This is a genomic window from Halobacillus sp. A1, assembly GCF_024189295.1.
Taxonomy (GTDB): Bacteria; Bacillota; Bacilli; order Bacillales; family Halobacillaceae; genus Halobacillus_A.
In genome coordinates this window covers 345282-460624 of record NZ_JAIZEN010000001.1, presented here as the reverse complement: position 1 = coordinate 460624, position 115343 = coordinate 345282, and the positions used below count along the sequence as shown (strand labels likewise).

The window sequence follows — 115343 nt, the reverse complement described above, 5'->3', positions numbered from 1 at the left end:
TGCTTTCATTAATTCTTTAGCTACCATAACGTTGTCCATACCCGTGTAGTGCCCTGGGCAGACTGCTGTAGCTGATTCTCTAAGCATGCTTGATGTGTTTGGCATTACGCGGATGACCTGCTGACCATCATTCAGACGGTCTTCCATATAAGAAGTGGAGATTCCAGCAAGCACGGAAACGAGTACTTGATCAGAATCAATTCTATATCTCAAGTCTTCAAGAACAGCATCTATATCTTTAGGTTTCATAGCCAAAATGAATTGATCTACTTCACTATAATTTAAGTCATCTTTCAAAACAGTACGCACACCGTACTTACTTTGAATTTCATTTAATCGATCTTGATTACTTCTATTTGTAACAATGATTTGATGGGCAGGAATACTTCCCGATTCAACCATTCCGGAAATCATAGCTTCTGCCATTGATCCTGCACCTAGAAAAGCAATTGTTTGTTTAATCATTTGGGTGACATCTCTCCCGTTCGCATTTTTTGTTCGCTCAATTCATGACGTTTTTCATAATAACACTAGTAAAAACTGAATCAAGGGTTATTTTGCATGTCATGTCTATATCGTCCAATTAGTGAGTGTAAACGGTTTCTTAGCGAGATATTTCCGCTTCATCGCTTCTCATAGCAAATAATCACTACTCACGCGCCTATACAGAGATTGAATTTCCTGAAAATGATTATTTTTTATCGGTCGGAATTTTCTAAAAATTGCATCATGAAGCGATTTTTGCACAAAAAAAGACCCTCATTCAAAAGAAGGCCTTATTGTATGAAACGACTATATTTATTTAATTGTTGTCTTAGGTCTCCGATTGGTACAAAACGAGCCATTCTTGCAAGTTCTTTACCTCCAGATAGCAAGATGACGACTGGTACCGTAAAGACTGTATATTCTCCCGCTATGTCCTTTACCTCTCTACTATCGACGTGGATCGGATCTACATGAGGGAAGTCCTGCAGCAATTCTTCCACCTGGGGAAGCAGAGAATGGCAAACGGAACATCCTGGCTGGGATATATAAACGAGCGACAGAGCTTTTTGACTCACATGTTTACGCACTTCTTCTATAGAATAAGCTTTTTCCATTGATTTCACCTCTTTCCTATTGTAACAACTATCTCTTCCAGATGATCATTTCATGACTTATACTAAATAAAAGAGGTGATTTACGTGACTATCCTAACTATTGCTGTAATTGGGGCAATGATCTTGATTGTTTTGCTTGTTCTTATAGACTCGGCGAGGAATGGGATTACTCCTACCCCCACTACAAATAAAGAGAAAACCGCTGCCCTTCAAATCGCTCAGCCAATGAACCCTTCCACAATCGCTGATTTGGGTGCTGGATTTGGAACGATGGCATTTTCATTAGCTGAACAATTTCCCGATGCTAAAGTGACTGCTTACGAAACGGCGACCATCCCCTGGCTCTTTTTAAAAATCAGAAAGATAGTTCAGCCGAGAAAGAACGTCATCATTAAGAAGACCGATTTTATGAACGAACAATTATATACGTACGACTTGCTCTATACTTATTTATATCCTAAAGCGATGGATCGTCTGCAGGTGAAATTGCAGCATGAACCTACAACCTTAATATCAAACTGTTTTGCCATGCCCGACTGGAATCCATCTTTAATATGGCCGGTTGAATCAAAAGTAACTTACGGGTCGATCTACCTTTATAGGAGAAACGCAACATCTTACCCTCCTATTAGTTAAAGTGGGCAATGACAAGAAAGATATTCCTACTCTTGCATTCCTTTGACCACTCAGCTATAATTTTCTCAATACTTAAATTCTGTGAAAAAGAGAGTAACTGATTAACGGCTTTAAGCGAGTCAGGGACGGTGGGAGCCTGACAGCTGATAATGAGTGAACCGGACTTTGAAGAAGCTAGTCTGAAATATAAGTAGGACAAAGCCGGGGAAGACCCCCGTTATCAACTTCGAGTGGCTACCCCAGTAGCTATAAGAGTGGCACCGCGAGCAAATACCTCGTCTCTTTTTTGAGACGGGGTTTTTTTTATTTTAAGGAGGTCTTTTCATGGAAAAACACGTACTCGCCCTGCAATTATCGCAAATCCTCGGGGAAGAATTCAGTCGTGACTGGGTATATGAACACATAGAAACACCGAAGCAGGAAAAAATGGGGGACTTGGCGTTCCCATGCTTCAAGCTCTCACCAGCCTTACGCAAGTCGCCTCAAGACCTGGCGAGCGAACTTGCACCACAATTGAAGCATGATTTATTTGAGAACGTTCAACCCGTCGGAGGATACATCAACATCTTTCTGAATCAGCAGTTCATGGCTGAGCATACACTCAAGCAAATTCTTACCGAGCAAGAGAACTATGGCAAACATACTTTTGGCGAAGGAAAAACAGTCGTTTTCGATCTATCCGCACCAAACATTGCTAAGCCATTCTCTATGGGGCATTTAAGATCTACTGTTATCGGAAATTCGCTCGCCAATTTAGCAGCGAACAGCGGATACGAAACCGTAAAAATCAATTATATCGGAGACTACGGAACTCAATTTGGCAAATTACTGTCTGCTTATAAGAATTGGGGTGACGAAGAAAAGATACGCGCAAACCCATTAGCTGAATTGACAAAGATATATGTAAAATTCCATGAAGAAGCCAAACACAACGCCGAGTTGATTGACGAAGGGCGTCAATGGTTCAAAAAACTAGAACAGCAAGATGAAGAAGCACTAAGATTATGGAGATGGTTTAAGGAAGTCTCATTAGAAGAATTCGAGAAGATCTATCAGCTGCTCGGAATTGAATTCGACCTCACGCGTGGAGAAGCCTATTACAACGATAAGATGGACTCCACCGTCGAATTGCTGAAGGAACATCAATTATTAGAGGATTCTGATGGGGCCAAGGTGGTAAGACTGGACGAGGAAGGAATACCTCCATGCCTTATCAAAAAAAGTGATGGAACAACCATTTATGCAACACGTGATTTAACAGCAGCGATCGATCGCTTCAACAGTTATTCATTTGATGAAGCTCTTTATGTAGTAGGTCATGAGCAATCACTGCACTTCTCCCAAATCAAGCATGTGTTAAACAAGCTCGGTTTCAACTGGGCGCAAAATGTAAAGCATATCCCTTTTGGAATGATGCTGCAGGATGGCAAGAAGATGTCTACGCGCCAAGGGAAAACGATTTTATTAGAAAATGTTTTGAAGGAAGCCATCCAACAGGCAAGTGACAGTATTGAAGAGAAAAATCCTCACCTTAGAAATAAAGAAACTGTGGCCAGACAAGTAGGCGTCGGAGCCGTTATTTTCCACGACTTAAAGCAGGACCGCCGAAACGATGTCGAGTTTTCTATTGAGGATATGCTTAGATTTGAAGGAAACACCGCTCCTTATTTGCAATATTCTTATGTTCGCGCCCAATCTATTTTACAGAAGGGAGATTTCAAAGCTGACGCAAGCACCCCTTTTCTATCAGATGAAAAGGCTTGGAGCCTTATTAAACAAATTCGTAAATTTCCTGAAGCTACAGCTAAAGCATACAAAGAGTATGATCCCAGCCAAATAGCCAAATACCTGCTCGATTTAGCTAAAACCTTCAATCAATATTATACGCACACAAAAATTTTACAGGGAGCGCAGCAAGATGCAAAATTAACATTAGTTTATGGATTTTCCCTTGTTTTAAAACAAGGTCTATCCTTGTTAGGGATTGAAGCTCCAGAAGAAATGTAAGACTGTGGCAATCGCTTAATATATTTCGATAAAAAGCTGAGGTTACTTAACTATGTATGATAAAGAAATACACTCCTATTTAAGCGATTTCACACAAAGCGGGTCGTTAGGGTTGTTCCCGTGCAACGAGCTTTTCCTTCCAATAAATCTGCAAGATGCTTGAAAAGAGTTAAATCAAGTGTGAGCAAATCCTTCATATTATACGTTTGTTTACTATATAATGGTCTATTGTGAACACACAGGAAAAGGAGATTATATATATGGAAGGAAATACAACAGAAGAGCAATATGAATTTTTAGCAGACGACCCTAATTTCAGCGTAAAGCCGGTCATGTTTTCCCTGATTATCGGTGCGTTTTTTGCTATTTTGAATGAGACTTTATTAAATATAGCTTTGACATCCTTAATGGAGGTTTTTGAAATAAATGCTCCAACTGTCCAATGGATGGTTACGGGGTTCATGCTAATTATGGGAATATTGATTCCCGTCTCCGCATTTTTACTGCAGACTTTTACAACGCGTCAAATGTTTATCGGAACAATGTCCATTTTCACAATAGGTACAGTACTTTGTGCTGTTGCACCCACTTTTTCTTTTTTACTGGCGGGACGTCTGATTCAAGCGGTCGGTACTGGACTGCTGATTCCGATTATTTTCAATACCTTTCTTCTCATCTTTCCGCCTGAACGTCGCGGGTCTGTCATGGGATTAGTCGGACTGGTCATCATGTTCGCTCCCGCCATTGGCCCGACCTTATCCGGAATAATTGTGGAATACTTAGGATGGAGATTTTTATTCATTACGGTCATTCCTTTTGCTGTCTTTTCTATCCTATTCGGATATAAGTACTTAAGGAATGTAGGAGAAGTGACGAAGCCGAAAATCGATCTACTATCTCTCCTGCTTTCTACAGTAGGGTTTGGAGGAGTTGTGCTAGGGTTCAGCTTCGCAGGTGAAGGTGAAGCGGGTTTCCTTGAACCGCAAGTGTTCAGCTTTATTATAGCCGGGGCGTTATCTCTCGTTTTCTTCACCTTAAGACAATTGAAACTTGATGATCCACTCCTCGATGTGCGTGTTTTCAAGTACCCGATGTATTCTATTGCACTTGTCATGTTCATCATTGTAATGATGTCGATGTTTTCTTCTGAAATCATATTACCAATGTTTATGCAGGGTCCGCTTGCATTAACTGCTGCAACAGCAGGACTGATCCTATTGCCCGGAGCGCTTCTAAACGGACTGATGTCACCTGTGATGGGAAAGCTATTTGATAAATTCGGTCCTAGAAGGTTGATTATCCCTGCTGCTTTCGTGTTGACGTTGACCATGTTCTCGCTCAGCCAGGTAGGAACAAATACTCCTATTTACATCATCGTGATCACCTATATGTTCTTGATGCTTTCCGTTTCAGCTATCATGATGCCTGCACAGACAAATGGTTTAAATCAGTTACCGAAGCGGCTTTATCCACATGGAACAGCAATCATGAATACGTTGCAGCCTGTTTCAGGCGCTATCGGTGTTTCCGTCTTCATAAGTATACTAACTTCAAGGGAGGAGAGCTTCCTTCAAAACGCTGAAAACCCAGCTTCTGAAAGTGCAATGACCCAAGCCACAGTGGCTGGGGTAGAGCTTGTCTATTTCGTTGCATTTGCTGTAGCACTATTAGGATTTGTCCTTTCCTTGTTCGTGAAGCGGGCACGTCCCAGCGATGTAAGTGAAGCTTCTTCTTGATCCATATTTTCGCCTTGAACTGAAATCATGATAAAATTGATGTAATGAAACCCATTCAAAAGGGGCGCCCAGGTATGTATCCTATTTATTATGCCATCATCATCATCGTTTGTTTGATTGCGCTGTTTGGAACGATTAACGTAGCACGTGACTTGGTGAGGCAAGAAAAAGAAGATGATTCAACGACAGATGAGCTTACGAGCTTAAAAGAAGATCGTCCTGTAAGAGATTCCAGTGTACGATTATTAACTATGATCTACACCATTACATTCATCATTTCAATCATACTGATGTGGATATTTGTATTTTAATTATGGCAAGCGTTGTGTTTTTTAAAGTTGGTGAAAGTTTGATTCCGGAATCGTAGTTGGAGCTAGCGGCTCTCCGGGAAATGTTTCCTTAATCATTTCTATTCAATCCTATATAACAAGGTAAAACTACCAATCAAACTACTATGGTAGAGCCTATTCCACAATGCTCCCTTTATGTGATGTTTTCGTTTCAGACATCCTGGTAATGGGGTCTTGGGAATGGTTAGACGCCTGCGGGAATGGTTAGACTGGCAAGACCCCGGAGAGCTTTATTGCTCAGGGAGGCTTGCCGTTATCCCCGCGGAAAGCGATCCATTTTCAGGACCCCATTTCTCTAAACAAAATTAACGAAACCGATCTTCCGTATGAGGGAGGTTTATTTAAACAAAAGGCTTTGTTAAAGTTCCGTGTTGATATTCATATAAGCTCCCTATAGTGGAAGAATAAGTTTCTAGATGTAAGCGCTGTTTCCGTTATGATGGACAGCGTTTATAGCTCCGGGAAATCACTCGCTTTCCGTGGGAGCGCGGTGAGTCTCCTCGAGCTAACGCTCTGCGGGGCATCACCAAGCACTTTGTTCCCACAGGAGTCTCGCAATTTCCCGGAGCTCTTTGCGATAATTAGTAAAACGGACACTACTCTTATGACAGTACTTCAGGATCTAAGAACACAGAAAAAAATTGGTTACGGCATTATCCCTTCAAGATAAGCGAACTTTGATGATAGCCTACTGATTGTCTTAATATAGGTCTCTTATTAATAAATTTGAGGCAAAATACATTATTATCATTGGGTAGGAATCGGTAAGTCGCTCAATTTTTAACGCGAGGGTTCGTTTCTCTCTTCTATCGAATGGGGTGGTTGGGAAGCCAGTAGCTTCCCAACCACCCCTGACTCTTAATAGGGCAACGAACCGAGATTATCTTGAAATCAAGTCTTCCACTATCCTGCCATATTGTTGAATAACACTTATCAATATCAACAACAACCTATAACATAGCCAAACAAAAAAGACATTTATAGCTAACAGAGCCTCTTCTTTGCTCACTTCCCTGATTGCATGCCAAGCCTGCTAATCATGTATAAGCGTGGCAGCCTCCCGCAGAAAAGCAATCAGATTTCCCGCAAACCGCTAAAGTCTCCTTTTCTTACTCAAAACACGTTGGACGTCGCTTTTTAATATTGAACATACAGGGAATATTAAGAATACACTATATTAGATGAGTACACTTACTCCACTTGAAAAGAGGACAAATGATGGAACCTATATCCTTTCAGAATGTCTCCTGTTCCCAAATGACGTTTGATGAGGTGTTTTCCCATATTGAATCTTTCATGAAGGAAGATCCATATGGTCATTATAAGTTGATGCTCGGAACCGATTCACAAATTCACCCCGGTCACACCCTTTTTATTACCGGCATTGTGATTCACAGGGTAGGAAAAGGGGCATGGGCATGCTTCAGAAAGAAAATCGTGCCGCGAACTATGAAAGTTTTACATGAAAGAATTTCTTATGAAACGTCTTTGACGGAGGAAATCGCCTCACTATTCACAGAAGAAAAAATTGATCAGTTAGTTGAAGTTATTCTCCCCTATATATATAAAGATGCCAGCTTTACGATGGAAGGCCATATAGATATCGGGGCGGGCGACCGTAACCGCACGCGTCTGTATGTAAATGAAATGATGGCACGTATCGAATCGTTGGGATTCGAACCTAAAATCAAACCCGATTCTATCACGGCGAGCAGTTATGCCAATAAATACACAAAGTAGAATTATAAAACTTTTACTTGTTTCGGCTTTCTTGTGGCAAGATAGACTCCTATGAAAATAATCACCAGTCCGGCCACTAAGTTACTTGTGATTGGTTCTTCCAGCAGCACATATCCCCATATCATAGCAGTGATTGGAATGAGGTAGGTAACTGACGTCGCAAATTCAGCACTTCCATTTTTCACCATATAGTAAAATAATAAATGAGCGACTCCCGAGCCAAAGCAGCCTAATCCGATAATCGAAATCCATACTACCGGCTCACCCAACGTCTCTCCACTTAATTGTGATACCGTCCCTGTAAAAAGCATTCCAATGAAACCTACCACTGCTGCCACTAGCAATGAACAGGTAGTTACCAATAATATTGCCGTTCTTTGCAGATATTTTTTAGTGAATTGGGAAGCAAAACCATAAGATATGGCAGCTATGATCATCGTTCCTATCCCGATGAAACTTTCTCTGAACAATTCCAATATGTTAAACTCCATTAAGACCAGAATACCTGCGAAACCTAAAGCGATTCCGACCCATTGACGCTTTTTCAACACAATTGAAAAAAATAAGAACCCGACAAGACCTGTACAAATAGGAGTCAGGGCATTCATCACCGCTGCTGTACTGCTATGTATTTCTGTTTCACTCCAAACTATAAATCCCCATGGGATTCCTGCATTGAAGATCCCGACAAATATTAATGACTTCCAGGGAATCGGTCGAACGATCTGCTTCCTTTTCGCCCATAGTATTGGAAGAAGGATCAGCGCACCAGCTGAACATCTTAGAAATACCGTTCCCCAAACCCCAACAGGATCCAACAGCCATTTTATAAAAACAAAGGACAAGCCCCATATTAAACTTAACCCGATTAAAGCACTATACAGTCTCATTCAGCTACCCTACTTTCATTAAAAACACACCTTTCTAGTTTAGAAAGGTGTGTCGACCTGCTTACTTCGTTTCTTTTAAAACCTCTAAGACTTCCGAAGGTTCAGCGCGATCTTTATAATCTGCTTTTGTATATTCATAAACGATTGTTCCTTCCCGGTCGATTACATACGTTGCGGAGACAGGAAGTTCCCAAGTTTCATCTCCATTATGCTCATCCACGTTCAACCCTTTGTCTTTATAAATATCGACGAGGTAATCGGGCAAAGGATAAACCAGGTTAAATTGACGGGCTGTCTTGTTACCTACATCGCTGAGCACATGAAATTGAAGGTCATTCTTTTGTGCGGTTGAAAGAGAATAATCCGGGGTCTCCGGGCTGATTGCAATCAGTTCTCCTCCCGCTGCATGGATGTCGCTTAATATTTGTTGATACTCTCTAAGCTCCATATTGCAATAAGGACACCATCCGCCTCGATAGAACGTCACTATGACCGGGCCGACGCTCAGTTGGTTGGAGAGACTGATAGGGTTGCCGTTAGGATCGGGAAGCGTAAAATCCGGAGCTTTCTCTCCTTTTTCCAGTCCCTTCCCTTCTTTAGAATGTTGTAATTCATTAATAGCCTTTTTCATTTTCTCCTGGACATCTTCAGGGGCTGTCTGCTTGAACTTTTCGATATATTCTTCGTAACGCTGTTTCATTTCTGTTTTCAATTTGAACAACTCCTTATTTGTTATAAAACAAGTATAATAGACTTCTCTCATGTATTGAAGTAAAGCGATTATTCCTCTTCATTTATGTTGGGACTCGTTGCCAGCCAGGCAATACCAACTGCTAGAACCCCGGCTGTCAGTTTACCAGCCATAACAGCTCCTACGATTTCCTTTTCAATACCCGCAACAAAACCGATATGACTCCCAAAAGCAAAGGCTCCGCTCACAGCAAAGGCTGCGTTCATCACTTTTCCCCTTGGGTCCATATTTTTCATAACGGCAAACATAGGCAGGTGGTGCGCTAAAGAAACGATGATACCTGCTATAGACTCGGATTCAATTCGCAAACGAGAACTGGCCGTTCGCCATAGTTTTTGTCCTTTTTGATTGATAAAAGCTACTAGTGGATAAGCCCCTGCAAGGGTTATTGTGATGCTGCCTACAATGCTGATGCCCTCGTTTAAAGGTGCCATTCCAGGTATTACGATCAAACCTGTCAAAGTCTCTATTATAATAGCTGCTAACCCCGCCATAATAATGAGCTCTATTCCTTTACCGAACTTTGAGAAAATAAAAATAGTTCCTTTAGTAAATTTCCATAAGCCAATTCCAATCCCAATGGACAGGATAACGGAAGGGATCAAATTCCGAACCATCCAAACAAGCTCATATCCAGCTAATGCACCACCCAAAAGACAACCTGCAGGCACTGTAGTTAAACCGATGAGAATGCCACGGGCGAAATAAGTCTGGTCCTGCTTTTGAATGATGGTGAGGGCGACAGGTATAGTGAATACCAGCGTAGGTCCCATCATCGTTCCTAAAAAAGCCCAGGAAAATGTGGCTGCCTCTTCGCTTTCAGCCAGTGCTTCGGATAATGGATAGGCTCCCATGTCGATAGCCAGTACCATGGAAGCAAACATAGAGGGGTCGGCACCAAACCACTCGAAGAATGGGGTGACGATTGGAGAAAGCCCCTTTGAAATTACAGGGGCGAGTGAAATGATTCCAACCATAGCTAAAGCTAGCGGCCCCATCATCAAGAAAGCTTCATGGAACTTTTCTCCAAGGCCTAACCGATTCTGTAAAAGGGTATAATCTACTGCTCCAATGACCATAAATGCCGCCATTAATAATAGAATTGCATCGTTAACCCACATGCCTTCCCTCCTCGTTTACTAAGCTATAATCCATGAAAATATTCTCTTAAAAGCCTATATCCACTAAGTGATTGATTTCATTAAGAAGTTCTGGATGCTTTTCTTTAGATTGATAGCTCAGGGTCCCCGCTTGTTCAGGACTTTCGGGCACGAGGAACCTTCCATCCTCTAAAACGGCAAAACTATAATCCCCCTCAGATTCATTTGAAAGTTCTCCTTCATTTGAGAAATTATACGTATACACATCCTGGCTCTCCATCTCTTCACTCAATTCTCCGGGTGATTTTTTCTCAATATCCATTCCTTCCACTTTATCCAACAGGGCTCTTTTCGTCTCAGAATCCTGCCTCACACTAGTCAGCCCGTCTGTAGATACCCCCTCTTCTACCTTTTGGATATAAAGCGTGTCTGAAATTTCCTGCTCCTGCAGTGTTACTGAATCTACTCCCTGTCCACAACCACTAATGATCGCAATCAGAGCAGCGCTAAGTATATAATATTTAATAAGTTACCCTTCTTTCTTCTTAACAGATTAGTTATAGGTTCATTTAAAAGGGTAGCCTTACCATACGTCAAGTGTAAGAAAGGTGGGAGCTTAAGATGATCAAACTGGAGTATTTTACACAATCAGATTTCGATCATTTAATTCGATGGATAGACTCGCCAGAATTTCTACTTCAATGGGCCGGGCCAAACTTCACCTATCCTCTGACGACCGATCAGCTGATGCATTACATTGGAAATGCCAATACAAAGAATGCCCCTGTATTTGTATATAAAGTCGTGGACGAAGCGGTGGAGCAAACTATCGGACATATCAGTTTGAAAATAGACCGCCAAAATAAGGCGGGACGTATAGGGAAAGTATTAGTAAGTGAAGAAGCACGCGGAAAAGGAATAGCTGGTGTCATGATTGAGAAAATATTATATAAAGGTTTTAATGAGTTAAATTTGCATAAGATCGGACTTGGAGTATTTGATTTTAATGAAGGAGCTATTCGTGCATATAAAAAAGCCGGGTTTAAAGTAGACGGTCTTTTAAGAGATCACCGAAAATATAATAATGAATACTGGAGTTTATATGAGATGAGTATGTTGCACTCGGAATGGAGAGCAAAGAATATATCTTGATGAGATAACCCATATATTGGTAAATCTCACGTTTCCGCAAAGAAATTTCGACATTTTTCAAAACGTTTGTACCATCTATATATTATTTGCCAGATTTTTGCTACGATTGTTTTTCAGAGTATTTTAATGAGAAAGGATAGATGTTCATGAAGAAGCGGCTCATAGCGATCGGTATCGCCGTAGCGTTATTGCTGATCGGTATTTTAAGTCAAAGTATAGGTTTTTTAATGTCAGATACATTCAGTGACTCTTCTCAAGGAATGTTCTCTAATGAAGATGAAGGGCCTGAGGAAAAAGTGATGGAGGAGGGTTCTTCTTCTGAACGAATCGCTCGTATTTCAGTAGATGGTACCATTATGAGCGGTCAAGGCGGGAACCTGTTTGAAGGGGAAGGCTACAATCACGAACTTTTCCTCGAACAGCTGGATACGATTAAAGAAGATAGTACAATCAAAGGCGTTCTATTGTACGTAAACTCTCCAGGCGGCGGTGTTTTTGAAAGTGCGGAAATCCATGATAAGCTTCTGGAAATTAAAGAAGAAGGCAAACAGTTATATGTTTCCATGGGCGGGATGGCAGCATCCGGAGGCTACTACATATCAGCGCCGGCTGATCAGATTTTTGCTTCGAATGAAACGTTCACAGGCTCTCTCGGTGTCATCATGCAAAGCATCAATTATGAAGAGCTTGCTAATGAATATGGAGTGGATTTCAATACCATCAAAAGTGGTGAATTTAAAGATATTATGAGTCCTACGAAAGAAATGACAGAAGAAGATCGGGAAATTCTGCAAACACTGGTGGATGAATCTTATCAAGAATTTGTTGATGTAATCAGTGAAGGAAGGGATATGCCGGAGGATGAAGTGACTAATATTGCAGACGGACGTATTTACTCAGGTCAGCAAGCTGCGGAAAATGGGTTGGTTGATAATATTGGGTTTGAAGAGGATGCTTTACAAGCTTTGAAGGACGATATGGGTACTAATCCTGAAGTCATTGAATATACGAGTGGAGAAACCATATTCGGTTTTCCTGTAAATGTAGAATCATTCCTCCCCAACAGTGAAGTGAAATGGATCAATGAAATGATCGACAACCGACAGGGACCTAGAATGATGTATATGTATACTGAGTAAAGGAGGTAATGAATATGGATACAGTAGAACCTACTCAAACGGACAGTCATATCAACCAAGCGGTCTCATCGAACTTGAATGAAATCCAACGCTTACTCTATGCCGGATTTTTACCTCGTTTCTTTGCATACATCATTGATTTAATCGTCATATGGAGCTTGAATTCGATCATTACCAGGCCGCTGATTCGTCTAACGAACTTGTCTGAGGTGAAACTTTGGATCGACTTGTTTAGTGTCACTAATATTTTGCAGTCCATTGTTTTTTTCCTCTACTTCATCTTAATGACCTGGTTTTTTAGAGCCACATTAGGGAAAATGGCCCTCGGTCTCTCTGTTGAATCGTTGGTAGGAGATCGCCTTTCTAAAGGGCAGGTCGTCATAAGGGAGTTAGTTGGACGGTATATCAGCATGGCCGTACTTGGGTTACCTTATCTAGTAGTTATTTTTACGAAAAAACATCAGGGTATTCATGACTTATTCGCTGACACATCTGTCATTAAAGACCGAATGAAAAAACTTAATCAGGAAATACAATCACAACAGCACTAAAAAAACCGAGTTCCTATATTAGGAACTCGGTTTTCATTTTATAAACTAGCTGATTCCACAGGCGAATGATCCGTTCTTTTGGGAGTATTTCTGATGGTATTCTTCAGCTTCGTAGAAAGTACCGGCTTCTGTTACTTCTGTAACGATCGGACGTTTAAATACCCCTTTATTTGTCCACTGTTGAATTTTTTCTTCTGCAATTGCTTTTTCTCCTTCAGTGCCATAGAAGATAGCGGAACGATACTGATGTCCCACATCGATTCCTTGTTTATTTCTTGATGTCGGATCATGACATTCAAAAAAGATATTCACTAATCCTCCATACGTTATCACTTCCGGGTCATACTCAATACTAATAGCTTCTGCATGACCTGTGGTACCCGTTTTCACTTGTTCATATGACGGATGTGCTGTATGACCGCCTGTATATCCTACTCTTGTATGTGTAATTCCTTCAAATCGTTCAAAAAATGCTTCTACTCCCCAAAAACATCCTGCACCGAATATCGCTGTCGCTTTACCCATTGTCATCTTCCCTTTCCATTAACGCAACTTCCACCTAAGAGAGTTTGACGGTTTTATCAACCAAAAAACCCCTTTTCTTATCCAGTATAAGAAAAGGGGTCGTAATATTCCGTACGATCCTCTCATCTCTTAGAATGTTTGACCATCCTACAGGAATTGGCACCGTTCTCGTCAATCATTAGATTGATTCGATGGTTGCCGGGCATCAAAGGGCCAGTCCCTCCGCCTCTCTGGATAAGAAGTTTCCGTTATTAAATTTAAGTTATTTCATATAATACAATGTTTCGATCTCGAAGTAAAGGCGAATGCATTATTTTTTTGGAAATTTCTTATGAAGACCCATTTCCTGTAGTATAAATCTCTTCAAAAGGCTGGACAATCACGAAACCTTCACCCTTGAACTCCATTTGGATCGACTCGCCGCTCCCTCTTCCGATGAACGTCTTGAAGCTGATATCAGTCCGGAATTCAGGCTGGAGGTGACCCGACCAGGCAACTGTAGCGTTCGGGTCCGTAATAACAGGAGAGCCCGGACGGACAAGTAAAGTCAGCGGTTCATAATGAGAAGTGATCGCCACCTTTCCCTTACCTTCTAACGTGACGTTGAACAATCCACCTGACATCATACCTGCTACTTTTTTCATCAATTTGATATCCCAATCAATCCCTGGTTCAAAAGCTAATAAATCATTGCCGTTTACAGTGATCGCTTCGTTATCGAGGTCAAAGATTGTGATTTTCTTCCCCTGATCGGCCAAGTACAATCTCCCGTTTCCTGATGCTTTCATCAGTGAACTGCCTTCACCTGAAAAGGCTTTTTTGAACATACGGCCTACCCCATGTTCCAAGATCCCTTCCCGCTCGAACTTGATTCCTCCGTTAAAAGAAATCATTGAACCTGCTTTTGCCCACACTTGATCAGTAAGGTTCACTTCTAATATACGAGGCGTTTCCAGTTCAAAGAACTCATTTTCAGTTTCATCCTGTTTTGTTTTTCTAATAAATTCATCGATCGAATAGTTGCTCATCATTTGTCCCCTTTCTACTTAATCCTTATTTACGAAAGAATGAAGAAAAAAGTTTCGAATTGTTAACGGCCAAGAAAAAGGGCGCCATAAGCTAACGAACCAGCAATGACGAATGCCGGATGGACCTTGACCTTTTCCAATAAAACAAAGCTCAATCCAATCAGGAGGATGGTGTGAATAATACCCGCGGAACTATAAGACGTCTGGAAAAATTGATAAGCTATTACACCCAGCAGAATTCCGATAGTCGGTCTTATAAGTGAAGTCATTGTTTTTACTCTTGGAGAGCCCTTAAATTTATTCAACAGGTTAAGCAAAACGATCATCAGAAAAAGGGAAGGGGCCACTGTAGCAGACACGCCAATCGCGGCCCCGAGAATACCAGCTTGTTCATATCCTATAAAGCCTGCCATTTTAGTGGCGATCGGTCCAGGCAAAGCGTTAGCCATAGCTAACATTTCACTGAATTCATTGACCGACATCCAGCCGAACCGCCCGACTACCTCATTTTCAACAAGCGGAATGGATGCCGGCCCTCCTCCATAACCTACAATTCCTGGTATGAAAAAAGCTACAAAAATCTGCCAATAAATCATCAGGAGGACTCCTTACTTTTGGATGGACCAGCTGAGTCATTTTGATTCATCGGACGAACCAATGCAACAATCAATAAAGCGGCAATCACGAGGCCCGGGTGGATCCCAGCAGCTTCAATTAATAAAAGAGAAGCTGCTCCTAGTAAGATTGTAAGGATCAGACCCAAGTTCGTATTTGCCTTTTTAAAGAAGTCGTAGGTCATCACAGCCAGCATTACACCTACTACGGGCACGACCGCTTGAGTCATTCCGTTCACCCACGGCTGATCGCGAAAGCTGTTTAAAAACGTAAGTAATAAGATCATTAAAATGATGGTCGGAATGATCGTCGCTAACACCGCATTAATCATCCCTAACAAACCTGAAACCCTGTAACCAATATAACCAGCCATTTTTGTTGCGATCGGTCCTGGTAATGAATTACCTAAGGCAAGCACATCCGCAAAATCATCATCTGACATCCATTTGTATTTTTTGACTACTTCATTGTGCACTAGGGGTATAGAAGACGGACCTCCTCCATATCCGAATATACCTACTCTGAAAAAGGCAAGGAAGAGATTCCATTGCTGCATGCTTTACCCTCCTTTGCTATTAGTAAGCGGATATTGTCCCATCAGTTCGGGATTCTGTACCACCGAACAATACCCCTTGTTCATTTCTCCAAATGATCTGGCCTCGGCCAAATGCCCCGGAATCTAATTGAACTTCAATATGGTGCCCTTTTCTTCGTAAAGCTTCTGCAACATGGGTGGGGAACGTCGGCTCTACCCAAACAGTTTTATCTTTCATCCACTGCCAGCGTGGTGAATCAAGCGCAGCCTGCGGGTTCAAGTGGAAATCGATTGTATTCATCGCTACTTGAAGATGCCCCTGCGGCTGCATAAACCCACCCATGACACCAAAAGGCCCTACAGCTTTCCCGTCTTTAGTCAAAAACCCTGGAATGATCGTATGATAGGACCTCTTATTTCCAGCTAGTGCGTTTGCATGGTTTTCATCCATAGAAAAGTTATGACCCCGGTTTTGCAATGCGATTCCTGTACCTGGAACTACGAGTCCGGAACCGAAGCCCATGTAATTACTCTGAATGAACGACACCATGTTCCCTTCATTATCCGCAGCTGCTAAGTAGACCGTTCCGCCTTTAGCAGGTTCTCCCGGTTGAGGCGTGAGAGCTTCATCAGTAATCGCATCTCTTCTTTGTTTTCCATACTCTTCACTTAACAAACTTGCTACAGATACATCCATATGCTCAGGATCTGCAATGAATTCCGCTCCATCAGTGTAAGCTAATTTCATCGCTTCTATCTGCTTATGATAAGTAGAAACCTCTTCTTTAGCACCTATATTAAAACCTTTTAGAATATTCAAGGCTGATAATGCAACTAAACCGTGGCCGTTAGGTGGAATTTCCCAAACATCATACCCCCGGTAATTTACTGAAATGGGCTCTACCCATTCAGGCTGAAAATTTTCCAAATCTTCTTTCCTGATAAAACCTTTATGTTTTCGTGAAAAAGCGTCGATTTTTTCAGCAATTTCTCCTCGATAGAAATCCTCCCCTTTTGTTTCAGCAATTCTCCTCAACGTCTGCCCGTGATCGGGGGATTTCCAAACTTCACCTATTTCAGGAGGTCTGCCGTTTGGAGCAAATGTTTCAAACCAGTGAAGGAATTCATCGCCCTTTAAGACTTCTTTAAATTTATGATATCCATCTTTCCAAAACTTACCGAGAATTGGTGTCAGAGGATAACCATCTTCAGCATAACGAATGGCTGGAGCCAATAGTTCAGTCATTGGCAGCCTTCCGAATCTTCTAGATAACTCAGCCCACGATCTCGGGACCCCGGGAACCATAACAGGGACGAATCCATATTTAGGGATCTCATCGTATCCTTTAGCTTTCAACTGATCAATAGAGATTGAAGATGGGGAGCGCCCGCTTCCATTCAGTCCATAGAGCTTATCCTTCACCCATACGAGAGCAAAGCAATCTCCTCCGATTCCATTGGAAGTCGGTTCAACTACGGTAAGGGCAGCAGCCGTGGCAATCGCAGCATCAATGGCATTCCCCCCTTGTTTTAAAATGTCTAACCCTACTTGAGAAGCCAGTGGCTGAGATGTTGCTACCATTCCATTTTTTGAAATGGTCGTCATTCTTTTAGCTGAAAACGGTTGATATAAGTAGTCGGATTTTTCCATATGTACAGCTCCTTCACGTATAAAAAGGCTAATAAAATTAACTTTCATTCTTTTAAAATTACCTATAAAATCATTTGTTAACTATATATAGCATTTACATTAACAATCGTTTATTGTATTGTTGATGATTATAAGGCAATATTAAGAATTTTAAAAGGCTTATCTACAAATTATTCAAAATATTTATATATTTTCTTATCTATTTGGCTTTATTAAAATTTCCGGCGTGCTCATATAGACTTTAATTGTGGAGGATTGTTTTCGTTATTTTTGCTTAGAGAATGAAGTCATTGAAATATCTGTTTTTCGCGAGGAAATCCTGTTCATTCAAACAGGTTAAATAACTACTCTACAAGGTGTGGTGTATCCATGGAAGAACATAAAAATTTAAAAACCGATGAAACAGATAAACGTATCTTAGAATTACTAGTTGATGATGGGAGAATGTCTTACGCTGATATTGGCAAAAAACTTAACCTATCCAGAGTAGCTGTTCGCTCAAGAGTCAATCAACTGATAGATAATGGTATCATCGAGAAATTTACCGCAGTCGTAAACAGTGAGAAAGTAGGAAAAGAAGTATCAGCATTCTTCGAAGTGGACTGCGAACCAAGAGCGCTGGTGGAAGTAGCGGAAAATCTGGCCAGCAACCCTTATGTAGCAAGCTGTTATCAAATGACCGGACCGAGCACACTACATATGCATGTGCTCGTCAGTGATTTTCCGGAATTAGAATCATTTATAAACAAAGAGCTTTATGCACTAGAAGGCATTACGAGAGTAGAAAGCCACATTTTACTTAGACGATTCAAGAGTAGAAGCGGTTTAAAGTTATGAGTACCTCCTCCAATAGAAAAGGCAAGGTCTGCTTACAGCAGACCTTGCCTTTTTTAGTGATGTTTCATTTTACGACGTGATTATTCAAGAAATCTTCAATAATTTTTTTATGGCTACGTATCATTTTATCGGGAAGGTTATCGGCAGAAATAAATCTGCAATCATAAGCTTCTTCTTGATTTGCTATAAGTTCACCCTCATACCTGCCGGTGTAATAAGCTGTCGTCACTGAATAAAATTCGTCTCCGTTTTCAGCTACCGTATAGTATTCTTTTCCCGAATATATATTAATTAATTTCAATTGATTGATTCGCAGTCCCGTTTCTTCGAAGACTTCTCGTTCAGCCGCTTCTTCTGTCGTTTCACCAAGCTCCATTAGACCGCCGGGCAACCCCCATACTTCTTTAGGAAATGTACGCTGCTGCAATAGAATATCACCCTGTTCGTTTACAATTACAACGACAGACCCAACAAGAATTAATGGACGCTTTCCCACTAATTTTCTGAGATCTTCTACATATCCCAAATTGATCTTCCTTCCTATTTTCCTATAATGACTTTTTCAAAGTATAAAAGTTGACACCTGGTAAGTATTCTTTGAATTCGCCAACCACCTTGTATCCTTTCTCCACGTAAAAATCTCTTGTCCCGGGTTCGAATGTCGTATGCATCGAATAGTCTGCTCCACGTTTTCTAGCCATTTTTTCGACAGTTTGCAACAGTTGACTCCTTATCCCATACCCGCGATATTTTTCGTATACCCAGCAATCATTTATTTCAATCCAATTCCAGTACAGTTCAGAAGTGATTCCCCCCATACCTAACTGTTCTTCGTCAGTTACCGTTAAACATATAGGCTGAATAGCAGCATTATTCCTAGGCGAAAGGTAAGGACCTTTGCTCTTCTCAGGTGGACCTGTCTCGTAAATTGGACTAGAGAACTCTTCTTTACATTCCATATCAATTTTTACTTTAAAGTTCACTATGCTTTAGTCACCTCTAATTAAATATGAATTTGCTTAGGTCATGTTTACTAATTGTTCCCCAAAGATATATTAGCATAATTAGGAAATAAATTGAACTTATATCCAATTACCTAAAAGAAAATAAACCTTATCTATTTAGACGAGATGAAGTGATGATAGGTTTGAAAAATGAACAATTATTCATTTTCTGAAGAAGTTCTTTTGTTCTCTGGCTGTTTAATCCAATAACGTATACCACGCCCTGCGTAAGGTTCGTCTTTAAAGCGGGGAATGACATGCAAATGAGCATGAGGAATAGTCTGGCCTCCAGTTTCACCTGTGTTCCATCCAACGCTGTAACCGTCAGGTGCATATTTTTCATCCAGCCATGCTTTCGCTTCGATCAATAACTCTCTTGATTCCTTCCACTCTTGTTCAGACAATAAAAAGACTTGATTTACGTGAGCCTTCGGAATAATTAATCCGCTTCCTTCCAGGATTTTTTGTTCAGATGCTTTTTGTATGTATAAACACGTATCATTTTCAAATATAATTTCTTGATCATCATTTTGTTCTAGTGAGCAAAACATACACTCTTCTTTTCCCATAATCGCACCTCCTGCCTAAATTTCCTTTTTAAACACAAAGCTTACACGTTCATAGTCCATTTTATCTTCGTAAAACCGATGGGCGTCGCTACGATGAAGTCCTGAAGATAGAGCGACAGCTTCGTATTCATTTTCCGAGGCCCATCTATGAACAAATGATAAAAGCCGCTCGCCATATCCCCTCGATCTTTTGTATTCAGCCGTTACTAAATCGCATACCCAAACAAAACGTCCATAATATAAGGTGATCATCGGTTTAAAACCAGTAACGGCTGCAATTTCCCCCTGATCGTATAAAGCGAACAGTCTGTAGTTATCATTTTCTTTCGCATCTTTGACGATATCCAAATAGTTGAGTAAATCATGCTGAGGACGTAACTGACGCATGATGGGAAATGCTTCTTCAAGTTCATCATCATTATGTAATTCTTTAATATTCAACACATAACCTCCTCTTATCCACTGCAACTAAAGCAGATTAACTACGATAACAATACATACATAATCAGTAATAGAAATAACACTGCCGCTAGTAGAATCCCGAATAGTACTCCGTAAACATTAGACTTTTTCGTGTACCCCTGCAGCTCCCCAGATTCAGCCCCATCTATTTTTTTCACATGGAAGTATAGAGATAAATTGACTACAAGTAAGAAAACTATGTAAAGAACTGCCATGATCTGATAGTCTATGTTCACTCTAGTAGTTTCTCTCATTATGAAAAAAGCTTGGAAGAACATAAAACCACTTAAAAATAGGTTTATTCCTGAATCAACTTTTTTCTGAACATCCCATTCTTTTCCCAATTTCTCTTTTTCGTAGGCTTCGACTTTTTTAAAAATAGGGATAGGAGATCCGCTGGACTTTTTAATATATCCATAGATAGTCTGTAATAAAAATAAACAGCCGAGGGACAAAAAGAGAACCCGAAAAGTTAAAGGAACTACAGATATAAATATAAAATAAGCTGCCATCATGCTGGAGAATAAGATGTTCGTCGTTAGAAATTGCTTTTTTCTCATTAATTTAATTTCAGCATATGACATGGTGATTCCTCCCTTCACCCATTTTGATTGATTCCATAAGTTCATATTTCATATAAATAAAACTCCCTTATTTTACGTAAGGAAGTTTTACTCAGGATATCTTATATAATACCAATGATAAAGATGAAGAACACAATAAAAGGAAATACAAATGTGAATGTATTAATGGCTTGCAGAATACTTAAACCCCGACTGACAGAAGCTCGTCTGCGCTGCTGTATTCTTATGAATTGAAATGATAAAAAAGATAGAAACGGCACGAAAAAACCTGCTCCGCCGTAGGAGTGAGCAAGGAAGCCACTGATTTCCAGCAGTAATATCCCTAATAAGATCATATTAGTAAAAAACAAAAATAACGGAATTATGTATGAACGTTTGATCACTCATATCCCCTTCTTTCTCTGTGGTGTGGATTGATTTATGTATACATCGTTTGGTTATGATAATCTGGTTAGCAGAATAGCTCTCCAATTAATAAATTCGTGATTTTGAGATTTTTTATGGGGCTTCTTTGATGATGAACATATAAAACCAACTCACGAACTTGTGAGTTGGTTTTATATTAATGACCCTGATTATATTTTTGGTATCTTTTTTCATTGATCCACCAAGTGATCAATCCAAAGAATATTCCACCTATAACGGCAATCATTGCTTTTTCAAAGATGATGGCACTAGTTATACCTTCTCCAAAAAACACATCCATCATTAAAGAAAACAGGAAAAATATTAGACCGTAAGCTAATACTCCGAAGTAAGCCACGTATTTCATTTTTCCCATCTCTCGTGTCTGTCTCCAGCGCTCATTCAAAAGTTTTTGTCTCTCGTTCATTTCATCCCCTCCACTCTGAATTTTCTCATGATTACAGCTAAAAATAAATATAAACATCTTAAATCTTAATAACTTCTTTTCCTTTTTTTCTATATAAAAAATGATTTATTTTGTCTGAAAATAGCGTATAATCTGACATTATCTTTTATTTGGAGGTCAGTAGTATGAAAACGTTAGACAAAATCAGTAGTTTCGTAGGCAGCACCTTTGCTGTATGGGTATTATCCGCCGCTATATTGGCATTTATATTTCCTGAAGGTTTTACCTGGATTGCCCCTTACATAGTTCCATTACTAGGAATTATCATGTTTGGGATGGGACTTACCCTGACAAAAAGTGACTTTAAAGCGGTTTTTCAAAGGCCTTTAGATGTCGCAGTAGGAGTAGGCGCACAATTTTTGCTAATGCCCTTACTTGCTTTTTTACTTGTCACTATTCTTCCTGTTTCACCTGAGGTAGCTGTTGGTGTAATATTAGTAGGATGTTGTCCAGGCGGCACAGCATCCAATGTAATGACTTATTTATCGAAAGGGGACACAGCCCTCTCGGTTGCTATAACATCGGTATCAACATTGCTTGCACCTATTTTAACTCCGGCTTTAATGCTCTTATTCGCAAGCCAATGGCTGCCTGTCTCAGCATCAGATATGTTTCTTTCCATTGTAAACGTAGTGTTGCTTCCCATCATCTTAGGGCTGATTGTTAGAGGGATTCTCGGTACAAAAGTAGAAGCGGGAATCAAATCGGTCCCCCTCATATCTGTAATTGCCATTGTCGCTATTGTAGCTGCTGTTATAGGTGCAAATCAGCAGCAAATCGTAGAAACTGGGTTAATTATTTTCGCAATTGTCATCCTTCATAACATGCTGGGATATGTTATGGGATATGGACTTGGAAAAATGTTCGGAATGGATGCCTCAAAGAAAAGAGCTGTGTCTATCGAAGTCGGCATGCAGAACTCCGGACTAGGGGCTTCGTTAGCTGCTGTGCATTTCAGTCCTTTAGCCGCAGTACCAAGTGCTATTTTCAGTGTCTGGCACAATATTTCCGGTCCGCTCATTGCAACGATTTACCGGAAGCAGAAAAATAAAGAAAACTCATCATCCAGTATTCATAAAGCTTCATAAAAAAGAGCTAGGAGATCCTCCTAGCTCTTCCTGTGTTCAAATGGGCACTTTCCATGAATAGGTTCCACATCATCACCTATAAAATATTGCTTCCACTCTCTATGCTCAGGGTCCCCATAATGGCTGATGTTAGGATGTTTCGGAAGCTGATCCCACTTTTCTACCCGCTCACGAACCTTTTCTCTAGACATGACCCCGCCTTTTGATGTCCCCTCCAGGCCTTCAAATATCCGTCTAGGCTGAAACCCTAACACTAGGCTTCTTCCTAAATCCCTCGTTTTTCTTTGTTTATACGCAGGGGCATTGCCAAAAGTGAAAAATGGCTCTTCGGCGAATGAAAAAGCCCACAAGTGGTGGTCCGGATCTGTCGGATAATCTTTTGGCCAAGGTTTAGAATCTTGATTGTGTAAATACTGAAGAATCTCCCAAAAGTACTCTCTATAATAGGGAATAGACTTTTCTTCTTTCTCTGGCTCTACAAACAAAAAGAAACCATGGCGGATCATTCGTTTCTGGTTATCGAATAACCTTATGAATGATTCAATCGTTTGCGGAAGGTGATTCCAGTCCTCATGGGTTATGTAAGAGTAGCGCAACTCCCCTCTTTTTTCCCCTGACATACCGAAATAACAAGGGAAGGTTTTGTCGGTTACTACATCTCGGAATGTTTCATATTCTCTTTTTACCCAGGACGGTACAATATTGGTGTTGACCATATCTTCTTTTGTGTACAAATGATTTGAACGCGGCAAATAATCCTCTCCCAATCATGTAATATATTTCCTTTTCCCTCGAAACAAAATTTCAAACAATAAAAAGAGCATACTCCAGGAGTATGCTCTTTTCCATTATACGGATTGTTCTACAGGTTTATGCTTTTCACTATCCTTATCCTTATTTTCAGACTTATCTATAGCAAGTGCACAAGCTGCATCCCCTGTAATATTCAGAGCTGTACGTGCCATATCCAGAACCCTGTCGATACCAAGGATTAACGCTATCCCTTCGACCGGCAGGCTCACTTGACTGAGCACCATAGCCAGCATAATAAGTCCGACTCCTGGTACACCGGCTGTACCGATACTAGCGAGTACTGCCGTCAGCACCACCATGACTAATTGCCCAAATGACAAGTCTGTACTGTACACTTGTGCTATGAACAGGGTAGCTACCCCCTGCATAATCGCAGTTCCGTCCATATTGATCGTAGCACCTAACGGCTGCACGAAGCTGCTGACAGGCTTAGAAATGTTCAGTCTTTCCTGTGCCGTCTTCATCGATATAGGTAGAGTAGCGGTACTACTGGAAGTACTGAATGCAACTGTCATAGCCGGGAAGAAATTCTTAACAAAATGGATAGGATTCATTTTTCCTATAAAGTAAATAATCGAACTGTAAAAAATTAACCCATGTAAGAGCAGCCCTACAATAACGATAGCCATATAAGAAAACATGGCTCGAACACCGTCAATTCCCATCTCACCAACTGCAGAAGCCAGTAAACCAAAAGCCCCGTACGGAGCGAAACGCATAATGAGGTTTACCAGCCACATCATAATTTCATTACCTTGTTCCAGAAGACTATATATTCCAGATGTTTTATCGCCCAGCATAGCTAAAGCCAAACCTACGAATATAGCGAACGTGATGATCTGAAGCATATTCTCTTCCACCATGGATTGCATAGGGTTTTCAGGAATGATATTCGTAAATGTTTCTACTACCCCTGGGGACTCTTCCTGCTGCTCATAATCCGCACCAGAAGGATCAATATTTGCATTACCCGGTTCAAATATGAAAGCCAGGACCAGCGCAATGGTAATGGCGAAAGTTGTAGACACCAGGAAAAAAGCGATTGTTTTTCCGCCGATTCGTCCAAGCTTTTTCGGATCTCCTAATGAAGCTGTACCAAGAGCAATGGATAAAAATACAATCGGTACGACTAGCATTTTAATTAAATTAAGAAATATGGTACCTAATGGATCAAATAAGTAAGTATTCAAAGTATCGAATAAATCCGGTGCTGTTAAATTCAGGGTTAAACCAACAGCTAAACCTAAAATCAAACCTATGAATATTTTTACTGTTAAATTCATACATTTGCCTCCTTAACTTGTTATTGTAAAGCTCTAATACATCTTATATGTCTGACTAAAAGATGATATGTTTCTGAAAATTCTGCCAAATCTGTGTGGTCTGTGTTAAAAGTGAAGGGTGCTTTTCTAAATTATCAAACCAAAGCGTAAAAGCAAATACGACAAAAATCCTGTATTATTACCAATAATATCTATTACCCTAAAATGGAAGGGGACAAACTGAAGATGACAGGATAAAAATAGCGGACTTAGAAAAAATTTCTAAAGTCCGCTCTTAGTAGGAATAGTCAAATGAAAAATGTGATTGTATCCGTCTGTTTCCAACCAGATTTCACCGCCATGATGCTCGATAATCTCTTTACTTATAGATAACCCTAGACCTGTTCCACCAATTACTCTGCTTCGTGAAGGGTCAACTCTATAAAGCCTCTCAAATACTTTTTCTTTATTTTCTACCGGAATGTACTGACCCTTTCCCGCAATTGATATGTAATAATAACCTTCCTGAAGCTGACCGTTTATTTGAATCAGTGAAGTGTCCTCACTACGATACTCAATCATGTTATTTAAAAGGTTCGTCAGCACTTGTTGAATCCCTTCTCTATGAATCATCATTTCTTTTTCTTCCAAGTTTGTATCTATGTGAACTTGCACTCGTTCGATTTCCAATTCAAATAGTCGGATAACCTGATTCACAAGTTCATCTACTTGAACACTTTCCTTTGAAAGTACTCTATCAGTACTGGATCTGTCCCATTCTTTTACGATATCTAATTGTTGAACTAAACCAGTCACTCTTTCTGTCTCTTCTGCTAATGACTTATAAATATCTCTATCACCAGCCAGAACACCTTTTTCCAGAGCTTCTAAATATCCACGCAAATTAGACAGTGGAGTTCTTAATTCATGGGACAAATCGCTTAACATTTGGTTCCGATTCTTCTCTTGTTCTTGAAGTAATACAATTAAGTGATTAAAATGCTGAACTAACTCGCTTATTTCATCATGAGACTTAGGGGGAATAGGCTTAGGATAATGGCCGGATTTAAATAATTCCATTGCATGAGATAATTCTTTAACAGGCCTTAACATCCTTTTCGTAATGACGGCATATAGCACACCACCGAATAAAATTACAATAACACTTACTAATAGAGAGAAAGATAAAAGAGAGGAATTAAAGGAAAACTGAGTTTGACTTCCCATTCCCACTAAATTAGAAGCCAAATAGCAGGCCGTGTCGTAAATGATCAAACCTGTAAATAATACAAGCAGGATGAGAAGTGAAACATTAATAATCGTCAGTTTCATCCATAACCTTGAAGGTAAAAATTTATTAAGCTCCATGAAATTTATACCCCATTCCTCTAACTGTGACAATTCGCACAGGACGGGATGAATCTTCCTCTATCTTTCTACGAAGCTTTTTTATATGAGCATCAATTGTACGGGACATGATATCCGCATCTCCATAAGGGTGGATCTGGTTCACCAACTGTTCTCTCGTAAAAACTTGATCAGGATTTTCCATTAAAAAATAAAGTAAGTTAAACTCATAGTTAGTTAATTCAATTAGCTCTCCATTAAGCAGGACTTCACCTTTACGAGGTTTAATCACCAGGCCGTCTACCGCAATTTTTTGGCAGAAGTGACCTGTTCGTCTTAAAACCGCCTCCACATGTGCCACCAGTTCCTCCGGGCTGAATGGTTTCGTCATGTAGTCATCTGCTCCCAGTCTCAGACCGCTAATTTTATCGTCCGTTCTCGCTTTAGCAGAGAGCATAATGAGAGATGGGTCATCTGATTCTCCTTTTTTCACCCATTGACAAAATTCTTCCCCACTGACTTTCGGCAGCATTAAATCCAAAATAATCAAACACGGAGAATGCTGCTCATAAACATGTTTCGCTTCCTCGCCATCATAGGCCTGGACCACATTATAACTATTTTTTTCTAAATAAATTTTAATAAGATTGGAGATTTTCACGTCATCTTCTACTACTAAAATTTTTGGTTTTATCACGCATTAACCAACTCCTATAATTCTTCTAAGCGTTGCAGCATCATATCATAATTCATAGCTCCGAGCATGACCGACTGAATCTTGCCCTCTTCATCGATAAACACGGAAGTTGGTACAGGATTCACTTCATATATCGTTGAAACTTCTGAATTTTTATCCTTTAAGATTTGAAAAGAAAGACCGAACTCGTCAGCGAATTCTTCCACATCGCCAACGGAAGACTCAGTTTCAGTTAAATTAACAGCTAAAATTTCTACGTCTTCGTTTTGATGAAATTTCTCCATATCTGGCATTTCAGCACGACATGGCGGACACCAAGTAGCCCAGAAGTTCAGCATAACTTTCTTGCCTCGTAAATCAGACAACTTTGTTTCCTCACCATTTAATCGTTCTAATGAAAAATCTGGAGCTAGTTGACCTTTATCTAAACCCGTTTCTGGATCGTCAGTCGCCGGTCCTTCCGCGACCATTTGTGCCTTCTCACCTTCTTTATCACCCGTTTCCTCTTCCGGCTCAGTTAAGTCGTATACAGCCCAGCCGAACAACGCCGTTACGAAAAGGACTACTACCCATTTTTTCATATTTACTCTCCTTTCAGTTTAAAAAATTATGCCTAAGTTAGAAAGCCAAGTGTCCTGGACAAGGTTTAACAGCATGGTAGAAAAGCGAGTCATAAAACCTGTGTACAGCAAAACACCAACAATAACCATTGAAGCTCCACCTAATTTAAGGATCCTCTCACTGTATTTCAAAATGAATTTTGTCGATCCTATAAAAAAAGAAAAGGCTAAAAACGGGATAGCAAACCCTACGACATAAACGATTGTATACAAGATTCCCTGGGTGGGATTGGAGGCAGACAGCATTAAAATTGACGCAAAAATTGGACCAATACAAGGAGTCCACCCTGCTGCGAAACCCATCCCTGCAAATAAGGTGCCCAGATAATTAAACGAAGATCTCGGTTTAAAGGTCATACGTTTCTCTTTCATTAACCACCGAAAGTTCAGCCATCCTGCTACAAATAAACCCATAATAATAATAAAAATCCCAGCCATTCGCTGTATGAAAAGCCCCGTTTCCCCTGTTAATAAACCTTGAATAAAATTTCCTAAATAAGAAGCACCTATGCCTAAACTAATAAAAATAGTAGACACCCCTATAAGAAAGAAAGCGGAGTGAGACAGAATTTTCTTTTTCACCTTTATACTCTGATCTTCCTTAATTTCCTTTACACTCATACCAGTTATGTAAGATAGATAGGCTGGGAATAATGGAAGGGTGCAAGGAGACAAAAAGGAAATAACTCCAGCACCAAAAGCAAGCCATATTGTCACATCTGTCATGGTAAATCTCTCCTTTTATCAAATAACAACAGTAAACTACATAGCAGGGCTATACCTATATAAAACCACGGATCCATTCGGTATCCCATTAGTTCAGGAGAAGGATAGAATAACCCATATATCCCTGTTAAAAGAACTATAAAGATCACTGTTAAGATAGGAATGTTAACTAGAGTGATTAGAATAATGAACAAAAATGTGAGGATCAATTCGCTCCAAGCACCTTCATCATTAAATACGATAGTAAATACTGAAAAACTAAACCAGCTGAATGCTATTAACTGCACATATTCATGAGTATATATACTCGATTTGTTTTTATATAATTTGATAACTGTAATGGCTGCCGTTGCTATGTAAAACTCTAGTGTTCCACTTGGATAAGCAAGCAGTGCTATAGGGTGATCCAATAAAAGCTGCCACTTCGTCAGGAGCTTTGCCCCAATGAACAATAAAATCCATGTAGTCAGGAAGGAAACAAACCCTTCAGTTACGTGTTTTTTAACTTCTTTAGTTTGGGTAGATACAAGCCAGAACAAGATTATGGCAGTAATAAAAGCAAGTACCCGTATAGCTAATAAAGGTTGGACAATCATTTTATAATACCTCGTTCCCCGCCAAGTTGTATTCCTAGTCTAAAACTGTTGTGTGAAAATATGATGAACATAATCAAAGTCTATGAAAAGAATTCCTGGATAACCTATGATAAAATCAAACCATCCTATTAATGGAAAGGATGACTATTTTATGTACGGTATTGAAGAAAAGAGAAATGAAGTTCTTACGTTTATCGATGGATTAAATGATGAAGAAGCAAAGAAGAAACCAGACTCAAGCTCCTGGTCTATACTTGAAGTTTTAGAACATTTGAATTTAATGGAGCAATTAGTAGGCTATCAAATCGGAGAAGCTTTAAAAGACGGCACCCCAAAAGACGTTAGTGAAAAGCCTTTGCACAAAACTACTAATCGCGATTATAAGGTGGACGCTCCAGAAGCAGTCAAACCTAAAGGGAAGTTTCAATCATTAGAGGAGGCAAAGGATGGCTTGGAGAAAAGCCGTGAAGCGACGTTATTCCTCACTCATAATAAAGACGAAGAAACCTTGGAGTTATATGCTTTTCCTCACCCTTCTTTCGGTGATTTGAATCTTAAACAGTGGGTAGAATTCATTGGATGGCATGAACTCAGACATTTAAATCAAATGAAGGAAATCTATCAAAACATTAAATAAACAAAAAAAACAGACTACTATGAACTTCACCTTCCTATTGTGTATAACAATGGGAGGCCAGTTCAAGTAAGTCTGCTTTTTCAATAATTCAAGATTTGTTTGCCCAATAATGATAAATCCCCTAAATCGTTCTCAATAGTAACTTTCAATTTATTCAAATTTATCTTTTTACAATCTTCTGAGGCCAGATGACGGAATCCTTCGATATTTTTGACCTTCACCTTCATAGAATCATCAATTATTCCTTTATCAAATAAAATGTCAAATGAGTCCTTATACGTCTGGGGCACGCCGAAATGGTATTCAGCATTGATATGAATGGACAGATCAATTGCTGCTTTACAAGCACGTTGAATATTAAGAACTATCGAGTCCTGCTTGACTGAGTCGAGTAAGTGATCAGGTTCTCCATCATACACAATGTAGACCTTTTGAATACATCTCTCCATAGAATTAATTTTACTTACTATCACCTCATCATGCATCTTAGGCCCTTCTTTCATTGATACTATTCGAGATTACAGCCTGCTCCTCATTTGTTAAAGCATACATGCTGTAAGCTCCCATCTGTAATTCCATCCGTAATCGTTCGTCCTCTGAATAAATCACCGTACCTCTTGAGAAAATTTGAGTCCGAAATGTAAATGATGCATTGCTTATATCTACCAAATGGACTTCCTCTTCGATTACATCCGCTAGCTGCTGCCCCAACAAAAACAACTTATACACAGAATGTTGCTGATTACTGCAAAAAGCTAAATCAATGTCACTCTCACCTCGCTCAGCTCCATTGGAGTAAGAGCCGAACAGGATAATGAAGGATGGTTCTAATTTTTCTACCAAAAAAGCTCTCATATAAGGAATGAAATTCCCATGCAAGAAACCACTCCCTTACTAAAATCCAACACTTAAGAAAAAGAGCTGACATCAAGCCAGCTCTTTTCCTACTAGTGATTCTACAGCCCTTCACAACTGCATTCTTATTAACTTACGTATTCTTCATATCATAAATCATGAGAAAGTGACAAAATCAAACTTCAATTTTTACTTATAGTTAAGGGTTCCTCAATACGATATAAGTTAAACATTTTTTCATAAATAAGCTGAATTTCTTTTACATGAAGGTACATCACAACACTGTTGTCACGATATTAGCGGTAATGCCTCTAATGAGAGCTCTTAACAATTGATTTTCCAAGGATAACCTAAACACTTATATGGAACCCTCCCCCATCTAGTTATCCATCACTTCTGTAAAAATGTCCAAATCAAATGAGCCATTTGTCTGCAAGCTTCGAACAAATATTCTTCTCCATTTTCTATACAATTTCCTAAGGATCTAGGACCAGGAACAATCGAAAAACACCCAGAAAAAATTGTGTTAAGTTCATTCATAGGTCCATCCAGGCTTCCAGATAAAAGAATAACAGGCTTGCCATTTTCTTTAGCTAGCTTTGCAACATACCCTGGAGCTTTACCGTAAAGCGTTTGGACATCACTTTGTCCTTCTCCCGTAATAATCATATCTGAATTTTTCACTGCCTCTTCTAATTGAATAGCATCGGAAACGAGCTCAGCTCCAGAGTACAGCCGGCCCCCCAAAGCTAAAAAGGCGAAGCCTAATCCACCAGCGGCCCCCGCTCCTTTTTTACACGAGAAATTGCCACCCAAGGCCTCTTCAACCAATCGCCCGAAATGTTCTAAAGCTTGATCATACTCTTCGACTTGTTTTTCGGTGGCACCTTTTTGTGGACCATACACATAAGTGGCACCATGAGATCCTGTTAAAGGATTGTCGACATCGCATGCTACACGAATGGTCGTATCTTTCAATCTAGGGTCGAGAGAAGTAAAATCTACGCTATCTACTTTCATGACATCCTTCCCAAAGCAGCCTATAGTCTGACCATCTGCATCGTATGCACGCATTCCCAAAGCTTGAAAGACTCCCAACCCTCCATCGTTTGAAGAGCTTCCTCCCAAAGCTAGAACGAGCTTCTTATTGCCACGATCAAGAGCATGTAAAATGACTTCCCCGATGCCGTAGGTCGTCGTGTAATCTGGATTTTTTTGTTCTTCGGGTACGAGTGGTAAACCAGCAATTTCAGCACCCTCGATTACAGCTGTTTTACTCCCAATTTCTAAGTATCCAGCTGTTCTTCTTTCTCCGAGCGGCCCCGTGCATTCAAGTTCCACCATATCCCCTTCTATCGCATTTACCATAGCGGAAAGCGTCCCTTCCCCTCCATCCGCCATCGGTTTAATTGCGGTTTCAATCAAAGGGTCGACAGATTGGAATGCTCTTTCCATAACCTTAGACGCTGCGGTCGACGACATACTGCCTTTAAATGAGTCCGGTGCGAATAAAACTTTCATAAGAACCTCCCCCTTCATACGTTATACTTCTATTCAAATTGACTATCGCTGCGATTACAATGAGACGGGGTTTTAAACAATAGGTTAACATACCCGTTCCCTAGTTCATTTGCACAAAATCAGTTAAGCAGAGAAAAAAGTCAAAAAATTAAAGTGCCTTAAATATCGTTTATTCGAAGTTTTTCTTTAGCCTGATTTCACTTGATTTCTCATAATCGCTACCAGGTAAATGCCCCGCTATCGTATCTATACTTCTACACTACCCTCCTCATATCAAAAAAACGCACTCGTGATGAGTGCGTTTCACATTATTTGCGTCCTGTCCAATAAGCTCCTTCGTCCATATGGACAAAAGGAATATCAGTATCTACTTCACCTGTAATAACTTCATCTGAAATATCTTCTCCAGCTAACCATTTTTTAAAATCAAACTCTACAGGCTGCTGATCTCCCCCAAGCGCAAACCATGCTTTCAGCTCTTTGGGAAGATATCCAGAAGTATGGATGGTACCCGCCCAGTTACTATATTGCTTAGAGAAAACTCCTCGATCTGTATCATTCATGAGACGAAACGCATCATAAGCTCCATGTAATTGGCTTCTAGCCTCATTTATAGCATCGAGTCGTTTCATTGAGTCTACGAGATGGTTACGATTCTCTTTCTTCATTTTTTCAAAATGGTTCGTACACACGTTGGACTCTCTCACTTCGACTCCGCGTGGAGAAGCCTCAATGACGTAGGTTTGGTTGCTGGGATCAAATACAATATAGCTGAAAGAATGACGGTGCGGTATTTCCTTCAGCATATCGACTGCTTCTTTCACGTTAGCACAAGACTCCAGGATCAACCGCCCGATCATGCAGCAGATAAAACCGTCTCCTGGTTTTTTACGATGCATGAAGTTATATCCCATTGTGAGACCATGTTCATTCATCCCGTCCATTCTCCCTGTTATTCGCTGGGTCGGGCCGGCAATTGCATAGCCCCCATCAGTAGGCTGGAAAAATGAATACCTTCCTTCATATGTTTTGGGCATATAATCATAATTTCTTATGAGGTAGCCGTCTCCCGTCATGATGGAGCATCCCGACTTTTTGTAGTCTATGCGGTATCCGCCGAACTCCATCATCACCCGATCCATTGGCCATTCAAGTGCATCACGCAAGCCTTTCAGTTCCTCCCAGAGTCCAGGTGCAAAGCGTGTAATCGCATGTTTTACTTCTGACTCCTTTACGATGAACCTTGGTTTACGGACCCTCCACTGTTTTTCCCGATTTTTCACGGTTAATGAATGTTTCAACTGTTCTCCCTGTATATACCCGAAATCATAATGGGTTCCTCGGAACTGGAGAATATTGCTATGTACTAGTTTCATGACAAAAACCTCTTTTGCTGTAGGGTGGTTATTGATTTTTTTGGTTCCATAATTTCAGTGTGGATTGTTTCATATTATATGGAAGTTATCTGGGTAGTTTCCGTTCCTTAAAATAGATATTGAAGGTCCGGGAAATCACTCGCTTTCGATGAGCGTACGGTGAGCTTCCTCGGTACACTAACGCCCTGCGGAATCTCACCATGTACTGTCATCCCATCTCTTACACAGCGGCTACTGAGACTTCCTTCACTTCTGTACGATAAGTCAACATCGAATCACTCCGTTCTTCGTGTTTCCTTTATCTCCGCCAGTTCATGGGCCGTTCATTACGTTTCCATTAGGATTGTTGAATTACCCCCATTAAAAAAATCCACAACTTTTAATAATACAGCTATTTTAATAGAAGAAATTCATTTGATAAAGTAAATAACCTTCTAAAAAAGCACCTAAGCATAGGTGCCTTTGATTTATTGATTAATAAGGTTTAAGAATTTTTTCGTGCGCTCTTCTTTTGGGCGTTCAAATAGATCCACAGGTTCGCCTCTCTCAATGATCTTCCCTTCGTCCATAAAAATAACTTCATCGGCTACTTCTTTAGCGAACTTCATTTCATGAGTTACAACGACCATAGTTCTTCCTTCTTTAGCAAGATCTTTCATAACGAGCAATACCTCTCCCACAAGCTCAGGGTCAAGTGCAGAAGTAGGTTCATCAAATAACATGACTTTTGGATCTATAGCCATGGCACGTGCAATCCCAACACGCTGCTGCTGGCCGCCTGAAAGCTGGTAAGGGAAAACATCTATTTTTTCTTTCAATCCAACTTTCGTTAAAAGCTCGGCCGCTCTTTTTTTTGCTTCTGTTTTATTAACTTTTTGTACAGTGACTGGCCCTTCCATCACATTCTGAAGCGCAGTGAAGTGGGGAAACAAATTATACGTCTGAAATACCATCCCAGATTTCTTTCTAAAGCTGCGAATTTCCTTTTTGGATAATTTTTTCCCAAAATCAATCGATTGTTGATCGATGCTGATTAAACCACTTTCAGGCTGCTCAAGCAGATTCAGACACCTTAGAAGTGTTGTTTTACCGGATCCGGAGGGTCCGATCACGACGACCACTTTTCCTTTTTCCACTTCCAAATCAATATCTTTAAGAACGACCAAGTCACCGAATTGTTTAGATATTTTCTGTGTACTTATCATAAAGAATTCTCCTTACGTTTTAACATAACGGTTTAAACGAGTTTCGATACGGTCTTGAATAAGGGATAATATAAAACAAATCACCCAATAGATCGCTGCCGCTTCAACATAAACTAATAGAGGTGTATACGTAGTCGCAACAATTTCTTGTGCTTTTCTAAACATTTCACTTACTAGTATCGTAGAAGCAAGAGAGGTTTCCTTGACTAATCCTATAAATGAATTAGAGAGTGGAGGGATGGAAACCCTTGTTGCCTGAGGCAGTATGACCCTTTTTAAAGATTGAAAATAAGACATCCCTATAGAAGATGAAGCTTCCCACTGCCCTTTTTCAATAGATAATATGGAAGCCCTTATAATCTCAGAAGCATAGGCTCCCGTATTGAGTGAAAAGGCTATAATGGTCCCAGTGAATGGCTCGAATTTCAAAAAATCAACCCCGAGATTCCCCAAACCAAAAAACACAATGAATAATTGAACAAGTAACGGAGTACCCCGGATAATGGATACATAGACCCTGGCTATACCCGCCAAAATTTTTATACCAGAAATACGGAATACAGCAGTAACTACTGCGATGAATAGCCCGATCACAAAAGATATTAAAGTTAGAGGGATAGTATAAGACAAGACTCCTTTTAACAAAGGTATAAAGGAGTCTTGTAAAATAGCTATATTTTCTGAACTGAAAAAACTACTGGACAGATACATCTTCATCAAACCACTCATTAGATATTTCTTCTAGTGTGCCATCTTCTCTCATCTCTTCTAAAGCATCATTGACGGCTTCTACTAGTTCCGGATTGTCCTGACGGAACATCATAGCTGTTTCTGAAGCATCGTCTTCTTGATCAACAATTTCAACTTGAGAATTACCGTCTTTTTGATTTAAGTAATCCAGTACAGATAAACGATCATTAACAGTTGCATCCACTCGATCGTTGTTTAATAATTCCATAGCAGGAGTAAACCCTTCGACACTCTCTATTTCCGCACCATATTGTTTAGCAATATCCGCATAATTACTCGTTAAGGATTGTGCGGATGAGGCTCCCTCTAAGTCATCAAAGCTTTTTATTTCTTCGTTATCACTTTTGGCAACGAGTACTGCGGAGGTATACGTGTACGGTTCAGAGAAGCTGTATTTTTCCTCACGATCCGGCTGAATCCCAACCTGGTTTGCGATCATATCAAAACGCTCACTATTTAAACCGGCAAACATAGAGTCCCATTTGGTCTCTTCAAATTCTACTTCGACATCCATACGCTCGCCAATTTCTTTCGCTACTTCGACATCATATCCAGTCAGTTCGTCGTTATCGTCATGAAAGGTATAGGGCGCATAAGTTCCTTCAGTTCCAACCGTAAGAACACCCTCCTCCTTTATCTGTTCTAGCAAGCTCCCACCTTCTGATGAGGAGGTATCTTCTCCACCTTCTGAATCGCTTGATCCACAAGCAGATAAAACAATGATAAATAATGCCGCAATAGATAGAAATGCATACTTTTTCATAAAATAACCCCTTTGATATTTAATCCCTATAAAACACATCGGAATTATAGACTTATAGAGCATACAAGCTAAAGCATTCTACGTCAAGATTATTGTTTGATTGAAATTAACCACAAAAAAATGGCTCCCCTTTATCATGGGGCAGCCACTTTAATTTAATACAATTTACCTTGACGAAATAATACTGTTGATAATTTCATAACCGAATGAATATAACAATTTTGCCTTAGAGGGAATGGATCACCGAAAAACTGAGGTAAAATCGTATCCATCGTATGCTGCATCCTATCGAATAAAAGCTCATAAATTTGTTCTTCCTTATAGAACTCCGTTTCTCTCCCCTGTTTCCACTCCAGATAGGATACGATCACACCTCCGGCATTGGCTAGTATATCAGGAATGATCAGAACTCCACGTTCACTGAGGTAATTATCTGCGGTTTCTGTTACAGGAGCATTCGCCCCTTCCACAATAATTTCCGCTTTGATTTTCTCCATATTATCTTCATGGATTTGGTTTTCTAACGCCGCCATGATCAGTACATCAACATCAATTTCTAATAAGTCGTCTCTTTCCTTAATGGTGGCCTTTATATGGTTTTCAGCTAACTCATCTTCTGTGGTTGGGAGATCCCCGTTGTGTTCATCCGCATATTTTGATAGTGCAGGTACATCTAAGCCATCAGAATTGTAAAGCATGACATTGTGATCGCTGATTGCTACAACTTGGTTCTGAAGATAGTTACATTTGAAAGCTTCATGTGCCGCAACAGAACCCAGGTTTCCAAAACCTTGAACAGCTACTGTCAGTTTTCGATCCGCCTTGCTTAACGCTGTTTCAGCGAACTTATTATCCTGCTCGCTGAGCCACTTCTTCTGCTCACGCAAAAAGTCGTACATCATATATCGGAAGGTAAAGTAAACACCTCTTCCTGTCGCTTCTTTCCGCCCCAGTGAGCCACCATTAATAATGCTTTTCCCCGTAAAACTGCCCCGGTAAGGCTGCCCGGGATGAATGTTTTTATACTCAGCCATCATCCAATCCATTTCCCGCTCCCCTGTTCCAGCGTCTGGAGCCGGAATATCTTTATCGGGACCTAATATATCATTGAAATATTGGACATACTTTTTACATATCAAATTCAGCTCTTTCACACTATACTCTCTCGGGTTTATAATAACCCCGCCCTTACCTCCTCCAAAAGGCAATTCGTGGAGTGAGTTTTTAAGGGTCATCAGGCGAGCGAAATTCGCAACCTCGACTTCATTTACTGTTTCATGGAAACGAATCCCGCCTTTGTATGGACCCAGAGTATCATTATGCTGGACCCTGAAAGATGGAATTCGAACGATCGTTCCATTCTCAAGAGCTACTCTTAGAAATGATTTATGTATATGGTTCGGTGTTGAGAGGATAGCTACTAAAGATTTAAAGGCCTGCTCTCTCGTTTGGGCCTGCAAATCAGGCAAGAAGCTCTCATCTTCTAATAATGCTGTCAATGATTTTTCAATAACTGTGCTGTTCTTATCCATGTTCATTCCCCTCCGTCGGACTTGTGTCTAAATTCCTATATGGTTTCAATCTACCCTTATTAGAACCTTTCAAACGTAATATATGGAAGCGTTGACTAATACAATCGCTAGTATTAGCAGATCAGTAAAAATGTTATACTTTATCTAGTGTTATAGGCGTTTTTTTGGTAGTCTATAAATTGTAACAAGTCAGAAAGCGTTTTCCGTAATCTTGAATGAATGGTATAATCCAGTCGATAAATAAATGCAGGTAAAGGTGGTGCACCTCTTGAAACGATTAGTAATAGCAGGCGGCGGATACGGTGGTCTAAAAATAATTATGAATTTGCTTGAAGACGGCATTCCTAAAGACGTACATATCACCGTTATTGACAGAAATCCCTATCACTCGTTAAAAACAGAATTTTATACGATTGCAGCTGGTACGGAAGCAGATAAAAACGTGCGCATTGAATTTCCTCAGCATGAACAGATTGAGTATAAATTCGCTGAAATCAATAAAATCGATATAGAACAGGAACAAGTCTTGATCAAAGACTTCAAGGAATCCATTCCTTTTGATTATTTAGTAATTGGGCTAGGGTGCGAAGATAATTACCATGGGATCGACGGTGCCCGTGAGTTTACTGAAAGTGTCCAATCTTTCAGTAAAGCTCGGAGTGCTGGTTTTTCCGTAGGTAATTTGCAAGCATATGGGAAAGTGACTGTAGTCGGAGCAGGTTTAAGCGGGATTGAAGTAGCTTCAGAAATACGCGAAAGCCGTCCAGATCTTAACATACGCCTGTTAGACCGCGGTGAAACCGTATTACGAGCGTTCGATAAAAAAATCCAGAATTACGTGGAAGACTGGTTTGCAAGCAATGACGTGGAAGTGCTTCACAACGCGAATGTAGGCTATGTGGAAAGAGATGGAGTGTGCAACAACGGAGTGTGTTACCTTAACGATGTCACGATTTGGACGGCAGGAGTGCGCCCTAATTATTTAGTGAGGGAACTCCCTTTTGAGAAGGATGAGCAGGATAAAGTAATTCTCAATGATTACTACCAGGTTCCATCCAAGCAAAATGTGTACGTCTTAGGTGATTGTGCTTCCTCTGCTTATTCACCGAGTGCACAATTGGCTGGCGAGCAAGGAGAGCAAATAGCAAAGATTCTTTCAGATTTGCTCAAAAACAAAGAACCAAGCAAACCGAAAGAAATTAAACTCAAAGGTACATTAGGATCACTAGGGAAATCAGATGGTTTCGGCAACATGATGCAGCAGCCGATGACCGGACGATTACCTCGTTTAGCTAAATCTGGAGTTCTATGGTTGAGTAAACGTCACTAAAAGTAGTTCGGCACGCACGTAAACAGGCTGACCATAATAAAGCCCAAGTGCTGGAACACTCGGGCTTAGTAGCTTATAGGAATATTTTTGAACGGCTGACCTGTTAAGCATCATATATGAAAAAGTAACGATCCTATGCTTTAGCGGCGGAAGGGATGGTTACTTTTTTTATTTTCATTAATGATCGCAAGTACGATTTTTAAAGTTCCAATCAAAACTAAGTTTGATGTGAGAACGACTGTCACAATTTCGAAGTCTGTCAATTCACCACCTCCCCTCTACGGGAGATGGTCAACCGCCTTGCTGCGTTTTACTAGCTACCTCTCTATTTTACCAACAGAACGATTTTAAATCTATCCGGCATTCGTCTGTTTTGCTTTTACTGTTTCCAATTGATTCCCCAAATATCTGGCTAGCTCCAGCATGCCGAAAATAGAAGCTACTCTTTCAGCATCCGTATTATAGTTTGTATTCGTATTCACGTCATACGTATACAGTTGACCATTTTTGTCTTGAATGGCTTCTATACCCGCTACCTGAATGTCATTTTGTTGTAAGAATTGCTCATACTTTTTTATGATAGGATCATAATAACCTTCCAGCACTTGGAACTTTGCGCCCGGTGTTGTTTCAGGCTTATCGGTAGGGCAGTACATATCTTCTATTTTGCAAGCGTCAGCCGGGCAAAGTTCAAACCCTTCAGAAGTATCTACTTTCACTGCATATAGGAATTTCCCGCCTACAAATTCATGCCGCACGATATATGGCTCAGGAGCTTCTATATACTGCTGGACTAACGTAATGCCATCAACCGGTTCATCAAATCCATCTCCATACACATACTCGTTCAACGCTTCCATGGAATGAAAAAGCTGTACTCCCTGTCCTTTTCCTGCACGGTTATGTTTCGTTATGAAGGAAGGCAAGTCCAGCTTTTTTGCCGCTTCAATAATTTGAGCTTTTCCAATAGAAGCAACTGTTTTTGGTGTCGTGATGTTCAGTTCATTCAACGCCATGTACTGGTTGACTTTACTTACTTCAAGCCGTAAAGCACGGGATCCATTAATAACTGTTCGTCCATGACGCTCTAACCAGGATAGTACAGCTTCTGCATACTCCGGGGCGAAGCGATGATCTCTCGTGTGAGAAGAGGCGCTCATCCTATTATAAAAAACACCCTCAGGAGGGTCCTGAGTCAAATCAATTGTTCCTTCATTCAAATGCCATAGTTCATAAGGCAGTTCCAATTCTTCTAAACGCTTTGTCAAATGGTCTGTCCATTCATCATTTTCGTGGATCACATAAATTTTCCCCATCTGTCATACCCCTCTCTAAGTTGAAATTCATTAGTTTGAGTATAACATATTAAACCGACTGAACTACTAAGGATTCGCTCATAATGGACAACTTCTTCCGCCTGAAATCATCTGCTAGAATAATGGCAGGGAGGTGACCAAAAATGACTCATGCTGTAATAGATGCTCATATCCATATCGATTGGTATGAGAAAAAGATACAGAGAAACATCATAAACTATCTTAAGAAACACAACGTCACAGGTTTAATAAGTGTATCCAGCGACCTCTGTTCTTCCATGGAAAACCTGAGGCTGGCTGCCAACCACCCAGCTATTTATCCGGCAGTCGGCTATCACCCGGAACAAAAGCTTCCTTCCGAGGATGAGTTACATAGAATTTTAAAGTTATTGGATAAGCAGCATAAACACATTATCGCGATCGGAGAAGTGGGGCTGCCCTATTATACTCGTCAGCACCGCACGAATTTGCCACTCCAGCACTATGTAAGAACTTTAGAGACTTTCATGCGTAAGGCCGTTGAAATCGATAAACCTCTCATCCTCCACGCGGTGTACGAAGATGCTGATTTAGTTTGCGACCTTTTAGAGAAACACGGTATTACTAAAGCGCACTTTCATTGGTTTAAGGGTACACGTCCTACGATGAACAGGATGATGAAAAGAGGATATATGATTTCCATTACTCCTGACTCCCTTTTCAAAGAGAAAATCCAGTCCATTATTCAATATTACCCTTTAGAACTGATGATGGTCGAAACTGATGGTCCTTATCCGTTTAAGGAAAATGAAATCACACATCCTCGTATGATTCATGATTCAGTGAAAAAAATCAGTGAAATGAAACAGAAAGATTTAGGAGAGGTGTATCAAATCCTCTTTCAAAACACGAAGGATTTCTATCAACTTCCATAAAACAAGCCCAGGTCACTTCAACCTGAGCTTATCGTGCCGATTCTGCCCACGTGTGGACACCTAATAAATAGCGATGCAGGAAGTACTCCACTGTTCCAATGATCAATGAAAGAATCAAGGCACCCGCAAAAGTTACGGAAGCTGTCCCGAACATATTGGACAGACCCCATATGATAAAAAAAGAACTGATAACATCCATCCCGACACTTGACCAAAGGTTTCCTTTACGAAGCCATTGTTTTTCCATTGGTACACCAATTACGATGAGTATGGCTGCGACAATTAACGGCTGCCAAATGGCTCCATAATTTACTTGATCAGAAAAGTACATAGCTGCTATCAATAAACTTGGCAATGTGAATATCTTGACTAATGTGCTCGTCAAATGAATACCTTCCTTCCAGGTGTAAAAGATATGGATTAGTATTTCAAAATAATCCTATCGTATTCACATCTGGTCGAGTACTCATTTAAACTCGACTTCCTCGATGCGAAAGCCGCTTTTCGGAAATGACGGCATCCGAGATAAACTGTAGCTGAGGTCCTGACTTGGAACTTCATATTCTATTTCACGTGTTAAAAACTTTAAGCTTGATTTGATAGCTTCCATCGTGATCCATTCACCTGGACAACGGTGGCCCGTGTAGTGCTCCCCGCCTCCTTGCGGGATAAAATCAAATAGTCCGCCCTTCCAGTCCTTAAAACGCTCGGGAGAGAATTGATTAGGTCTTTCCCACAGTCTTCGGTCGTGATCAATTCCGTGAACATCAATTAAGACGAGCGTGTCTTTTTCAAATGAGTACCCGTCCCACATAAAGTCTTTTCGAACACGTGCTCCTAAAAAAGGAACAAATGGAAATAACCTGCGGATTTCCTGAGCGAACCTCTCAATATAATCCCCCTGTGCTTCCTTTACCTTTTCTCTTTCTTCAGCATGATCATGAAGAGCCAGTGCACCAAATGCAACATAAGCCGCTACAGCAACCGTAGGACGTATAACGTTCAATAATTCCTTTGCTGCAACCTGGGTGCTTAAATGATTTCCATCTAAATCCCTGTGAAATGCCATTTCATAAATGGCAGACCCCTCTTCAGATGCAACCTTTCCTTCTCTGATGTTTTCAATTAATTCCTTGATCCACTTTTCTGCATTGACTCTCGCTTTCCTGCCTTTTCGATGCCGGCTTCCGACAGCTCCAAAAGCATCAACCATCGCCCAGAGCAGTTCCGCCCTTTTCTTCACTTCTCCTTCTTTCAAAGGGACACCAGCCCATTGACAGGCAGCTTGACACAAAACAATTTTAGCTTCTTCAAGTAGAACGATGTTCTTTTGGTTTTTCCAACCTTCTGCCTGTTTGCGCCATTGTTCGGAAGTCAGCTGTCCAAGTTTGTCCATTTTCTCAGGAGTCATCAATGACATGAATAATAGCTTTCGATGCTCGTGGGGATCGCCATCCATTCCTTGAATCGCGTTTTCACCGAATAATGACTTTTCAATTCTCTTTGGCAAAGCCCCTTTCCGCTGAAATTTCTCTTTGTCATAAAAAAGCTTTGCCCCATTTTCTCCAGTTAAACAAATGACCTTTTCTCCCAATAAACGAGTTTCGAAAATATCCGTATCAAGATCGGCAAATCTTTTAGGCAAAAATCTATAGCCTTCACGTAAAACGTTTATGCTCTGATCTAATTTTCTATCTTTCGGAACAGTTTTCATGTAGTTTCTCCCTTCATGTATCTATTGATATACCTTTGTTTTCCTTTTTTTCAATGCATTAAACAACAGCTTTGAAGACTTTGATTACAAACCCGTTACAGTTCATTTAAATACACTCTTCTCAGGAACGGTTACTTGTAAAACTGTGGTAAGATTTCTAGGAATGCAAAAGGAGGGTAGTTATGAAAGAAAAATTAATAAATAAACTGCCGATATCTATGAGAAAATATTTTCAAATGTCTGAACGCCAGCGTAAATATGAGCTGCAGATGACGTTATGGTCCATGCCCCTCATTTACATTACTGGCTCAATCCTGCTAGTTATAATCACCATTTTCCTTGACTTGAAATTGAATATTTCCCAGTATGCTCATCCCTGGTTCAGCGCAGGTGGAGATGCCACTCAAATACTAGTCAGCGCCCTGATCGGGGGCATTCTCACTCTGAGCGCCTTTACTTTGAACTCGCTCTTAGTCGTACTGACGAACTTCAGTGCTCAGTTCTCTCCCCGGATGATGTTCAACTTCATAGCCGATAAAACGACTCAGCATATGCTGGGAATATTTCACGGGAGTTTTATATACGTTCTCGTCATCTTTCTGTTTCTAACAAATAATGAAAATGAATTTTATTCAGCTATTCCCATCATGGCCGTGATACTGGCTGCATTAACGATCATCATTTTCATTTTTTTCATCAACCATGCATCCAGCTGGATGCAAGTTCACAATTTTACCTATTCTATGAAAAACACGTCTAAATCAACGATCAAGCAGTCCCTTAAATATGAGCTGGAAGAACATAAAGGGGATGAGCCTGGCCCTCTATTCGAGTTTTATTTTAACGATAAAATGACATTTACTATTAACGAGCCAGGGTATCTGCAGATGATCCGCTATAAAGAAATGATCCATGAAGCAGACAAAGACGAGATCATCATACAGCTGCACAAAAAAGTCGGCGATTTTTCTTTAAAACATAATCGTTTGTTTTCTTACTGGGGACCGGGTCAGCATAAAGTCGATACCGAAAAGTATCGTCAATTTTTTGAAATCGGCCATAAAAAAACGGAAATCCAGGAAATGAAAATGGGAATCATCAAATTAAGTGAAATTGCTGTAAAAGCGATCGGCAACTCTGATCCGCAAACAGCCCTTTCCACCATTCACCATATCGCCGACCTGATTGTTTCTATTGAGGAAGACGTTACGTTCACACCTTACCTTCTAGATTCAAAGAAACAAACGAGAATCATCATGCAGCCAGAAGACTTCGAATATTTTCTTAACAAAGGGTTCGGCTATATTAGACAAGAATCGAAGGGAGATTTGTCTCTGCTCACTGAACTGATTGAAGTTCTGACCATGCTTGCCCAATCTCTCTCTGATGATAAACACGATGCCCTTTGGAATTTTGGAAGCAATACAATCGACTATATTTCCCAACACTTTCTTTATGATTTAGATAAGAGATATTATCTTGAGACTCTTCAGGAACTAGCGCTCTTTACCGGCCATGAAATGAATTATGTTGATGCAGTAAAAAAACTCCAATAAAAAGAAAAAGGGACACCATGCAAGTTGTGGTGTCCCTTTTCATCATTCTTCCATTACATTTCCCTCAGCAGGGATCGGGTGTTTCTTCAGTATATTCGCTAAATGCATCGTATTGTAGGCCAGCATTTTCACGTGAGATTTCGTAAATTCATTTTCCTGACCTCCTTCATCCATATAGGATGGACCTGGGCCCGCTTCTCCTACCCAGTAAGTATCCACATTTGGAGGTATTAAAAAACCGAGGTGTGAAAAGGCATATAAGATAGAGGAAGCTACATGCTTTGCTCCATCTTCATTCCCAGTAATAACGACTCCACCCACTTTATTGTAGTAGATCGCCTGCCCTTTTTCATTCGTTTCACTGCTGCTGCCATTTAGCCTTTCAATAGCGACTGTAGCCAGGCTGCTTTTTTCTCCAAGCCATATGGGAGAAGCTAGAATGACGATGTCCGCCTCCTTTACTTTCTCAAAAATCTGCGGCCACTCATCTCCTTCTCCAAGATCCTGAGCAATTCCATAAGGGATGTTGTAATCAGCTAGTCTGATCACTTCGCTTTTTACACCTTTTTCATTATAAATATCTATGACCTCTTGAGCCAGCCCTTCCGTGTTGGATGGCTCACCTGATTTTTTTAATGATGCATTTAAGAATAACGCTTTTAACGGTGGCATTGTGCTTCCTCCTTACTCGATGATTATTAGTCCTTATACCCAACTTACAAATTTTGAAAACTGCGCTGAATATTTTCTTCTCTCTAAAATCGGGTACAGTTGATTAACTTCATTTATAAGCACTTACCTTGAAGTGTGGAAAAAAAAAGAGATATGATTCACATAGCAAACCTTTAAGGAGGGGTCAAAATTATGAATTATCATTACCTATTCTCAGAGCTGAAAATTAAACATCGCACATTAGATAACCGCTTTGTAGTCGCTCCTATGACTCGAATCAGCGGAGAAGCCGACGGGCGTGCGAATATTACGATGCAGAAATATTATGAACGCTTTGCGAAAGGCGGGTTCAGTACCATTATCTCTGAAGGGATTTATACAGATGACAGATTCAGCCAAGGGTACAAAAACCAGCCAGGACTTGCGAACGGATCACATACAGAATCCTGGAAACCAGTAGTTGACGCTGTTAAAGATAACGGTGCTGTCTTTATCGCACAGCTTATGCATGCGGGAGGCCAAAGCCAGTACAACGCCTATACTGATGAAACAGCTGCCCCTTCAGCCGTTGCCCCAAAAGGCGAACAGCTTGAATTCTACGGTGGCAAAGGAGCATTTCAGACACCAAGGGCCATGAATTCTGAAGATATCGAACAAGTGAAAGACTCCTTTGTTCAGAGTGCGGTCCGCGCTAAGGAGGCAGGCTTTGACGGTGTGGAGCTTCACGGTGCCAATGGTTATTTACTCGACCAATTTTTGACCGACTATTTGAATAATCGGGAGGATGAGTACGGTGGTTCTTTAGATCATCGCTTACGTATCATCCTGCAGATCATTGAGGATGTGCGGGAAGTTTTAGGAGAAGATCACATTGTAGGAATTCGTCTTTCCCAAGCTAAAGTAGCAGATGGAGAGCATAAATGGTCTGGCGGTGAGCAAGATGCTGAGGAGATCTTCACAGCCCTCGGCAGCACATCGCTTGATTACATCCACGTGACTGATGCCGATGGTGCCGCTCCATCTTTCGGTGAAGGTACACGAACACTCGCTGAAGCAGCTAAAGAATTCAGCCGACTTCCCGTTATAGCAAACGGAAAGCTCGGAGACCCGGATAAAGCGGAACAGCTGTTGAAACAACAACATACCGATCTTGTCTCTCTGGGCACCAGTGCATTAGCTAACCCAGACTTACCGAACAAAGTGAAAACAGGCATGGAGCTGGAACCATTCGATTTTCAGAAAACCCTGCTGCCTTTAGCACATATTAAAGAGCATGAGATTAATAAGGAACTCGTGAAATAATTATAAATACAGAAAAGCCGCTTTTTATAAGCGGCTTTTCTGACTTCTATTCACTTAAAAAACGGGAAGCTATTTAAACAATTTCCTTATGATACGTCCTGAAGCTTTGCCTGCTATCCTTCTCCCTATTCTCTTTCCGATTCTACCTTTCCTCACTGCATCGATATCGTTCCATATCCGAAGCACTTTATAAAGTGAAGACTTGATCCCCAAATCAACCACCCTCTCTTTTTCCATCCATTTTTACAAGTTATCATTTTCCTATTAACCTTTTACGTTCGGGGTAACACTTCTATTAAATACCTCGGCGATACTGAAAAAATCATGGACAAACCTATCAAAGGTCAGCTGCTCAGCTTTTCCTCTTTCATATCCTGCTTCACTTTTTCAATCAATTGTGGAGATTCGTTGATTATCTTGCTTATGTAGAAAAATCCAGCCATAATTATAAAGGTGAGTCCCCAGTTAATGACTTGACGGAGTATGATGCCTTTATCAAAAGCTTCTACACCGTATTCCGTAATCAGCCACGCTTTCAACGTAGCTGACAGGATATTTTGAAAAGCAAAACCGGCGACGATCCACGAAAAAATCCGATAAATCTTCTTCTGATAAAAAAGACGCTTATTGAACGCTCGATCATCCCCTTGAAGCTCTGTGAAATCAAGGGCAAAATAGAGGGCAATCGGTTTTTTGATGACGATGGTTAGTAAAAACAGTCCAGCAAGGACGTAGGCATATATAACGTTATACCACAGAAGACGGATAGCGTTTCCTGCGAGGACATCGATGAGCGTCCCAACAACCAATGTGGAAATCATATAAAGTCCGAACACATTCACCTTTTTTAATGCCATAAAACGGTATACCGTGTAAATAATGCCGGGTACGGATGATAACAGCATGGCGTAGTAGTCGCCTATCGGATCGCGAGTAAGATTCCACACGGCTAAAGGGAAGACTACGTAAAAGATTAAATCGAGCAGGACGAAGTGGTTTTTCATTTTCAAACCTCCCTTCATTTGTAGGCATTATACATTTATTGTAAAGTAACTGAGAGAGGGATTAAAGATTTTTTAAAGGAGTTCTACCATGAGAAAGTGGCAAGTATACGTTTATCCAGTTTTGACAGGCGTGTTGAGTGTCTTATTATACTACTTATTGAGGTCTGCCCGTGATTTATCATTTGAGTGGCCGATTCCTATTGTATTGTTTTTTGGGTTGACCGGCATCCAATTTTTCCTTTATCGAAGAGCTTATCGTCGTCAGTTCGAGTGATGATTCTCCCCTTTTCTTAGATAGAAAAGGGTATATTTTTAACAAAAAGCGAACACTAGTTCGTAAGTAGGTTGTGAATTATTGTGATCACCCCTTATTCTTTAGTAAGGAGGGTTGGAAAATGAGGAAACAAATTCAAGAGCCGCTTCTATCTTCTTTACAACATCCAATATATGCACACGCGGACAACACTGCGGTTCAATCGCCTTCGTCTAAAAACGGAAACGATATAAACGAGTTGTTTTATCCATGTCAAAGCGAGGCGAAATTCGTAAGTTATGTGAATACAGCTTTATGGAGGGCGGCTAAAGATTACCGTAAGAAGTGCTACACCTTAAAAGACCAGTATGTAATGGACGTAGAAAAAATCGAGTTGGCAGACATAACGAAAGAAGAACCTGTCCACTATCAGGATCTATATGAATCCTTAGAGGACAAAATACTCTACCATACCATCAAACAGTTATCTCAAAGACAGCAGTTCATATTATACGAACATGCAGTTGATTTATATACGTTCAAAGAAATTGCAGATGAGCTTTCAGTCTCTCAACAATCTGTTTCCAAGTCCTACCAGCGGGCAGTTATAAAATTAAGAGGAGCATATCAAGGAGGAGATTAGTAATGGGTGTAGATATTTGGATTACAGCCGTGGAAAGTTTCGGGTTTCCTATCGTAGTCGCTTCATTTATTTTATTTCGATTAGATAAGAGCATTCAAAGGCTGGAAGATGTGATGGTAGAACTTGTGGAGGATGAGGATAAGGATGAAAAATAGATTGTATGATATTTTATTGCGAGCAAAAGAAAACGATGAAAAGGCAATTACTGAATTGATTGAAAGGTTCGAACCGAAAATCAAAAAACTCAGTTCGACCTTTCCCCCTGCTGAGCGGGATGATCTCGAACAAGAATTACGGATACAGCTAGTGCATTCTGTTGAAAAATTCAACATAGAGAAGAATCAGGCCTCTTTCTGGAGCCAGTATGAAGACATGAAGTAAACTGCCCTTTTTAAAAACGAGGGCAGCTTTTTTGTTCAAATTCAAGGTAGAGGTGAACTCTATTTTCATTAGATAATTTAGAAGTCCCAGGTTCTTATTTCTGATCAATAAAGATAGTCATGAAAAAAGCCTGCCTTTTTAATAGGCAGACTCCCGTAATTCAGCTAGCTTCTGAAGCGACAACTGTGCGTCTTTTGCGCACTGTTTTGTATTTGACCAATTGAGCGATGAACCAGGCTAATACAGCCAGCCAGATGATACCTCCGATAATCATGGACACATCATACGGCAAGTTGAAACCTTCCGGCGCGTAGAAAATATACGTACTTACTACAGCTGTCATGAACAAGGCAGGAACACTGCAAATCCAGTGGAATTTTTGTTTTTGAAGCAAATAGATCGCCCCAGTCCAAAGCATCACTGTGGCTACCACCTGGTTCGACCAGCCAACATATCTCCATAAGAAATTATAATCGATAGTGGATAGATAAAAAGCCGGTGTAGCTACTGCAAGTACAATCAGTCCATTTTTCAATTTTCCAGGTGAAGTTTCCTTATTTTTATTTTTCAATAACTCTCCGACCATCATGCGAGACGAACGCAGAGCGGTATCGCCCGTAGTGATAGGAAGAATGATAACACCAAGGATAGCCAGAATTCCTCCGAACGTACCAAGCGTAGTTGAGCTGATCTCATTAACTACACCTGCAGGTCCTCCGGCATCAAGAGCAGCTTGCAGTCCGCCAGTGCTTCCAAAGAAAGCCATACCAGCTGCTGCCCAGATCAAGGCAATTACACCTTCCGCAATCATAGCTCCGTAAAATACTTTACGCCCTTCACTTTCTTTTTTAAGTGTACGTGCAAGAATCGGACTTTGTGTACTATGGAAGCCTGAAATTGCACCACATGAAATGGTTACCATTAAAAGCGGCCACATTGGCAGCTCACCAGGATGCAAGTTGCTCATCGTCAAATTCGGTACAGAATTTTCAAAGAAGAACAATCCGATTCCAATCGACAAGGCCATAAAAATAAGCACTGCTCCAAGAAAAGGATAAACTCTTCCGATGATTTTATGAACGGGCAGCATAGTCGCGATAAGAAAATAAGCAAATATAATGATAAGTGCCGTAATAAAGCTTAATGGAGTTACTTGAGCCATCAGCTCAGCGGGTCCGGCTGTAAAAGCAGCTGCCACTAGAATCATAAGCGCTATAGATAAAAGGTTAATCACCTTTTGGACGTTCTTTCCAAGATACTTCCCTACAATTGAAGGGTATTGTGCGCCTTTATGGCGGACAGACATCATACCGCTGAAGTAATCATGAACCGCTCCTGCAAAAATACTTCCGATCACGATCCAGATAAAAGCGACAGGGCCATACAAAGCGCCCATGACCGCACCAAAAATCGGGCCAAGCCCAGCGATATTTAGAAGTTGAATAAGGCTCGCTCTCCACCAGCTCATAGGTGTGTAGTCAAAGCCATCATTATGTGTGTACGCGGGAGTCGGATTTTCATCATTGATTCCGAAAATTCGTTCAACCACCTTCGCGTAAATTAAATAACCTGCTAGTAATAGTAAGATGGATGCAACAAATGTAAGCATCGCTGAGCCTCCTCTCAAAATTGAATGTAACGAGTATTCTATAACGGCTTAACAGCAATAACAACCTTTTATCTGAAAATTATATATTTTTTCTTTTTTCTCTATATTATGAAGCGGTTACAATGGATGAATATAGAAAAAGAGCGGGATTCTTTGGAAGAATCCCGCTCTTTTTTAAGTATGTAACCTGCCATTCCATTAAAGGATGGTTAAGTTCCCGCAGTCGTTGTGCGATGGAATGGCATTAATTACAAAATAGCATAATGAGAGGGAGGAAGCAAGTACGTCCAGCGGTATTAAACGCTTAATTTATGGGCTCTTTTAAATTTCAGTGTGGAGATTCATATAAACAAACTCCCTTATGTGGAAGACTCAAGAGACAAAGCGGGATGGTAACATGCTTTGTACTAGTTCAGTAAAATAATCCACTTAATACTATTAAGCCCTCAAATAACAAATAAATCCAATAAAATTCCAATACGCACCAAAAAATCCTCTGCTTTTCACAAAGTTCACAAATAATTTAAGAATTCACCTATTAAGACTAGCCCGCAACTGTTCTATGCTTTACTATGGGGAGAGGCAGAATAAAACCTCTGCCTTTTTGGAAATGGTTTAACAAATATTTTGAACATTCAAACAATGATGATTCAGTCAGAAGTAATACAGGAGGGTCCTCGTGTTAGAATATAAAGTTTACAGCAGAGTTAATGGCAACGAAGACTTAGTTCTTCTCCACGGAATTGGCGGAAATTCTAACATTTTTTATAAGCAATTAAAGTATTATCGTGAGCATTTCAATGTCATTACCATCCACTTGCCAGGGCATGGCAACTCCCCAAGCTTAGAGAATTACGGAAAAGACTTTTCTCAAAGTCTTGTGGCGAAAGAGGTTTTAAAAACGCTGGATTTTTTGAAGATTGAAAAAGCTCACTTTGTTGGAATTTCATTAGGGTCAGTGATTCTTCACTATATCATGAAATTGAATCCTGAACGCGTAGCCAGTGCTGTCTTATCCGGCGCCATTACGCGGTTTAATCTTTTTTCAAAGTTCCTTTTACTAGTTGGACGTACGATCAAGTCCATTACACCGCATTTGTGGATTTACTATCTTTTCGCTCATATTATTATGCCAAAAGCGAATCATAAGAAATCCAGGGATATATTTATAAAAGAAGCTAAAAAGATGAAACGTGAAGATTTTATCGGTTGGTTCAACTCGGTCAATAAAGTTGCCCAAAGTTATGACCTGGTCCCAAAGATAGCTGGAAAGATTCCAAAGCTATATGTCTCAGGAAGTGAAGATCACTTGTTTATAGAAAATCTTCAAAAAGATATTAAACAGGATTTAAACGCAAAGATGAAAATAATTGAGAGATGCGGGCACGTTTGCAACATTGAGCGATACAAAGAATTCAACAGGATAACGATTGATTTCCTTAAAGGTCATCGCACAGTGAAGCCGACGAAGCAAATTTCTTAATGAAAAGCCGGCAGGAGTGAAGAGATTGAATATTTTCTTAACAGGATCAACGGGTTTTCTCGGCGGTAAACTGATTAACAATTTAATGAAGGATACGGACCACCATGTTCATGTTCTTGTACGTAACTTGAAAAAGGCTGAACTTCTAGTCAATAGCTTTTCCAAGGAAAATCAGCAGCGTATTCATCTCATCGAAGGAGATATTACAAAGCCACATTGCGGCCTTTCCGATCAGACTTTTAATGAATTGAAAGGCCGCATCAGCTGCTTTTACCACTCTGCTGCGCTTGTAAAATTCGATGTCGAACTTAGTGATGAATTATTCGCCATCAATTTCGAAGGGACAAAAAATACTCTCGAACTTGCGAAACAACTAGAAGTGAAAAAGTTCTTTTATATCAGCACCGCTTATACAGTTGGAAAAAGGAATAAAGGTGTTGAGCAGCTTTATTCACTCGAAGCTGAGTATCATAACCCTTACGAAGCAAGTAAAGTACAGTCCGAACACGTTGCTTTTTCCTATAGCGACGATATGGATGTTTCTATCTTTCGTCCCTCCATTATTGTCGGAGATTCAAAAACTGGAGAAGCGGATTCAGAATTTACTCTTTATGGTTTCATGCGCGCGCTCGACATATTTAAACGACGCGTTGCTCGAAAAAAAGGATCAAACACAGCCAGTTACCGAGTCATTGCTAATCAAGAGGGAACTTCGAATTTTGTCCCCGTAGATTACGTAGCCGATATATTGAGCTTAGCCGTAGAAAAAGCAGAACCTCATACGATTTACAACATTACGAACCCGAATCCACCAAGCAACATTGAGATCCTTCAAATGTTTAAAGAAGCTTTACAGTTTGACCAACTTGACTTAGTGGATAGTCGAGGCGAATATGAGTTAAGTGAAGAAGAACAACAGCTCAACGGAATGGTTGATATATTTAAAGTCTACCTTTCTGGAAACGTCACGTTTGAAGACAACAATACTCAAAAGCTGATTGAAGGATCTAACATCCCCCATTTGCAAATGTCTCGTGAGACCATGCAGATGATCATCAATGCCTATTTTACGGCCAAGTAAAAAAGCCCGAAAAATCCATTTGAGGATTTTTCAGGCTTTTTTTTATGATGCAGCGGCATAGCCTTCTTGACTGGATTTCTTACTATTTAAGAACAGGGAAGCGATCAGCATCAAGATTAAGAAAATCAATACGACACTAAAGCCGCCAGCTTGCCCAAAGACTTCAGAAGCTAAACCGACGATATACCCCGCAATTCCGCCGCCGATACCAGAAGCAATATAAATCAAACCTAATGCAGAACCACTGGTTTTTGATAATTGCGTTCCAAACGCTGTAGCGGTAGGGAATAAAGTTGAGAAAAATAATCCGGCACCTGCGAACAAGTATGGAAAACTATCAGCAAACAGGAAGCTGACTCCTACCATGATCAAAGAACCTGCTGAGAAAGTAATTAGTATGATGCGTTCATTAATCCAATTTGATAAATAAGCGACAGCAAATCGGCCGATCATGAAGAATACGGAGAATAATGAAAGAATCATAGCTGACATACTTTCTTTTTCTGAAGTTGATATGCCGCCTAAATCAAGCGACTTCAAATAACTCGGGAAGAAGTTCGTAAATGAAACCTCTGCCGAAACCTGCAGCATGAGAAAGACCATAAGAAAAACAAATTGAGCATCTCTTAACATAGGTATGAAAGCTTTTAAATCAACCTTCTCTGCCCTTCCAGAAGGAAAAGCAACAGACGTAATATAAATGATGACTAAAACTAAACTAACAGCAATGCCTATATAAAATACTCGCCAAGAAGCGAATTGGAATAGAAAGTTTAAGATTTGCGGAAATAAAACCATCCCAAGTCCATAAACTCCCATCGCATAATTAAACATTTGACGCTGCTTATTTGGATAAGCGGCAGGAACAATGGCATTAGAAGCTACTCCCAAAGCCCCAAGACCGAAACCTACAATCATGTAGAAACCTAAGAAAAACATAATATTGGGTGCAGCACCTGTCCCAATAAACCCTAGCCCCATAATGATGGAACCAATAATCGTCATTGTCCTTAAACCTTTTTTATCCGTGTAGTAACCAATCACGACACTTGCTAAAGTGAAACCTAATTGAAATATAAAAACTACGAGACCGAACTCGCCCATATCAAGTCCAAGGTCTCCCTCTACTTGATCGAGAACGATTCCTTTCGTATTTGTGACTCCCCCAGAAATAAACTGAGTGAACATAAGAATGATTAAAGCATGTATGCTCTTACCTTTTGACATGGTGTGTACCTCCTGAGTTGATATCGAAAAATAAATCCACTCCGAGAAATACCCCATTATTATTTCAGTAAAACAGTTTAAAACTATGTAAGCGATACCTCAAAAAATTCTTTTATTTTAGAAAAATCAGCAAAAAAACTGCCCTCATTCAAGGGCAGCAATTATTTCTTACTTTTAAATGTGAGGACATTAATTTCCGGTGTATTAAACATCCTAAACTTCAAAAAGGAAATAAAGTTACTGCTCCCAAGCCCCCGACTAACATACTGCTTCGTACCATGATATTCCCAAAGCCCGCTTACCCGGTCACGCGGCGGCAGTATACCTCCTCCCTTATACCAGGGTTCAGGTACAAAAAGCGCCCCTATAAAAGGAACACGGATTTGACCGCCATGATAATGTCCCGCCACAATCAAATCATAATCTCTCCATATAAATTGAGGGTTATCGATAAGCTGATCCATTCTAGCATCAACGACTGGATAATGGTTAAGAGCAATAAGCATATCGTGATCTGTTTCATTCAATTCAGCAATTTCACTCATTAAGCGTTGCTGGTGATTCCGGTATTGAGCAGTTTTTGCATACTTAGGTCTAACCCTGCCATTAGCTACAACCACACCTTTTTCAGGATTCAAAACTGATACTTCAAATGCATCAAAACGGATACTCGTTTCCCCAAACTCAGCATTGTAAGCTGCTTCTAACAGCTTCACGCCTCTCTCTTCCAGCCCTTCTACAAACTCGTCCTTTACGTAATTACCTTCAGTATCTATAAAATAACTTTCCGGATCAGCATTTCCCGGGACATAAAGGGCATGTTTTTTATTCTCAATCCCCTCTAGTAAAGTATAGAACGATTCATAATGCCTGCTGTCCACTCCGTTCAGCATGTCGCCGGTAAAAGCAATGACGTCATAATTTACAGAATTAATGGCTTTTATCAACTTTTCCTGCTCGGTTCCAAATACCTTTTCATGAAGGTCCGTAATTTGTAAAATCGACACGCCTTCTAATTCTATAGGGAGGTTCTCTATCGCTACCGCTTGTTCGACGACTTTTATCCTTTGGTTATCCCAGATTGTGTAAGTTGTTATAGCTGTTGCTAATATCATAATTCCAAAGATCATTTTTCGCACAACCTTTTTCACGAGTCCCTACTCCCTAGTGTGTTGCTTTTAATTGGTTTTGCAACAAATGGCTGAACATACTCCTCTTCTGTTCAGCTAGTTGATTGAAACCGCCTCTTTGAATAACTTTCCCTTCATCTAAAACTACAACTTGATCAGCGCTCCTTATAGTCGAAAGCCTGTGTGCTATGACAATAATCGTCATCTTTCCTTTCAATCGTGCAAGAGCCTCCTGAATATTCGATTCGTTCTCGGTATCAAGAGCACTTGTAGCTTCATCTAAAACAAGAATAGATGGCTTCCTTAAGATAGCTCTTGCTAAAACAAGGCGCTGCCTCTCCCCACCAGACAATTTAATACCTCGATCACCGATCAAGGTGTCAAGACCTTGTGGAAGGTCACGGACAAAACTAGCTGCAGACGCAAATTCCAGCGCTTCCCATAGCTCAAATTCCTTTGCTCCTGGAAAAACAATCGTCAAATTCTCCCTTATACTAACATTAAATAAGAAAGGATCTTGTGGAACATAGCTGATAGCCTTACGCAGGGATAATAAATTCTCACTGCTCAAAGGTGTATCATCCAGCAGCACTTCTCCTTCCTCCGGCTGGTTAAGCCCCATCAGTAAATCAATAAGAGTACTCTTGCCTGCTCCAGAACGACCAACAAAGGCCGTCATTTTATTAGCTGGAATCTCTAGGTTAATAGCGTTCAGGGCGTAATCTTCTTGATCCTGATACCGGAACTGAACATTTTTACACTCAATTTTTCGTTCAACTTTCAATGGAGTAACAGTTGAAATACGAGAATCAAATTCTTGCGCTGACTTACACTCTTGCTGAAGACCTTCAACAGCTTTTAAAGAAGGTAAACTAGTGAAAATCTGTTCCAAAGAAGCTTGAATTCCAGCAACCTTAGGCCATAACCTTGAAAAAATAACAATGACCATCATGAGTTGAGCAGCCTGGGCGTTAAACATTGTGAAAGCTAAATAAATAAAAACAGCGATGAGTACAGCTGATGCCGTTTTATAATAAAACTGAGAAGTCGTTTTCATGTGTGTATATTGAATCTGTTCGTTTTGAATACGTTGAGTGATTTGCTCGTACCAATTCATACGAGAAGCTTCTAATGTATTACTTTTCACGTCTTTAATTCCGTTGATTTGGTCTGTCAAGCCACCAATGTATTCACGTGCTAATTCAAAGTTTCTATTTCCTAACGCCAGTGACCGCTTCAAAAATTTACGATTAAAAAAGAGGAGAATTCCTCCACATAATAAAACAAAAACTGTTATTGTTGGGGATAGAAAGAATGCCAGACCAATTTGGATGAAAGTGAAAACGAGTGATGCGATAAATTGCAACACAGACTGAGTTCCCATACTCGCCCTGCCTATTTCAGAAGTCAAAATATTAATCAAATCCGACTTACGATTGCGAATGAAAAATTTCCAATTCGCATTCAAAATTGCTCCATAAGTTGTTATTCTCAAGTGACGCAGAAACCCTTGCTGAATCGTAGCATTACGTACCGAAAGTCTCCGATTGATAATGTTTTGCCCAATTACTATCCCCACATAAATTAACAAAATAGCTGGCAAACCAATCGCGCTTGGAATCAATTCTAAAAAACCAAACATGCTGGCAAACGGCAGACTTCCCGTACCTAAGTCCACGATTCCGCTCATACTTATCATAGGAATAAGAAGGAGAATCCCTACACCTTCCAGAAGTCCGATCCCTGCCATAGCAATCATATTCAAATATAAAATATTACCTGAATAAGAGTGGATTTGTTTTAAAAAATAAAGAACATGCTTCACGGGTTTCCCTCCTTTGCATTGTCATGCCAATTTCCTTGATTTTCTCCACCCCCACAAAAATGGACGTAAGGGAAAGTATAAAAAATGAAGAAATTTGGGTAAAGGCAGCGTCTCTGCATCTTGAGGATACGGATATAAAAAGCTGAGAATAAAACAGATTTTTTGTTGGGCAGTCATAAGCGAAAATAAATGTCTTTTGTGATAAACTGCTATGTCTTTAGGTAATGGTTCTGAATGTAAATTCACCATCGTTTCTAAATAATACACAGCCTGCTGTGCGAGTCTTTGAGAGTGTCTTGACCGCTTCACCTCAAGTGGAAGGGTACTATCAAACAGCTCTGTTGATAATTCGATAGCCTGCAGCCCTACATGACGATAGCCGTACTTTCCCAAAAACTCCATCTTTCTTGCCCATTGGGTATGTTTCTCCAACAACTGGTGGACATCCAAAAGCCAACGTAACCTGGACCACCCGTGCCTTGCTCCGTGGGATATAAGAAATAGGAAGAGGTCCTTTTCTCCTAACATATAGATAGGCTGTCTGGTTACAGAACTCATCCTCTTCCGCGCCCATAACTCTTCAAAGCCAGGCTCTTTCGCAGGTCCAGGGTTCAAACGCCAGTGCACTTCCACCTTCACTTTAGTCACAGGATGAGTATATGTGATATGGTGGTGCCGCCACTTCCAGTCATTTAAAATCGTTTGTATATAATCATCTTTTTGATAACCGAGTTTAGTTAATAACTTTTCTGCCAAAGGCAGCTGCTCTATCTGAACTAATACATCTAAATCGTTAGAAGTCCGAAGAGATACATCACCGTATAATTCAGCTGCAAGAACGGGCCCCTTTAAAAACAGAAGAGGGATTCCCTGGTTCATGAACTGGCAGCTAAGTTGCTGCATTTCACCGCTTAATCGAAGCATTAGAAATATATTCCGCTTATAATCAGCCTCTACGGTTCGGAGTACATATTCCGGAATTTCACTAGGATCGCACCATTGCAACCGTTTATAAAGGAATGGATAAATGCGGTGATGCCGCGTTTGTTTTATAAATAAATCCCAGTTCACTACCTTAAACAAATATGGATCAATGACGGCTGCCTGTTCTGGATAATCACACTTCGCCAATTCAATAATCAATTTAAGCTCGACTGGCAGTTTAGATAGATTCAGAGGTATACTTTTCTCCATGCTGTTTTCCTCCTGCATTTTTAGCGAATTTACCAACTACAGTAAATCTTTCCATGCCTTCTGCCCCGGTTATATAATATGGACCACTACGCAGCCATGCATGTGCAATCATTTCCCCATTATCATCTCGTGCTGTGCCAAAATAAATCGTTGAAGACATTCCCCTGCGTTCTATCATTTTCATAGCAGCGACCGCTTGGACCATACACTGACTCTCCCAAAATGTATACTTACTCATGATTTTTATTGATTGTGAGATTCTCGCTAATTCTTTTCGGTCCATACCCTCAAGGTGTTCTAAACTTTCCTGAAAAGATTCACCTAAACTTGACGCTAATCTCTCAAACGGTACACTTTTTAAATATCGAGCTTTTGCCAGAAATAAATAAGCTTCTGCAAGCATCCTCCTGTTTCTCCAATTCATCCGAAAAAAAACTCGCAGCCTATTCAATTTTGTCCAACCCCTTCATGCGAAGCTCATCCATGTACTTTAATCAGCCCTTCTTCTAAAAGCATCTGCAGAAATTGATTGACTTGCTCCTCACACTCAGATTGAGAAACTTCGTACTGTGAACGCAGTTCTCTCACTACTTTTTCGAAAGTGACCGGAGACTCTATTAAATCCCATATCAGACCGCCAACTTCCCCTAAATTGTAATATTTACCATTTTCCACACTAAGCATCACTTTTTCATTCCCCATCGAACTAACAATGTTTCCTTCTGTTTGACTAACTATTGGATTCGATAAGACTTGGATGTTCTTCACCATGAGATACAGCCTCCATTCGTAAGGTTGATAGAATCAAATCAGGCAAATCATTCGCAGAAAAATAAGTAACAGGTCTTGTTAATTTATATAACCTTATGTGCTCACATAGTTGAGCACATAAGCTAAAATGCCAGTTCATCAGCCCCATCGGTTTCACCATAAAGTTTCGGTAGGTGTGATTAAAGAAAGTGTAAAGTTTAAGTAAGTTATCGACCTGATGAATGTAGACTTTGTCTGCTTCTCCTTTTTCTATTTCAATAACGCCTGCAAGTGGCAGTCTTTTTGTCACGAATTTCTCTTCTACTGGAATAGCATATTTTGTTTCCCTGTCCACAATTGGACGAAGTCCGGCCGAAGTCATATCAAACTCATCAAGACTTTCTTGCCATAACTTCTGTTGTGGATAAGCAGGTGTGACTACCGGAACTCCATTTTCTATAGTAACTGGAATGACATCGTCACTAATTAACTGATGTCCTCGATTTAAAAAAGCAGACGCCGTCGTGGATTTCCCAGCCCCTGAATGACCGACAAAAGCAAATGCTTTACCGTCGATTTCAACAGCACTTCCATGGAGTGGCAGGATATTTCTTTGTAATAAAATCGCTCCCATGCACGTACCTAGTAGATAAAGACGGATGTGGTCTTCCTTTACATCTTCAAGTGGAGAATAAAATATTTTACATCCTTGTTCTATCATGAAAATAGCTACTTCCGGTATCTTAAATAGACAACGCTGCGGTTCCACGTCAAAATACTTGTTGCTTTCAGCTATTCTCTCCCAAATCTGAGCTAAATCTTTTGATTCAATGGTTATATCACCCTTTTGCTCAGTACGAATAGGGATAAGTTCTGGAAAAGGAAATTTACTTTCGATAATAAAACCAAAAGCTGTGTACTTATTTGTCATTGAGGTGAGAAGCATCGGTCTGTCCTCCCTAAGGAAAATGCCCCTACTTTCAACAAATAGAGGCTTATTTAAATATCAGCTGTCTAAATCACTTAAACAACTTGCGTTTGATCTTCCATCATGAGTTTCATGCTTTCCTTCAGATACATCAAAACAATCTGAATTAGCATTCCCTGGTCCATTCATTGTCATCTCAACATTTAATATATCTAATGAGGGCTTTTTCCATTTCTTCATTGAGCATTCACCTCCTTTCGAGACATATTTTTAATAAACCTTGAAACGATTAAACCGCGCGTCAAAAGTTTAAAGTCTTCCTCAAAAATCATTTCAGGTCTTGGGTTTGTCCCCAGTCTATTTAGTGATTTTTTTAGTTCAGCTAGATTCAACAGATCTGAGAGCTCAGAATCATCGGAAACCTTTTGAACTTCTTCAAGAAATTCTTTCCAATTCCGTTTCATTCGGTGGATTGTATCGGCACCCTGCAAGCCTCGCCTGTGATAATTAAGTCTTACATTTTCCGGAAGAATATTTTTAGTCGCTTCTCTAATAAAATAACGTTCCATTCCTTTTTTTACATATAATTCATCAGGTACTGATAAGCAGAACTTGATGACATTAATATCATTAGTAGGGTCTCTGTTCCATAGTCCATAACGTAATGACAAGTTGGTTTCCGCTACACCACTTTTATTCCAAACGTACCCTTTCTCATAATAATCTCTTCTATACTCTGTTAAATCTTTATTAGAGCCGCTATTGTTATCCATTCCAAATGCTAACAATCTATCGTACACGTTAGTTTTTTTCGCTAGATTGGGATTAATAAGTTGAGAGAGAAGACTGCCAGAACCAACAGAGTTATTTGTATTAGAAAAAGCTCTTTTGGTCAGAATCGGTAATACATTAGACTTTCCAGTTTTATAGATTCGTGTGTAGTCATTCAGTTCATTGTTTAGTTTCTTCCATTTTAATTTCTTAAAAAGTGACGTATAGTACTCCATATTTAATTGCCAAGATCCCCACGAAATGGAATGGTTTCCTCTCGCTCCATTTAAAAGAACTTTAATATTTTGGGTGTGAGCTTCCTCATTAATTCCTTTAAGCCAATACGTGTTTTCAAAAAATTTATAAGGCATTTCCATTAGATCTAAAAAATCATCTACTTCTGATAAAGGATTCCTACCCTCAAATGAAAGAAAATTGCTATCAATATTACCTACATGATCCATGGTTTCTTTAATTAAAGGCTTTTCATTAGGCATGTAATACTTAGGCGTCCAATCTTCAAACGTTGTTTCTGGGATATAGCTGAAGGTGTGTAATTTCTTTCCTTCTTTTTTTAATTCATTAGCAGCAAAGCTGACAACTGTGCCAGAATCCAGCCCTCCACTTAAATGTGAACCGACCTCCCCATACGTTCTTATCCGCTCAGTTACAGCTCGATTAAAAACTTCATGAAAGGCCTCTATATATTCTTCATTCGATTTTAATTTCAATGGTTCTACTTTCCCAATAGCTTTATATTTAGATAAAGAGACTTTTCCATTTTGGACAGACACACTATGAGAGGGAGGAACTTGATTGATAGATTGATAGACTGTTGAAGACATGTCCACTGCTTCCACCATAGTAGGAATCGCTAAAAATTCTGCTAACCATTCTTCATTTATATTTTTATTGATATAAGGAAGAGAAAATAGTGACTGCATTGTTGTAGAGAAAGCGAATCTAGAAGAATCAGTATAGAAATAGAGAGTACGTGCCCCCGAAAAATCTCTGGCACCAAACAACTTATCATTTCTCTCATCCCAAATCATGAAAGAAAAATCTCCTAACAATTTGCTGACTACATCCTCGTCCCATTTATAATAAGCTAAAAGAATCAATTGACTGTCTGAAATGAATTTTCCCTCTACTTGAGAAATATCCAGCTTAGCTAAAAGTTCGGCGCGGTTATCAATAATCGCATCTGCCGTGATGGAAAGCTTCCGTTCATAATCATAATAAGGAAGAGTTTCATTTACTGACTCAGGAGTGATCCATTGATTATGACAACAAAGAAACACATGATGGTTAGACCATTTCTGCACACTGTCTGCTTGATATTTCTTATAACTCCCCATCATTTTATTAATGTAATCTATTGATACTTCCTGTCTATTGAAGTTAATGATTCCAGATATAGCGCTCAATCACTCTCCCCCTCGAAAAATAAACTCATTATATCTTTTATAGAAACAACCGCATTTTTGTTTTTATTATTTTCATAAAAGATATAATAAGTTCTCTATACGGTTGTATAGAGAACTTCTATACCCTTTGCTCAGGTGACCATTTAAAAATTTCACTTTTTCTACGGAATTAACTAAACGTTAAATCCCCTCTGTGTGTACCCTCTGGAAAATCATTATCAAGGTGATCACCTTCAGTTCCTAGCATCGTCTTATTTACATCTAGAACTTCTACTACAGGATTTTGCCATTCCTTTTTCATAATCTCACCTCCTCTCAGTGAAAACTTTTAATATGACGATACACAATCAAACTGCGCATGAGCACCCTATAATCCGCTTTAGTAGCATGGGTAGGATCAGGCTTCTCTTTTAATTTCAAGGATGCTTTCTTTATTACATCCATGTTTAAATATTTCTCCATCTCAGGGTCGATACTTAACTTTTGAACTTCATCTGAGAAATTATCCCAGTGGGGAATCATTCGGTGCACCCAATCCATACCTTGTACACCTCTAGTCTTTTGATTCAGCCTTATTTCGTCAGGTAATAACTTTTTAGTAGACCTTCGTACAAGTGCACGGTCTAAACCCGCCTGAATAAACTGATCTTCTGGTAAAGCTAAACAGAAACGTACTACTCTTAAATCATTGGTGGGATCCCGCTTCCATAGTGAGTAACGTAAAGAAAGTTTAGCAGTCAACGTATTTCCTGAACTCCATGGAAACATATCCTCAAACAATGATCTCCTTTCTTCATATATAGTGGATGCTTTGAGCCACCCGGTTTCACCTATTCCGTGACCAGCAAGCTTTTTTAGAACCCCATTCTTTTCTTCAAATTCAGGGTTAACCAACATGGGAAAGCGAAAAGAAGGTTCAGTTGATAATAGTTTGCTGATCGTAGGAAAAGCGATTTTAGCGATACTAGGCAGTCTCCCAAATCTGGCACCGCCCGCTTTTTGACTATAATTGTGAAGCTCATGAGTTAACCGCAGCCATTTCATTTTTTTTAATAACGTGGCGTAATAGTCTAAAGCTGATCCCCAGGAGATAGTGAAGTTTCCTCTGTCTCCATTTAGTAATACGCCTATATTTTCCTGGTGCGCTTTTTCAAACATCCCTTTTAACCAAAAAGAATTCTCCACAAATTTATAAGGCATTTCCATCGCTTCTAAAAAATCATCCATTTCTGAATAAGAATCTTTACCTTCAAAGTCCAGATAATGCGGTATTATCCCACCTATGTGCTTTACCGTTAAATTTATATTTGGACTCTCGTCAGCTATCAACTGCTTGGGGGTAAAATCTTCAAAATCCTTCGGGGGGATGTAACTAAAAGTGTGCAATAGCTTATTCTCACGTTGTAACGTATTTGAAGCGAAACCTACTACCGCTCCTGAATCTAATCCCCCACTTAATTGGGCCCCTATATTTCTATGGGTGCGCAGCCTGGAATCGACGGCTTTTTGAAAAACTTCTTGAAAAGCTTCCACGTAGTCCTGATTCGATTTATATTTAATCTGCTTTCCAGGCTTTAATGAACAATATTTGTGAAAAGAAATTTCACCTTGGCGGATAGTTATGCTGTGTGATGGTGGTATTTGTTGAATAGTTTTATAAGGAGTGAGCACAGCGTCTACTGAATCGATCATTCCAGAAATAGTTAAGTACTCAGCTAACCATTGTTCATCTAATTTTTTCTCAATATAAGGTAAAGTAAAAAATGGATGTATTACTGTAGAAAAAATAAATCTATGGGGATCCTTAAAATAATAAAGTGTACGGCTGCCAGAAAAATCTCTCGCACCAAAAAGTTTTTGTTCTCGCTCATCCCAAATCATGAAAGCGAAATCTCCAATTAAGTATTTAGGAGATTCTTCCCCCCATTTGTGATAAGCAAGTAAAATCAGCTTACTGTCCGGCATCTTCAATCTAAGTGTTTTACTAACACCAAGCGCATCGAACAGCTCCTGGCGGTTATCAATGATTGCATCAGCTGTAATCGCTAATTTTCTCTCAGGATCATAATAAGGTAATTTCTCTCCTACTGACTCAGGGGTAATCCACTGGGCATGACATCCTAAAAAAATGGTCTTTTGCCTCCACATTTGTACATCATCAGCAGGGAACCTATGAAGTGAATTCATTATAGCTTTACCATGATCAATTGATATAGGTTCCTCATTGAAATTCATAATCCCAGCAATTGCGCTCATAAATTTCCCTGCCTTCCCTCTTAAATAAAAACATCATTTCTTTATAACGAACGAAAAAGTTGTACAAATTTGCATATTTTAGTAAACAGTTAGCGTATTACATAGCTTCATTCTATATAAAGAACTTAACATACTTCTATAAAGAACACAATATTAATATTTGTTTTTCGCCTTATTTTTCCAAAATTCGGACTATGACAGGAGAGTATTTATAGTATTAAAGTTTAAAAACTAAAAAATAAGTACACAGGAATGCCCTGTGTACTTATTTTAATTATTACTCAGCTATCAATCCATATTGTTTAAATATAGCCTTCTCACTAACAAATTCCCAGGTAACTCCGCCATCCACCGCACTCCCTGATGTATGACTCGGAGCTGTGGTAGAGGAAGTACCTGCATCTATTGCTTTATAAACATTCCCATTATAATTAACCATCTCTTCTAAAGAATATACGGTAGAGGCTTGCCAGCTAGTTTCATTAGCCGTACCTTCATGTATGCATATCCAACCAATATATCCACCAGGTTCTAAGTCAGCTTCTTCCAGCTTTTGACGATATCTAAAGTAACCAGAAGTGGGTTCTGTTGAAACAATAAAGTAAGGATCTTTTATTCCGTTAATCAAGTTATTAGATAAAATGAGGTGACTATTATTAGGATCGATCGTTGTATTCTCTAAAGTATTATCTCTAATCTGAAAGTCTGGAACCGGATACTCTGACAACGGAATTACTTGCATGGAAACGCCATACGACGTAAACGTATTCCCTTTCAACAAGATTTTTTCACTAGAGGTAAATGATGATGTAAGTAATGAAATAATACTTTCTGGATTTTCACTTATTGGATTCATATTAAAGCGATTATTTGTAAATTCTAAAATTCCATTCATATCTCGAAAATATACAAACCTGTTTTGTGTTGTATTGATCTCACATTGATCAAAACGTAAAATGTCCATTGGTTGATCGTAACTTGCAAAAAATTGTGTTTCATTAAATATGCAATCTTTAAATTCATACTTATAACCCGTGGAATTAACTCGGAATTGTAAAGGAGAGTCCAATGCAGAACAGTCGAAATAGCACTCTCTATACAGTCCTGGAGCAATTGTCACTGTTAATGTACCAGGGATCAGTTTGAAATGATTATTAGTCATCATCCATCCATTTTGATCAGAATAATTATAAAACCTGGCTTCATCCAAGTGATTATTTTGAATAATTTGTGGGGATCCAGTTAATTGCAAGTCATTTTGACCATCTGCAGAAGATGTATTATTTAAGTCTCTGTAAAAATAATTGGCGTCTATTAGTGAAGTAAAAGGTAAATCTTTACTCAAACTTAGTGAGCTGTTATAGAAATAATTATCACTTATTAAATGTCTTGCCGATCGTCTAGAACTAACAGAAGAATGGAACATTGTATTCCCATTAAATAAGGCCTCCCCCTGTAAATCCCAGCTGCTTCCATTGATGATATTATCATTAATGTGAACTTGCCTGCACTCACCCCATACGGTACTAGGTCCTAACCTCTCCATATAATTACCATAAAAATAAACATGCTGCGTACTTACAAAGGCCACACCGATTCTTGTCTCGTAGAGATGATTGTTATATATTCTTATATTTTGATTTAAACCATATCCATCTTCAACATCGATTGCACAACCTGGTGAAGCTCCACTTATATGATGAATTTTATTTCCACTAATAAACAAATGTTTCCCTGTAGGTACTATTCCACACCTTCTAGCATGGTGAAGATTACAATTCTCTATATATACGTACCTGGGGCTTAAAGATACACATAAACTCAATGCTGTGCCTTCTTCGTCGGTTGGAAGTGTACCCTGATATAAGGATAATTTTATACTGGCAGCTCCATCAGGAACTTCGATATCATCGAAAACTTTGACTCTGGTTAATACGTCAACAAAATCATTATTATCATCGTAAAAAACAACGTCAAAGGTTTCGCTTCTTATATCTCGCCCAAAATCCCCAAAACTATTGCCACAAACGTTAAAAAATCCATACTCACTAATTGCTGCATCTGGTAAATCAATAAAATCTATGCTTCTAATTCTTGAAACGTCATCAATTAAACTACCATCAGCAATGTTAAGACTTCCCTGCTCCCAATAGTCAAATGCACTCATATTATAAAAATTTGGCTGAGCCTCCGTGTATACACAGTCACCAGTTACGTTATAAATATGAAGGAAATCTATATGAATAAATCTTGAATGATGTTCAACAGTTATTCCCATACCCCATTCATGAGTTCCTGGCACTGTTTCAAAGTCATGATTATAGCGGTCGCCTTCTATCTCGCCATTTGTAATTCTAATGAATTCCGATTTATTCTCGATTAAAATTACACTATACCTTTCTAAACCATTATCCTGTATACGAAGTTTTGAACCGCCTAAGTTAAAAGTCATTCTGCTTGGGATGATTAAAGGATTTTGTTCATCAATTAGGTACACACCATTCGGAAGCACAAATTCATCGTATCCATTTTGACTTGCCCATTGAATCGCTTCATTTAACTTCTCAGAGGTATTGGCTGCGTCATTCCCCTCATTTGAAACATCCCACTTCTCGAGTTCTAATAAATAACTGTTAGTTATGTCAGGAACTACCTTCCAAGCACCATTTTGAAAAGAAACGATCCCTCGTTCATTAACATCACTAAAATCAATATCCATGATATCTTCAAAAGAAAAACCCGAGAACTGCTGGTCTAACTCCGATAGTTTGCTTTGTAAATTCTGCGTTTCATTTACATAAACAGCTTTTGAAACGGTTAAAGGATAGATGAATTTATCATCACAATTATCTTTCAAGCGGTTTATTTTACCTAACATATCAACACTCCTGTGTTAGTCGATCTCTATATAATTATGAGATCCATTTATTGAAGCATCGTGACCGTTTCCTGATTGATCTAACACATTGCCTTCTGAAGTGTCGTATTCAGCAATTAAAGTATCATCATGATACACAGCGATTCTATAAATATTACCCGGCATAGAGTTCGAGCTGTTTGAACCATATAGAGTAAAACTCCCACTCTTTGGATCAATCAAATAATGAACGACTTCAAAATCCTCTCCAATTGGAACGTAGTTACCGAGATTTCCAGGGATTTGAGTGCCGTTCACTTCTATTTTTTCAATATTTCTTTTCGCCCCGGACATAATGGAGTACCCACCTGGTCCACTGTAAAAAGTATCACCGTTATCCTTTATCGATATTAAACCTTGAAGGACAATAATATTGTGCACAGGAATTGAAGACGGAGCTTTAAAAAAGCTATCAACTCCAGACATCTGTAAATAATACTGAACACTAGCTGTACTTACATTAAACGAAACCCCCGCTGACTCGTTGCCTGCCTGATCAACCACTTTTATTGTAAAAGTATATTCTGTACCAGCAGTTAAAGCTTCCACTTGGAAAGTGGTGTTTGTAGTTGTACCTATTAAATTTTCTTCTAAATAAATATTGTATTCTTTGACATCACTTGATTGACTTGCGGTCCAATTTAAAGTAAGACTTTCTTGAAGCACTTCTGTAGCAAATATGTTTTCAACTTCATTTGGTGGTTGTGTGTCCTCAATTTCTACCAGTTCTGACCCTTCAACCCAGTCTAAGGTGGAAATATCATTACATTCTGCAGCATTAATGTTAGTTACAGCACCCCTATGCCCTTGATAACTAATCTTCTCAATTTCTTTCTCAAACCAATTGCCTACATCTCTTAACTTCCACATGCGAAACCCAACACATCCTTTTTTAAGCAAGTAGTTATATGTATATGACGTCGTTGGATTAATAATTATTGTTTTATTAAATGACAAGCTTATTCTTCATCTGAATAAGCTTTTGTAAAAGCTTCCTTTTTTCAAAAAAAAGAGATAGCCTAATAGCTACCTCTTACTAAACTTAACTGTTTTATACTGAAGCGTTCATTAATAATTTTCTTAATAAATCTTTATTAGGGTAGTCTGAAGAATTAATATCTTCAACTAACTCCTCTAAATCATAGTTTGTCCGCACAATAGAAGTCTGCACTCCTCCATCTTCTATATCAACTATGGCATAGGAGGGTTGGGCTAATCCATCAAATGGTAACCCGACACTGCCTGTGTTAATTACTATCTTCCCGCCAATATGACGAATATATGGTGTATGAATGTGACCATAAATATAAATATCAGCCACTTCGTTAGCCATTAAACGTTCTGTCATGTCTTCATCAGTTTCAGTTGGTTTTACCACTTCAAATAAGTCCTTAGGGGTTGCATGAAACGCGTGTATATTGACCCCTTCATACTCCTCATTAATTTCCTCTGGTAAATCCTTTAAATATTGAACTGAATCTTGACTCATGTTGGATGATGACCATTCCTTCTCTTCATTCATCCCTTCAATCGCATCTTCCGCCGCTTCACCTTCCTGGACACCTCTGACAATCCATTCATCCGCGTTTCCTTTAATTACATTAGCTTTTAATTGACGGACCATTTCCACAGAGCGTTCAGGATCCAGACCTCTATAGGATATATCTCCAAGTACAAATAATTGGTCGATTTTTCTTTTTTCGATATCGTTTAATACTGATTCAAGGGCTCTTGCATTTCCGTGTATATCTGAAATAAATGCTAGTCTCATGACAATCTCCTTTTGTTCTGCTTTGTCTAATTTATTCCCTCCTATCCACTGTTGAAACTAATTTCAAATTAAAATCTGAATAAAATTTGTTAAATCGTTATTTCTTAATTGAGCCTACACCTCTATGAGTTATTTATGAAGTATAGTTTTTAAGTGGATATAAAGTTCAATACTTATAATATGAATTTCTGCAGGACTATTCCTTTGTCTTTCGATAACCTACCCTCAAAGTATCTAATCGTTTCCTTTAACCCCTCTTCCAGACAAACCCTTGGAGTCCAGTCTAATTTAATTTCAGCTTCATTTATATTTGGTTTTCTTTGTTTAGGGTCATCCATAGGTAAAGGGTTAAATTGCAACTGTGAAGAGGAATTAGTTATCTGAATAACTTTCTCTGCTAATTCAAGAATCGTAAATTCCTGAGGGTTTCCTAAATTTATTGGACCTTGCAAGTTGTCAGTATTCATCATCTTCATCATTCCATTAACTAAATCATCGACAAAACAAAAGGAGCGGGTTTGGTCTCCGTTTCCATAGATAGATAACCCTTCGCCCTTTAAAGCTTGAACAATAAAGTTACTGATTACACGGCCATCTTCAGGATGCATATTGGGTCCATAAGTATTAAAAATCCTAATAACTTTAATATCCACACCATATTGTCTAAAGTAGTCAAAAAATAAAGTTTCGGCACACCTCTTCCCTTCATCGTAGCAGCTTCTAACACCTATTGGATTAACATTTCCCCAATACTCTTCTACTTGAGGATGAACTGCTGGATCTCCATAAACTTCAGATGTAGATGCTTGTAAAACCTTTGCATTTGTTTTTTTAGCTAATTCAAGTACATTCATAGCTCCAAGGACGCTTGTTCGAATAGTCCGAACCGGATCATATTGGTAATGAACAGGGCTGGCCGGACATGCCAAATTATATATTTCATCAATTTCCAGCTCAATAGGTAAAGTTATATCATGTAATATAAACTTAAAGTTAGGATGGTCAAGGAGTTCATTGATATTCTCGATTGAACCCGTTAATAAATTATCTAGACAAGTTACTCTATAACCTTCTGCTAATAATTCCCTGCACAAATGAGAACCAATGAAACCGGCTCCCCCAGTAACCAGAACTCTTTTTGCAGTTTTCCCCAAATTAATCCCCGCCTTTTAAATTGATTTTGTAGTCATATTTTGTAGTTACTCTTAAATCAAATTCCGCGAAAAAACTATAGGGTTTCAGGTTAACGATTAAAAACCATGTAGTTGCCTACATGGTTTTTAAGAAAAATTATAATTCACTTTAAATAACAGGTATTTTCGAACTCACCATTTTAATCGTTTTCTTTGGTAGACTATTCCTATAAACTTTCCGTCCTAACTTATAAAGATATTCTGTATACTTTTTTACTATGACCATTCTAAAGCCACAGGATTACGCGCTGCTTCTAAATTTTTTTGTAACGTATACACATATAATTTCTTTAATTTCACTTTTATCTAATTTTCCCCTCATATAGATTAAGCAAGGAAGTTCTAAACATATTTAACAACATAACACAAATTCTTCTGTGTAATTCCTTCTCTATATTAATAATACGCTCACAAATAACTTCTTTTTGTATTTAAAAGCTGTTCAGTATGTCATCAAAGAAGTAATCTATATATTTATTAGAAAGACCCTCCAACCTAAAAACTAATTGTCTTTATAAAAATCTTAACCTATTTTAACAATCTGATATACTTTTCAGTAAGTTGAAAACGACTAATCATTTTATTAATTTCTGCAACATTATCTCCCTCGCTTAATTTTAATATAACCCACTCAGTAAAGAATAAATATTTATATAAAGAGGCACAATTTGTAGATGTCTCTAGTGAATTGAAACCTTCGAATTCTTTTAATTTTTTTGTAAAAAAAGTAAAATAGCTTTTTTCTATTTGTGCCTTTAATTGATTTTGGTTACGAGTGGTGTCGATCATAAAGAAGTAATAATCAAAATAACAGGACCTATACCCTAATGTTTCCCAATCTATTACATAGCTCTTACCACTTTCCTGCAATATATTCCCCTCCCATAAATCCCCATGGGAAAAACCTAAAATTATATATTTATTAATTTGGTTAAAGCTTTTTAACTTGTTAAAATTGCACGTTACAAATTCTTTAATATTGGTTAAATCTTGTTTTCGCAAAACTTCATTATCTAATAAAGATTCAAATTCCTGCTTTAAAATAGATCTGTAATAAAATAAATCAATTTTTGAAGGGGGGGTTGATCTTAACACGTCTAGTATTACTGAAAACGCATGTTGCTCCAGACCAGCCTCAATTAAATCTTCTCTATTCGTTCTTCTACAATTCACATAAGTTTCAGTGTAGTACCTATTCGTCAAAGCGGTGTTTATTAAAGCTGGAGCCAAGCTACATTTTTCGGATTGTTTTAATGTATTTATTCTATTTTCAATATCTTCTGAAGATAATAATGGTGCAAATAAAGTGGTTGCCTTTTTATTTCTTATGTTAAATATTTTGATACCCTTATTCCTAGTTTTCAAAAGAAAGTCACCTTCAGCTTTACAATAAAGAAGTTTTGATGATGTACCAACCCTTACCTTTCTCTTTAATTTATGGAATTTATAGGTTAGTTGAAAGACTCTTATTAACCTTATAAGAAGAAGTGAGTTATTAAGTTTACCACTTCTAGTCTTCCTCTCAATGAAGCTAAATGGCAATGCTTTAAAATATAGATCTATTAATACACTAATTAAATTCTTGGTACTGTTTATATATAAGGAGTCACCAATATATAAGTATTGATGGTACTGGTCATGATAGTTACCCATAATTTATAACTCTCCCAATAGTCGTGCAATTTAAAAAACCACCCACAAAATAAAGTAGAACACTTAGGGTGATATCAATATTATTTTTTTGATTGTTCATACTTTATTAAGAAGGTTAGAAGTTGATTCAAATGTAATAAACATATTCCTGAATATATTCTCATATAAATGTTAGTCTTAATGCTTTGACCAGTTTGTTTACAATATATATTGGGCGAATTTCCAAATGTTAGTTGCTTCAAGAGTGGTTTATATACTTTCGAATCTGATAAACTATCAAAAACTTCTTTAATAAAACTCAAATCACCTTCTGTTTTAACTTTATGAGAGATACTATTTCTAAACAACAGGTAAAATAAAATAGGTGGTATATTACTTATACTTCTAAATTCCCCCTGACTCTTAGCATACTCTATAAAATACTCGACTAAGCGTGTGTATCGCTTAGAAAGCTGAGGCCTTGGGGTGCTAGTTATCGAATGGTTACTTCTTTGAAAATAGTTATAAAATGACCTGTTAACAGTACAAATAGTTTTCACATGACATAAGTAATACAGATTAAATAATAAATCGTCAGCAAATACCTCTGAGTGCTTCTCAAACTTGATGAAGTGCTCATTAATGATTGATCGCTTATACAGCTTATTCCAAACAATATCTCCATGAGTATATTTGAGGAAATATTCATAATAATAGTTTGATAAACCGAGTTCTTGAACATCAATTAACTCATCTTTAATATTCAACCATTTAAAAGTAGTGGATTGCTCATAAACACAATCATAATTACACACTACCAAATCACTATTACTATCCAGTGCCTTATAATACATAACCTCGAACATGTTGGGTTCAATCCAATCATCAGGATCTACAAAGCCTATATATTCCCCAGTAGAGATCTGTAATCCAGCGTTTCTTGCAGAACACACTCCGCCATTTTCTTTGTGAATCACTTTTATTCTCGAATCATTCCTTTTATATTCTTCAGCAATTTCCCCACTTTTATCTTTCGATCCATCATTAACCAAAATAATTTCCACATCGCTCAGCGTTTGATCTATCACCGACCTTAGACATTTACGCAAGTATTTCTCCACATTATATAAAGGTATTATTATGCTGACTTTTGCCATGCTCCAAATTCCTCCTAAACATAAAGTAGTGAGAAAGAAATCAACCTTTTCTAAATAAACAATTATTGGTTTAAATGATAAGAGAACGACTTTTTGTTGTATTTTTTTCTTCTGATAATTTGCCGTTATTAAATTCAAACACAATATCACAATTTTTAATTGTGCTTAACCTATGAGCAATAATAATTAATGTCATATCACCTTTTAAACTATCAATCGCTTTCATGATCTCTTTTTCGGTTCCATTATCTAATGCAGAGGTCGCTTCATCTAAAAATAAAATCTCAGGATTGTGATAGAGAGCTCTGGCTATTCCAATTCTTTGTCTTTGTCCCCCCGAAAGCCTTACCCCGTTTTCACCTACTTGAGTATTAAGTTGCTCCGGAAGAGTTTTCACGAATTGTTTTAAATGAGCTTGTTCTAGAGCTCTCCAAACTTCTTTATCATCAATGCTTTCTTCCTCAACTCCAAATGCAATATTCCTTCTAATAGTGTCATCTGATAAGTAAATGGATTGCGGAATGTAACCAATTCTCTGCTGCCATAACCTTTTTTGATCGGTCAATTTTTTTCCATCTATCATTACTTGCCCTTGCTCAGGTTTTAACAATCCTAGTATTATATCAACTAGTGTAGTTTTCCCTGCACCTGATTCCCCCACAAAAGCTACTGATTTTCCAATTGGAATGTTTAGTGTGACATCTTTAATAGATAAAATATCTTGACCTGGATAGCGATAGGAGACATTGTTCAACTGTATGGATTCTTTAAATGCTTTTTCTTTTTTATTTATTGCTATACTCTGAGTGTCCAGCGATATTGAGTGTTCATCTTTATCTGAAAAAAGATCTTCATAGATTACTGACAAAGCAGGCTGACTATATCTTATGGTAGTGATCATCGCTACTACACGGGTGATAGATGGCATTAAACGAAATGCAGCCATAGCAAAAAGGGCCATCGTTGATATTAGTTCCGTAGTATTTTCCCCTTGTATAACAATAATCACCATAGTAATTAAAACTACAGAAACTAATAAGGTTTCAATAAACAATCGCGGTACTTGTTCTAGCAATTTCATATAGCGGCTATTATTAGCTTTTATTTGACTTTGACCAGTATAGGCTTTTATGAAAAAATTTTCTTTTCCCGATACTTTAACCACTTTATTGGCACCCAACCCTTGATTAACCCATTTGATCATTGTCCCGTCCACTTTCTGTTGTTCTTTACCTAAAGAAGATATTTTTTTTCTAAACAGTTTAAAGAAAATAAAAACACTTCCACCTAATAAAGTGAAAGCGGTAAGAGTTGCTATGGGTGAGGTTAGAAGTAATAAAATTAAGATACAAGTGATCACTAGTAATTCTGTGAACAATTGAAATCCAGCCAATATGATACCTTGAAATACTTTAGGTACTTCTGAATTAACATTTCGTAACAAATCGGCAGTGTTTCGTTTTAGATGAAAAGTGTATGGCTTCTTTAAATATTCCTGAAATAGTTGCCTAGATAAACTCACCTGTTGATTTAAAATTATTCTAAATTGTGCGTACTGAAATAATAAAAGATATAGATTTTTTATAACAAATACGAATAGTAAAACACCCACAGCCAATATAATAAAAGAATTGTATGTTTGGAGATTAAACAACTCAGAAACATATGAAAATACAGCATGTTCATGAATTTGTTCTGGATTAGTTGCTATGGTTACAAATGGGACAATTAATCCTATCCCCACTGTTTCAAAGATGGCAGCCACTATCATCATAGCAAATAAAATTAAGAATTTTCTTTTTTCCTTTTTATCAAATAGCATTAATAATTTTTTTAATGACGTTTTCATACAATCCGCCCTTTATATAAATTCATCTTATGAAGTGTATTAATTTATATTTATACTGAACTACCCTTATGATCAGCATCTCATTTCCAAATCTGCAAATTAATTTTAATATTTTCAGGAAAAGCGATGGAGATTGATAACAAGCGATATCTTTAATAAATTCTTCATCCTTTATTATAGTAGAAAGTATTTTAAGTTGTTTTTTAATAGGAAGTGAACTATTAACTAAACCTTGAATGAAATTTAAGGTGACACTCGCATAATGACTCCTTACATTCTTAATTAATTTCTGCGGACTGCTATACTCCTTACACATCTTGATCAATAACTTCCTATTATCACTAATATAATCATATAAATCTTCCCTGAATACTTGCGTCAAAGAATTATTTCTTCGAATAAAATAATTGTATAAGGCTTCATCTACATAAACTAAACGATCTATATGTGGAAGAATTTTTAAATTCAGCCGCACATCTTCACTATGGCTTTTATGTTCTTCAAATTTAACATTGTACAAATCAAAAATAGATTTTTTATATAGTTTATTTACACTAGATGATAAACTAACGGTTTTGTTATTGAGTATTAAAGGAATAATTTTATTTTTTATATCGTTTTGAGATAAAACCTTCTCCTTACCTTCATAAATTGATGATTTTGATTCGGTGCCAGTGAATAGGTTTAGTGTTTTTATTCTACAAACAGTCATATCAGCCTCATTTTCGCAGGCTACACTATACATCACCTCATACATTGAGGGTTCAATCGTATCATCGGGGTCAACAAAAGCTATATAGTCTCCTTTTGCCACTTTTAACCCTTCATTTCTTGCATGAGATACTCCTGAATTCTTTTGGTGTATTACTTTGATACGATTATCCCGTTCAGAAAAACTATCACATATTTCGCCACATCTATCTTCTGAGCCATCATTTATGAGGATTAGCTCAAAATTTGTAAATGTTTGGGCTAATATTGAATTTAGACAAGCTGGAAGATAGCGTTCTACATTGTAAATAGGAACTATTACACTAATACACGGCACTCTCATTTCCTCCTTACCTAACGTTATCAAATAATCAATTCTTCAGTTTCTATTTTAGAGTTTTCTATGAGTAAGTTATTTGACAGTTTTTGGCGTAGATCTTTATTAATAATTAACTTTCTCACTGATTCAAATAATTCTTCTTCTCCTATTTCTGTAATTAAACCTGTTCTTTCGTGATTTAACTGCTCATTTACTCCATTAACGCTTGTCGCAACTATTGCTTTATTTAACGCTTTAGCTTCCAATAAAGTAATACAGTACCCTTCATATCTAGATGGTTGAACGTAGATGTCACATTGAGCCATATAAGGATAAGGGTTAGAATCAGCTCCTAATAAAATAAAATTGCTTTCAACACTCAAATCCTTAATGATTCTTTCATAGTCTTCTCTACTTTTCCCCTCTCCTAACACATACCACTTGATATGGTGCCCCTCTCTGACCAACCTTGATAATACCTTTATGGAAAGATCATGGCCTTTCTCAGGAGAAAGTCTTCCTACTGTCAATATTCTCATTCCATTAAAATTATCTTTAAATCCAATTCCATTTTTACTTTGTTGTCTTACGATTTGACGTGAAACAGTATTATGCTGGACTTTCAACTTGTCATTTAAGGAAGGAACTTGCTCCAGCAGCTTGCTTCTTGCCTCTTCTGATACAATATATAGCGCATCGAATTTTTTGTATGATTTTTCAGCAAATCTTTGATTAAAACCTATCTTATTTATATCGAAATGTATCCATTGAACTTTCTTTGCTGCTGTAACTTTTTCCAAAATAAAATAGCTTATGAAGTCCATTGGACCTGCATAAGCTATGGCAGTATCGTATTTATAATTGATATGGGGAAGGTTTCGCACTAAATACTTTAGAAAGATTGCTTTATTGTTACACATTTTTGATAGTATATAACTGGTGCTAAATTTAATGAATTCTAAATATTTTTTTTGTTTAAATAATGTTAAAGATGACTGTAAAGGAGGATTATTAATTAATGGTTTAATTTCAGAAAAGTTATCTAAATACCTGGTATGAACATGTTTAGGAATACTCTCTAAAAATCCACCTTTCCTCTCCAACATTAAAATCGAAATGTCGTACTTATCTTTTGGCATAGTCGCGATCATATTAAGCAGAGCTTTTTCAGTTCCTCCAATGTTCATACTGATAATCATGAAAAGTATCTTTTCTTTCTCCTTCATTCGCTTCTTCACCTACCTTAACTTATAAGGTCATAAAATTTTTCAACTTCCTCTATATTGCCTTTTTTCTCTAATTTCAAATAATTAATAATTTCTTCTTTAAGTCCTTGGTTATTGAGCAGCTTCATAATACCCTGAAAGACACTCTCTCCGTTCATACCTACTACTAATCCATTTTTCCCATTAATCATTTGGTTATATACTGCATCAAATTCCGTTGTGACTACGGGGATATTTAACATTCTTGCTTCAGCTATTGCTAAACCAAACCCTTCAAATTTAGAGGTCTGCACATAAAGATCCGCACTTTTAAATATTGGATAAGGATTTGATCTTATACCTAGTAAGATTAAATGTTTTCCAATATTTCTCTTTTCGACTTCTTTAATGATTTCTTCCTTAAGAGGTCCCTTACCTAAAACATACCATTTAAAATCCACTCCGGCCTTTTTAAGTTTTTCACACGCGTCTAACGCAATATCATAACCTTTCTGATAATCTAACCTTCCAACAGTAAGAATTTTAACCCCTTTAAAATAATCAATCTCTTTCTCACCTATCCCTGCCATTTCTGAAATTAAATTAAAATCATTTATATCATAAATCACTGTTGTCTTTTTAGAATATTGAGGGAAAGTTTCTAAAAATATTTTCTTCGTAGTAGTTGAAACTGCAACTACTTTTTCAAATTGATCATAAAAAACGCTTTGAAAGTCTTTATCTTTTTTATTCATGCTGTAACTAACATTAACCCAGGCAAATTTTCTTCTAGCATTTACTTTTTCAGCTACATAAAAAGTAGGAATTCCTTGTGCATAACTAATAGCAATATCGTACTCCTTTGAATTTGACTCTATTACTTTAGACGAGCTTTGCCAATATAATCTCGCCTTCTCCACATTTCGAGGCTTCCCTTTCCTAATAAAAATCGAGTATTTTGTTCTTGCATGGAACTTTCTAAACTCCAACTTTTTTAATGTGTACCGTATAGAATCTTTTAATCCCAGTGAAGTGAATAATGTGTAGCTAATAGGGTTTAATATATTAACTTCTTTCGGAACTAGACTTTGAAGCTCTCCGCCTTGTGAAAACAACATTAAATCCACTTCAAATTTAGAATAATCTAATAGCGATAAAAGAGTAACTAGGCTTTTTTCTGCCCCTGCACAATTTAGGGAATCAATTACAAACAATATTTTTTTCTTCATAATTTCTTCTCCTTAACTAGCTTAAAGTAAATTATATTTATTCTTAATCGTTACCATCTTCAATCTGGCAAGTCTTATTTTTTTTGTGAGATTGTATCTAACTTGCTTAAGCCCACGGAATCTAAATTTGTCTACTAGAGAGTATAAGAAAGCATAATTCTTCATTTTTTTTATTGAAGCATAGGTTGCAAATTTAATACCTTTATAATAAAAATGATATTCTGGGTTAAAAATTATGTCGTCCATTAATTTATCTATTTTATTTAATTTTTTTAAAGGTACTTTTTCTCTTAAATCTTCCTGCAATACCTCAATAGACCTTTGATCAAAGTTGAGAAGAATTGTGTTACAAGCCTTTTTTGAAAATAAGGTTTCATCAATAATACAGTATCGATCCTTGCTTACTATATCTTTACTTATTACATTTTTTAATTTGTATTCAAAATCGTTGTAAGTTCTATAGTTAGTACGATTAAAGAATTCAACACTATTTGTATTAAAGAAAAGTTTAGCGAGATTTAAAACTTCCTTGCGTGACGTGCTAACGTGAATTGATTTTTCTGTTATATTTTTAATACTGCATTTTAGCTCATCTAAATTTACTTTCATACTTTCAATTAGAATTATTGTAATAGTTTGTCCACCCTTTGCACTCTTTCTTGGTCTATCACTAATCTCTAATTGACTTAATAAATTATCTAAACCAATATTACTAATATTTAACTCTCGCTCATAATAGATGTCTCCATACTCTTTAATTATTCTGTATAATTCCTCTTTTTCTTTATAGACATTTGAAAACATAGTTAAAATAGATACGTTACCTTTTAATTTACAATATTCGTAAGCTATGGCATCTGACCATTTATGTTGCAAACCTTTTTTTTCAAAAAACTCATAATTGTAATTAGTTTCTAACCCCTTAATAGTAAGAACTTTAATTCTCTTATCAAATAATAAAGATGCGGCAACTCTGTGCGCCCCATCCAAAGGTACATTATCTTCATCTATGGGGATAACTGAAAGATTGTCATTAAATCCTTCTTCCTTAATGGACAAAAAAGTTTTGTTGTAAGAATCTATAAAAGATTTTATTCCTTTCTTTCCGGAACCATCGTCTTCATCATAGCGGTTGAACACCCACAAGTGATCTTCATATAATCTATAACCCCAATCACTTTTAATATTATTTTTCAAAAAAAATCCATATATAAATTTTGCCATTATATCAAATCTCTTAGAATTTAATAGATCTCTAGGGTCTACTACCTTAATCACAGAATCTGCTATGACGTTTTCTTCGTTAATCCTAGTTAAATTCAGTTTACTAAGAAGCTCACTATTCCTATTAGACATAAATTAATCACCACTCAAATAGAACTATTTTTAATCTTTTCCAAAACGATTGTTTTAGAATACAACTTGAATTTCCTTATAACCTTATGAATTCCCAAATACAATAAATTCAAATAAGGATTTTTATAAAACAAACGCAGCTGAAGATTCAACTGCTTATCTTTTTCAGTAGCTTTATTCAATTGAGAGAAGTGGTCATGAATGTACTTCTGAATATCCTTTCGATGTTGACCTTTTTTATCTTCCTTTCTATTCATAAACAATAGGTTGTAATGGATCAGGGATGTTTTTAGTAAGCTTTTATAAGATTCTTGAATGAGTGGTTCATATTCTTTTTCAATAAATGCGTGTCTTTCTTTCAATCCTTTAATGATATCCAGGTTTCGAGTTGTATAATTTGCGACGATACTATCGTCGCGCTGTAAGTAGTAATAGAGTGGTTCGTTGAGAATGATGAACCTGTTTACTCGATGCATAACTTGATGGGCCCAGAACACGTCTTCAAACAATACGCCTTTTTTAAACGGAATATCTTTTAACAGCTTTGTTCTGTATAGTTTCCCCCAGGCGAAATTTTTTACGGTTTCGTTTTTTACTAACTCTTTCATCAAGTTTTCGTTATTTAAGAGAATCAAGTCGCCGTTTTTGGTATAGTATCTTTGATCAAACAGCATATAGGTTTTGTGGGCATAATAAAAAGCTGATTGAACGACATCAGCTTGAAACGAGAGTATAGCGTGCACCATATGATCAATAGCTTTTGGTTCAAGCCAGTCATCGCTGTCTACAAACATAGTGAATTCGCCTGTTACATGCTTCATCCCATAATTTCTTGCGTCGGACAGTCCTCCATTTTCTTTATGGAAAGTCTTTACCCTTGTATCTTTTCTAGCAAATTCATCAGCTATCTTACCACAGCGATCCGGGGAGCCGTCATCTATCAGGATTACCTCTATTTTTTGGTAGGTTTGCTGAAGGATACTGTTGATGCAGCGGTGGAGATATTTTTCCACTTTATATATAGGTACGATTACGCTAACCGTTTCACCCACTCCTTTCACCTCCTATGCCATTTGATATAGTTTTTCTAGTTCATTGTAATTTTGATACTCCTGGCTCGTACAGTTCTGTTCCAATTGTTTTCTTAATGAATCGTCTTGACGGAGTTCCTCTATCCCATTGGCGATTCCTTCAGGGGACAATTCACATATCATACCATCTATTCTATCGTTTACTTGACTGGGAGCGGTCGGGTAATTCGTAATAAGGACAGGTTTACCTAATAGCTGTGCCTCTCCTACGGTAACTGCTTTGCCTTCGTACCTTGAAGGTTGAACGTATAATTCTGCTGCTTCCATAAAAGGATACGGGTTAATTTTTTTCCCTAGTAAATGAAAGTTTTCTTCCAATCCATATTCTTTAATGAGTGTTCTGATCAGACCTTCATCTCCTCCGTACCCCACTACATACCAGACAATGTCATTATACCCGCGTTCAATTAATAATTTCATCGCTTGAACCGCTTGATCAATACCTTTTGCATGAGAAAGTCGAGCTACCGTTATAATTTTGAATCGCTCATCATGATCCATAGGGTTTTGTACATTTTCTTTTGCCTGCTCTCTTACTAATTCAGGAGAAGTTATATTTTCGATAACAGTTACTTTATTATTTAAAGATGGATATTTTCTTATAAAAGCCTGCTTACATTGTTCGGAGACTGCAATAATATGATTGAATTTTTTCCATAAGGCAATATCCATCTCTACATCTGTATCAACCATCGAATAATCTGTATGGATCCAGGCGATTTTAGTTTTAGCCTCCACTTTTTCTGCAACGAGATAATGGGGCCAGAGGTAACTGATTGCAACATCATATTTTTTTTCAACTTTCGGTAGGAAAGGTAAAGCATATTTCCACATGTATTGCATTTGCTTATACCCTTTTTCTGATGATTCTCCAACCCTTGCCCGATATTTAGCATATAACCGGGAGAATCCTATCGGGATTTTCCCTTGTTTTAATACTTGGGAGACCGGCATTCTAAATGTTTTATAGGACATGTTTTCTTTTAGAAGACTTGGTTTTTCTGGGAGTAACTCCATAAATTCTCCTGTATGGCTGCAAAGCATCAAATCAACATCGTACCTATTGTAATCAAAATGTGTCAGCATGCTGATCAGGCTCCGCTCTACTCCGCCTACTTCCATGTCAAAGGAGGTGATTAACAGTTTTTTCATAATGGCCTCCTTGCTTTCCTCGATAAATTGTTAATAATTTCGTAATTCCTGTATTGATGCTGTAATGATGAAGTTCAAAACTGTTAATAATCTTATTGATATTCTTTTCTTTATGTCCCGCTCTCTCTATAATGTTATCAGCCCAAGTTTCTGGACTCTCGGATAAAGGAAGCTTAGTGAACAAATTCATATTTAAGTCGGCTTCCGGCTGAATGGCCTCTGAAACAATACATGGCAGACCGCTTGCCTGAGCTTCCAGTAAGACCAGTCCTAATCCCTCATAAGTAGAAGGGAAAACGAAAATATCCATTGAATGAAACATCGTAGCCATATCCTCTCTTACTCCTGCGAAGATTACATTGTCTCTTATGCCTAATTGGAGCGCCTTGGCTTCCATTTGTTTTTTTGAATCTCCATCGCCTACTAACAGGAGTTTAGCAGCAGGATTTTTTTGGACGATGGCTTTCATAACACTCAGCAGGAACGGATGATTTTTAGCTTCCATGAACCGTCCAACATGACCGATTACAAGACTGTTCCCTAATCCGTACTTCATTTTGAATTCATTGACTTGTTGGCGGGGCTTTACTAACAACTCAATATAGTCGATGACGTTAGGATAATACGTATATCTTGTTCGTTTTAAATTAGTTTTTCCATACAAGTATCTTCCAGCCTGTTCACTGCAGGATAATAAATCAGTAGAAGCTTTTAAAATCATTTTCCTCATACATGCGATGTAAACCTTTTTGACCCATTGATCACTTTCATCCTGTGTAGTATGAGCGTGTGCGATTCGCACTTTGACGCCGGCAAGGAAGCCTGCGATATTGGCTATACCGCAATGGAATAATGTGTGGGAATGAATGGCTTGATAAGGTCCGTATTTCTTAATTGCATTGTAAATTTCTATTATTGAGTTTGTCTTGTTCAATTTAATGATCCTGCCGCCCAGCTTTTTAATTTCTCGATCGTAGTGGGATTCCTCTTTGCTGTAGGAAATGAAATCGAACTGGACTTTTTCATGGTCTAAGTTGCGATAAATATTCATTAACATCGTTTCTGTTCCAGCTCGGTTCATTCCTCCAGTAACATGAAGAATTCTAATAGGTGAGGAGCCAATCATCATTCTTCCCTCGATTCTGTATAGTTTTACTTTTTATCCTGTTGATTCTGCCAGTGAATGAACTCAATCAAACGCTTATATTCAGGTAGATCTTCTTTTTTTATCCCTGAATCCTTTAAGTCCTGAATAAATTCAACCCATTCATCTTCGAATAATGGTGCAGGTTCAATTATAGGCTTTTCCAGTTGTATAATTTCATACAGCTCTACGTCCAATGACTCAGCTATTCTCTCTATTAAATTTATGGATGGATTTATATTTATGTTTCGTTCAATATTACTTAAATTTGATTTTGACATACCAGCCTTTTTAGCAAGTTCAGATAACGTTATACCTTTACCACGCCGTATTTTATATATGTTAGTTCCAATCATTCATGGTACCTCATATCCCTTTTTTTATATAATTCCTTCTTTGTTCACCGCTTTCTCAAATACATCTTGCACACATGCAATGACTCTATTTTGTTCGAGATCTGTGAGATTTGAACCAGACGGTAAACATATGCCCGTTAAGAAAAGTTCCTTAGATATATCTTCATGCGGCCGATGAGAAAAATACTGACAGTCTCTAAATAAAGGCTGTAAGTGGAGAGGTTTCCATACAGGTCGTGCCTCTATATTTTGGGAACTCATTTTCATAATCAGCTGTTCAGGTAAAACGTTGGAGTGTTCTGAATCCAGCGTAAATACTGTAAGCCATCTATTCGTTGTTGTGTCTTGCAATTCGGGCATGAACTGTAAGCCTGTTAACATGGTAAGCTTTCTCTTGTACCGTTCATATAATCTTCGTCTCGCCTCTACCCGTTGATCAATTACCTCCAATTGAGCTCTTCCCACACCAGCCAGGATATTGCTCATCCGGTAATTGAATCCAGTTGTGCTATGTTGGTAGTGTAATGCTTTATCGCGAGCTTGCGCAGCTAAGAACTTAGCTCGTTCAAGTGCCTCTAGATTGTTGGAAACAAGCATCCCACCCCCGGAGGTTGTAATGATTTTGTTTCCATTAAAAGAATAGATTCCAAATTCTCCAAAGGTCCCTGTGTGCTGCCCTTTGTATAAGGATCCTAGTGATTCAGCCGCATCTTCTACCAGAGGGACTTTGTAAAGGTCGCAAAGCGCCTGAATTTGATCAATTTTAGCGCTTTGTCCATATAAATGAACAAGGATGACAGCTTTAGGTAATTGACGTTTTCGATAAGCTTCGGAGAGCGCTTTTTCTAAAGCGATGGGCGACATATTCCAGCTTTCCGGTTCCGAATCAATAAAGACGGGCTCTGCTCCCTGATACACGATTGGATTGGCAGTAGCAACAAATGTCAGGCTGGTACAGAATACTCGATCGCCCCTTTGGACATTCAATAAAGAAAGAGCCAAATGAATCGCTGCAGTCCCTGAACTGACGGCTACGGCTCCTTTGGCTCCTACGTATTCTGCTATTTCTTTTTCAAAGGCATCAATGTTCGGTCCAACGGGTGCGATCCAGTTACTTTTGAACGCCTCTTCTATATAATGCTGTTCATTTCCTGTCATGTGTGGCGGGGAGAGAAAAATTCTTGAGTTTTTCATATGAATCACCCCCTGATCGTTGTAAAAACTTGATTGGCATCGACTTTCTTATGCTTTTCGCTGGCGAACCGGCAACTTTACTATGAGCCGAAACATTGCGGATGACGGTTGATCCAGCCCCTACTATGGACCAGCTGCCTATACTTTTACCAGGTATGACGGCGGACGCAGCACCCATCTCAACGCCTTCGCCAAGTAATACGTCTCCGGTTAATGTAACGTTAGGGCAGATGTGGCAAAAATCACCGATTATATTATCATGCTCTACAATGGCAGAAGAATTAATAATACAATGATTCCCTACACGTGCTGAAGCGTTAACGACCGCGAAAGGCATAATCACTGTTCCTCTTCCTATTTCAGCTGTCGAACTGACAAAGGCTGTTGGATGAATTAATGTTGAGTATTGTTCCAAGTGGATATCTAACCTTTCCATTATCCTTTTTCTAATTAGATTATTGCCGATAGCAATGACTACTTTAGAATCCTCATTCATGATTTTATGAAGGTGAGCGACTGGTCCGTAATATTTCCCTGCCTTTTCAGTACCTCTCGTATACTTATCATCTAAAACAGCGTAAACTTCATCAGCTTTTGCTAAAATAATATCCCGAATAACCCTGCTGTGTCCTCCATCACCAATTAATATTATTTTCATCCTACATCACTTTTCGAGAGCCTGTAAATTTTTCCATTGCTCCACGCCCTTCAGGTGTTATTCCTTCTTTCTTCATCACCTTTCGTATTGTTCTCCATAAGATTTTCGTATCTAACATCAGGCTATGATTTCTGACATACCATGTGTCATACTGAAACTTCTCTTCCCACGAGATACTATTTCTTCCGTTTACCTGGGCCCAGCCTGTAATACCAGGTCTTACTTCATGCCTCATAGCTTGTTCTTTTGTATAAAGCGGCAAATATTCCATGAGCAGAGGTCTTGGTCCTACTAAACTCATGTCCCCCTTAACGACATTGATCAGCTGTGGGAATTCATCCAGGCTGTACTTTCTTAAAAATTTCCCGGATTTTGTTACTCTCATTTCATCGGGCACATTCTCTCCATCTATCATCGTTCTCAGTTTATAAAGATGAAATGGCTTTTCATGTAATCCAGGACGTTCCTGCTTAAAAAGTATCGGTGACCCCATTGTCATTTTCACTACCAGCCCTGCCCCGAATATAAGAGGAGAGCAGATTAATAAAAGAAGTAGTGAAATCGTTATGTCTATGGTCCTTTTCATAGGTTCCATCTCCTGTACCTATCATTCATTTACTAACAGGTATAAAAAAATCCTTTGCCTGTTTCAGCAAAGGTTCTTTTGGTTTCATCAAAGCGTTCAAATTATCAAAACCATTCGGATTATTCACTTGCCACCTCCATGTATCCTGGCACATCTTGTCAATCCCACGTACGGCCTCCCATCCTAACTCTTCAAAAGCCTTAGTGGCATTTGCATAACAGACAGCAACATCTCCTGGTCTTCTTTTTAAAATGGTATAAGGAATGAGTTTATCTGAAGCCATTTCAAAGGCATCGATCATTTCAAACACGCTATAGCCTCTGCCTGTTCCGAGGTTGTAAGCTTCCACTCCAGTAGATGACTGCACCTTTTCTATCGCTTTGCAATGTCCTGCTGCCAGATCTACTACGTGGATATAATCACGTATGCCTGTACCGTCTTTCGTTGGGTAATTGTCTCCGAATATATTCAAACGATCTAATTTACCTACAGCTACTTGAGAGATATAAGGAAGCAGGTTATTAGGAACTCCATTTGGAGCTTCTCCAATTCTTCCACTTTCATGGGCTCCGATAGGGTTGAAATACCTTAGCAGAGCAATGCTCCACTTTGAGTCAGATAAGTAGAGGTCTCTTAGGATCTCTTCAATCATCAGCTTTGTCCTTCCATAAGGATTAGTTGCTGATAAGAGAGCATCTTCTTTGATCGGTACTTCATCACTATTACCATAAACCGTTGCAGAGGAGCTGAACACGAGTTTTTTCACATTATGCTTTTTCATTACCTCGCAGAGAATAACCGTGCCAATTACGTTATTAGCATAATACCAGAGCGGTTCATTCACTGATTCTCCAACTGCCTTTAGCCCGGCAAAATGAACGACGGCTTCAATATCATTTTCTTCAAATATGTTCTCAAGTTCTTCCTTATCCATAAGATCGAACTCATAGATCTTAAAAGTTTTACCCGTAATTTCAGTTACTCTTCTTAATGATTCATAATGACTGTTTGAAAAGTTATCAACAACTACTATCTCATATCCTTCACTTAGCAGTTCAACACATGTATGACTCCCGATGTATCCCGCTCCGCCCGTTACTAAGATCGCCATTTTTTCTCCCCCTTACCACAATAAATAATGGCTTTCATAAGAAATATTTAATGTTATGACACTTTCATAAAAATAATAAAATAAATAACAAACCAGCATCCCGTAATATACCAGCTTTTCATCCCGATCCCTGAAGAGAGGAACGAGCCATGAAACGAGAATTAATTGATAAAGTCCAAAATAAATCGAAAATCGTGCAAAGATCCAATTTTGAGTGGAAATCACCATGAAAACAAATCCGATCAAGCACATATTGATAACAACGTCGCTGTTTGGCATAACTTCTCTTAATCGATCTCTTCCGAGGTAAGCTACAAACAGGGGCGCCCCTTCGACTGCTACCCTTAAGAAGTTTGCTCCGCCCTCAGCAAAATCTTTGTATTCTCCATACTGAGTATCTTCTATTGCTGAAAACAGTATCGAAGAAAATTGATCAAATCCAGCTACTAGAAGAACAGCAAATGCCAACAATGCTAAAGTTGCTTTTGAGAATGCCTTTACTTGAACCATAAAATACACCGGCAGTAAAATAAGCGCGCTCTGATGAAAAAGTGAGGCGATTAAAATGACTGCTGCATATCTTTTGAAACCGCCTTCCACCAGGTACTTAATTGCTGTAAAGGCAATGGCTGCTGCTAACGTCTGTCGAATACCGTTCATCGTAATTAAAAACAAGCCACCCGTTATATATACGAAAAGACTAAGTTCCAGCATCCTTGAATATTTGTACAATACGATTACAATGAGTGCATTTGTAATAAGAGCAGTGGTCAAAATCAATAATTGTGGATCTGATGATATCGATTGGAGAAGCATTTGCAAAACTCCAAAACCGATATCCTTTTGCTCTTTAATTAGCTCCCATGTAAAAGTATTCACTTCATAGGCGTGCATGTAGAAAAAAGTATCTCCAATATTAGAACGCAACCCCGCTACTGCTACTAACGAGATTAAAGCTACGAAAACAAATAGTTTATTCGGCTTAAATAAAACGGCGGTATTCGTGTGTACTTCAACCGCGAGCACTCTAGCTAGTAATACTAAACAAAAAACGAGGAATAGATTCATCCATAATAATGTCATATTGATTTCCTTTCCAAGCAGCCCCGCAGCTGCTTAGCTAAGAACGTCCCTTGTTCTACTTGTTACATATAAGAAAAGAAGAAAACCAAAAGGAATGGCAAAAGTCGTTATCCCTTTATTAGGAGATTCCTTTAGGAAGTTTGTATTCTTATTCATCAAGCTGCTCGAAACATAATGGATGGCTTGTCTAAATTTAAAAGAGACACTGACAAATTGCAGTGTCATCAGTTCCTTCCTATAAAAAGCAAACCCTTTTGGGTTCCTGCGGTATTGCTTCAGCATATTACGCGAAGAGCCATCTTCTAAATATTCTACCCGGCACAGCACTTGATTGAGCAGCAGCATTTCGTACTTTTCATCCAGCTTGTAGTATTTATAAGCCAGTCCAACATATTTCTCATTTTCAAAAAGGGGGTAAGGAAATTCCTTCGTCAGCTCTGTTCGATAAACAAGCTTTTTGTCTCCTTTGACGCCATGCTTATTATATAAATCAAATAACGTGGACTTTTTTATTCCTTCAGGCAGCAGTGTCCCTATAACCTCCCCGTCAGTGTAAGAGTCGAGTCCAATCAGGCCGCTTACATTGTTGTCACCATGCTCCTTCCAGCATGTTTCGATTTGCTCTACTGCATCTTCAGGCATATAGTCATCTGAATCAATACAAACGTTAAGTTCGGTCTGCATTATTTTATAAGCAGTATTATGAGCTCCGTGCATCCCTTGATTATCCTGATAAATATATTTAATAGAAATTAAAGCTTTTGAAATCCACTGCTCTACTAATTTCTCAGTTTCATCAGTAGAACCATCATCTACGAGCAGCCATATAAAATTTTGGTTGGTTTGATTTACGAGACTTTGATATAGTTTTTCCAAACAAAATGCTCGATTATAGGTAGGTGTAAAAATCGTTAGCAGCTTCAACTGACCTCCCTCCCTAATTGAATATAGTCATTTTGAGTTTTTATAGCTGTTTGTTGGATATCATAGCCTTTTTGTGTAAGCTTGGCAGGATCAATCAACCTGGAGCTTCGTTGAACGGATAAAGCTTTGATCGCTTCCACCCACTCATGATGATGAGGAAGAGGGAATTGCTGGACTAATCCCAGTTCCATATCTACTTCTTCAGTTATAGTATTTGTAATAAAGCAGGGCAGCCCTGCATTTTGGGCTTCTATTAAGGTAACAGGCAGTCCTTCATGATAAGAAGGAAAAAGGAACATATCAAAAGCTTGGAGCAGCTTATCTACATCTTCCCGGACCCCAAGAAAATTCACATGTTCATGGATTCCTAATTCCCTGGACTTCATTTCCATTCTCTTTTTCAGAACTCCATTTCCAGCCAATAACAGGATCGTATTGCCATGTACCTTAGAAAACTGCTGAAAGACTTCAAGTAAAAACTCATGATTTTTTTGATGATTGAACCTTCCAACGTGACCGATGACAAATGTATCATCACGAATATTCAACTGGGCTCTGACGTCCCGGCGGTCTTTACTGGAATATAGAAACTTTCGGTTATCAATACCATTTTTTAATACATACGTTTGATTGGATTGTCTTCCAAACAACCATTCTGCAGCTGAATGAGAACACGCAAATCTATGAGTAGCATCTTTTTTTATATGACTTCCCGCAAATGATTTGTATAGTTTACTAACAATTCCGCCTTCACTCCGAGTATTGTGGCTGTGAGCAATCCTTACAGGAACCCCCGATCTTTTCGCACACTGCAGCACAATCCCGCTCATTTTATCCAAGTGAGCATGAACGATCTTATAATCTTGGGACTCAAAAAAGTTCACTAAGGCTTTCTTATAACCAAGGTGTCCTACGTCTGTTACATAAGGAATGCGATGTATAATACCGCCCATATCTTCTATCTCTGAGTCAAAAACGCCGGGCTTGCATGTTAAAAAGTCGAACTGGACTTTTGTTCGGTCAATATTGCGATATAAGTTCATCAATAAAGTTTCTGCTCCGCCCCGGTTCATGTTAACGACAACGTGGAGCACTCTTAACGGACGGCCCACTCTCCCACCCCCTCTTCCTTCATATAGGATTGATAGATGACTTTCTTTTGGTTTAAAACTTTTGGGACATTATATTTTCCAACGATTGTTCTTCTACCTTCTTTACCTAGCTGCTCTATTAATCCTCGGTTATTTGCCAGAACCTGCATTTTTCTCGAAAATTCTATTACTTCGTCCTTCGAAATCAGCCAGCCGTTGACATCATGATCAATTAACTCACGGTGACCTCTGTTCTCAACAGCAATAATGGGTAACTCACAAGCCATCGCTTCCATAATGTTTACTGGAAGCCCTTCACGAAGGCTTGAACCTACACCAACATCACTTATGGATAGAAGCTGTTTCATATCTCTTCTAAATCCTAAAAAATCTACTTTACTTTGTATTTCCATCTGTTCAGCCATCTTTTTACAATCCGCTAATCCAGCACCCTCACCCGCTAGTAACAGCCTTGCATTTGGTATCTTGTTTTTCACTAAATTAAATGCGTGAAGCAGAAATTGCTGGTTTTTATTTGCATTGAATTCTGCCGGGTAAATAAATAAAAAGTCATCTGGCCGATAGCCGTATGACTTTCTTAAAGCAATTTTCTCTTTATAGGGTACAGGCTTGAATTCTTCAGAATCTACGCCTACTCCATGTACTAGTTCTATGCTGGCAGCCTTTAATTTTCGTTGCGCGAGATGGTAATCTTCTTCATTGATCGTAATGAGACTATCAGTTAGATGAGCAAGCACCTTCTCAACTGGGTAGTACATCAGCCAATTCATGAGCGGAGCACCTTTGCAAAAATGAAACCCGTGAGCTGTATAAATGACTTTTGCCCCGTGCTTTCTCGCTTTTATTGATGCTAATCTTGTAAGCGCCCCGCCCATCGGCGTGTGACAGTGGATGATGTTATATTGATTATCATCAATAATCTTTTTTAATTGCCGATAAGCTTTCATATTTTTCTTGTCCATGGGAGAGCGTTGAATAGGAATATTATATTTTTGATCCACATAGGGAAGCTCGATTTCACCACTGGCTGCTACATGAACATCCCACCCTTGTTCTTTAAACCATTTTAAATAGGGAAGATGAAATGCTTTAAAATGATAATCGACGGTGGCGCTGAATAGTACTTTCTGAACCATTGCCCTCACATCCTTACGATTATGTCGTTAGCTCCCTACCTTCTTCTTAATCTATTGGAGTTTAGACTTATCAGCTGCCAAATGCATTTTTTAAGCCTTGCTCCTTAAGTCAGCTGATAATCGGCAGCACCGGCTTTTCCTGCTCAGCATGATTGGCCAGCTGTATAAGCCGCTCTCTTAATTCATCACGGCTCCACGTTTCATAGTTGGAAATAATTGCTTCAATCTCTTCGATGTATAACTGCGCTGTTTTCCCTATATAAATTTTTGGATAGACCTGATCCTTATGAATTTCATCTTCTTTAAGAAGCTCTTCAAATAATTTCTCACCAGGCCGGACCCCGCTATACTCAATTCCGATTTCATCAATGGTATGGCCGGAGAGCTTGATCAAATTTTTGGCGAGATCAACTATCTTCACAGGATCTCCCATATCGAGAACGAAAACTTCTCCACCTTCTGTTAAAGCTCCTGCCTGAATCACGAGTCGGGAAGCTTCAGGTATGGTCATAAAGTAACGGATCATGTCTGGATGAGTCACAGTGACGGGTCCGCCTTTTTCAATTTGTTTTCGAAACAGCGGGATTACACTGCCACGGCTTCCCAGCACATTGCCAAACCGCACGGCTACAAACTTAGTGGAGCTTTGTTGATTCATACTTTGAACGATCATTTCCGCTAACCGTTTGGACGCCCCCATCACACTCGTCGGATTGACTGCTTTATCGGTTGATACCATGACGAAGGTGCCAACATCGTACCAGCTGGCAGCTTTGGCTACATTCAACGTGCCGATTATATTGTTTTTTACAGCTTCTTCTGGATTTCGTTCCATAAGCGGTACGTGTTTATGGGCCGCGGCATGATAGACGACATCTGGCTGATGAGATTGCATGATCATCATCATTTTCTCAGCGTCCTGCACGTCTGCGATCTCTGTGACAAATTCAATACCAGCATCAGAAAAGTTTGATCTCATTTCCATCTCAATTGTGTAAATACTGTTTTCACCATGACCGAGTAATACTATTTTTCTAGGGTTGAATCGAGCCGCCTGTCTTGTGATTTCAGACCCAATTGATCCTCCTGCCCCGGTAATAAGAACCACTTTCTCTTCTACATATTCCGAAATACTTTCTGTGTCCAACACTACAGGTTCTCGTCCTAATAAATCTTCCACTTTAACATCACGAAACTGTTTTACCGACACTTTTCCCGTTACCAGGTCCTCTAACATTGGTAAAATCTGCGTTTTTGCTTCGGTTTTTGCGCATTCATTAAATATTGTATTTAGTTCCCTTTTATTTAAAGAAGGGATAGCTATTACTATGTGAGTGATCTCCAGTTCTTTCACCTTATTCGCAATGTCCTGAACACCTCCGACCACAGGCAATCCCAAAATGTCCAGGTTGCGTTTCCTTATGTCATCATCTATGAAAGCGACCGGTTTGAGCTCTGAGTCATTTCCTTTTTGGAGTTGTCTTGTAACCATTGTACCTGCTGATCCTGCCCCGACAATCAAGGTCCGTTGCTGATTTTGACGAACGAGAATAATTGAATCTCGATATACCCGCCATAAAAAACGGGAGCCCCCAATTAAAAGAATATGAATCATCCACGTAAGTACAAGCATTCTCACAAGTACCGTTTGAAAAAGCAGGGCCTGCACAAGTGCTGTCAATACAATAGAGTAGGTCACCGTCTTGCCAATGACAATCAACTCGTTAACACTCGCATACTCCCAAGCTTTTCTATAAAGATGAAGGTTGAAAGAAAAATAAATATGACTGATGAATATTACTGCCATGGTCACGATTAATAGAATTCCGGAACCGTAGAGCAGCGATTCAACTAACATCCTTATAATTAACAAAGAGGCAATTACGATACATAAGTCAATGAATATGAATAGAGATAGTCTTTGCCGGTAGGTCATCACTTCGCTCCTTTCCTAGTTTCATAGATTAAAATTCACAGGTAAGCAATTCTTCAAGAATCGTTTACCTGTGAATTTTAATAAGGGCATTTAACCCATCCTCACACCATGCCAATGCAACTCGCGCTAAGGTCTTATTTCAACCCACGACATGGTCGAGTACCTCCGTTGATAACGGCCAGGAGATATCACCGCATTTTATTACAGAAGTTTCATTCGTAATAAAGAACGAAATGTCAAAAAATTTTCCTGCCTTTTTCATTCATGATCGCACCCACTATATTAGCATGTACGATATCTAATACTTTCTTAGCCTCCATCACTTTGCGCAAGTCCGTATTTCCTCGATTGACTACTAGCACGACACCATCACACATATTAGCTAATACTCGTGCTTCATTTGACTGAAGAACGGACGGGGCATCAATGAGCACGATATCATAATCCAGGCTTACTTTTGATAAAACTTGAACCATTATATCGCTGCCTAGTAATTCTGAAGGGTTAGCACTTGGTTTTCCAGTGGTTATTATATGTAGACTGCCAAAACCCGCAGGCTGCACTACATTTTTTAAAGTGGACCTTCCAGTCAAAACATCCGTTAAACCCTCGTGGTTATCCGTCTTGAATAATTGATGTACGGTAGGGTTTCTCAAATTTGTATCGATTAGCAGAACTTTTTGTTTCTGCTGAGCCATAGATATGGCCAGATTAGCGATAGTAGTGGATTTTCCTTCTTTTTTTCCGGAGGAAGTAATTAAAAACAGCCGCTGGTTAAGGTTTTCTGTAAGAAATTGAATATTGGTGCGTAACGTCCGGAACTGCTCCGAGATCAAGGATTCAGGGTTGAAGTGCGTGACGAGTTTACTTTTCTTATCCGGAGCTTCCCTTACTTTATTTAATTTCAACCGACTCACTCCTCACTTCTGCGTCCTCGGTTTTCCGCTTTTGACCTCTAGTAGTACTATTCTTCTTATTCATTGGGGATATAGTACCAATTACCGGAATACCAAGAAAATCTTCAAGTTCTTCCCTGGACTTGACTGTGCCATCCAATGTATCGAGTAAAAATATAATTCCAACTCCTAAAACCAGCCCGGCTATTGTTGCGATAACGATATTTCTATCTTGGAATTCATTGGTCGGAAACGGATTAACCTTCGCTTGTGATAAAATTTGAACTTGCTTGAATTCAAGTATATTGACGATTTCACTTTTATAGACTGCAGCCGTTTTATCAGCGATATCCGCTGCCATTTGGGGATCGTTTGCTGTAACGGCCACTTGAACTACTTCTGAATCGTCAAGCTGACTTACTTCGATTTGATTAGCTAATCCTTCAGCTGATTGAGGAAGATTCAAGTCACCTCTCACTTTTTCCATAATGATAGGATCCTTGATCATGACCATTAACGTGTTCATATTTTCATCTTCCCCGCCGAGAATCATCCGGGTTGATGATTCATAAATTGGCGTATTGTTCATGTAGCTGTAGCCATAAGCTGCCCCGCCCCCTAGTAACATCATAATAATGAGTATCCAGAAGCGTCCTTTGAAAACATCTAAATAATCCTTAAGATTAATTTCTTTTCCACGACGTTCATCACTGTATGTTACCCGTTTCAAATTACTCATAGCTACCACCTTTAATCATAAAATAGGTTAATTCTCTATAACGAACGTAATGATTAAAAAAATATAAATATACCTTTTTTCAACTTTTTATACTTTTATTTTTAGATATTAAGTACATTCTAGTTCTATATAAAGAACGTGTCAATGGTTTATTACAAAAAAGAGCAAAAGTTGGAAGAAATTCTTGATTTGATGGTTTTAGATAATTTCGCCTAACAACAAACTAGCTTCTTTGAACGTAGGCTGGGCTTAGAGGACTTGTCTGATTTTTTCTAACATTCATGACCTTTTAATTGAGGCCGAACTTGTCGAACTACCAAGTATTTTTTTCACATTTTTTGATTCTATCAATTTTACTAAAAGGAAACCTCCCTTCCACTGTACTGTCAGGGTAAAAAGATCATATGAAATTAATTCAATGGTTTCGAACTCTATCCCTCTTCACAAGTTTAAGCCTATAAGGAATCATTAAATTAAAACGCTCTCCATTTTCAGCATTAGAATCATTGCCAGTAATATTTTCCACAGAAATATTCCCATGTTTCTCTGAAATCTTTTTCTTGTTTGCTCTTAGTTACAATTTCAAACCTTCATTTTCATTTATCCACTTTATTGGTACACCTCCTTATACACTTGAAGTATTAAGGGTTCTTGTATCGTATTTCTAGCTGTCTAATTGAGCCGATGATCCACAATCTTTACCTAAATTTTTCTATCGTCTTTTTTACAACCTCCTCCACCGTCATGACCGCCTCTCCAACGTTGTCCGTTCATAGTCATGCTGATATTTAAAACATCTAAAGATGGATTCTTCCAATCTCTCTTCATTATCTAATCCTCTTTTATTCTTAATAATGAACAAAATAACTAAAAATTACAGATCTATGTCTTATTCCTAGATCTGATAAAACGAAAGAACTTCCTTCTCAATAAAGAACTTTTTATGATAATTTCATCTATAGAATTCTCATAATTTATGAAAGATTTTCTTCCGGAACATACATATTCCTGCCCGCCCCATTACCAGACATTATCATACCTAAGACTACAAGAAGAAAAATAAGAATAGCGATTGTCCATGATTGTACTTCATCAAACAGAAATCCTATGGAAACCGGACCGACAGCAGCGAGAAAGTACCCAAAAGACTGAGCCATGCCAGAAAGATTGGAAGCTTGCACAGCGGTTGGTGCACGCAAACTTATCAAAGTAAGTGCCAAGCTGATCGCTCCTCCTTGCGCTATCCCCATTAATGCTACAGCTAAGACTAACGGTATAAAATCTTCACTGAACAATAGGATGATCAGACCGATGATATAGACACTCCCAATACCCCAAACCATTCCCTGCTGGTTTTTCATTCGTCCTGCAAGAACAGGAGTCAGAAAAGTAATGGGAAGTCCGACAAGTTGAAGCCACGAAAGCATCCACCCTGCCTCTGAAGGGGCCATACCTCTGCTTTGCAGAATTTCTGGAAGCCAGGTAATGAGACAATAAAACATAAACGACTGCAGTCCCATGAATAGAGTGACTTGCCAGGCGATTTTTGAACGTAATAGTGGGCTGTTTTTGATATCTATTTTTGGAATTCTTTCAGGTTTTCTTTTTAAACGCGCTTGCGGCAGCCAAACAATCAGACCTATCAGTGCAAGGACGCCCCAAATTCTAAGCGACCCCTGCCATCCAGCAGCCAATGAATCAGCTAAAGGATAACTCACTCCTGAACCTAGGGCAGCGAAAGCGCTCATCGATATAGAATATAGTCCTGTAAGGAGACCTACTTTAGCGGGGAAATGCTGCTTGACGATCGCAGGCAGCAACACATTACAAATTGCAATTCCAATACCGATAAGTGCTGTACCTGCGAACAATGCACTGAGCCACTCGACTGAGCGAAAAACAATTCCAACTGTAAGCACGACCAATCCAAGCAAAATGGATCTACCGTTCCCAATCCGCAGACTTAAGCGAGGGGCTATTGCGGAAAGAATCGCAAAAGCAACAAGGGGAAGTGTAGTAAGTACCCCTGCTGTCCCGTTTGAGATCATGAACTCATCCCGTATCCATCCGACCAGAGGTCCTACAGCAGTTAAGGAAGGGCGCAAGTTGAAAGCTACGAGTATTATACCTGCCATTAAAACCGCTTGTTTTCGTGAGATACTATGCGCCTCCTTTTTACATCAACGCTTCAGACAATGAGCGGTTGAATGTGTTTTCGTACATGGTTTTAAAAATATCGATCCCCTCATAAAATTTTTTGTTATATTGCCCGGTTTGTTTATCCACAGTCCATGATGTTGATAATACCGCATGGCAGAATCCCCATAATAGCAACCGTTCTTTATTCAGAGTCAGCATCTCAGTCAAAATATTTATTCGTTCTTGTATCGTTTCAAATTTTCCATGTTCAGGCAATTTGTTCAATAAAAATTGAATCAGGTCGTATTCGGTCTCCCCTATGAGTCCTTTAGGATCGATCGCTACCCACGATTGATCCCCATTTTTCAGTACATTATAATGATGAAAATCACCGTGTAAAATTTTATATTCCTTAATGGTGCGGTTCATATAAGCGAAAACAGCTAGAGCTTGATTTAAAACGCTGCTCGAAATAGGGTCCAACCCCCCGGGATTATCCTCACATATTTGTTTAAGATTGTTCTCCCTGTTTCTCGTGGTCGGCAAATCCATATGTTTACCAGCGGGAACTAGCAGTCGATCGATAACCTTAGCTGCTATTTTCGTTGCCTCTTGATCGTCTTCCCATTCAGCAAGCATTTGACCTGGCTCTATTTTTTCCAAAATCAAAATGCGGCGGACAGGATCCTCATCCACTAATTGGACAATACCTTGTTTATTTAAGGAACGGAGTGCAAGTCGTTCATCGTGATGCCCCTCTTCAGGCAACCCTAATTTCACGACTACTTCTCCCCCGTTTATTATAGTGGCTGGAGCTACATAATTGAACGAAAGCTTGTAAGGTGAGTGCATTTTGAGCTTCCAATTCGTTTCACAATATGTAATCAATTGAGGCAGGTCATTTAACCATTCTTCCCCTTTATGAGGACAGGCCAATATCACATTTCGAACGAACTCACCTGGTAGTTCCATCTATTTTTCACATCCTTGACTTACAGTTGTGGTAATCTACTATGCCATCTATGTTTTAATGCGGTACTCTCTTTTTTCTGATTGATTTCCAACTGTTCAGCGTTTTTCTTTGGTAGTTCGGAATCCTCTTGACCCGCTTTTTCATCATAAGCCACAACAACCTTATCTCATAATGAGAAACAGCCTAAATAAAAGCTCACTATTTGTGATTCGCACCTCTAAACATTGATTATGAAAGAAAATTCATAAATTCTTTGAGCAAATATTACTTTTTTTAAAAATGAAAAGTTGGGAAGGTGCATGTCTCCTTTAAGGAAAAAAGCTGGAGCTATATAGTACTCATGCGGGTTACTATGTAGGGACATGAGAACTTTCTTCACCTTCTACAAACGGTGGTATAAGAAAGTGTTTTTCTTCTTATATCTTAGTTCCGTCCGTAATATAAGTTAGGTGGTTTTAGGAATGGGCGAGACTCCTGTGGGATGAGAGTGATTGGTGAGATCCCGGAAGGCGGCAGCCTGAGGAAGCTCACCGCACTCCCACGGAAAGCGAGTCCATTCTTCCACTCCTCACGATGACGGAACAGAGATCCTACATAGCACTTCAGTCACAGGAATCTTGCCATTTCCCGCCGCCCTATCCACTCAAAAAATCTCCAATTTATATATTCCATTATAATCCATATCATCGAATAACTTCTTATTAAAAAAGCCAGCTCTTATCGAAAGAGCTGACCGCAATATTAGCTGGTTTGCATCGGGTTTTCCCTGACGTCTCCGCTCCCTGTTTCTGATAATTCTATCATACTTTGTAAGTGTTTTCGGTATAAATACATGACCAACAGGTGGACTCTGGCTTGTGTATATTTATAGATGAACCAAGGAAGAGAAGGCATGTAATCATGAATAGCCACAATACATTCCTGTGTACCTGGGATTTGTCTAAATTCTAGACGCCCCCTTTCATTTTTATTCGAATCGAAAAATATTCCCCCTGTAATATAATAAAGCGTACGTTTAGAAGTACTGCGTTCATGTGAATAAGATAGCTTTAATAATGGCTTGTCCGGAAAAGCTAATTTAATTCTATAGTTCATTTTTTCATCAGTTTCCGACTGAAGAAGAGGATTAAATTTATTCGAAAGCCATTCTACATAATGCTGGGCTGCCCATTGAGCGTCTTTACCTTCGGGAATCTGTATTCGCTGAACGGAACGAACATCTTGCTGAACTTGTGGGGCCTTGAATTTATTATTGGAAGAGCTTGAGGATTCTTTTTCCTTTTCCAATGACCATTCAGCCGCTTGTTTAAACGTCATCTTCCCACGACTAATCTCCTCGTCCATATTTTCAGAAGAAGCCGTCATCGGATGAACGAGGCTTTCTATCAAGGGATAGACCATTTCTTTTGGAGATTGCGTCGTCAGACTTACCCAGAGACGTGAAAGCTTCACTGTAATAAAAGGTACATCAAACAACTTCGGTTTTCTCCCCATCGCTTCCGCAGTTTGAACCATCATGTCTTTATAAGTCATTACTTCAGGTCCTCCTACATCAATGGCTTGTCCTTTTAGTCGATGGTTATCTATACTTTTATCTAGTGCTTCCAGCACATCTGGTAACGCGATCGGGTGTGTTTTTATACGTGTCCATTTCGGCAATGCCATGACAGGAAGCCGTTTTACAAGCTTTGCAAGGATTGGAAAAGAAGACCCCTTAGGACCTACAATCAGGGCCGCTCTGATGGTCGTCACAGGTACACCATACGCCCCGAGGATGTTTTCAACTTCTAAGCGGCTTCGTAAATGACGGGACAGCTTTTCCGCTTTCGGAATGATACCGCTTAAGTAGACAATTTGTTTCACTCCTTGTTTTTTTGCTGCCTGGGCAAAATTGTCCGCCAGGATGACGTCCATATCCTCAAATGTTCCTTGTGTCAATTTAGCGGACGGAAGCATGGAATGGACAAGGTACACAGCGATATCTGCTCCTTCCAGACCCTTCTCAGCATCCACCATCGAATATAAATCGCAGGATCTCCATGTTACGTGCTCACTATCCTCTTTGTTATCACCATTTCTTGATAAAGCAATAACATCGGCGTATTGTGTCAATTTCTCTAACAAGTTGTTCCCGATATATCCACTCGCCCCTGTCAGTGCAACAACTGGACGTTTTCTCTCTTGTTCCATAAGAAAGCCTCCTTACCTTAGTTAGTGACCTCTTCCCTTTATATACCAGCAGGTAACATCTGGATATGGTCATAAGAAAAGCTGCCTCTATAATCAAGGCAGCTTTCATGTTACCGTACCATTCGATCTTCACCCTTCCACAATTCTTTGCGTAAGACGACCTTCTGAATTTTACCCGATGCTGTTTTAGGCAGTTCCTCAACGAAAGAGCAGCTTTTAGGCACTTTAAAATGAGCGAGTTTGGCGCGGCAATAGTTTTTCAGTTCCTCTTCTGATAAGGAATGATTTTCTCTCACTACGATAACGGCATGCGGCGCTTCTCCCCATTTCTCATGGGGTACAGCAACGACAGCCGCCTCGAGGATGGACGGATGGTCATATAGAGCACCTTCGACTTCTATGGAAGAGATGTTTTCACCTCCGCTGATGATTACATCTTTTTTTCGATCAACAATTTCAATGAAGCCACGCTCATCTACAACCGCCATATCTCCTGTATAAAGCCACCCATCACGAATCGTCTCATGGGTTGCTTCCGGGTTTTTGTAGTATCCCTCCATAACATTATTCGATCGGGTAGCGATTTCTCCAATCGACTTCCCATCGGCCGGCACATCTTCACCTAATTCATCGACCACTTTGACCTTGGATCCTACCATGGCGTACCCTGTTTTAGCTTTTAATAAATACTGTTCTTCTTTAGGCAGGTTTTTTTCAGAACCTCGTAAAGCGGAAGTTGTAATGAGCGGACTAATTTCTGTCATGCCATAGACTTGGATAAATTCCCATCCGAGCTCTTCTTCCACTTTTCTTACGAATGCAGGAGGGGGAGCGGATCCGGCGATGACGATCCTCACCTTTTGATCGATATCAATATTCATAACTTCATATTGTTCGAGAATCATATTTAAGACGGTCGGCGCCATGTGCAGAACCGATACCTTATGTTTACTTATTTTATTTAAAATGGCTTCCGGCTCCACTTTACGCAGCATTACCTGGGTTGCTCCATTCATCGTGTAATAAAACGGCGATCCCCATCCATTTACATGAAACATCGGAAGGACATGGAGCAGGGTGTCCTGGTCTGATACTCGTAAATGATGCATAGCTGACAAAGCATGCAGGTAATTGGAGCGATGGGAAAGGAGTACACCTTTCGGATTTCCAGTTGTGCCACTTGTGTACAATAAGCAGGCGATATCAGATTCATCAAGTTCTTCACGATCGAACGTCTCCGTTGAAAATTGATTTCTCCATTGGTCATACCCTTCGTGTCCTCCGGAAGGTGCCCCATGGATAATCACCTTTTCTAATTGAGGTATATCTGAAACTATAGGTTCAACTAAAGGGTAGAGCTCTTCTTCGACGAATAATACTTTACTTTCACTATGAGTGAGTATGAACTTATAATCATCTGGTTTCAGCCTCGTATTCAAAGATGTCATAATGGCACCTACTTGAAAAACTCCATAAAAACCTTCCAGCATTTCAGTGGAATTCGGTGCCAGATAAGCAACTTTGTCTCCTTTTTGAATTTGTAAGTCTTTCAATCCTCGGGACAGCTGGTTCACACGATTGTTTAACTGACTATAAGTAAGAATATGGTGATCATCAATAATAGCGGGTTTCTCTCCATAAAGTTCAACAGCACGATCCAGGAAATCAGTAAGTACTAAAGGTACATGCATGCAGTCATCGCCCTCCTCGATTAAAGCGTTTACATTTTATTCTAATGAAACTCCTGTTATATATCAATAGATATAAAAATAATAGATATATAACAAAGAAAAAGACACAGCCCTGTTACTGTGTCCTTAACTATATTATCCTCCCGTGATTCCAAGAGCCGTGAGCAATATATAAACCATCATTATAAAAGCGGAGCCGTTTATCAAAAACAACAACCATCTAGCCCAACCTGTTCCTTTAAAAGCGAAGAACGCTCCCGTTAAAGGCAGGAGAACCATGACGAAAAAAGCTATTCTTCCAAATCCCCAGTAAGAGAAACCGCTGACCATCAAAGAAAATAGGAGAAGAAAACTTCCTAATAATATGAGAGAAATGATATTGAATTTTTTCTTCTTGTCCTGTTCATATGAAGTATAATAAAAACTATTAGCCACAATATCCCCCCTATCGACATAAACATGTTCGCTTTTCTATTATAATATTCACTGCAATGATTATTAAGGTCCATATTACTTATAAATGAAATACTCCTTATGTAGTCATACTTATTATGAAAGTGAGCAGCATAACTACAATCCCGCTCGCAACCAGCACATTACTCCACTCTCCAGAAAGCCTTTCTTTCCCTTCACCTGTATATCGTCCTGAGAGTTGCCACCTGTTTCTGTACCAGACAAAAATGATGAACAGCAGGACACGATCCCATGAAAGTAATCTTCCACTCCAGATCCATCACATAAAAATTTATTAAAGCCCCACCTGATAGAAGTAAAGTACTCCGTGATTACAATAATACGAATGATTTCTTAAGTAGTTTGTAACGTATCCCCCTCATCCATATTTTCGTTAATCCCCCCCCATTGAGTGAACTTTTGCAAAAACAAACGAGACACGAATTCTTTGAACAAGAAAGTAAGCACACCTGTTAAATGGTTACTGCCATGGATTTACCTCTCTAAACTCTTACCATACCCTTTCGACCCTTTCACCTGAATATCCTCTTACACACCTTAAAAATTGTTCGCCTTACGAACAGTCGAGCGTCCGCTATTCTTCCCTTCAACTACCATATTTCTATTACTCGTAAATTACTACAAATTCATACATTTCCCGGGAAATTATATCAACCTTTGCATTTCTAAATTCATTATCATTTAGATTTATAGATTACTCGTGGTAGGATGAAGATAACTTACATAAAAGGAGAAGATCATATGTTCAAACCACTAGCTACTGATCAAGCACCTGCAGCCATTGGACCTTACTCTCAAGCTGCTGATGTTGGTAATCTTATTTTCATTTCAGGTCAAATCCCTCTTAATCCTGAGACTATGGAATTTGTTTCTGAAAATGTAGAAGAACAAGCACATCAAGTGATGAAAAACCTTGGTGCTATTCTCGAAGAAGCAGGGCTGACTTATAAAAATATCGCAAAAGCTAATATTTATCTTGATTCTATGGATGATTTTGCGATAGTAAATGAAGTATACGCAAGTTATCTTAGCGAACCCTATCCTGCAAGAGCAGCGGTTGAAGTCAGCAAGCTGCCTAAAGGCGCTAAGGTAGAAATCGAAGCGATCGCTGTTAAGTAAAAACTTCCGGATTTAATGACAGGAAAAGAAAGTGTCACAAAATAAATAACAATTTACTTTTCATTTTGATCAGCATGGTATATAACACGAAAAAATGCTCAGAGTCCCATTCTATGTGGCTCTGAGCATTACTTCTGTATAAGAGTTATTCAATTAAAACACCCTGGTCGCCTAAGATCGTTTCCTTTGTGTAGAAACAAGGGTAAGGGAATCATTCATTTCAGTGCATTATTAATCTTCATCTTTTATATCAGGATCTTTAGGAATAGGTTCGTTCAAGTATTCTTCGATCATGTCACGATATTTCTGAATCTGATCGAAATAGGAGGCGAATTGATTTTGATTAATTAAATATTGGGCCCCATCGTGGATCGTGCGTACTTTTTGTTCTCGAATTAGATTTTCCACATACGCTTCAGGCACATCCAAATACTCAGCTGTTTCTTCCACAGTTAAAAACAAGGCTTTCACCGTCCTTATGAATCAGTTGATGTAACTATATCACAAATAGCTATAGAAAAAGGTGGATTTACCTCCATTTTACACGAAGTTACATACTTTTAACCAACAAAAAAAAGCTTTCCCGTATTTCAGGGAAAGCTTTTCGATCTTTGACGCGAATGTACCGACGACCACATTCGTCGTTTAGCCTTGTGGCATATACTTCGTCTTACACAAACAGCTCATCGCTTCATTACTATACCATGTATACCGACAATCCACAATGTTATTTTCTTAGCAGCACCCAGCTGTGCTATAATTAAAAAATTACTACGTTCCTATGGAGGTACCACATGTTAAGTTTTGAAGAAAAAATTGCGGTGATTGAAGAGTTTGAAGAGTTAGAGAAAAAAAACGTCTCACTCGGCAGAGTGAATTTTCATTTTGAAGAAAGTTTGTATGATAAAAAGAATGTCGTCTATCACCTGCACCCTAATGGGAATGGTTTTGTATATGCTGGTGAAATGGAAGGCTATCCCGTCGATGATCGAGGTATGGTCAACATCCGTGATTTTGATGCCAAGGAACTGCACGCCATTGTACGTGAAGCCATTGATTCTTTAGCATCTACTCCAGTTGAAAAGGACCCTGTTCTTGAGGAATGGATGAACGATGATGATCAATTACTCATTCTTATGCGCGAAGAAGACGGCTACAATGTGTATGCTGGTGAAAATTTAGAGGGGACGTTCAATTCCTACGAAGAAGCGGCCGATTTTTTAGAACAAGAAGGCTTTAAACACGACTAACAAGGCTTTTCTTAGAGTGAAAATCTTCACTTGAGGGTAAGTTTTTTAGAGATTTTTCTCTTCATGATTTTGGCACACACTTCTATTTAATGTACAATAAGCATTTACAAGTTGTAGCTTTAAAAAGCCGAGTGCAAAACCTTTGGTTTTCTCACTCGGCTCACTTGTTTAAAGTTTATCACTGGGCAATTGAATCGTCATCGTCGTCCCATGTCCGATTCGGCTTTCCGCCTTTATTTCGCCATCATGTTCTTCAATAATTCGTTTGGAAATAGGCAGACCGAGTCCGCTCCCTCCTTCTGAAAATTTCTTGGCTTCTTGAGATTGATAAAACAATTCAAAAATATGCGGCAGATCATGACTGAGAATCCCCGGTCCGTTATCCGTCACTTCAATTGAAATGACCCCTTTGTTTTCAGTTAAATAAACGTCAACCATCTTCAAATCTTTCTCCATATGCTTCAGGCTGTTATTCAGAAGGTGGATGATGACTCTTCTCAGCTGCTTTGGATCGGCCTTCGCTTCATATGGCTGGACTTTTTCCGCCTTGAATGTAAAAGCTATCTCTTCCCATTCCACTTGGAACTCCTCCATAATTTCCACAAGGAAAGATCGTAATTCGACTCTTTTGAAATCAAAGGCGAGGCGGCCCATATCCAATTCAGAATGCTGGAACAGCTCTTCAATTAAGCGGTCTAATACAATAGATTTCACATGAATGGCTCTTATAGAAGTGAGTATGTCATCTTTATTGGCCTTTCCACTCAGAATCCATTCGATTTGTTCTTTAATAAAGGTCACCGGGATTTTTAACTCATTTGACATATTCAGCAACAGCTTTTCCCGGTTCTCCGCGTATTTGCCCTGAACTTCATTCGATTCCACTAATTGAAGCCTCATACGTTCAAATGAATCGGCAAGTTTTCCCACTTCATCTTTTCTCATTCGTTCAATAGGAGTGTCTGTCTCCGTCTCACCTGCACTGATTTCTTCAGCCGATTTTGTCAATTGCTTCATCGGACGAATGAAGTTTTTCATTGCATAATACAAAAACAACCCGTTCGCTAGTAAAATAAGCAAGAGCATTCCACCCAGATGGATCGATACGAACGCCAGCTGGTTATTTCCTTCTACGCTAAAATCGAACATATATAAAAGCAGATAAGCTTCAATAGCTAAAAATAAAATGGCAGGAATTAAAACGATGGTGATATTTAAACTGATGAATCGTTTACTAATAGACATGCATACTGCTCCTTTTCTATGTATTGCTTACCTTTAAGCATATACCATCATGAAGCAGAACGTCTACAAAAAGTGGTAATCCTCCTCTTTTACCACTTTTATTTTGAGGCCTTCCAATCACCTTATTATGATGATGAGGGGCTTTCTTCAAATGATTCGAAGATTTTCCAGCCCCCTTCCATGGAACAGATCTTTCTATTAACCGAATACCTTCCTTAGGCATACGATGCTCTATACCTACACCGCTGCAGCCGGTCAGTTTAAGAAGGAGGATCCCATGAATCCTTATGATACACGTCCTATGACTCAGCCCTCTGTCCTTGCATTTGCTCAAGGAGATGTTAATGGAAATGGTGTGTTGGACAACGTTTATTTGACTGGTCTAAAACCGAATGGAACCGATAGTCCGTTCACCACAAATATCACTCTAGTCATTCAGACCGGAGGAACCGAAGATTTTTACAGTATTCCTCTGGAATCAAATGCAGGTTACGATCCTGCTTTATTTTTAGGAGATTTTACTGGCGATCGAATTGATGACATTTTAGTGAGTATAAATTCCGGGGGAAGCGGTGGATTCTATTATTATTATATCTATTCTTTTTTGAATAACCGCCCTAAAGAGCTATTCAATTATGAAACGTTTAATTCCCAATACTTGTATGATGTAATGTACCAAAACAACTATAAAGTACTCGTAACGAACCAGACGCTGAATCTCTACTACATCCTCGACATCAGTAACCGCGGTTCAGAATATTTATCGGAAATATATAATTCGGACGGCACTTTGAAACTTCCTGTCCAAGGCTGGGTCTCAAGCCTGAATACAGCTTATCCTGTCGATTTTGACGGTGATGGGGTTTATGAGCTGTTTGCTTTTCAAAGAATAGCCGGACGATATAACGCGGATGGAATTGGATTAATTCAATCTCCTCTTAAGTGGGATGGAGAGAAATTTGTGATCACCGATGATTGGCAGTATGCAGCCGTGCTTGGAACGAGTAAAGAATGAAAAGAAACAGGTCAGCCCCGAAGGCTGACCTGTTATTTATTTAAGGGAATATTGTTCTCTAAAGCTGAGATTTTTTGTTGAACTTTTTTCATTAACTGTTCACTTCCTATATTATCCATTTTATAACTCAAAACTCGGTTTCTCCCCGCATTTTTCGCTTCATATAAAGCTTTGTCTGCCGCATTAATCAAGTATTCCATTTCTACATTCAGGGAAGTGGCCACTCCAATTGATACCGTAACCTGAAGCTGCAGTCCGTTGACTAGAAACGTTTCCTCTTCAATAGCTGCTCTGACCCTCTCCATCGCCTTCTCTGCTGCACCCTGATCACAATGAGGCAGAAGCACCACAAACTCCTCTCCCCCATATCTAGCTATGATATCAATACTTCTCAAATTTTCTGTGAACAACTCGCTCATTCGCTGGAGAACCAGGTCACCGGTGACATGACCATGAGTATCGTTCACTTTCTTGAAAAAGTCGATATCAATGATAGAAACAGCAAGTGGTGAACATTTCTCCTTTTCCAATGCGTATTCTTCATAAAATCTCATAAATGCACGACGATTATAAAGTTTAGTGAGTGGATCTCTGCTCGCTTTTTCTAATAAATCTTTCTTCGAAGCTGATTCCTCTGCCAAATCCTTGACCATCCATGATAAAAATAAACTAAGTGTGATACTCATAGGCATCGCTATAGGAATGATCGACCGTAAATAATCTTGCAGAGGGAATACTCCAAGCATCGCGATGACGAAGGAATTCAATACATTCAAGCCTATGGAGACAAATATTTTTTTTTTTACGAATGACCATTGTGCCAAGTATTTGTTCATCAATAAACCTGTTAAAGAAAGGAGTAGCATATTAATGAAGCCAACTATTGCCGCTTCACTGATTCCAAAAGTGAAACGAAGTATCCCTATGCCTGTACCGACAACGACTATATGCCAGGGCTTCTTTGCAAACAATGTCGCAATAATGATGGGAATGAAACGGAGATCGAAAATCACCGCATCTCCTAAGTGAATTCCAAAGAACATCGACGACCATCCCGCTAAAATTGAGAAAGTGATGAAGATGAGGACTTTCATTCGGTTATTCAAATTGACAAGAAACTGTTTATGCAAAAAAGCTGATAAATAAATGATTGTAATTAAAATACTGGCATTAAGTATGAATTCCTCAATATTCACCATCATGGATGTTCCCTCTTTTCTATACAAAACCTATTTCTTAGAAAATGCATCACTAAGCTCTAACTCTATTATTGAAAAAGGGCATCTCATTGATCGAGGTTTATAGTAAGAGTATTTTCCTAAATGAAGCTCTTTCAAACCCTTTAAACCATTAATGACTGATACTATAGAACTATTGTACGTAACCTGTTACGAAAAAACAAAGATGAATATGCTTCTTCCAAAGATTTTGCTTAAAACATTTTAAGTTATTAATCTAAACCTCCTTATTGACTTGGTTGTGAGATATTCTAAAAGTTTCCGTTACTAAAATAGAGATTGAAGGTCCGACCGAAAATCACTCTCTTTCCATGGACGTACGGTGACCTTCCTAGAGCTAAGGCCCTGTATTCTCACCATGTAAGATCCTTACATAGCAATTACCCGTTCCTTCTTGCCAATTGTGAGAACACGGGAAACATCTAATGCTCATATAGTTGTAAAAAAATCTTTAGAGCCAAAAAAAAACGCCTGATAAATTGTTAGACAATTTATCAGGCATTTCAGACTGGATGTGCTAAGTTTGCGTTAGGATACGGCCGATTATGCGTCTTTTTCAGTTAAGGAAACCCAGTATATCAGATCTATGTCTGTGAAAAAGATCTTTACCTAATTGAACTAATTCATCCATACAACTGACTTCATCAAACGAAATCTCCTTCTTCAACTCTTCATTGATGCGAAGATAATTCTCGCCTAGCAGCAGCTGAGTATGGTAAGACACTGATTCGGAAGATAGATTCAATGCCAAATCCAGTAGTTTAGGCTTCGCCTTCACAGACGGAAGCTGCAGCGGCATCCAATGCCGAAGCCCCCAATATTTCTCATGATGGGTAAATTGTATTTCTTGTTTGCCTGTTCCGAGCGAAAAAATTTCGATATCAGCTAAACTTTTTTTAAAGAAATGTATAGCTTCCGTAACGCACACGAGCGATGGGTTATTCGCCCATAGTCCACCATCAACTGATAGATAGCGGCTGTTCACGTTATTTGGCGGAAAATAAACGGGTGCTGAACATGAAGACAAAACGGCATCCCAAAGTGGAATACTTCGGTCGTCATGTTCTGATTCAATGTTATGACTACGATGTATATAGGGTTTCCCATGAGTAAGATCTACAGCGGGAATCAAAAGGGGTTTCTTTACATCGGATAAAACTAATCCACCGAAAGCTTCTTTAAGCAACAAACGTAAATCTTCATCGCTGTATACACTCTTCATAAGTCCCACTTTAGCCTGCCGCTTAAAAATTTTTTCTCCATAAGTCTCGTAATACCCGAGAATGTCTTCCATGCTTTTATCCAATGCGATAGAAGCCCCGATAATTGAACCCGTACTCGTCCCCGCAATCAAGTCGAATTTCTCTCCGATCATACAACCCGTTTCTTTTTCTAATTCCCTAAGAACGGCAATCGGCAATACGCCTCTGATTCCGCCTCCATCAATACATAACATCCTCATACGCTACCACCTGAAATCACTGTTTACTTCCATTCTATCCAATACAATGCTCGCTTAGACCTTACACAGATTATAGATGAGAAATACAGTAAATGTATGGTAAAATGAAAGTAGGAAAACTTAAGTTATAACTCCAAGGAAGGTGTTTATAATGAAAGAAAACATTTTAGTAGCATACGATGGTTCAGAGTTGAGCAAGAAAGCGGTTCGAGAAGCACTGACCAAAGAATCTGCCAATAGTGAATCACGAGTACACGTTATCTCCGTCATCAAACCGACAGGTCCCTTCACAAACCAAAAGATCTCAGAGTCAATTGGTACGGAATTAGCTGAGAATTACAGATCCGAACTCGCAGCGATCAAGGAAGAGTTCAAAACCGTTCATCAGCCTATCATAACTGATGTTCTCGTCAGCAATCGTGAGGGTAACCTCGGTCATAAAATTTGTGAATATGCTGAGCAGCATGATATCGATTTGATCATCGTTGGAAATCGGGGCTTAGGCAACGTGAAGAAATTCTTTCTCGGAAGCGTCAGCAACAATGTGGCGCAGCATGCTAAATGTCCTGTATTAATCGTCAAATAAAAGATGAAGCCTGACCAGAGGGGCATCCCCCTTCCTGGTCAGGCTTTTTAATGGCTAGCTGCACCTATTTCTTCTTCGTAGACAGTCAATGCCTCATCAAACATACGTAACCCTTCATCTATTTGTTCTTTAGATACAGTCAGGGGTGGAATCATACGGATGATTTCTGTTTGATTTCCTCCGAAGTAAAAGAGCACTCCATTTTCAAGAGCGGTATCTAATATTCTGAAAAGCCCCTCACTATTAGGTGCTCCAGTTACCGGATCGATAATTTCAATTCCAATCATCAGCCCAACAGATCTTACTCGCCCGATGACCGGATGCTTCGTTTTTAATTCCTGCAGCTTGTCTGCTGCGTATGCTCCTACTTTTTTCGTATTCGAAAGCAGGTCTTCCTCTTCAATAACATCCAGCACAGCATTAGCTGCGCAGCAGGCTATCGGATTGCCTCCAAAAGTCGTAGCATGGCTTCCGAGAGGCCACTGCTTCATAAGTTCATTGGAAGCTACCGTAGCACTTAATGGCATCCCGTTAGCTATCCCTTTAGCAATCGCCATAATATCAGGTGTGACGTCAAAGGTTTGGGAGGCGAACCACTCCCCAGTCCGTCCGAATCCTGTTTGTACTTCATCAAATATAAGCAGAATGTTGTGATCGTCACAAAGCTCCCTTATTTTTTTCAACCATGCTTTTGGAGGAACAACATAGCCGCCTTCTCCAAGGACTGGTTCAACGAGCACAGCGGCTACCTCGTCAGGAGTCACCTGGTGAGCAAACAAGCGTTCGAAATCTTTCTCTAATTGCTCAACGACATATTTTTCAGGGTCCACTCCTTCTGGACTTTCGTCAACTTGGGCATAAGGAATCTGGTAAGACCCACTCGGATTCAAAAATTTACGATATTTACTCTTCGAACTAGTCACGCTCAGTGCTCCCATTGAGCGGCCGTGAAATCCACCAATGAATGAAACGATATACGGTCGTTCTGTTACATGCTTCGCGAGCTTGATCGCTCCTTCTATAGCTTCAGCTCCACTATTTCCAAAAAAGAAACAATCCAGTTCTCCTGGCATGATTTCTGCCAATCGATCAGCCAATTTTAAAATCGACTCATAGATAATCACTCCGGAAGGGCCGTGGCCTAATTGGTCGGCCCCCTCTTTAATCGCCTCGACGACTTTCGGATGCCGGTGACCAACGTTCGTAGTCGCTATTCCTGAAGTGAAATCCAAATATTGCTTGCCATCCACTCCATAATAGTAACAACCTTCTTCTTTTACCACTGGTAAGTTCGGGTGGTCCTTCGCCATGCTCGGCGCTAAGCGATTCGCCATATTTTCTACTAAATGACTCCAATCTTTCCCCATAAGACAACAACCTCCTCCAACATTTCTCATTCATATTTTCATGCGGTTTAAAAGAATAACAGGTGAGCCATAAGTGCAGCGATCGGTAAAGTCACTATCGTACGCTGTAAGAAAATGATGAACAGTTCCAATAGGTTCAATGGAATTTTTGACTTGATCAGCAAAATCCCGATTTCCGACATATATACGAGCTGAGTAAGTGACATGACACCAATAACAAAGCGCGTCAGCTCTGATTCAATACCGGCTCCTATAACTGCAGGAAGAAACATATCTGCGAAACCAACGATCATTGCCGGAGCAGCTTCTGCAGCTTCAGGAATCTGCAGAAGGTTCAAAAATGGAATGAATGGATACGATAAGAACGTAAATACAGGAGTAAATTCAGCTATGATCAAAGCGATCGTACCTAAAGCCATGACCAACGGAATCAAACCCAGCCATATATCCGCTACATTGAATATTCCACGACTAATCACATCACGTGCGCTCTTTACTTGATCCGCTTTTCTTACTGCCTGGTCCACTCCCCAGCGAAAAGTTGAAATACCTGCAGGAACGGCTTCATCAATCTGCTTACCTGCTGGTTCATAATAAGAGTTCTTCTTTCTGGAAAGCGGAGGAATCCGCGGGCAGATGACTGCTGCAATGATACCACAGACAGCTACAGTAAAATAGAACTGCACAAACATATCGTCTATTTCTAAGAATCTAGCGATGATAAGACTGAAAGCGATAGAAGCGATTGAAAAGTTAGTCGCAACAACGGCTGCTTCCCTTTTCGTATAATAGCCTCCTTCATACTGCTGGGTTGTAAGTAAAACCCCGACCGTACCGCTTCCCATCCAGGAAGCCAACGCATCAACAGATGATCGTCCCGGAAGCTTGAATAAAGGCTGCATAATTTTACGAACTACTGAACCGATAAAGTCCATCAACCCAAATTCTAAGAGTAAAGGCATGAATAAACTAGCGAATAAAAACCAAACCATCAGAACCGGAATTAAATCAAACAGGACAACTTGTCCCGTTAATTCCGAAGAAATCACTTCCGGCCCCGTACCTGTCAGAGTCAGTGTTGCAAATACGGCTCCGAGTAAACGAAGAACGATCCAAAATAACCCGATATCAAATAAACTAGATAAAAATTTATGATTGCGTATCGCCGGGCTGCTAATCGTTTTAATAAGAAGACTGCCTAGAACCGAAGTCCAAAGCACAATTGTCATGAATAGTGGAATGTAATCAGAGATAGCTGCTTGAAGTCCATCTGCCATTATTCCTAACCCAATAGTGACCGACCCATTAAAAGATACAGGTACTAAAAAGAGAAGCACCCCAATAATGGAAGGTATTAAAAACTTCATCAGTTGTTTCGATGTATAACTCCCCGTTCCGTGGTCAGGATCTTGCTTTTCCAATTCCATAATAAACCCTCCGATAATGAATATTTTTTGCATAATTAATAGTTCATTGTGCTCAAAAATGTTGATTCAATTTGTTAATCATACATTCACTTGTATAAAAATTCAACAGCGATATTTAATTTAAGAATATTCAATTTTTTCAGTGTAAACAAGGCTTATCTCAAGCTTTAAAATAGTATAACAGAAATATACAACCGATGATTTAATATTAAGAATATTCGATACATTGTGATTAGATAAAATAGAAAATTATAACATTCCATAAATCGATCTACCTACTTGTTTTGGAATGAGTTGGTTCAACTGTATATTTTTTAAGATCCCCATTTTTTAAAATATACAAAAATTATGAATATTTCCTTGATAACTTACATTTATTAGTGTAGTGTAAGTCGCAACACTCAATAAAATGACGCTTACAAAATTTCATAGATTTCTTATCTCGAGAGGTGTAGGGACTGGCCCGTCGATACCTCAGCAACCACTGTTTTTAACAGTATGGTGCTAAATCCAGCAAGTTTTTAAAACTTGGAAGATAAGAAGAAGGATTTATAATCAAAAGTCTTCTTCTTAAGAAGGCTTTTTTGTTTTTGTGCAGGCACTAAAACGCCGCACCATCAGATGATTGGAGGATAACCATGAATTTGAAAGATGCATTACAAGACCGAACTCTAGTAGGAGAAGGCGCTTTAGGGACATTACTATATTCTTATGGGATTGACCAATGCTTTGAAGAACTGAACCTTTCTCATGAAAGTGAAGTACGTAACGTCCACAAAGCATACGTAGAGGCTGGAGCTGATGTTTTACAAACCAATACTTATGGGGCAAATTACGTTAAATTATCAAGATATGGTTTGGAAGATAAAGTAAAAGAAATCAACACTGCCGCAATAAGAATCGCGAAACAAGCAGCGAAAGAAGATAACTTTGTTGTCGGAACGATAGGCGGCATACGCGCGATCAAAAAGCAGGCTGTAACCATTGAAGAAATTAAGCGGAGTTTCCGGGAGCAATTGTACTGCATGTTATTTGAAGAGGTCGATGGTCTGTTATTCGAAACGTTCTATGATTTAGAAGAGTTAACGACCGTCTTACAAATCGCGCTAAAAGAAACGAGTCTTCCTATCATAGCTCAAGTATCTATGCATGAACCTGGAGTCTTACAGGACGGCACTCCACTCCATAAGGCTTTGAACATACTTGAGGAATATGGTGCTGACGTGGTCGGAGTTAATTGCCGTCTCGGACCTTATCATATGACCCGGGCGCTGGAAGCTGTTCCTTTGCCAAAGAAAGCTGTGCTCTCCGCTTACCCGAACGCCAGCTTACCATCTTATCAGGATGGAAGACTCGTATACAAGACAGACGCTGATTACTTTAAAGCCAGTGCCCGTTCACTTTATGAACAAGGGGCCCGGCTTATCGGAGGATGTTGTGGAACGACCCCCGAACATGTTGCAGCGATAGTAAAGGAAGTAAAAGGAAAACAGCCGATCAAGTCCAAAAATATTCCAGCTGAAACGATTACTGTGGAAGAACCCCGAGAGCAAAAACAAGTGCATCCCCACCTCCATGAAATCGCAGCGAAAAGACCTTCCGTAATCGTGGAATTGGATCCACCGAAAAAATTGAATACAGATCGATACATGAAAGGTGCTCAAGCCCTGAGAGATGCCGGTGTCGATTCCGTGACGCTCGCTGATAACTCATTGGCTACCCCGCGAATCAGTAATTCGGTCATCGCCTCCATTATCCAGCAAAAATACGCCATTAACCCTCTCGTTCATATTGCATGCCGTGACCGCAACCTTATCGGACTGCAATCCCATTTGATGGGACTGCATACTTTAGGAATTACTGAGGTTTTGGCAGTCACAGGTGATCCGACTAAGATTGGTGATTTCCCTGGTGCGACATCTGTTTATGATTTATCATCTTTTGACTTGATTCATTACATTAAACAGCTGAACGAGGGAATCTCATTTTCGGGAAAATCACTAGGAACAAAAACGAATTTTTCCGTCGCTGCCGCCTTCAATCCTAACGTCCGCAATCTGAACCGGGCCGTAGGACGCCTTGAGAAGAAAATCAAATATGGTGCTGACTATTTCATCAGTCAGCCCGTTTACAGCGTGGAACAAATCAAAGAAGTTTATGAAGCTACGAAACATATCGAAGCACCGATTTATATCGGCATCATGCCTTTGACAAGTTCCCGCAACGCTGAATTTCTGCATAATGAAGTGCCCGGCATTAGCCTGTCAGATGACATAAGACAGCGAATGGAAGAGTTCAGTCACGATCCTGCCTCAGCTCAATC

General features: G+C 39.0%; 115 protein-coding genes, 2 riboswitches and 1 other annotated feature (2 of these 118 cut by a window edge). Of the genes, 26 read left to right on the top strand and 89 right to left on the bottom strand.

Annotation, left to right across the window (positions count from 1 at the left end; all coding sequences use genetic code 11):
* Positions 1-465, bottom strand: the 5' portion of a protein-coding gene (proC, locus tag LF817_RS02135) for a pyrroline-5-carboxylate reductase (RefSeq protein ID WP_253934110.1). Its footprint begins 378 nt before the window's first position; 465 of the gene's 843 nt are visible here — the first part of the coding sequence; its start codon is at positions 463-465; its stop codon lies beyond the left edge, outside the window.
* A gap of 311 nt (positions 466-776) precedes the next feature.
* On the bottom strand, positions 777-1100 hold the full coding sequence (locus LF817_RS02130) for a thioredoxin family protein (RefSeq protein ID WP_253934109.1): 324 nt from the start codon (positions 1098-1100) through the stop codon (positions 777-779).
* 84 nt (positions 1101-1184) lie between these two features.
* On the opposite strand from LF817_RS02130, the gene LF817_RS02125 reads away from it, so the two are divergent.
* From LF817_RS02125 to LF817_RS02105, 5 genes are all read left to right on the top strand, one after another.
* Complete coding sequence (locus LF817_RS02125) at positions 1185-1736, top strand: class I SAM-dependent methyltransferase (protein ID WP_253934108.1); 552 nt, start codon at positions 1185-1187, stop codon at positions 1734-1736.
* A gap of 72 nt (positions 1737-1808) precedes the next feature.
* Positions 1809-2022, top strand: a binding site (T-box leader).
* A 38-nt stretch (positions 2023-2060) separates the two neighbouring features.
* Positions 2061-3743: an arginine--tRNA ligase gene (argS, locus tag LF817_RS02120; RefSeq protein WP_253934107.1), complete on the top strand. Its 1683-nt coding sequence runs from the start codon at positions 2061-2063 to the stop codon at positions 3741-3743.
* A 260-nt stretch (positions 3744-4003) separates the two neighbouring features.
* Positions 4004-5479 carry an MDR family MFS transporter gene (locus LF817_RS02115; protein WP_253934106.1) on the top strand — a complete coding sequence of 492 codons (1476 nt, stop codon included), beginning with the start codon at positions 4004-4006 and terminating at the stop codon, positions 5477-5479.
* A gap of 74 nt (positions 5480-5553) precedes the next feature.
* Complete coding sequence (locus LF817_RS02110; protein WP_253934105.1) at positions 5554-5790, top strand: hypothetical protein; 237 nt, start codon at positions 5554-5556, stop codon at positions 5788-5790.
* Between the two features lie 1257 nt (positions 5791-7047).
* Positions 7048-7569, top strand: a complete 522-nt coding sequence (locus LF817_RS02105) for a ribonuclease H-like YkuK family protein (protein ID WP_371924981.1) — start codon at positions 7048-7050, stop codon at positions 7567-7569.
* A 2-nt stretch (positions 7570-7571) separates the two neighbouring features.
* On the opposite strand, the gene LF817_RS02100 is transcribed toward LF817_RS02105, so the two are convergent.
* The 4 genes from LF817_RS02100 to LF817_RS02085 form a co-directional block, all read right to left on the bottom strand.
* The gene (locus LF817_RS02100; protein ID WP_253934103.1) at positions 7572-8459 is read right to left on the bottom strand and encodes a DMT family transporter; all 888 of its coding nucleotides are present in this window, start codon (positions 8457-8459) and stop codon (positions 7572-7574) included.
* A gap of 61 nt (positions 8460-8520) precedes the next feature.
* On the bottom strand, positions 8521-9171 hold the full coding sequence (locus LF817_RS02095; protein WP_253934102.1) for a peroxiredoxin-like family protein: 651 nt from the start codon (positions 9169-9171) through the stop codon (positions 8521-8523).
* A gap of 68 nt (positions 9172-9239) precedes the next feature.
* On the bottom strand, positions 9240-10331 hold the full coding sequence (eutH, locus tag LF817_RS02090) for an ethanolamine utilization protein EutH (RefSeq protein ID WP_253934101.1): 1092 nt from the start codon (positions 10329-10331) through the stop codon (positions 9240-9242).
* Positions 10332-10377: 46 nt separating this feature from the next.
* Positions 10378-10683, bottom strand: coding sequence for a hypothetical protein (locus LF817_RS02085; protein ID WP_253934100.1), 306 nt, complete (start codon positions 10681-10683; stop codon positions 10378-10380).
* Between the two features lie 248 nt (positions 10684-10931).
* On the opposite strand from LF817_RS02085, the gene LF817_RS02080 reads away from it, so the two are divergent.
* The 3 genes from LF817_RS02080 (at position 10932) to LF817_RS02070 (ending at position 13152) form a co-directional block, all read left to right on the top strand.
* Positions 10932-11462 (top strand): GNAT family N-acetyltransferase, encoded by a 531-nt coding sequence (locus LF817_RS02080; protein WP_253934099.1) that lies wholly within the window; start codon positions 10932-10934, stop codon positions 11460-11462.
* A gap of 146 nt (positions 11463-11608) precedes the next feature.
* On the top strand, positions 11609-12601 hold the full coding sequence (gene sppA / locus LF817_RS02075; protein WP_253934098.1) for a signal peptide peptidase SppA: 993 nt from the start codon (positions 11609-11611) through the stop codon (positions 12599-12601).
* 14 nt (positions 12602-12615) lie between these two features.
* The gene (locus tag LF817_RS02070) at positions 12616-13152 is read left to right on the top strand and encodes an RDD family protein (RefSeq protein WP_253934097.1); all 537 of its coding nucleotides are present in this window, start codon (positions 12616-12618) and stop codon (positions 13150-13152) included.
* A gap of 45 nt (positions 13153-13197) precedes the next feature.
* Here LF817_RS02070 and msrA read toward each other — a convergent pair whose 3' ends face one another.
* From msrA to LF817_RS02045, 5 genes are all read right to left on the bottom strand, one after another.
* Positions 13198-13677, bottom strand: a complete 480-nt coding sequence (gene msrA / locus LF817_RS02065) for a peptide-methionine (S)-S-oxide reductase MsrA (RefSeq protein ID WP_253934096.1) — start codon at positions 13675-13677, stop codon at positions 13198-13200.
* A gap of 119 nt (positions 13678-13796) precedes the next feature.
* A riboswitch (SAM riboswitch) is annotated at positions 13797-13918 on the bottom strand.
* A gap of 88 nt (positions 13919-14006) precedes the next feature.
* On the bottom strand, positions 14007-14705 hold the full coding sequence (locus tag LF817_RS02060) for an AIM24 family protein (protein ID WP_253934095.1): 699 nt from the start codon (positions 14703-14705) through the stop codon (positions 14007-14009).
* Between the two features lie 62 nt (positions 14706-14767).
* Positions 14768-15301 (bottom strand): chromate transporter, encoded by a 534-nt coding sequence (locus LF817_RS02055; protein ID WP_253934094.1) that lies wholly within the window; start codon positions 15299-15301, stop codon positions 14768-14770.
* Positions 15301-15876, bottom strand: coding sequence for a chromate transporter (locus LF817_RS02050; RefSeq protein ID WP_253934093.1), 576 nt, complete (start codon positions 15874-15876; stop codon positions 15301-15303). Before LF817_RS02050 ends, LF817_RS02055 begins: the two co-directional genes overlap by 1 nt.
* Before the next feature lie 19 nt (positions 15877-15895).
* Complete coding sequence (locus LF817_RS02045) at positions 15896-17506, bottom strand: gamma-glutamyltransferase family protein (RefSeq protein ID WP_253934092.1); 1611 nt, start codon at positions 17504-17506, stop codon at positions 15896-15898.
* Positions 17507-17875: 369 nt separating this feature from the next.
* Between LF817_RS02045 and LF817_RS02040 the strand changes: the two genes are divergently transcribed.
* Positions 17876-18343, top strand: coding sequence for an Lrp/AsnC family transcriptional regulator (locus tag LF817_RS02040; protein ID WP_253934091.1), 468 nt, complete (start codon positions 17876-17878; stop codon positions 18341-18343).
* Between the two features lie 64 nt (positions 18344-18407).
* Here the strand turns inward: LF817_RS02040 and LF817_RS02035 are convergent, their stop codons facing one another.
* From LF817_RS02035 to LF817_RS02005, 7 genes are all read right to left on the bottom strand, one after another.
* The gene (locus LF817_RS02035) at positions 18408-18869 is read right to left on the bottom strand and encodes an NUDIX hydrolase (protein ID WP_253934090.1); all 462 of its coding nucleotides are present in this window, start codon (positions 18867-18869) and stop codon (positions 18408-18410) included.
* Between the two features lie 22 nt (positions 18870-18891).
* On the bottom strand, positions 18892-19326 hold the full coding sequence (locus LF817_RS02030; protein WP_253934089.1) for a GNAT family N-acetyltransferase: 435 nt from the start codon (positions 19324-19326) through the stop codon (positions 18892-18894).
* Positions 19327-19505: 179 nt separating this feature from the next.
* Positions 19506-19916: an HIT family protein gene (locus LF817_RS02025; RefSeq protein WP_253934088.1), complete on the bottom strand. Its 411-nt coding sequence runs from the start codon at positions 19914-19916 to the stop codon at positions 19506-19508.
* A gap of 15 nt (positions 19917-19931) precedes the next feature.
* A complete protein-coding gene (locus tag LF817_RS02020; RefSeq protein WP_253934272.1) occupies positions 19932-20303 on the bottom strand; it encodes a GNAT family N-acetyltransferase in 372 nt (123 codons plus the stop codon).
* Between the two features lie 95 nt (positions 20304-20398).
* Positions 20399-20962: a hypothetical protein gene (locus LF817_RS02015; RefSeq protein WP_253934087.1), complete on the bottom strand. Its 564-nt coding sequence runs from the start codon at positions 20960-20962 to the stop codon at positions 20399-20401.
* Positions 20963-21063: 101 nt separating this feature from the next.
* Complete coding sequence (locus tag LF817_RS02010; protein WP_253934086.1) at positions 21064-21345, bottom strand: hypothetical protein; 282 nt, start codon at positions 21343-21345, stop codon at positions 21064-21066.
* Positions 21346-21524: 179 nt separating this feature from the next.
* Positions 21525-21794 (bottom strand): hypothetical protein, encoded by a 270-nt coding sequence (locus LF817_RS02005; RefSeq protein WP_253934085.1) that lies wholly within the window; start codon positions 21792-21794, stop codon positions 21525-21527.
* 164 nt (positions 21795-21958) lie between these two features.
* Between LF817_RS02005 and LF817_RS02000 the strand changes: the two genes are divergently transcribed.
* Positions 21959-22921 carry a bile acid:sodium symporter family protein gene (locus tag LF817_RS02000; protein WP_253934084.1) on the top strand — a complete coding sequence of 321 codons (963 nt, stop codon included), beginning with the start codon at positions 21959-21961 and terminating at the stop codon, positions 22919-22921.
* A gap of 20 nt (positions 22922-22941) precedes the next feature.
* On the opposite strand, the gene LF817_RS01995 is transcribed toward LF817_RS02000, so the two are convergent.
* The 7 genes from LF817_RS01995 to LF817_RS01965 all read right to left on the bottom strand — a co-directional run bounded on the left by LF817_RS01995 (position 22942) and on the right by LF817_RS01965 (position 28982).
* A complete protein-coding gene (locus LF817_RS01995) occupies positions 22942-23637 on the bottom strand; it encodes a YqcI/YcgG family protein (protein ID WP_253934271.1) in 696 nt (231 codons plus the stop codon).
* Between the two features lie 132 nt (positions 23638-23769).
* Positions 23770-25017, bottom strand: coding sequence for a dicarboxylate/amino acid:cation symporter (locus LF817_RS01990; protein ID WP_253934083.1), 1248 nt, complete (start codon positions 25015-25017; stop codon positions 23770-23772).
* A 261-nt stretch (positions 25018-25278) separates the two neighbouring features.
* The gene (locus tag LF817_RS01985; RefSeq protein ID WP_253934082.1) at positions 25279-26364 is read right to left on the bottom strand and encodes a sensor histidine kinase; all 1086 of its coding nucleotides are present in this window, start codon (positions 26362-26364) and stop codon (positions 25279-25281) included.
* A complete protein-coding gene (locus LF817_RS01980; RefSeq protein WP_253934270.1) occupies positions 26354-27037 on the bottom strand; it encodes a response regulator transcription factor in 684 nt (227 codons plus the stop codon). The genes LF817_RS01985 and LF817_RS01980 overlap by 11 nt, the downstream gene beginning before the upstream one ends.
* Before the next feature lie 17 nt (positions 27038-27054).
* Positions 27055-27621 carry a redoxin domain-containing protein gene (locus tag LF817_RS01975; RefSeq protein WP_253934081.1) on the bottom strand — a complete coding sequence of 189 codons (567 nt, stop codon included), beginning with the start codon at positions 27619-27621 and terminating at the stop codon, positions 27055-27057.
* Positions 27622-27639: 18 nt separating this feature from the next.
* A complete protein-coding gene (locus tag LF817_RS01970; RefSeq protein WP_253934080.1) occupies positions 27640-28386 on the bottom strand; it encodes a cytochrome c biogenesis CcdA family protein in 747 nt (248 codons plus the stop codon).
* Complete coding sequence (locus LF817_RS01965) at positions 28383-28982, bottom strand: hypothetical protein (RefSeq protein WP_253934079.1); 600 nt, start codon at positions 28980-28982, stop codon at positions 28383-28385. The genes LF817_RS01970 and LF817_RS01965 overlap by 4 nt, the downstream gene beginning before the upstream one ends.
* A gap of 151 nt (positions 28983-29133) precedes the next feature.
* Here LF817_RS01965 and LF817_RS01960 point away from each other — a divergent pair, with 151 nt between their 5' ends.
* A complete protein-coding gene (locus LF817_RS01960) occupies positions 29134-29619 on the top strand; it encodes a DinB family protein (RefSeq protein ID WP_253934078.1) in 486 nt (161 codons plus the stop codon).
* An 80-nt stretch (positions 29620-29699) separates the two neighbouring features.
* On the opposite strand, the gene hepT is transcribed toward LF817_RS01960, so the two are convergent.
* From hepT to LF817_RS01920, 8 genes are all read right to left on the bottom strand, one after another.
* Positions 29700-30104, bottom strand: a complete 405-nt coding sequence (hepT, locus tag LF817_RS01955) for a type VII toxin-antitoxin system HepT family RNase toxin (protein ID WP_253934077.1) — start codon at positions 30102-30104, stop codon at positions 29700-29702.
* A gap of 1 nt (position 30105) precedes the next feature.
* Positions 30106-30462, bottom strand: coding sequence for a type VII toxin-antitoxin system MntA family adenylyltransferase antitoxin (gene mntA, locus LF817_RS01950; protein ID WP_253934076.1), 357 nt, complete (start codon positions 30460-30462; stop codon positions 30106-30108).
* Positions 30463-30864: 402 nt separating this feature from the next.
* Positions 30865-31995 carry a glycerate kinase gene (locus LF817_RS01945; protein WP_253934075.1) on the bottom strand — a complete coding sequence of 377 codons (1131 nt, stop codon included), beginning with the start codon at positions 31993-31995 and terminating at the stop codon, positions 30865-30867.
* A 308-nt stretch (positions 31996-32303) separates the two neighbouring features.
* Positions 32304-33371, bottom strand: a complete 1068-nt coding sequence (locus LF817_RS01940; RefSeq protein WP_253934074.1) for a C45 family autoproteolytic acyltransferase/hydrolase — start codon at positions 33369-33371, stop codon at positions 32304-32306.
* Positions 33372-33838: 467 nt separating this feature from the next.
* Positions 33839-34576, bottom strand: coding sequence for an amino acid ABC transporter ATP-binding protein (locus LF817_RS01935; RefSeq protein WP_253934073.1), 738 nt, complete (start codon positions 34574-34576; stop codon positions 33839-33841).
* A 12-nt stretch (positions 34577-34588) separates the two neighbouring features.
* Positions 34589-35293 (bottom strand): amino acid ABC transporter permease, encoded by a 705-nt coding sequence (locus LF817_RS01930; RefSeq protein ID WP_305882209.1) that lies wholly within the window; start codon positions 35291-35293, stop codon positions 34589-34591.
* Positions 35271-36089 carry an amino acid ABC transporter substrate-binding protein gene (locus LF817_RS01925; protein ID WP_253934072.1) on the bottom strand — a complete coding sequence of 273 codons (819 nt, stop codon included), beginning with the start codon at positions 36087-36089 and terminating at the stop codon, positions 35271-35273. The genes LF817_RS01930 and LF817_RS01925 overlap by 23 nt, the downstream gene beginning before the upstream one ends.
* A 155-nt stretch (positions 36090-36244) precedes the next feature.
* Positions 36245-37621 carry a Glu/Leu/Phe/Val family dehydrogenase gene (locus LF817_RS01920; RefSeq protein ID WP_253934071.1) on the bottom strand — a complete coding sequence of 459 codons (1377 nt, stop codon included), beginning with the start codon at positions 37619-37621 and terminating at the stop codon, positions 36245-36247.
* A 268-nt stretch (positions 37622-37889) separates the two neighbouring features.
* Between LF817_RS01920 and LF817_RS01915 the strand changes: the two genes are divergently transcribed.
* A complete protein-coding gene (locus LF817_RS01915) occupies positions 37890-38951 on the top strand; it encodes an NAD(P)/FAD-dependent oxidoreductase (protein ID WP_253934070.1) in 1062 nt (353 codons plus the stop codon).
* Between the two features lie 140 nt (positions 38952-39091).
* On the opposite strand, the gene LF817_RS20145 is transcribed toward LF817_RS01915, so the two are convergent.
* Positions 39092-39214, bottom strand: coding sequence for a hypothetical protein (locus tag LF817_RS20145; RefSeq protein WP_256558139.1), 123 nt, complete (start codon positions 39212-39214; stop codon positions 39092-39094).
* A 90-nt stretch (positions 39215-39304) separates the two neighbouring features.
* Entirely contained in the window at positions 39305-40267 is a 963-nt protein-coding gene (locus tag LF817_RS01910; protein ID WP_253934069.1) for an ATP-grasp domain-containing protein, read from the bottom strand.
* Between the two features lie 143 nt (positions 40268-40410).
* Here LF817_RS01910 and LF817_RS01905 point away from each other — a divergent pair, with 143 nt between their 5' ends.
* Entirely contained in the window at positions 40411-41181 is a 771-nt protein-coding gene (locus LF817_RS01905) for a TatD family hydrolase (RefSeq protein WP_253934068.1), read from the top strand.
* A 28-nt stretch (positions 41182-41209) separates the two neighbouring features.
* On the opposite strand, the gene LF817_RS01900 is transcribed toward LF817_RS01905, so the two are convergent.
* Positions 41210-41566 carry a DUF2512 family protein gene (locus LF817_RS01900; RefSeq protein ID WP_253934067.1) on the bottom strand — a complete coding sequence of 119 codons (357 nt, stop codon included), beginning with the start codon at positions 41564-41566 and terminating at the stop codon, positions 41210-41212.
* 81 nt (positions 41567-41647) lie between these two features.
* Positions 41648-42895, bottom strand: a complete 1248-nt coding sequence (gene cypC / locus LF817_RS01895) for a CYP152 family fatty-acid peroxygenase CypC (protein WP_253934066.1) — start codon at positions 42893-42895, stop codon at positions 41648-41650.
* A gap of 182 nt (positions 42896-43077) precedes the next feature.
* On the opposite strand from cypC, the gene LF817_RS01890 reads away from it, so the two are divergent.
* Complete coding sequence (locus LF817_RS01890) at positions 43078-44451, top strand: DUF2254 domain-containing protein (protein ID WP_253934065.1); 1374 nt, start codon at positions 43078-43080, stop codon at positions 44449-44451.
* A 42-nt stretch (positions 44452-44493) separates the two neighbouring features.
* Here LF817_RS01890 and LF817_RS01885 read toward each other — a convergent pair whose 3' ends face one another.
* Complete coding sequence (locus LF817_RS01885) at positions 44494-45123, bottom strand: flavodoxin family protein (RefSeq protein WP_253934064.1); 630 nt, start codon at positions 45121-45123, stop codon at positions 44494-44496.
* A gap of 192 nt (positions 45124-45315) precedes the next feature.
* Here LF817_RS01885 and LF817_RS01880 point away from each other — a divergent pair, with 192 nt between their 5' ends.
* Positions 45316-46425: an NADH:flavin oxidoreductase gene (locus LF817_RS01880; RefSeq protein WP_253934063.1), complete on the top strand. Its 1110-nt coding sequence runs from the start codon at positions 45316-45318 to the stop codon at positions 46423-46425.
* Between the two features lie 344 nt (positions 46426-46769).
* On the opposite strand, the gene LF817_RS01875 is transcribed toward LF817_RS01880, so the two are convergent.
* Positions 46770-47429, bottom strand: coding sequence for a VC0807 family protein (locus LF817_RS01875; RefSeq protein WP_253934062.1), 660 nt, complete (start codon positions 47427-47429; stop codon positions 46770-46772).
* A gap of 88 nt (positions 47430-47517) precedes the next feature.
* On the opposite strand from LF817_RS01875, the gene LF817_RS01870 reads away from it, so the two are divergent.
* The 4 genes from LF817_RS01870 to LF817_RS01855 all read left to right on the top strand — a co-directional run bounded on the left by LF817_RS01870 (position 47518) and on the right by LF817_RS01855 (position 48706).
* A complete protein-coding gene (locus tag LF817_RS01870; RefSeq protein WP_253934061.1) occupies positions 47518-47703 on the top strand; it encodes a hypothetical protein in 186 nt (61 codons plus the stop codon).
* Positions 47704-47824: 121 nt separating this feature from the next.
* The gene (locus tag LF817_RS01865) at positions 47825-48325 is read left to right on the top strand and encodes a sigma-70 family RNA polymerase sigma factor (RefSeq protein WP_253934060.1); all 501 of its coding nucleotides are present in this window, start codon (positions 47825-47827) and stop codon (positions 48323-48325) included.
* A 2-nt stretch (positions 48326-48327) separates the two neighbouring features.
* Positions 48328-48480: a YvrJ family protein gene (locus LF817_RS01860; protein WP_253934059.1), complete on the top strand. Its 153-nt coding sequence runs from the start codon at positions 48328-48330 to the stop codon at positions 48478-48480.
* A complete protein-coding gene (locus LF817_RS01855; protein WP_253934058.1) occupies positions 48470-48706 on the top strand; it encodes a helix-turn-helix domain-containing protein in 237 nt (78 codons plus the stop codon). The genes LF817_RS01860 and LF817_RS01855 overlap by 11 nt, the downstream gene beginning before the upstream one ends.
* Before the next feature lie 160 nt (positions 48707-48866).
* Here the strand turns inward: LF817_RS01855 and LF817_RS01850 are convergent, their stop codons facing one another.
* Positions 48867-50315 (bottom strand): carbon starvation CstA family protein, encoded by a 1449-nt coding sequence (locus LF817_RS01850; RefSeq protein ID WP_253934057.1) that lies wholly within the window; start codon positions 50313-50315, stop codon positions 48867-48869.
* Positions 50316-50994: 679 nt separating this feature from the next.
* Here LF817_RS01850 and LF817_RS01845 point away from each other — a divergent pair.
* A complete protein-coding gene (locus tag LF817_RS01845; RefSeq protein WP_253934056.1) occupies positions 50995-51798 on the top strand; it encodes an alpha/beta fold hydrolase in 804 nt (267 codons plus the stop codon).
* Between the two features lie 25 nt (positions 51799-51823).
* Positions 51824-52879, top strand: a complete 1056-nt coding sequence (locus LF817_RS01840; RefSeq protein ID WP_253934055.1) for an SDR family oxidoreductase — start codon at positions 51824-51826, stop codon at positions 52877-52879.
* Positions 52880-52921: 42 nt separating this feature from the next.
* On the opposite strand, the gene LF817_RS01835 is transcribed toward LF817_RS01840, so the two are convergent.
* From LF817_RS01835 to LF817_RS01625, 43 genes are all read right to left on the bottom strand, one after another.
* Positions 52922-54106: an MFS transporter gene (locus LF817_RS01835; protein WP_253934054.1), complete on the bottom strand. Its 1185-nt coding sequence runs from the start codon at positions 54104-54106 to the stop codon at positions 52922-52924.
* A 161-nt stretch (positions 54107-54267) separates the two neighbouring features.
* Entirely contained in the window at positions 54268-55257 is a 990-nt protein-coding gene (locus LF817_RS01830) for a metallophosphoesterase (protein ID WP_253934053.1), read from the bottom strand.
* Positions 55258-55270: 13 nt separating this feature from the next.
* Positions 55271-57061: an ABC transporter ATP-binding protein gene (locus LF817_RS01825; RefSeq protein WP_253934052.1), complete on the bottom strand. Its 1791-nt coding sequence runs from the start codon at positions 57059-57061 to the stop codon at positions 55271-55273.
* 21 nt (positions 57062-57082) lie between these two features.
* Positions 57083-58255 carry a nucleotidyltransferase domain-containing protein gene (locus tag LF817_RS01820; protein WP_253934051.1) on the bottom strand — a complete coding sequence of 391 codons (1173 nt, stop codon included), beginning with the start codon at positions 58253-58255 and terminating at the stop codon, positions 57083-57085.
* A complete protein-coding gene (locus LF817_RS01815) occupies positions 58224-58658 on the bottom strand; it encodes a lasso peptide biosynthesis B2 protein (protein WP_253934050.1) in 435 nt (144 codons plus the stop codon). Before LF817_RS01815 ends, LF817_RS01820 begins: the two co-directional genes overlap by 32 nt.
* Positions 58659-58732: 74 nt before the next feature.
* The gene (locus LF817_RS01810; RefSeq protein ID WP_253934049.1) at positions 58733-59026 is read right to left on the bottom strand and encodes a lasso peptide biosynthesis PqqD family chaperone; all 294 of its coding nucleotides are present in this window, start codon (positions 59024-59026) and stop codon (positions 58733-58735) included.
* Positions 58986-59951: a phosphoenolpyruvate carboxykinase (ATP) gene (locus LF817_RS01805; protein WP_253934048.1), complete on the bottom strand. Its 966-nt coding sequence runs from the start codon at positions 59949-59951 to the stop codon at positions 58986-58988. The genes LF817_RS01810 and LF817_RS01805 overlap by 41 nt, the downstream gene beginning before the upstream one ends.
* Positions 59952-60011: 60 nt before the next feature.
* Positions 60012-60173 (bottom strand): paeninodin family lasso peptide, encoded by a 162-nt coding sequence (locus tag LF817_RS01800; RefSeq protein ID WP_253934047.1) that lies wholly within the window; start codon positions 60171-60173, stop codon positions 60012-60014.
* Positions 60170-62131 carry an asparagine synthase-related protein gene (locus LF817_RS01795; RefSeq protein ID WP_253934046.1) on the bottom strand — a complete coding sequence of 654 codons (1962 nt, stop codon included), beginning with the start codon at positions 62129-62131 and terminating at the stop codon, positions 60170-60172. Before LF817_RS01795 ends, LF817_RS01800 begins: the two co-directional genes overlap by 4 nt.
* A gap of 169 nt (positions 62132-62300) precedes the next feature.
* Positions 62301-62432, bottom strand: coding sequence for a paeninodin family lasso peptide (locus tag LF817_RS01790; protein ID WP_253934045.1), 132 nt, complete (start codon positions 62430-62432; stop codon positions 62301-62303).
* A 14-nt stretch (positions 62433-62446) separates the two neighbouring features.
* Positions 62447-64387 (bottom strand): lasso peptide isopeptide bond-forming cyclase, encoded by a 1941-nt coding sequence (locus LF817_RS01785; RefSeq protein ID WP_253934044.1) that lies wholly within the window; start codon positions 64385-64387, stop codon positions 62447-62449.
* Between the two features lie 277 nt (positions 64388-64664).
* Positions 64665-67265, bottom strand: a complete 2601-nt coding sequence (locus LF817_RS01780; RefSeq protein ID WP_253934043.1) for a hypothetical protein — start codon at positions 67263-67265, stop codon at positions 64665-64667.
* Between the two features lie 15 nt (positions 67266-67280).
* Entirely contained in the window at positions 67281-68174 is an 894-nt protein-coding gene (locus LF817_RS01775) for a fibronectin type III domain-containing protein (protein WP_253934042.1), read from the bottom strand.
* A 181-nt stretch (positions 68175-68355) separates the two neighbouring features.
* Complete coding sequence (locus LF817_RS01770; RefSeq protein ID WP_253934041.1) at positions 68356-69075, bottom strand: metallophosphoesterase family protein; 720 nt, start codon at positions 69073-69075, stop codon at positions 68356-68358.
* A 173-nt stretch (positions 69076-69248) separates the two neighbouring features.
* The gene (locus LF817_RS01765) at positions 69249-70229 is read right to left on the bottom strand and encodes a UDP-glucuronic acid decarboxylase family protein (protein ID WP_253934040.1); all 981 of its coding nucleotides are present in this window, start codon (positions 70227-70229) and stop codon (positions 69249-69251) included.
* 567 nt (positions 70230-70796) lie between these two features.
* Complete coding sequence (locus tag LF817_RS01760) at positions 70797-71921, bottom strand: protein kinase family protein (RefSeq protein WP_253934039.1); 1125 nt, start codon at positions 71919-71921, stop codon at positions 70797-70799.
* Positions 71922-72001: 80 nt separating this feature from the next.
* Positions 72002-73057: a glycosyltransferase gene (locus LF817_RS01755; protein WP_253934038.1), complete on the bottom strand. Its 1056-nt coding sequence runs from the start codon at positions 73055-73057 to the stop codon at positions 72002-72004.
* A 70-nt stretch (positions 73058-73127) separates the two neighbouring features.
* Positions 73128-74906 (bottom strand): ABC transporter ATP-binding protein, encoded by a 1779-nt coding sequence (locus LF817_RS01750; protein ID WP_253934037.1) that lies wholly within the window; start codon positions 74904-74906, stop codon positions 73128-73130.
* 22 nt (positions 74907-74928) lie between these two features.
* A complete protein-coding gene (locus LF817_RS01745; protein WP_253934036.1) occupies positions 74929-75954 on the bottom strand; it encodes a glycosyltransferase in 1026 nt (341 codons plus the stop codon).
* A 26-nt stretch (positions 75955-75980) separates the two neighbouring features.
* A complete protein-coding gene (locus LF817_RS01740) occupies positions 75981-77162 on the bottom strand; it encodes a glycosyltransferase (RefSeq protein WP_253934035.1) in 1182 nt (393 codons plus the stop codon).
* A 17-nt stretch (positions 77163-77179) separates the two neighbouring features.
* Positions 77180-78370 carry a glycosyltransferase gene (locus tag LF817_RS01735; RefSeq protein ID WP_253934034.1) on the bottom strand — a complete coding sequence of 397 codons (1191 nt, stop codon included), beginning with the start codon at positions 78368-78370 and terminating at the stop codon, positions 77180-77182.
* Between the two features lie 21 nt (positions 78371-78391).
* Positions 78392-79726, bottom strand: a complete 1335-nt coding sequence (locus LF817_RS01730) for a hypothetical protein (RefSeq protein WP_253934033.1) — start codon at positions 79724-79726, stop codon at positions 78392-78394.
* A gap of 14 nt (positions 79727-79740) precedes the next feature.
* Entirely contained in the window at positions 79741-80778 is a 1038-nt protein-coding gene (locus tag LF817_RS01725) for a glycosyltransferase family 2 protein (RefSeq protein ID WP_253934032.1), read from the bottom strand.
* 12 nt (positions 80779-80790) lie between these two features.
* Complete coding sequence (locus LF817_RS01720) at positions 80791-81969, bottom strand: glycosyltransferase (RefSeq protein WP_253934031.1); 1179 nt, start codon at positions 81967-81969, stop codon at positions 80791-80793.
* Entirely contained in the window at positions 81941-83050 is a 1110-nt protein-coding gene (locus LF817_RS01715) for a glycosyltransferase family 1 protein (RefSeq protein ID WP_253934030.1), read from the bottom strand. The genes LF817_RS01720 and LF817_RS01715 overlap by 29 nt, the downstream gene beginning before the upstream one ends.
* 71 nt (positions 83051-83121) lie before the next feature.
* The gene (locus tag LF817_RS01710) at positions 83122-83469 is read right to left on the bottom strand and encodes a helix-turn-helix domain-containing protein (RefSeq protein WP_253934029.1); all 348 of its coding nucleotides are present in this window, start codon (positions 83467-83469) and stop codon (positions 83122-83124) included.
* A gap of 24 nt (positions 83470-83493) precedes the next feature.
* Positions 83494-84663, bottom strand: a complete 1170-nt coding sequence (locus LF817_RS01705) for an aminotransferase class I/II-fold pyridoxal phosphate-dependent enzyme (RefSeq protein WP_253934028.1) — start codon at positions 84661-84663, stop codon at positions 83494-83496.
* A complete protein-coding gene (locus LF817_RS01700; protein WP_253934027.1) occupies positions 84614-85321 on the bottom strand; it encodes an acetyltransferase in 708 nt (235 codons plus the stop codon). Before LF817_RS01700 ends, LF817_RS01705 begins: the two co-directional genes overlap by 50 nt.
* Position 85322: 1 nt before the next feature.
* Positions 85323-85907, bottom strand: a complete 585-nt coding sequence (locus tag LF817_RS01695) for a sugar transferase (protein ID WP_253934026.1) — start codon at positions 85905-85907, stop codon at positions 85323-85325.
* Positions 85908-85932: 25 nt separating this feature from the next.
* Entirely contained in the window at positions 85933-87018 is a 1086-nt protein-coding gene (galE, locus tag LF817_RS01690) for a UDP-glucose 4-epimerase GalE (RefSeq protein ID WP_253934025.1), read from the bottom strand.
* Between the two features lie 12 nt (positions 87019-87030).
* A complete protein-coding gene (locus tag LF817_RS01685; RefSeq protein ID WP_253934024.1) occupies positions 87031-88101 on the bottom strand; it encodes an EpsG family protein in 1071 nt (356 codons plus the stop codon).
* Positions 88102-88134: 33 nt separating this feature from the next.
* Complete coding sequence (locus LF817_RS01680) at positions 88135-89025, bottom strand: glycosyltransferase family 2 protein (RefSeq protein ID WP_253934023.1); 891 nt, start codon at positions 89023-89025, stop codon at positions 88135-88137.
* Complete coding sequence (locus LF817_RS01675; protein WP_253934022.1) at positions 89022-90137, bottom strand: glycosyltransferase family 1 protein; 1116 nt, start codon at positions 90135-90137, stop codon at positions 89022-89024. The genes LF817_RS01680 and LF817_RS01675 overlap by 4 nt, the downstream gene beginning before the upstream one ends.
* Entirely contained in the window at positions 90122-91273 is a 1152-nt protein-coding gene (locus tag LF817_RS01670) for a glycosyltransferase family 4 protein (protein ID WP_253934021.1), read from the bottom strand. Before LF817_RS01670 ends, LF817_RS01675 begins: the two co-directional genes overlap by 16 nt.
* A gap of 109 nt (positions 91274-91382) precedes the next feature.
* On the bottom strand, positions 91383-93209 hold the full coding sequence (locus LF817_RS01665; RefSeq protein ID WP_253934020.1) for a polysaccharide biosynthesis protein: 1827 nt from the start codon (positions 93207-93209) through the stop codon (positions 91383-91385).
* A 236-nt stretch (positions 93210-93445) separates the two neighbouring features.
* The gene (locus LF817_RS01660) at positions 93446-94117 is read right to left on the bottom strand and encodes a CpsD/CapB family tyrosine-protein kinase (protein ID WP_253934019.1); all 672 of its coding nucleotides are present in this window, start codon (positions 94115-94117) and stop codon (positions 93446-93448) included.
* Positions 94104-94844 carry a YveK family protein gene (locus LF817_RS01655; RefSeq protein ID WP_253934018.1) on the bottom strand — a complete coding sequence of 247 codons (741 nt, stop codon included), beginning with the start codon at positions 94842-94844 and terminating at the stop codon, positions 94104-94106. The genes LF817_RS01660 and LF817_RS01655 overlap by 14 nt, the downstream gene beginning before the upstream one ends.
* Before the next feature lie 702 nt (positions 94845-95546).
* Positions 95547-95672: a paeninodin family lasso peptide gene (locus LF817_RS01650; RefSeq protein WP_253934017.1), complete on the bottom strand. Its 126-nt coding sequence runs from the start codon at positions 95670-95672 to the stop codon at positions 95547-95549.
* 146 nt (positions 95673-95818) lie between these two features.
* Positions 95819-96979, bottom strand: coding sequence for a CynX/NimT family MFS transporter (locus tag LF817_RS01645; RefSeq protein ID WP_253934016.1), 1161 nt, complete (start codon positions 96977-96979; stop codon positions 95819-95821).
* Positions 96980-97019: 40 nt separating this feature from the next.
* Positions 97020-97955 (bottom strand): aminoglycoside phosphotransferase family protein, encoded by a 936-nt coding sequence (locus LF817_RS01640; RefSeq protein ID WP_253934015.1) that lies wholly within the window; start codon positions 97953-97955, stop codon positions 97020-97022.
* 742 nt (positions 97956-98697) lie between these two features.
* Positions 98698-100146, bottom strand: coding sequence for an NAD(P)H-binding protein (locus tag LF817_RS01635; protein ID WP_253934014.1), 1449 nt, complete (start codon positions 100144-100146; stop codon positions 98698-98700).
* A gap of 110 nt (positions 100147-100256) precedes the next feature.
* Positions 100257-101837 carry a long-chain-fatty-acid--CoA ligase gene (locus LF817_RS01630; RefSeq protein ID WP_253934013.1) on the bottom strand — a complete coding sequence of 527 codons (1581 nt, stop codon included), beginning with the start codon at positions 101835-101837 and terminating at the stop codon, positions 100257-100259.
* Positions 101838-101972: 135 nt separating this feature from the next.
* Positions 101973-102272, bottom strand: a complete 300-nt coding sequence (locus LF817_RS01625; protein WP_253934012.1) for a hypothetical protein — start codon at positions 102270-102272, stop codon at positions 101973-101975.
* A 780-nt stretch (positions 102273-103052) separates the two neighbouring features.
* On the opposite strand from LF817_RS01625, the gene LF817_RS01620 reads away from it, so the two are divergent.
* Positions 103053-103430 carry a RidA family protein gene (locus LF817_RS01620; protein ID WP_253934011.1) on the top strand — a complete coding sequence of 126 codons (378 nt, stop codon included), beginning with the start codon at positions 103053-103055 and terminating at the stop codon, positions 103428-103430.
* A 231-nt stretch (positions 103431-103661) separates the two neighbouring features.
* Here the strand turns inward: LF817_RS01620 and LF817_RS01615 are convergent, their stop codons facing one another.
* Positions 103662-103892 carry a helix-turn-helix domain-containing protein gene (locus tag LF817_RS01615; RefSeq protein ID WP_253934010.1) on the bottom strand — a complete coding sequence of 77 codons (231 nt, stop codon included), beginning with the start codon at positions 103890-103892 and terminating at the stop codon, positions 103662-103664.
* Positions 103893-104224: 332 nt separating this feature from the next.
* Here LF817_RS01615 and LF817_RS01610 point away from each other — a divergent pair, with 332 nt between their 5' ends.
* Positions 104225-104680 (top strand): hypothetical protein, encoded by a 456-nt coding sequence (locus LF817_RS01610; protein WP_253934009.1) that lies wholly within the window; start codon positions 104225-104227, stop codon positions 104678-104680.
* Between the two features lie 168 nt (positions 104681-104848).
* Here LF817_RS01610 and LF817_RS01605 read toward each other — a convergent pair whose 3' ends face one another.
* The gene (locus tag LF817_RS01605) at positions 104849-105925 is read right to left on the bottom strand and encodes a HAMP domain-containing sensor histidine kinase (RefSeq protein ID WP_253934008.1); all 1077 of its coding nucleotides are present in this window, start codon (positions 105923-105925) and stop codon (positions 104849-104851) included.
* A gap of 277 nt (positions 105926-106202) precedes the next feature.
* Between LF817_RS01605 and LF817_RS01600 the strand changes: the two genes are divergently transcribed.
* Entirely contained in the window at positions 106203-106940 is a 738-nt protein-coding gene (locus LF817_RS01600) for a VCBS repeat-containing protein (RefSeq protein ID WP_253934007.1), read from the top strand.
* Positions 106941-106972: 32 nt separating this feature from the next.
* Here LF817_RS01600 and LF817_RS01595 read toward each other — a convergent pair whose 3' ends face one another.
* Positions 106973-108142 carry a diguanylate cyclase gene (locus LF817_RS01595; protein WP_253934006.1) on the bottom strand — a complete coding sequence of 390 codons (1170 nt, stop codon included), beginning with the start codon at positions 108140-108142 and terminating at the stop codon, positions 106973-106975.
* Positions 108143-108734: 592 nt separating this feature from the next.
* Complete coding sequence (locus LF817_RS01590) at positions 108735-109640, bottom strand: CBASS cGAMP-activated phospholipase (RefSeq protein ID WP_253934005.1); 906 nt, start codon at positions 109638-109640, stop codon at positions 108735-108737.
* Positions 109641-109791: 151 nt separating this feature from the next.
* On the opposite strand from LF817_RS01590, the gene LF817_RS01585 reads away from it, so the two are divergent.
* Positions 109792-110226, top strand: a complete 435-nt coding sequence (locus LF817_RS01585; RefSeq protein WP_253934004.1) for a universal stress protein — start codon at positions 109792-109794, stop codon at positions 110224-110226.
* Between the two features lie 47 nt (positions 110227-110273).
* Here the strand turns inward: LF817_RS01585 and LF817_RS01580 are convergent, their stop codons facing one another.
* Positions 110274-111593: an aspartate aminotransferase family protein gene (locus tag LF817_RS01580; protein WP_253934003.1), complete on the bottom strand. Its 1320-nt coding sequence runs from the start codon at positions 111591-111593 to the stop codon at positions 110274-110276.
* A gap of 47 nt (positions 111594-111640) precedes the next feature.
* Positions 111641-113020 carry a YjiH family protein gene (locus LF817_RS01575; RefSeq protein WP_253934002.1) on the bottom strand — a complete coding sequence of 460 codons (1380 nt, stop codon included), beginning with the start codon at positions 113018-113020 and terminating at the stop codon, positions 111641-111643.
* A 434-nt stretch (positions 113021-113454) separates the two neighbouring features.
* A riboswitch (SAM riboswitch) is annotated at positions 113455-113562 on the top strand.
* 96 nt (positions 113563-113658) lie between these two features.
* Here LF817_RS01575 and LF817_RS01570 point away from each other — a divergent pair.
* Positions 113659-115343, top strand: the 5' portion of a protein-coding gene (locus LF817_RS01570) for a bifunctional homocysteine S-methyltransferase/methylenetetrahydrofolate reductase (protein WP_253934001.1). It continues 193 nt past the right edge of the window; the window shows 1685 of its 1878 coding nt (coding positions 1-1685); it begins with the start codon at positions 113659-113661; its stop codon lies beyond the right edge, outside the window.

Excerpts from the sequence above, each read along its gene's own strand:
- sppA (WP_253934098.1), top strand. The coding sequence starts at position 11,609 with ATGAAGAAGCGGCTCATAGCGATCGGTATCGCCGTAGCGTTATTGCTG.
- LF817_RS01710 (WP_253934029.1), bottom strand. The coding sequence starts at position 83,469 with ATGATTGGAACTAACATATATAAAATACGGCGTGGTAAAGGTATAACG.
- LF817_RS01965 (WP_253934079.1), bottom strand. The coding sequence starts at position 28,982 with ATGATTGTCCAACCTTTATTAGCTATACGGGTACTTGCTTTTATTACT.
- LF817_RS01610 (WP_253934009.1), top strand. The coding sequence starts at position 104,225 with ATGTTAAGTTTTGAAGAAAAAATTGCGGTGATTGAAGAGTTTGAAGAG.
- LF817_RS01715 (WP_253934030.1), bottom strand. The coding sequence starts at position 83,050 with ATGAACCGAGCTGGAACAGAAACGATGTTAATGAATATTTATCGCAAC.
- LF817_RS01685 (WP_253934024.1), bottom strand. The coding sequence starts at position 88,101 with ATGACATTATTATGGATGAATCTATTCCTCGTTTTTTGTTTAGTATTA.
- LF817_RS01770 (WP_253934041.1), bottom strand. The coding sequence starts at position 69,075 with ATGAGACTAGCATTTATTTCAGATATACACGGAAATGCAAGAGCCCTT.
- LF817_RS01870 (WP_253934061.1), top strand. The coding sequence starts at position 47,518 with ATGAGAAAGTGGCAAGTATACGTTTATCCAGTTTTGACAGGCGTGTTG.
- LF817_RS01755 (WP_253934038.1), bottom strand. The coding sequence starts at position 73,057 with ATGGCAAAAGTCAGCATAATAATACCTTTATATAATGTGGAGAAATAC.
- LF817_RS01760 (WP_253934039.1), bottom strand. The coding sequence starts at position 71,921 with ATGGGTAACTATCATGACCAGTACCATCAATACTTATATATTGGTGAC.
- LF817_RS01880 (WP_253934063.1), top strand. The coding sequence starts at position 45,316 with ATGAATTATCATTACCTATTCTCAGAGCTGAAAATTAAACATCGCACA.
- LF817_RS01820 (WP_253934051.1), bottom strand. The coding sequence starts at position 58,255 with ATGGAGAAAAGTATACCTCTGAATCTATCTAAACTGCCAGTCGAGCTT.
- LF817_RS01855 (WP_253934058.1), top strand. The coding sequence starts at position 48,470 with ATGAAAAATAGATTGTATGATATTTTATTGCGAGCAAAAGAAAACGAT.
- LF817_RS02050 (WP_253934093.1), bottom strand. The coding sequence starts at position 15,876 with ATGCAGCAATGGAATCTCTTCCTTGCCTTTTTCAGAGTAGGTATATTC.
- LF817_RS01790 (WP_253934045.1), bottom strand. The coding sequence starts at position 62,432 with ATGAAAAAGGAATGGCAAAATCCTGTAGTAGAAGTTCTAGATGTAAAT.
- LF817_RS01785 (WP_253934044.1), bottom strand. The coding sequence starts at position 64,387 with ATGAGCGCAATTGCTGGGATTATGAATTTCAATGAGGAACCTATATCA.
- LF817_RS02105 (WP_371924981.1), top strand. The coding sequence starts at position 7,048 with ATGGAACCTATATCCTTTCAGAATGTCTCCTGTTCCCAAATGACGTTT.
- LF817_RS01800 (WP_253934047.1), bottom strand. The coding sequence starts at position 60,173 with ATGAAGAAATGGAAAAAGCCCTCATTAGATATATTAAATGTTGAGATG.
- LF817_RS02070 (WP_253934097.1), top strand. The coding sequence starts at position 12,616 with ATGGATACAGTAGAACCTACTCAAACGGACAGTCATATCAACCAAGCG.
- msrA (WP_253934096.1), bottom strand. The coding sequence starts at position 13,677 with ATGGGTAAAGCGACAGCGATATTCGGTGCAGGATGTTTTTGGGGAGTA.
- LF817_RS02055 (WP_253934094.1), bottom strand. The coding sequence starts at position 15,301 with ATGATTTATTGGCAGATTTTTGTAGCTTTTTTCATACCAGGAATTGTA.
- eutH (WP_253934101.1), bottom strand. The coding sequence starts at position 10,331 with ATGTGGGTTAACGATGCAATTCTATTATTAATGGCGGCATTTATGGTC.
- LF817_RS02020 (WP_253934272.1), bottom strand. The coding sequence starts at position 20,303 with ATGCGTCAGTTACGTCCTCAGCATGATTTACTCAACTATTTGGATATC.
- LF817_RS01735 (WP_253934034.1), bottom strand. The coding sequence starts at position 78,370 with ATGAAGAAAAAAATATTGTTTGTAATTGATTCCCTAAATTGTGCAGGG.
- LF817_RS01730 (WP_253934033.1), bottom strand. The coding sequence starts at position 79,726 with ATGTCTAATAGGAATAGTGAGCTTCTTAGTAAACTGAATTTAACTAGG.
- LF817_RS01705 (WP_253934028.1), bottom strand. The coding sequence starts at position 84,663 with ATGAAAAACTCAAGAATTTTTCTCTCCCCGCCACACATGACAGGAAAT.
- LF817_RS01920 (WP_253934071.1), bottom strand. The coding sequence starts at position 37,621 with ATGGATAAGAACAGCACAGTTATTGAAAAATCATTGACAGCATTATTA.
- LF817_RS02110 (WP_253934105.1), top strand. The coding sequence starts at position 5,554 with ATGTATCCTATTTATTATGCCATCATCATCATCGTTTGTTTGATTGCG.
- LF817_RS02015 (WP_253934087.1), bottom strand. The coding sequence starts at position 20,962 with ATGTCATATGCTGAAATTAAATTAATGAGAAAAAAGCAATTTCTAACG.
- LF817_RS01700 (WP_253934027.1), bottom strand. The coding sequence starts at position 85,321 with ATGAAAATAATATTAATTGGTGATGGAGGACACAGCAGGGTTATTCGG.
- LF817_RS01850 (WP_253934057.1), bottom strand. The coding sequence starts at position 50,315 with ATGCTTACATTTGTTGCATCCATCTTACTATTACTAGCAGGTTATTTA.
- LF817_RS01665 (WP_253934020.1), bottom strand. The coding sequence starts at position 93,209 with ATGACCTACCGGCAAAGACTATCTCTATTCATATTCATTGACTTATGT.
- LF817_RS01970 (WP_253934080.1), bottom strand. The coding sequence starts at position 28,386 with ATGACAGATGTGACAATATGGCTTGCTTTTGGTGCTGGAGTTATTTCC.
- galE (WP_253934025.1), bottom strand. The coding sequence starts at position 87,018 with ATGGCGATCTTAGTAACGGGCGGAGCGGGATACATCGGGAGTCATACA.
- LF817_RS01945 (WP_253934075.1), bottom strand. The coding sequence starts at position 31,995 with ATGAAAGTTTTATTCGCACCGGACTCATTTAAAGGCAGTATGTCGTCG.
- LF817_RS02025 (WP_253934088.1), bottom strand. The coding sequence starts at position 19,916 with ATGGGAAAAGAAGAGTGTATGTTTTGCTCACTAGAACAAAATGATGAT.
- LF817_RS01960 (WP_253934078.1), top strand. The coding sequence starts at position 29,134 with ATGTACGGTATTGAAGAAAAGAGAAATGAAGTTCTTACGTTTATCGAT.
- LF817_RS02060 (WP_253934095.1), bottom strand. The coding sequence starts at position 14,705 with ATGAGCAACTATTCGATCGATGAATTTATTAGAAAAACAAAACAGGAT.
- LF817_RS01720 (WP_253934031.1), bottom strand. The coding sequence starts at position 81,969 with ATGAAAAAACTGTTAATCACCTCCTTTGACATGGAAGTAGGCGGAGTA.
- LF817_RS01655 (WP_253934018.1), bottom strand. The coding sequence starts at position 94,844 with ATGAGTAATTTGAAACGGGTAACATACAGTGATGAACGTCGTGGAAAA.
- LF817_RS01590 (WP_253934005.1), bottom strand. The coding sequence starts at position 109,640 with ATGAGGATGTTATGTATTGATGGAGGCGGAATCAGAGGCGTATTGCCG.
- LF817_RS01890 (WP_253934065.1), top strand. The coding sequence starts at position 43,078 with ATGAAAGAAAAATTAATAAATAAACTGCCGATATCTATGAGAAAATAT.
- LF817_RS01630 (WP_253934013.1), bottom strand. The coding sequence starts at position 101,837 with ATGCATGTACCTTTAGTACTTACTGATTTCCTGGATCGTGCTGTTGAA.
- LF817_RS01620 (WP_253934011.1), top strand. The coding sequence starts at position 103,053 with ATGTTCAAACCACTAGCTACTGATCAAGCACCTGCAGCCATTGGACCT.
- LF817_RS01875 (WP_253934062.1), bottom strand. The coding sequence starts at position 47,429 with ATGAAAAACCACTTCGTCCTGCTCGATTTAATCTTTTACGTAGTCTTC.
- cypC (WP_253934066.1), bottom strand. The coding sequence starts at position 42,895 with ATGAAAACTGTTCCGAAAGATAGAAAATTAGATCAGAGCATAAACGTT.
- LF817_RS01585 (WP_253934004.1), top strand. The coding sequence starts at position 109,792 with ATGAAAGAAAACATTTTAGTAGCATACGATGGTTCAGAGTTGAGCAAG.
- LF817_RS01740 (WP_253934035.1), bottom strand. The coding sequence starts at position 77,162 with ATGAAGGAGAAAGAAAAGATACTTTTCATGATTATCAGTATGAACATT.
- hepT (WP_253934077.1), bottom strand. The coding sequence starts at position 30,104 with ATGCATGATGAGGTGATAGTAAGTAAAATTAATTCTATGGAGAGATGT.
- LF817_RS02005 (WP_253934085.1), bottom strand. The coding sequence starts at position 21,794 with ATGAACGAGAGACAAAAACTTTTGAATGAGCGCTGGAGACAGACACGA.
- LF817_RS01805 (WP_253934048.1), bottom strand. The coding sequence starts at position 59,951 with ATGCTTCTCACCTCAATGACAAATAAGTACACAGCTTTTGGTTTTATT.
- LF817_RS01995 (WP_253934271.1), bottom strand. The coding sequence starts at position 23,637 with ATGGTCAACACCAATATTGTACCGTCCTGGGTAAAAAGAGAATATGAA.
- LF817_RS01865 (WP_253934060.1), top strand. The coding sequence starts at position 47,825 with ATGAGGAAACAAATTCAAGAGCCGCTTCTATCTTCTTTACAACATCCA.
- LF817_RS01605 (WP_253934008.1), bottom strand. The coding sequence starts at position 105,925 with ATGTCTATTAGTAAACGATTCATCAGTTTAAATATCACCATCGTTTTA.
- LF817_RS02115 (WP_253934106.1), top strand. The coding sequence starts at position 4,004 with ATGGAAGGAAATACAACAGAAGAGCAATATGAATTTTTAGCAGACGAC.
- LF817_RS01885 (WP_253934064.1), bottom strand. The coding sequence starts at position 45,123 with ATGCCACCGTTAAAAGCGTTATTCTTAAATGCATCATTAAAAAAATCA.
- LF817_RS02130 (WP_253934109.1), bottom strand. The coding sequence starts at position 1,100 with ATGGAAAAAGCTTATTCTATAGAAGAAGTGCGTAAACATGTGAGTCAA.
- LF817_RS01910 (WP_253934069.1), bottom strand. The coding sequence starts at position 40,267 with ATGGGGAAAATTTATGTGATCCACGAAAATGATGAATGGACAGACCAT.
- LF817_RS01775 (WP_253934042.1), bottom strand. The coding sequence starts at position 68,174 with ATGTGGAAGTTAAGAGATGTAGGCAATTGGTTTGAGAAAGAAATTGAG.
- LF817_RS01750 (WP_253934037.1), bottom strand. The coding sequence starts at position 74,906 with ATGAAAACGTCATTAAAAAAATTATTAATGCTATTTGATAAAAAGGAA.
- LF817_RS01925 (WP_253934072.1), bottom strand. The coding sequence starts at position 36,089 with ATGAAAAAGTATGCATTTCTATCTATTGCGGCATTATTTATCATTGTT.
- LF817_RS01835 (WP_253934054.1), bottom strand. The coding sequence starts at position 54,106 with ATGTCAAAAGGTAAGAGCATACATGCTTTAATCATTCTTATGTTCACT.
- LF817_RS02000 (WP_253934084.1), top strand. The coding sequence starts at position 21,959 with ATGAAAACGTTAGACAAAATCAGTAGTTTCGTAGGCAGCACCTTTGCT.
- LF817_RS01635 (WP_253934014.1), bottom strand. The coding sequence starts at position 100,146 with ATGGAACAAGAGAGAAAACGTCCAGTTGTTGCACTGACAGGGGCGAGT.
- LF817_RS01600 (WP_253934007.1), top strand. The coding sequence starts at position 106,203 with ATGAATCCTTATGATACACGTCCTATGACTCAGCCCTCTGTCCTTGCA.
- LF817_RS01670 (WP_253934021.1), bottom strand. The coding sequence starts at position 91,273 with ATGGTTCAGAAAGTACTATTCAGCGCCACCGTCGATTATCATTTTAAA.
- LF817_RS01810 (WP_253934049.1), bottom strand. The coding sequence starts at position 59,026 with ATGGTGAAGAACATCCAAGTCTTATCGAATCCAATAGTTAGTCAAACA.
- LF817_RS01815 (WP_253934050.1), bottom strand. The coding sequence starts at position 58,658 with ATGCTTGCAGAAGCTTATTTATTTCTGGCAAAAGCTCGATATTTAAAA.
- LF817_RS02040 (WP_253934091.1), top strand. The coding sequence starts at position 17,876 with ATGGAAGAACATAAAAATTTAAAAACCGATGAAACAGATAAACGTATC.
- LF817_RS01940 (WP_253934074.1), bottom strand. The coding sequence starts at position 33,371 with ATGAAACTAGTACATAGCAATATTCTCCAGTTCCGAGGAACCCATTAT.
- LF817_RS01930 (WP_305882209.1), bottom strand. The coding sequence starts at position 35,293 with ATGAAGATGTATCTGTCCAGTAGTTTTTTCAGTTCAGAAAATATAGCT.
- LF817_RS02045 (WP_253934092.1), bottom strand. The coding sequence starts at position 17,506 with ATGGAAAAATCCGACTACTTATATCAACCGTTTTCAGCTAAAAGAATG.
- LF817_RS01595 (WP_253934006.1), bottom strand. The coding sequence starts at position 108,142 with ATGATGGTGAATATTGAGGAATTCATACTTAATGCCAGTATTTTAATT.
- LF817_RS01990 (WP_253934083.1), bottom strand. The coding sequence starts at position 25,017 with ATGAATTTAACAGTAAAAATATTCATAGGTTTGATTTTAGGTTTAGCT.
- argS (WP_253934107.1), top strand. The coding sequence starts at position 2,061 with ATGGAAAAACACGTACTCGCCCTGCAATTATCGCAAATCCTCGGGGAA.
- LF817_RS01935 (WP_253934073.1), bottom strand. The coding sequence starts at position 34,576 with ATGATAAGTACACAGAAAATATCTAAACAATTCGGTGACTTGGTCGTT.
- LF817_RS02100 (WP_253934103.1), bottom strand. The coding sequence starts at position 8,459 with ATGAGACTGTATAGTGCTTTAATCGGGTTAAGTTTAATATGGGGCTTG.
- LF817_RS02080 (WP_253934099.1), top strand. The coding sequence starts at position 10,932 with ATGATCAAACTGGAGTATTTTACACAATCAGATTTCGATCATTTAATT.
- LF817_RS01650 (WP_253934017.1), bottom strand. The coding sequence starts at position 95,672 with ATGAAGAGAGATTGGAAGAATCCATCTTTAGATGTTTTAAATATCAGC.
- LF817_RS01975 (WP_253934081.1), bottom strand. The coding sequence starts at position 27,621 with ATGAAAAAATGGGTAGTAGTCCTTTTCGTAACGGCGTTGTTCGGCTGG.
- LF817_RS01640 (WP_253934015.1), bottom strand. The coding sequence starts at position 97,955 with ATGGAACTACCAGGTGAGTTCGTTCGAAATGTGATATTGGCCTGTCCT.
- LF817_RS01575 (WP_253934002.1), bottom strand. The coding sequence starts at position 113,020 with ATGGAATTGGAAAAGCAAGATCCTGACCACGGAACGGGGAGTTATACA.
- LF817_RS01985 (WP_253934082.1), bottom strand. The coding sequence starts at position 26,364 with ATGGAGCTTAATAAATTTTTACCTTCAAGGTTATGGATGAAACTGACG.
- LF817_RS01695 (WP_253934026.1), bottom strand. The coding sequence starts at position 85,907 with ATGAAAAGGACCATAGACATAACGATTTCACTACTTCTTTTATTAATC.
- LF817_RS01580 (WP_253934003.1), bottom strand. The coding sequence starts at position 111,593 with ATGGGGAAAGATTGGAGTCATTTAGTAGAAAATATGGCGAATCGCTTA.
- LF817_RS01645 (WP_253934016.1), bottom strand. The coding sequence starts at position 96,979 with ATGGCAGGTATAATACTCGTAGCTTTCAACTTGCGCCCTTCCTTAACT.
- LF817_RS01905 (WP_253934068.1), top strand. The coding sequence starts at position 40,411 with ATGACTCATGCTGTAATAGATGCTCATATCCATATCGATTGGTATGAG.
- LF817_RS01860 (WP_253934059.1), top strand. The coding sequence starts at position 48,328 with ATGGGTGTAGATATTTGGATTACAGCCGTGGAAAGTTTCGGGTTTCCT.
- LF817_RS01780 (WP_253934043.1), bottom strand. The coding sequence starts at position 67,265 with ATGTTAGGTAAAATAAACCGCTTGAAAGATAATTGTGATGATAAATTC.